Source organism: Candidatus Sulfotelmatobacter sp. (genome assembly GCA_036500765.1).
In the GTDB taxonomy this organism is placed as follows: domain Bacteria; phylum Acidobacteriota; class Terriglobia; order Terriglobales; family Acidobacteriaceae; genus Sulfotelmatobacter.
The window spans coordinates 115344-230686 of the sequence record DASYBM010000001.1; the positions used below are offsets into that span (position 1 = coordinate 115344).

Genomic DNA, 115343 nt, shown 5'->3' on the forward strand with positions numbered 1-115343 from the left:
GCTGGCCGCCCTGCTTGCGCCACAGATAATCTTCGTAGTTGCCGGGGAAGACTTCGACTCTGCCGTCGCCGACTTCGAAAACGCGCGTAGCCAGCTTATCGATGAAGTAGCGGTCGTGCGAGACGAAGACGACCGTGCCGGTATATTTCATCAGCGCGTTGAGCAGGACGTCTTTGGCGCGCAGATCGAGGTGGTTTGTAGGTTCGTCCAGTAGCAAGAAGTTCGCCGGATGCAACAGCAGCCGGAGCAGCGCGTAGCGCCCGCGCTCGCCGCCCGAGAGCACCCCGATCTTCTTGAACACGTCTTCGTCGGAGAACAGGAAACAACCGAGCAAGCTACGCAATTCGGTCTCGCCCGAACCCGGCGACGCATCGCCGAGATCGTCGAGAATCCGGGCGTCGGGATCGAGTTCTTTATATTGATCCTGCGCGAAGTAGTCGGCGTCCACGTTGTGGCCGAGACGATAATCACCCTGTGTGACCTGCTCGGTTCCGGCGAGGAGTTTGATCAGCGTCGATTTGCCCGCGCCGTTCACTCCCACCAGCGCGATCCGATCCCCGCGCTCGATCATGAAGCTGACGTTGCGGAACACTTCTTTATCGATGCCGACTTTTCCCTCACGCGTCATACTAGGATTAGTCCTGCCCGGATAGATCTTGGCCACGTCCTCGAATTCGGCCACGATGCGTCCGCTTGGCTTCGGCTGCGGGAACGAAAAATGGATTGTCTTCTCTTCCGGCGGAATCTCGATGCGCTCGATCTTTTCCAGTTCTTTAATTCTGCTCTGCACCTGCTTCGCCTTAGTCGCCTGGTAGCGAAATCGGTTGATGAACATTTCCAACTGCTCGATGCGGTCGCGCTGGTTCTTGTAGGCAGCCAGCAGTTGCTCGTTGCGCTGCGTCTTCTGGGTCAGAAACTTGTCGTAGTTGCCCGTATAGAACCAGAAACGCTTGTTCCAGATTTCGGCAATCTTGTCGACCGTGACATCCAGAAAATAACGGTCATGCGAGATCAACACAAAAGCATGCGGATAATTCTGCAAATATTCTTCCAGCCAGTTGCGCGCTTCGAGATCGAGATGGTTCGTCGGCTCGTCGAGCAACAGCATTTTTGGCTGCTGCAACAGAAGCTTGGCCAGGGCGAGGCGCATCTGCCAGCCGCCGGAAAATTCGTCGGTCAGGCGCGGCCAGTCTTCTTTGGTGAAGCCGAGGCCCATCAACACTCGGCCGACTTCGGATTCGATGGAATAGCCGTCGCGGGTGCGGAACTCGTGTTCCACTCGGTGATAGCGCTCGGCCACGGCATCATATTCGGCGCTGGTGTGGTCGAGTTCGGCCATGCTGTGGGTCAGACTTTCGAGTTCTTTCTCCATCGCCCGCAAATCGTCAAACACCGACATGCACTCGTCGAAAACGCTGCGCCCGGAGAGCGTGAGGCCATCCTGCGGAAGATATCCGGCGGATGTGCCTTTCGCGACGACGAGGCCGCCGTAGTCGAATGTGTCCATCCCGGCGAGCACTTTCATCAGCGTCGACTTGCCGGTGCCGTTGCCGCCGACCAGGCCGATGCGGTCGCGGGGCGTGATGAGCCAGTCCGCGTTTTCGAAGAGCAGTTTGTGGCCGAAGCGTTTCCCGGCGCCGGAGAGCTGAATCATATTCCTGAATTACGACTGGAATTATCGTAACAGGGGATAGAACAAGATGGCCTTGGATGTAATCGCGATTTTGCGTCAGCCCTTCTGACGTTTCGGAGATAATCTCGTATCGCAGGGGCGTATTCTATCGGCCCGCTATCGGGGAGAATGTCATGAAGATTGTGCCTGTGATCAGGTCTAGCGATTTGCAACGATCATTACATTTCTACACCGAAGTTCTCGACTTCGAGCGCAAATGGCCTGGGCAGGGCGACCGCGAGATGGCCAACGGAGTAATCGATCTAGTTCGTGACGAGGCTGAACTACAGCTTTCCCGTCATTCAGGAGATGGTGCCTTCGGCTCTGTCAATCGTGTGTTTGTGGACGACGTCGACGAGCGTTACTTGACCTTTCGCAGCCGCGGTCTGTGTACGACGCAACGCCCTGAGTCTCCAATTCACACCGCGCCAGTGGATCAGACGTGGGGACTGCGCGAGTTTGCGGTGACCGATCCAGACGGCAACGGTCTCTGTTTTTGCATGCCAAAAAGATAACAGCCAAAAAAGTGACTATTCCTTTGGGGATGAAGAACAAATCGGCGGCAGCGGGCGAGATAGGATGGCCAACGCCCCGGCGCTTCCGCGATAGCCGAGATCGCACGCTGAAATTCACTTTCAATCAATGCCGCTGTGGGACTTCGTTCGCTATACCAGGCAAGTGACGATAGATACTCTCGATCGGCGGCTGGATGGAAGCGAACTGGCCTAGCTGCCATTCAAGAGAACTCTGCCCTTGCATCTAACCTCGTCCCACGGAATGGTCTTAGCCCTTCCACTCTCGACCTCTTCGAGGCGTCGGGCGATCTCTTCCTGCCATGCCAGTTCATAATCAGGATCAACGGTGGGGTCAAGGCTGTCTATTAGGCTGGACGCTAATTCTGCGCGGTCTTTGTCGGAGAGAGTCAGCGCGTGTTTGAGCAGTTCACCAGCTTCCATGCATTGATTATACGCGCGCTGAAAATTAAAGGATCTACGGCCACACTACATTCGCGATCGGATCCTTGGGTTGTGTGGTGGGACGGCCGTTGCGCGCTCCGCGATAGTCTCCCCAGAGTTCGCTGTGGTACTGGATGCGTTCGAGGGCGCGGTCAATCACCGCTTCGAGTTCGTGGGTATATTTCACTTCGCGGCCTTTGGCGAGACGGCGCTTGGCCTCTTGTGCACTGAACCAGGTGGGCTTTCGATTGCCTTCATCCGGCCGCCGCATCTGATGGACCTCCATCAAAAACGCCTTGACCACAAATTCCTGTACGCCGCCGGCTTGCCAGAACACGCCTTTGGAGTGCAGGTAAAGATGAAAGTGCCGCGGTTCGATCGTGCCCAGAGCGCCAGCTTCTTCGGCGGCTTCGCGCTCCGCGGCCTGGCTGTGTGACAGCCGCGCTTCCGTCGACCCTTTAGGGAATGTCCACTTATTGCCGCCGTTGGTATTAACCAGGAGGAACTCGATCGCCGTGCCCCGCTTGCGATAACAGATCGCAGCCACTTGCAGCGGCAAAGACTTCGCGATGCGAGCTAACCCCATTGGCAGCCTCCAGGAACCCCTGAGAACAGGTTACATGGAAGATATTTCACTAATGTTAACGTGCAACAAAAATTGTGCAATCGGGGAGGTTACGAAAGGGATACATGGTTCCGGTTATAGCCCTCGGCCATACACTGGGATGGCCGCCCCGGTTACGTCTTTTCCAGTGTCTCCTGCGAGCCACAGGATCAGGCTGGCGACCGATGCCGGTTGCACCCACTGTGATGTGTCGGCGCCGGGCATGTCTTTGCGATTGGCCGGAGTATTCATCGTGCCAGGAAGGATAACGTTGGCGGTGATGCCGGCGTCTTTATTTTCGAAAGCGACGGTGCGTATTAGCGACACCAGCGCCGCCTTCGACGCGCTGTAAGCGCCAACCCCCGCACCAGGAGCCTCGGCAGCCCGGCTGCCGATGGCGATGATGCGGCCGCCTCCGGCCTTGCGCATATGAGGGATTACCGCCCGCAACATGTGGAATGCGCTGTTCAGATTCATTTCAAACATGCGCTGAAACGTCCCGTCGTCGGTATCGGCAACAGTCTGCCCTCCCGCAAAACCGCCCACCAGGTGCGCCAGCACGTCGATTTTTCCGAAGCGGACGATAACGGCGTCCGCGACCTTTTTTGCCGCTTCGAGACCATCCAGCGAAGCCGCGAGCGCGGTGAAGCGGGGATGGTCGAAGTCGGATTGCCGGATGTTGGGCGATACCCCGGTCACGGCAAAATCGGCGTTCAGGAAGGCCTTGGTGACATGAGTCCCCAAGCCACCATGGGCTCCGGTAATAAGGGCAATTCTTTCAGGCATTGGACGTAGACTTAGCGCCGGAAATCATCATAACGCCCGCATAGAGTTATTGCAGGAAAAGTCCCTAGAACTAACTTGATTGACGCTTGGAGACCACTGGCTTTGCTCCGCTGCGGATTGTGGTCATACCACCAGACCTAAAGCCAAGAAGACCATTGGTCTTTCCCAGTAGTTCGCCTATTTCCTTTGAATATGTGGTATAATGGCTGGACCATCGCCAGCAGCCTGGGTCGGCTGGGCGTTATTTGTGTCTGGGGGGCGGGGCTGTGTATCGGCTGGTTCGTACTTCCCGACTTTACGAGCAAATCGTTCAGCAAATTGAAGAGTCCATTGTCAAAGGCGCTCTCAAAGCCGGAGATCAGCTTCCGGCCGAGCGCGAATTGGCCCAGCGCTTCGGCGTGAGCCGCACCGCCGTCCGCGAGGCAGTCAAGGCGTTGCGCGAAAAAGGACTCGTCGAAGCCTATTCGGGGCGCGGCACGTTCATTACCGACGGCACCAACCAGGCCGTGCGCCAATCACTCGATCTGGTGGCGAAGATCGGCCAGCCCGAAGGCTCAACTCATCTTGCCGAGGTGCGCGTGATCCTTGAGCCGGAAATTGCGATGCTCGCCGCCCTTCGCATCCAGGAACCGGAATTGGCCACGATGCGAGAAGCAGTCGCCATCATGGATCGTGCCGGGCGGGACCCCGAGACCTACATCGAAGCGGACCTGGATTTTCATCTGGCCCTGGCCGAGGGCGCAGCCAACCCACTCATTCTTTCTCTGCTCGATTCCATTGTGGCGCTCCTGCGCGAGCAGCGACTTCGCATTTTTGACGTTCCCGGCGGGGCCGAGCGCGGCCAAGTCCATCACAAGCAGATTCTGGAGGCGGTCGAGCACCGTGACCCCGAAAAGTCGCGAAACGCCATGCGTGCGCATCTACTACAAGTCCTCGACGACACCCGGTCCGCGGCAACCAAACGCGGACCTGGAAAGCGCTGACTGAAGCGATTCCCCCGCATTGAAAGAACGTGTCTTCAGGCCCGCCCCGTGTGGCCTCTCAGCGATCTAAGAACAGAAACAGATTACCCGTTGACGCTTCTACGCTAAAAGCTTCCCAGCTGCGTGTATATTTTTCTACAACGCCTTGCATGCATGGGAATCCAGGATCAGGCGAAATGAGGAAGCCTGCTACCGGTTCCAGTTAGGTCTCGGTCTAATTTATGTGGCTGGTGCGACTGGCGCTGCGGCGCCCCTACACTATCGCCGTTTCTTGCCTGCTGATCCTGATCCTCGGCATTTTGTCGGTGACGCGGATGACCGTCGATATCTTTCCGGTCATCGACATCCCCGTCGTCGCGGTAGTGTGGAACTATCCGGGCCTTTCGGCGCAGGACATGGAGCGCAGGGTCGTGCTCATTAGCGAGCGTGCGTTTTCTACGACAGTCAACGGAATCTCGCGCATTGAATCCCAGTCAATCCCGGGTATCGGATTGCTCCGTGTCTACTTCCAGCCCGGAACCGACATTGGCGCGGCCATCGCCCAGATATCGTCGGTGTCGAGCACCATTCTGCGCATCGCGCCACCGGGGATCACGCCGCCCAACGTCATCCAGTTCAACGCCACGAACGTACCTGTGGCGCAGCTGACCATTTCGAGCCAGACCCTTCCCGAACAGCAGCTCTACGACTACAGTCTCAACTTCATTCGAGTGCGCCTGTTCACGATTCCCGGCCTCTCCACGCCCGCACCCTTTGGCGGCAAAGAACGCCAGGTCATCATCGACATCAACCCGCAGGCACTCGCCGCCAAGGGTCTGTCGGCGGGCGATGTGGTCAGCGCGCTGCAAAATTCGAACGTCATTCTGCCCGCCGGCGATGCCAGAATCGGCAGTACCGACTACAGCGTGCAGCTTAACTCCAGCCCCGATACGGTGGCGCAGTTCAGTCGCATCCCGATCAAAGTCGTAGGATCGGCAACGGTCTTGCTTGGCGACATCGCTCATGTTGCCGATAGCTTCGCCGAACAGCGCTGCATTGTGCATGTCAACGGCAAGCGCGCCACTTATCTCGCCATCCTCAAGCACTCCGACGCCTCGACTCTGGCCGTGGTGGAAGCCGCACGCGATACCATGCCGGTCATCAAGGCTTCGGCGCCGCAGGGCATGGACTTAAAGGTCGACTTCGATCAGTCCGTGTTTGTGCGCGCCGCCATCGCCGGTGTCATCCGCGAAGCCATGCTTTCTTCCATCCTGGTCTCGCTTATGATTCTGGCATTTCTGGGCAGCTGGCGCAGCGTGATTGTCGTCTGTACCTCGATCCCGCTAGCCATCTTCACCGCCATTATCGGCCTGAACCTGAGCGGCGACACCATTAACATTATGACGCTTGGCGGGTTGGCCCTCGCCATCGGTATGCTGGTCGATGACGCTACCGTCGAAATCGAAAACATCAACCGCAATTTCGACATGGGCAAGGCGATCACCGTGGCGATTCTCGATGGCGCCAGCCAGATTGCCGTACCCGCGATCGTGGCCACGTTGGCCATTTGTATCGTGTTCTTTCCGGTTGTCCTGCTTTCCGGCGCGGCCAAGTACCTTTTCACACCGATGGCCTTGGCGGTCGTGCTGGCCATGCTGTCGTCCTACGTCCTCTCTCGAACTCTGGTGCCGACCCTCTCGCGAATTCTGTTCGAAGGCCACCGCGAAGCGGATGAAGCGAAAGAAGAGAATCCGGGATTCATCGGCCGCCTGAACCGCAAGCGCGAGCATGCCTTTGAGCGCCTGCGCACCGGCTATGGTCACATCTTGCACCTGGTCTTGCATCACCGCGTATTTACGCTGTGCGTGTTTGGGCTGATGTTTGCGGTCAGCGCCGTGCTGCCGTTCATCATCGGCACCGATTTCTTTCCCAGCGTGGACGCGGGGTTGATGAAGCTACACGTCCGCGCCCCCGTTGGCACGCGCCTCGAAGACACCGAGCAGATGCTCATGCAGGTCGAGGCCCGCATCCGCGAGATCATCCCGCCCAATGAACTCGATACCATCAACGACATGGAAGGCCTGCCCACGTCTTACAATCTCGCCTTCGTGCCTACCGACAACGTCGGCGATATGGATGCCGAGGTCCTGATCGCCCTCAAGCCCGAGCATCACCCGACCGCGGGCTACATGCAGAGGATCCGCGAGACGTTGCCACACGAATTTCCCGGATCCAGTTTTTATTTTCAGTCCGCCGATATCGTAAGCCAGGTGCTTAACTTCGGTGTGCCGTCGCCGGTTGACATTCAGGTGGAAGGCCCCAACCTCGACCAGTCGTACCAGATTGCGCGCCAGTTGAAAGATGAAATCGCCACAGTCCCGGGAGCCGTGGACGTGCACGTGAAGCAGGCCATCCGCTATCCTGCGTTGCGCGTTAACGTGGATCGCGAGAAGGCTGCACAGCTGGGGCTGACGGAGCAGGCGGTCGCTAACAGCATGCTGATTTCTCTGTCGTCGAGCGCATTGATTGCGCCCTCGTACTTCCTGAATCCCACCAATAACGTGAACTACATCGTAGCCGTGCGCATTCCGCCGGAAAAGTTCGATTCCGTCGACAGCCTGATGAACACTCCTCTCAGCCTGCCCGGAGCGGCGACTCCGCTGCAACCTGCGACCGCGCCATCGACCCAGCCCCTGCCCCAGCCGCAGTATGAAACGCTGGCCAATGTCTCGCACATTATTCCGGATTCCGTTCCGGCCGAAGTCAGCCATTACACGGTGCAGCGCGTCATCGACATCAACGCCAATCTGCAAGGCCGCGACCTGGGCTCGGTGGTCGCTGGCATCCAGAAAAAAATCGACGGCCTGGGCAAGCTTCCCTTAGGCATGCGCATCACCGTTCACGGCCAGTACGAGGTCATGAACTCTTCGTTCCGCAGCTTGCTCATGGGCTTGATTCTCGCCATTGTGCTGGTCTATCTGCTGATTGTCGTGCTCTTCCAGTCCTGGATCGATCCTTTCATCATCATGATCGCGGTTCCGGGTGCACTGGTCGGAATCCTGTGGATGCTCGCGATCACCGGCTCGACCATTAACGTCGAGTCGCTGATGGGATCGATCATGGCGGTGGGCATCGCCACGTCGAACTCCATTCTGCTGGTAAGCTATGCCAACGATGCCCGCGTCGAAAAAGGGACATCGCCTATCGAGGCCGCGCTGGAAGCGGGAATGACGCGACTGCGGCCGGTCCTGATGACGGCACTCGCCATGATTATCGGAATGGTTCCCATGGCGCTGGCACTGGGCGAGGCGGGCGAGCAGAATGCTCCCCTGGGCCGCGCCGTAATTGGAGGGTTGCTGGTGGCAACCGTGGTCACACTTTTCGTCGTGCCCGTCGTCTACACATTGTTGCGGAAACAATTTCCCACGCGCCACACGCTGGATGCGAAGTTTGCGGCCGAATCGCGAGGCGAAGAGTTCAAACCGGAACAGTCGAAACCGGAGGGTTTCTGATGCCTGAATCGCTCGGCCGACGCCGCGGATCCCATTGGCTCTATCTCGCCGGCATCCTGATTATTCTGGTCGCGGGAGCGATGGCTTACCTTCTGTTCACCCGTCAGCGCACCCATGTCGAGGCAGCCACCGAGCAACTCAAGGTCGAGGAACAGAAAGGGCCGACCGTCGAAGTCGCCGTCGCGCGCCGCGTTGCGGGTTCCAACACCCTCCGCCTCATCGGCGAAGTGCATCCTTATCAGACCGCAGTTCTCTATGCGAAAGTCAGCGGTTACATGCGCAGCCTCAGCGTCGACAAGGGCGATTTCGTCCGCGCCGATCAGATCATAGCCGTCATCGAATCGCCCGAAACCGATAAGCAATATCAGGCCACTGTCGCCGATGCGCATAATAAGGAACTCATCGCCAACCGCGCCGCCACGCTCGTAAAGAAACAAATGATCTCCCAGCAGGACGCCGACCAGGCCGAGGCCGACGCCGCCGTTTCCAAGGCGAACCTGGAGCAGATCGGCACCCTGAAGTCGTATGAGCAACTGCGCGCTCCTTTCACCGGAACCATCACCGCGCGCTATTCCGATCCCGGAGCGCTGATCCAGAATGCTGCTACTTCACAAACCAGCGCGCTTCCCGTGGTTGAACTCTCCGAAACTTCGCGGCTTCGTATCTACGTGTACGTCGATCAGTCTCATGCTTCCTTCGTGCGCGATGGCGACGAAGTCACAATTTTCGATCAGGCGAATCCGACTTTGAAACTGGCGGCGCGCGTCACACGCACCAGTGGCGCTATCGATCCCAAGACCCGCACTTTGCTCGTCGAAATTGACATAGACAATCCCCACAACCGAATTCTTGCCGGCAGTTTCGTGCAGGTGGAGTTGAAGGTGAACACGCCAAGTTACATCGAAGTGCCGTCCGACGCGCTGGTCATTCGTGGAAGCCAGACCTTCGTGGCGGTCGTCACGGCCAACGATACCATCAAGTTCGCGCAGGTTGCGGTGGCCGAGCAAACCGGCGAAACCGCCCGCCTGTTCAGCGGTCTCAATGAAGGCGAACGCGTCGCCCGCAGCATCGGCGAGCGCGTCCCCGACGCCGGCAAAGTCCAACCCGTGTCGCGGCCCGGCAGTTAGAGCTTGGTGGATAGTTGGAAAGCCTGGGGCGATAAATGACGGCGATAAATAACGTTGAAAGAGCGCCGATTTATCCGCGCCGCGATCGAAAGGTTTGTATCGGGGCACGGGTGGATCCGCGCCCTTCCCAAAACCGTTTCGGACATAATTTAGAGCGACATAGACATATCAGTAAGAGAATCCCTGAATCTCGCTCACGCTCGCCGATGGGCCATCGACGAAGCCGGTCCGCTTGCTGGGATTCAAGGCGATGTGGGCGCCGATGACATTGCCGGCGTTGGAGAAACTGAATCCGTTCAGCGTTTCCTGCAAGACTCCTTTGGTGTCGTACACATAAATCGTGCTGCCGGAAGGGGCCGAACTGGAGACCGGCTGGGCCACCAGAAATAATTTGTGAATGGCATCGAACTCGACGTCGGCGCCGCTGAAGATTTGCTGTTCGCCCGTGTTGGGCAGGACCACGGTAAATCCCGTTTGCGTCGCCAGATCGTAGATTTCGATGCTGGCATCGTCTTCTGTGGTAGTGCACGCGATGTTGTCGGCCGAATCGACCGCGACGCCATTCACGAAGCCGAATCCGATACCGGTAAATTCCGCGAATGTTCCTTTGGCGAGATTCGCCAGGCCAATCACCGGAAAACACCCGAAACATCCATCCCCTCCGCCGAGAACGGCAATATTGGTCACCGTGTTGTAAGCAATTGGAGGCGGCACGCTGCCAAAGTTGTAGGAGTCCATGATGTGGACGACCGGGCCAAACGTATTCGCGGCGACGTTGGAGCTAAAAACATAAGGAACGAAATTGCTGCTGTTGTCATACGCGAAGAACGCGTTGGTGACGGTTCCCTGGTTGCGGCTGACTCCTTCTATCAAATGCTGCGTCCCGATGGGTGGAGTCCATTTCCCAGTGACCTTATTGGCGCTCAGTGGATCGATCACCTCAAAGGTGCGCTGCAAATGCAGAAAGCTGATTTCATGTTCGTGTTCGAACAATCCCAATGATGTTCCCACAACTCCTTCGGTGATGAAGTCATCCTGAGTTTCCGTTTCGGCGACAACCTTCAGGATCCTTCCAGTAGACTGATCGAAGGTTTCCACGGCGGCGAGGATGTTGCCGTTGGATTGCGATTTCGCCTCGCTGAGCACCCCTTCGGTGCCGTTCTGATCGATATCGAAGCCGAAAATCTGCCCGCCAAACTTGCTGTGCACAATGATGCTGCCTGTTCCGGCGGCAGAGTTCCGTCGCAGTTCATCCGATTGCGCAAGCGTCAGCGTGGATATCGTGCAGAACAGGCCGATCAGGGCGGCGGTGGTCACATATCGATAAGCAGCTTTCATGGCGCGCATGCTGGTGTTCTCCTTAGAAATCATCGGGTTCGATCACGGCTGGGGGTAATAGCTTACGGGCGTGACCACCTTAGCAGCGACTGGGCTCGCAGTTGTCAGAGATTTGTCAAGAGTGCGGCGGATCGTCAACTCAGGACGAGAGCCCGGCCAGTGGAGAATACCTTGTTTGGGGGATTACAGAAAGTTGGCCATACCTCAAAGTTAGGCTGGGAGATTTGCGGAATGCCGATCCCAAGGCATTCAGACCCAGGGCACAGGAGGTGTTTGGCATTTCGCATAGTCTCAACTACAAAATGACCGGCTGGCAGCGTACCTACTGACCGGCCGGCTGGAGGAACGACAATGCGTCGTATCGCGCTGCTTTTCTTGTTGCTGGCATCTCTCAGCTTATGTGCCGGCACAGCTCTGGCTAATTCCGTCGACATGCAACTCACCAGCGTGGGTGGTAACCAAGCCGGCGGAGTTTACACCTACCCGTATTACATCTCGGTTAACGGCGCCGCTCCGGTGGCGATGATTTGCGACACCTACGACAATGAAATTGTCGTGGGCGAAACCTGGAAGGCCAACCCCTCCGAGGATTTGCCGCTGGGCGGAGGCTTGTTCGGCAATTCCCCCACTATAATGAACGACTACAAAGCTACGGCGTTGATATTCAAGGGGATTATGAACGGCACGATCGACCCGAACGAGGGAAATTTCGCCATCTGGGGATTTTTCTCCCTCAACGCCAGGAATAATCCCTACTTCGGGACCAGCGGCGCCGCAGGGCTGGAATCGCAGTACCTGGCCTTGGCTGCGGCGACGCCGCTAAGCAAGTTTTGGGGATTCAAGATCTTCAACCCGGTACCCGGCACTCAGAGCCAGGGCATGCGGGCGCAGGAATTCATCGAGTACACCGGGGTGACCCCTGAGCCGTCCAGCTTCGTGCTGTTCGGTACGGGACTGTTGTCACTCGCCGGAATGGTGCAGCAAAAGCTGAGGAAGGCGGTGGCGGCTAGCTGAACCGTTCCGGGCCGCTGAACGGGGAATCCCGCCTTTGCTTGCCGCAGGGCGGGATTCCAGCGGTTCCCGGAGCCATCCCGCATGAGAGTCGTCACGGCCTCGCTGGAGCGCTGTAGTGCGAAGCGACCACCTGCCACTTGCCGCCGGATTTCATCCAGACATCGGTGAGGCGATCGTGATATTCATAGGGCTTGCCATTGGATTCGCCTTTCTCATGGTAGGCGCCGGTCACAATGGCGGTGTCGCCGTGCACGCGAACCTTCAGGTCTGACAACTCCGCCACTTGCACCTTGGTGCCTGCATCGGCGCTGTGGCTGATGTAGCCCGCCTTGCTGTAAACGCTGCCGTCTTCGATGGTAATGACGAAATCCTCCGCCAGCAGCGACGACAGAATGTCGATGCTGCGCTCCTTATAGGATTCCGTCCATTTCAGTTCGAGGCTGCGAACAGCGGCGGCAGCCGCTTTCTCCTGCGCTCGCAAGGTGCCGGCTGAGGCGACGATCAAATATGCGATCAAACCGACGATAACGGCGCGGAGTGTGCGGATGTGCATCCTTCTATCTATGTCGCACAATTTTGCTCTTGCGACAAGTTCTTTGTTGAACCCCCGAACTTCATCCATTCCGACTCATTCTCCCTTTCTTATTCATTTACGACTCAATCCCATCTGTCATTCCGGCGAGCGAACGCGAGCAGGAACCTGCTGTTCGCCGGCGCCACAAGGAAGCAGGTTTCTCGCTTTGCTCGAAATGACAAGGGAGGATGGGGCGCGAAGTTCTAAAGTAGGAGCAGTCTGAAAACTGTCCTGTCTGCGGCTTCGCCAACTTATATTGCACTAGACTTAATCTGTTGCCTCTACCATGGCCGAATCCTTAGCAGAATTCTTCCTGGAACATTTTCGGGCACATCGCCATGAGCGCGCCTGCCGGCAGCGCCGCGGCTACCGCACCGAATCGTTTACCTACGGCCAGATACTCGACATGGCCGGCCGCTGCGCCAGCAAGCTCGAAGCCGGTGGCATCGCCAAGGGCGACCGCGTCATGGTCTGGGGAGAGAATTGCGCCGAATGGATCGGCGTTTTTTTTGGCTGCGCACTGCGCGGCGTGGTCGTGGTGCCAATGGATGACACATCTGCGGCTGACTTTGCGATCCGGGTGTTTCAGCGCGTTGAGGCCAGGTTGTTGATAGCGTCGCGACGCCACCTGCACGAATGTTCGACTGCGGGATTCTCCGTCGCGACTTTGAGTTTGGAGAATGTTGCAGCGGCAACGAATTCTACACCGGTCACTCCGCCAACGGTCGCTTGTGGCCGCGACGACACTCTACAGATCGTGTTTACTTCCGGTACGACTGCTGAACCCAAGGGCGTGGTCATCACGCACGGCAACGTGCTCGCCAACATTGCGCCGCTGGAGCGAGAGATTCGCAGTTATCTGAAATATGAACGGCTGGTGCATCCCTTGCGATTTTTAAATCTTTTGCCGCTGAGTCACGTGTTCGGGCAGTTCCTCGGAATGTTTCTCCCGCCGCTGCTGGGCGCGACCGTAATTTTTCAGGAGGAGATGAATCCTTCCGAAGTGATCCGCACGATTCGCCGCGAGCGCGTGTCGGTATTGGTGAGCGTGCCACGGATATTGCAGTCTTTGAGGCAGAAGATCGAGCGCGATCTCGAGAGCCGCAGCGAACTGGACGCATTCCGTAAACGGTTGAAGTCGTCGGAAAAACAACATTTCCTTCGGCGCTGGTGGACCTTCCGCGCCATTCATCGGCAATTCGGATGGAAGTTCTGGGCATTCATTTCGGGCGGCGCCGCGCTCGACAGCGAGACCGAAGAATTCTGGGGACGGCTCGGCTACGCGGCCATCCAGGGCTATGGCCTGACCGAAACCACTTCGCTGATCAGCGTCAATCATCCCTTCCGCCTGGGCAAGGGATCGATCGGAAAGGTCCTTCCCGGGCGCGAGGTGAAGCTGGCCGAAGATGCCGAGATTCTGGTGCGCGGCGGCGGCGTGACTTCGGGCTACTGGGGCGGGGATGGAACGAACGCGAATAGCGTCTCGAATGCCGATGGTTGGTATCGCACCGGCGACATTGGCGCACTCGACCCGGCTGGAAATCTTTATTTCAAGGGCCGCAAAAAAGAAGTGATCGTGACGCCCGCCGGAATGAACGTGTATCCCGACGATCTGGAAGCGGCCCTGCGCAGGCAGCCTGACGTGAAGGACTGCGTGGTAGTCGGTATTGAGCGCGCGGGAAACGCAGAGCCGTGCGCGGTGGTGATTTTGCGCGGCGATGCTGAGCCGACAAATCCTGGGCCGAAAAATTCGGGCGTGGAAGAAGTCGTGCAGCGCGCGAATCAATCGCTCGCCGAGTACCAGCGCATGCGAATGTGGATGGAGTGGCCGGAAGAGGACTTTCCCCGCACCAGCACGCAAAAGCCGCGGCGCAACTTAATCCGCGAGATGGCGCAGGCGCATGTCCTGCATCGACCACCGCTCATGGCGAACGCAAGTCCTCTGGCAGAGTTGATCGCGCGCGTGATTGGCCGGCCCGCAAGCGACTTACACGAAGACGCCAGCCTCGATGCCGATCTCGGAATGAGTTCGCTCGATCGCGTGGAATTGCTGAGCGCGCTGGAGGACCGTTACCAGGGCGACTTCAGCGAAACTGGCTTCAGCGCCGTTCGCACTGTGGGAGATTTGGAACGCATGCTGCGCGGCGATGCGGCGCCCGCCGCCGTGTATCACTATCCGAATTGGACGTTGCGCTGGCCAGTCACGTGGTTGCGCATAGCAGTGCATTACTTATTGATGCGTCCGGCGATCGTTTTATTGGGCTGGCCACGAATTATAGGGCGCGAACATTTGCGCGGTATGCAAGGACCGCTGCTGATCGTCTCCAATCATATCGGCGACGTCGATGGCGGGTTCATTCTGACGGCGCTGCCCGCTCGGTTTCGGCATCGGCTGGCCACCGCCACAGGCGGCGAGGCGCTGGAGGCGTTGCGCACGCCTTCGCCCGACCGCGGATTCTTCGCCGGGGTCTACGACCACATGAAATGGCTTCTCGGCGTCTCGCTGCTGAATTTGTTTCCGCTGCCGCGCGAGGCCGGCTTTCGCCGCAGCTTTGCTTACGCGGGCGAAGCCGTGGATCGCGGCTACAGTGTACTGGTCTTTCCCGAAGGGCGGCACACGGCAGATGGTAAGTTGAACCCCTTTCGAGCCGGCATTGGACTCCTGGCGGAAAATCTCGGCGTTCCGGTTCTGCCTATGCGCATCGACGGACTCTTCGAAGTGAAACAGGCAGGAAAAAGGTTTGCGGCTCCGTGCAAGATCGTGGTGAGAATCGGAGCTCCGATGAAATTCCCGCCCGGTTCTGACCCGCGGAAGATTGCCGCGGAATTACAGGATGCAGTCGAGCGGCTCTAGGAAACTAAAAGCCAGGACTGTTCCCTGCCCAGCAGTTGCGTGCACTCGCAGGCGAACCCCGCACCCCATCTTCGTCGCCAAAAAAACCAGGCGCTGGACTCGTCGTTGAACGAATCCAGCGCCCGGAGACCGACTAAGACTTGGTCGAAGCCACTGCGAGGTGGCAGTGAACGGCAGTTATTGAAGCGTTACTGACTTGGGTGCCGACGGAATTCCGTTGGTCACCACTACCAGGGTGGCTGCTCCCGCATGAAGAGAGGGCGGAATGTCGAAAGCCGCAGTCGTAACCGTGGTGCCCTGCGCAACGCCGCCCAGCCAGTTGTGCGTATTGCAATAGGTGACCACGCCCGCGGAATCCGTGATGCGAACGATGGGGAAGTTCGTCGAGCTCTGGTTGTCATCCCCGTAGTACGCGCCCTGGGTCAAACCGTTGAACTGAGTCCCAGCGATTTTGTTGTTCTTGGTACCGCGTTTCAGGGTAGCCGCCACCTGCTTGATCGCAGGAGCGCAGCCGGCGCAGCCGGCGGTGGAAGACGGCGTGTAGATCTCGACATCGGACGAGAAGTCCGTGAAGAGAACCTGGCCGGTAGGAAGAACAACAAAGCCGCCAACGTAGGAAGAGTCGACCCCGGCATTCGGCGGAGCCGACGTCGCGTTCAGCGTGGTGCCGTCCCATTCGAAGAACTTGCTGCCGGTGTTGAAGACGCCGGGGCTGGTGTCGAACAGGGCGTTGCCACTGGGCAATACGGCGGCTGGTCCGTCGGCGATGTCGAGCGTGCCTCCGAACTTAGGAGCCGAAGCCCAGGTTCCGGTCGAGGGAGTGTAGATGGCATTGTTGGTGGTGGCGCCTGCGGCAAACACTAATCCGCTGGGCAGCAGAGGCATCGGTCCCAGCTCAAGCGAGGAAGGATCGACCAGGTTCACAACCGTGTTGTTCGACGGAGTCGTCCACGCGCCGGTGGTGGGGCTGTAAATCTGGTAGCCCAACAGGCAGCACTTGGACTGGCCAACGTAGGCGTCAACCGTGAGGATGTCGCCGCCGGGCAGCATGGTCCAACCTTCTTCGTCGTTCCAGTCGAATTTGCCGGTGCCGGTGGTGGCCCACGAGGCGGTAGTTCCGGTGAGCGTAAGGATTGCTTCCTGGGTGGTGCAGCAGTTGGCCTGCATCAGGTGGCCGTTGGGAAGGATGATGCTCTGCGCATCGCCGACGGTGGTCCAGCCGCTCGGAGCAGTCAGACTGGTCCAGGCCTTGCTGGCAGGGTTGTAGACAGCTCCCTTGGTGGTCCAGTCCGCGCTGCCATTGTTGTACTCACCGCCGATGACCACGACTTGGCCGGTGGGAAGCACAGACGAACCGAAGTAAAGAGGGTTATAGCCGCTGGGCAATGTACCGGCATTCGACCATGTGCCGTTGACGTAGCTCCCCGTTGCGTCCGGTACCAGCCGGTACCAGGGATCGGAATGGTTTTCGAAGAACATGCTATTCACCAGCACGGAGCCGTCGGTGAGCAGCAAAGCATGTGCAACGGCGGAGGCCGGAGCGTTGGTTGTTTTTGTCCATGTTCCTGCCGTGAATGGTTCCTGGGCGCTCGCAACACCGGCAATAGCCAGTGACGCCAGCAGAGCAATTCCGAGGGTGCGGAATACCTTCATAGAGTAGTGACCTCGCATTTTTTGGGTTATTCGAAACGTGGCTTCGGACGCGGACTTCCAGTCGATCCACCCACCACGGAAAGAAGAAAGTCCTCCAGGCGGGTCAACTCCAAGTCCCAAAGTCGCAGGATTATACCCCGGCCTGCCGGAGTTCCGAACAGTTGTCACGAGAAAATTACAAAGTTTTTTTGCGCCGCCGAAGATGTCGCAAAATCTTGCAAACTAAACCTCAATAGTCTGCAAGATTTTGCAAACTTGTAGTTGCGAACATTAATTCCGGTCCTCAGGTATAACCAAATGCTCATGGTCTAAAGGCTCAGCCGACCGATGATGCGCGCGATCGAAGGATTGTCTACCATTCCGCACCGATGTCCTCGTTTGCTATTCCTCGTCGCCTTGCGCTTCGTCGTACCCCAGAGCCGCTTCCACTTCGACCTCAGGAATTTTCGCGTCACGCAGCTGACGATTGAGCGCGGGCAAATCTGAGCTCTTGAATTCATTCCATTTCTTCAGCACATCGGCGCTCTCCTGTTCGGTCGACGAAATTGCCTCTACCTGGGAAGTCGTAGGCTCGGCATCCACCTTCCACACTTCCTGATACAGCGTGCTGGCGTTGCCGTTGACGCGGCTAAGAGTTACCTCTGGCGTCGGCGGAGCGAACAATCCCCCCGCACCGCCGAGAAGACTGTCCAGTTTTTTTCGGTTCGCTTCGACGGCGTCCTTCGTCGAATTTGCCTGCGCCGACAGCTTGTCCAGTTGCGCGCGAATCGATCCGCCCTGCTGCATCGCGTGTGAGGTTTCATTCATGAGGGAAGCCAGGCGGGTTTCGGCATTAAACTTCTTCTCGAGGGCTGCGGTCGAGACTTTGACGCGGGGGTCCATCTTGATAATCAGCGGTTCGCTGAAAGTTTTTCCATCGACGGTGAGTTTCACCGTATACGCTCCAGGTAAAACGGTCGGGCCCAACGGATAGCGCGGCGTGTTATGCGGAATCGCAGCGATCGGATAGTCGTGGTGCACCGCAGCCGGCGGGGTAGCGTGCAATCCCCAGACGAATCGATGCATTCCCGCGGCGGTTGAAAGTTGCCGTGGCGGTCGCACCCAGTACCGCGGTATCAGTTGCTTCTGCAATTCTTCTTCGGAGATATCGGGCTTATCCGTATTGGAAAAGCGCCGCATGAGATGGCCTTGCGCGTCCATTATTTCGAGCGTGACCGATCCTCCAGCGACGGACGCCTCGTCCGTTCCGCCGGGGCAAAGCCCAGCGGCCGCCGGCAAGTAGTAATCGATCACTGCGCCATCCGGCGGATTGGCCGCCGCCGGCTCGTCGGGCGGAAGCGGCGTGTCGGTATTGGTATCGCGCTGCACCCGATAGGCGGCCACCGGAGCAAGCAGGTGCACTCGGTTCGTCATCGCCGCAGTAGCCTGACGCAGCGGTTCGATGTCGTCGAGAATCCAGAACGCGCGGCCGTGCGTGGCCACGATCAGGTCGTTCTCGTGAATCCACAGGTCGCGCATCGAAGTGTGTGGCAGATTCAATTGCAGCGACTGCCAGTGATCGCCGTCGTCGAACGAAACCCACACAGCATTTTCCGTTCCGGCAAACAACAGGCCCTTGCGAACGGGATCCTCGCGCACCGTGTCGCAGGGACCGAAGTCGGGCAGGCCGGTAGTAATCAGCTTCCAGGTCTTACCGCTGTCATGCGTCCGGTAGACATAAGGATGGGCGTCGTCGATGCGGAACCGGCTGACCGACGCATAGGCAGTCTCGTTGTCAAAATGCGACGCCGAGATTTGCGTGACCTTGCTCCAGGCAGTCAGCTCGGGCGGCGTGATGTTGCTCCAGTTCTTGCCGCCGTCACGCGTGATCCAGATCTGGCCATCGTCAGTGCCCGCCCACAAATCGTTCAGGTTCTTAAACGACGGCGCCAGCGCATAGATAACGCCACGTCGCTTCTCCGCACCCGTGGGCGCCATTGCTCCAACACTGGCCGGAATGCCCGGACTTTCGCGAGTCAAATCCGGGCTGATCGTCTGCCAGGAATTTCCGCCGTCCGCCGTCACGAACAGCACGTTGCTGGCGAAATAGAGCACGTGTGGATCCACCGGAGAAAACATCAGCGGCTCGGTGCGGTCGGTGCGGTACTTGGAATTGCGCAGCGGAATCGGCGTCACGTTCTGCACTTCGCCGGTCGACCAGTGAAATTTGGAAACTTCCGTTCGCCCGCCGCCATAGACCACGTCAGCATCGAGCGGGTCCGGAGCGACATATCCATACTCGATCACCCCCACCGGATGCCAGTCGCGGAATGTAATCGCGCCGTCATTGCCGCGGCTGGAAATGCACACCGAGCCGCTCTCCTGCTGCCCCCCGCAGACGCGATAGGGGAACGCGTTGTCGGTGATCGCATGATAGATCTGTGCCGTCGGCTGGTTGTACCACGAACTCCAACTCTCGCCGCCATTCACCGTGACGATCGCGCCCTGATCGCTGACAATCAGAATAATATTGCCGTTGTTGGGATTGATCCAAAGATTCTGGTAATCGTCGCCGCCCGGCGCGCCGCGGAAACCCGACCACGTCTTTCCTCCGTCGGTCGACCGCATGGTCACCGTGCTGACCACGATCACGATGTCGGGATTTTTCGGATCGACCTTGGGAATCGAAAGATCGCCCCCGCCGATGCGGCCCGCCGGCCGCGGATCGTCCGTGATCTGCGCCCACGAGTCGCCCGCGTCGTCGGAGCGGTAAACGCTTAGTTTTCCCGAAGCCTGTGAGAGCGTGGCGTAGAGCCGCCGCGGATTGCTGGGCGCAATTGCCACGTAAATCTGCGACAAATCCTGCGGCAATCCATTGGTCAGCGCATGCCAGGTGCTGCCGCCGTCGGTAGACTTGAAAAGCCCGCCGCCCGTGCCATTAACAAGGTTGCCGTCCTCCCACGGCCCTTCGCGCGCCTGCCACATCGAGGCATACACCACATCGGGATTCGAGGGATCGATCTGAACATCGGACCCGCCGGTATTTTCGTCCTTGGAAATTACTTTCTGCCAGTTTTGACCGCCGTCGGTCGAGCGATAAATCCCGCGCTCCTCGCTCGGTCCATACGGATGGCCAAGTACAGCCGCAAACAGGCGATTCGGATCGCGCGGATCGACGGCGAGCGCCGGAATCTGTTGTCCATCTCTCAGGCCCAGATGCGTCCAGCTCTTGCCCGCGTCGGTGGATTTGTAAATGCCGTTGCCCACAGAAAGGTCGGGCCGATGCAATCCCTCGCCGCTGCCCACATAAATAATGTTGGGATCGGAAGGTGCGACCGCAATCGCGCCGATCGACTGCGAAGATTCGTGATCGAAAATCGGATTCCAGGTGCGCCCGTAGTCGTCCGTTTTCCACACGCCGCCATTCACCTGCCCGACATAAAAAACGTTAGGCTGGCTGGGAACGCCCGCCGCGGCGCGCGTGCGCCCCCCACGAAAGGGCCCGATCATCCGCCAATGCAATTCCTGATAAGTATTCTCGGCAACCTGTGCCCAGGTTATAGCTGTGAAAGTGAAAACTGCGCCCAGCACAAAGAGATGAAAGACAAGCAGACGAAGGACTACCCAGAATCGGATCACGTACGCCCCCCTCAGAAACGGCAAACGAGCAAGGATAAACCAAAACCGCAGTAACCGCTGCTTCTGTGGCGTGGGGACAGCCGCCCCCGGCTGTCCAGTCGAGCGAAGCTCGACTTGCCTTCGCTGGAATCGACCCGTCTGCCAGATTTGTATGGAAGCAGTCCGCCCCCGCATTTATGATGGCGGGGCTTTCCTTCTCATGCTTATCTCGAAAACACGTCGCAGTTTTCAATTTCTTGCCTTCCGCTGTTCCGTTGTCGCGCTCCTCCTCATTGGAGCGATGCCGAGCCGCGCACTAGAATCTTCCGCCCCTGAAAGCAAAGGCCTCCAGCCGATTCTCGCCTACATTTCCACCGCCTGGGACACACTCACCCGATCCATGACCGATTGCGCCACGCTGGTCGATCCCAAAATAAGCGTCGCTCCGGTGCTGTATCTCCCCAAGAACTTTCCCGAGCCGGCGGCCGTGCAGAAGCTGGCGACGGATTGCCACGTCCGCGTCGAACATCTTCCCATTGAAATCCACCGCCTCGGCGACATCGATACTTCTACATTCCAACCGCAAGGCCTGCTCTATCTCGAAAATAAGTACGTAGTTCCCGGTGGCCGTTTCAACGAGATGTACGGTTGGGACAGCTATTTCATCGTTCGCGGGCTTCTGCGAGCCGGCCGCGTGCAACTGGCGCGCGGCATGGTCGATAACTTCTTCTTCGAGATCGAACACTACGGCGCCATGCTCAACGCCAATCGCACCTACTATCTGACGCGCTCGCAGCCTCCCTTTCTCAGCTCAATGTTCGTCGATGTCTACCAGGCGATGCCCAGAGACAAGCCAGATGTCCCGTGGTTACAGCGCGCCTATGCAGACCTCAATAAAGATTACGAGATGTGGACCCGCGATCCCCATCTGGCCGGCCAGACCGGCCTCTCGCGCTACTACGACTTTGGCGAAGGCCCGCCCGCCGAGGCCGTGCAGGACGAATCCGGTTTCTACCGCAAAGCCGCGCAGTATTTCTTTTTGCATCCGGCGGTAGCAGACGATTATGTGGTCGAACTGCGCCCCGGCTCCGGCCCGCTCGCTTCCCGCGAAACCGTCACGAAGCAGGCCGTCGCGGGTGCTATCTATTCCCTGGACGTGTGCGATGTGTCTTCGACCATGGCGTCCCCCGAATGCGAGAGTCCGAAGCAATTCCGCCTCAGCGCGGACTACTACAAGGGCGACCGTTCCATGCGCGAGTCCGGCTTCGATGTCAGCTTTCGCTTCGGCCCCTTCGGCGCAGCCACGCATCACTACGCTCCCGTGTGTTTGAACAGCCTTCTTTATAAGACCGAAAAAGATTTAGAGCAGATCAGCCTCTGGCTCGGCCACGCCGAAGATGCGAAGAAGTGGCACCAGCGCGCCGAAGCGCGCAAGAAACTTATCAACAAACATCTTTGGAACGCCGAGCAAGGCCTCTTCTTCGATTTCAATTTCGAGACCAAGCGTATGTCGACCTATCAATATGCGTCCACGTTTTATCCGCTGTGGGCCGGGCTCGCCACTCCCGAGCAGGCCAAGGCCGTGGCCGGCAACCTGAAAATCTTCGAGCGCCCCGGCGGTATTCCCATGAGCACGTATGACAGCGGCGCGCAGTGGGATTTGCCCTACGGCTGGGGCAACATCGAAATGCTGGCCATCGAAGGCCTGCGGCGCTATGGCTACAACGCCGACGCCGACCGCGTCTCCTACGAATTTCTCTCGACCGTCGCCGAAAATTTCCGCCGCGACGGCAACATCCGCGAGAAATACAACGTGGTCACGCGCTCCTCCGAAGCCCACGTCGAACTCGGCTACGAAATGAATGTCGTCGGATTCGGTTGGACCAACGCCGCCTTCCTTGAACTCCTGCACGCCCTGCCCAAAGAAATGGTCGACCGCCTGGCGAAAGAGCAAGACCAGCCGCTGGCGGCGAAATGAGGTCACGCGCAGCCTTTCGGCCTGGGAATCTCGAATGCGGGTTGCCCCACTCTTCCCGCGTTCTGTGCGGGAGGGTGGGCCGCCACGAACTTCGGAAGCATTCTAGTTACTCTCACCCCTCCCACCCTGTCTCCGCAAAGTGCGCGGAGACAAGGGCGGGGCAACCGTGATTCGCAGTTCCGACGCAGCCAAATAAAGTCAAGTCCACTTTAGTAGGCATTGAATGCCCACGAAAGTAGACGTTTCTTCCACAGCCTAACCAACTCAAAACAAACCACCGCGAAAATGCCTCTCAACAGAATCAATCACTTGAGGCCCGCAATTCCGTCCTTTTCCACAGTGTTCCCGCAGGAACACTTTCATGTTCGTGCCCGCGTTGACGCCTCGGCGCATCCGCCCTAAGATGAGAATTCCGGCGAAAAATTGCACTGTCAATGAGCATGATCAACCTGAAATGATCAACCTGAAATGATCAACCACGCATGATCAATCTCACATGATCAACCAGACCATCTCGCACTATCGCATTACCGGCCGCGTGGGCAGCGGCGGGATGGGCGTGGTGTATGAAGCGGAAGACTTGAACCTGGGACGCAAGGTCGCGCTGAAATTTCTACCGCCGCAACTGTCGCGCGATCAGAATGCGCTCGACCGCTTTCTGCTGGAGGCGCGGACCGCCTCAGCCTTGAACCATCCCAACATCTGCACCATCTACGCGGTCGAAAAGAGTGGCGACGGCGACGACGCGCAGTCGTTCATCGCCATGGAGCTGCTCGAAGGCCAGAATCTCGACTACAAACTCGCGTCCGGCCCCATGCCAATCGGCCCGTTGCTCGATGTAGCGATTCAACTCGCCGATGCACTCGACGCCGCCCACGCCAAGGGCATCCTCCATCGCGACATCAAGCCCGCCAACATTTTTCTGACGCAGCGCGGCGTCAAGGTGCTCGACTTCGGTCTGGCCAAGCTGATGCGTCCAGATTTGCAGATGAGCAGCGGCGCCACACAGGATTCACCCAGCCCGCACCTGACCAGTCCAGGCGCGACCGTTGGCACGATCGCGTATATGTCGCCCGAGCAGGCCCGCGGCGAAGAACTCGACACCCGCACCGATTTGTTTTCGCTGGGCACAGTCCTCTATCAGATGGCGACCGGAAAGTTGCCCTTTACAGGCGCCACGTCCGCAGTGGTCTTCCACGCGATTCTTGAACTTGATCCCACGCCGCCCGTGCAACTGAATGCGGCGCTGCCGCCCAAACTACAGGAGATTATCGAGAAGCTTCTGGACAAAGATCGCGACCTGCGCTACCAGTCCGCCGCCGACCTGCGCGGCGATCTGAAGCGCCTGAAACGCGACGTCGAATCGGCGAGAAAAATGGCGAGCGCGACCACGACTTCGGCCTCGGTGGCTATGCCCGCGAACGTTCTCTCCAGCTCCGGCTCGCCAACTACAAAAGCGAGTGGCGCGACTGATGTGGCGGCGCCCAGGCAATCGAATACTCGTCGCTGGATTCTGCCGGGCGTAGTGGTGTTGCTCGCGCTCGTAGTGATTGGCGACCGGGTCCGCGCCTTCTTAGGACATCGCACTCAGGCATTTCAAAATTTCTCAGTCGTCAAGGTGACGGATTCGGGGACCGCCGCCATGGTAGCGATCTCGCCCGATGGAAAATATCTGCTCACGCTGATGCGGGAGAACGGACTGGCCAGCCTTCAGTTGCGGAATGTGCCGACCAACAGCGTAACCCAGGTGCAGCCGCCGGCAGATGTGCAGTACAACGGGCTGCGTTTTGCGCCGGACGGAAACTATTTTTATTTTGTGCGCAGCGATCCGGGCAATGACGAGTTGAGATTCCTGTATCGAGCCCCGTTGTTGGGAGGAACGCCCGAAAAGCTGGCCGAGGATGTGGACTCGAATGTGACGTTCTCGCCGGACGGGCGCCAAGTCGCGTTCATGCGGTACGACAATCCCAATCCGGGCGAGTATGAGTTGCTTACCAAAGATCTCCAGAGCGGCGCGGAGAAGGCGCTGGTGAAGGGCTCGGAAAAGCAATCGCTAAATTTACCGGCCTGGTCACCGGATGGAAAGACAATCATGTGCTACGTCTTGCAGCCGGAGGGTGGGCTGACAGGATTCGATTTAGTGGATGCACAGAGCGGGCAACGGAAGGTCTTTGCACGCAGCGAAAATGTGATCATGAGTCCGGAGTGGCTGCCCGACGGCAGCGGCGTGCTGGCACTCGACCGGGACGCGAGTTCGAATTACCGGCGAAGCCAGGTGGTGCGTTTTTCCTATCCGGACGGTGCGATGTCCGCAGTGACGCGGGATGCCAGTGATTATTCCTGGATCAGCTTGGCCAGTAGTGCTTCCGTACTGGCGGCGGTGGCAAGCGAGCAGCACTGGGATCTGGAGTTGCTGGTTCCGGGCGGAGAGGCGAAAGCGGTTACCAAGGCACGGGAAGGAATGGCCCTGTCATGGACGCCGGACGGAAAGCTGATGGTAGACCGCGACAATCGGGTGCAGGTAGTGAATCTCGAGACCGGAACGAAAGCGATTTTTGGAATTGATCCAGGAGTGCCGGAGTTCGAACCAAGGGCTTGCCGCGATGGGCAACTGCTGTACGCCGGCTACTCGGCGCTGAACAAACAAGTCGGCATTTGGAAGATGGATGCTACCGGAGAAAATCCAAAGAAGCTGACTGGCGGGCAGATGGACTACGCGCCGGAGTGCTCGCCGGATTTGCGCTGGGCCTATTATCGCGACGTGACCACAAACCTATTGATGCGCGTGCCGCTGCAAGGCGGGACGCCGCAAAAAGTTTCCGAGCTTCCGATGGAGTGGCCATACGACATTTCTCCAGATGGGGCAAGTGCGCTCTTAACAACCGTGAGTCATGCCGAGGGACACAAGGAGCGAGCGGTCGAAGTGGCCTTGGAGAATGGACAGGCGAAGCGGGAGATCGTGCTCCAGAAGCCGCATACCGGCAGAATCCAATATTCGCTGGATGGGAAGGCGATCGAATACGGTGTACGGGAGAACGGCGTAGACAACATCTGGCGGCAACCCCTGGATGGGGCTGGGGGGCGATGGGAAACCGAGTTCAAGGCTGAACACATTGGTTCGTTTCAGTGGTCGCCGGACGGGAAAAGATTAGCGATGGTGCGGGGACATACCGACTCCGACGTGGTGCTGATGCGCGACGCGCAGCCGTGAGCTTCATGGAGTCGTGCGGAAAAAACACTAAGGGCGGCCACTGCTGGCCGCCCCTGGTATCGAATTGTGACGAGCGAAGCGGTTTTACGCGCCCTTAACGTTTTCAGCTTGCCAGCCCTTGGGGCCTTTGACCACGTCAAACTGCACTTGCTGACCTTCTTGCAGGCTGCGGAAGCCGCTGGCCTGAATGGCGGAGAAATGCACAAAGACATCCTCGCCGTTCTGGCGGCTGATAAAACCGTAGCCCTTGGCGTCGTTAAACCACTTCACTGTTCCTGTTTCCATGATGGTGCTTATTCCTTTGTTGTTGATGTAGCGCTGAATCTTTCAGGATTCTCTTGCAGGCAGGTCACACGCTGGGTTGAGCGGAGATGCTTGTACTGCGAAGGAACTCTAAAGTCAAACGCAGTCAAATTGTAAAGAAAGTGCCCTGAAATAGCTACATATTTGCTGCGGGCTATGGGTAAACAATTGAGGGGGAAGATGTTATGTGGGCCTTGCTCGGGACTAGGAAGCTTGCTGTGTCTTCTTATTTGAGGCGTCATCCCGAAGCACGGCGCTCTTCAGCCGTGCGAGGGATCTCGCGTGAATCTCCACGAAAGGTTGGCGATGGGCGCGAGATTCCTCGCTTCGCCTGAAAAACGGCTCCGCTCGGAATGACGCCTACGGGTGATGCGTGCGAACAACGGCACGACTTGCGACCTTTGGGGAAACCATTCATCATCTAAGGATGCGCTTGCGAATTTTGCTGGCTTTGTTTTTGCTCACGGCTTCGGCATGGGCGGAGATTGTGTACGACGTGCGCGTGGCGTTGTCACAGAAGAATTTTTCTGGCGCCGAGGCGGCGCTGAATGCTTATCGCAATCAACAAGGGGTGACGGGCGAATATCTCGAAGCATATTCGTGGATGGGACGGGCTGCGCTCGATCAGCGCCAGTACGACCAGGCGTCCGCGTATGCGAAAGAAACCAAGACGCTGGCGCTGGAGCAATTGAAACTGAAGCAGCGTGCGCTTGACTCCGATCCGCATTTGGCGACGGCGCTGGGGGCGGCGCTGGAAGTGCAGGCACAGACGCTCGCGGCGCGCGGGCAGCGGACACAAGCTGTAGCGCTGCTACAAGCTGCGCTGCGGACGTATGGGACGACTTCGATTCATGATCGCTTGCAGAAGAATCTGAACCTGCTGTCGTTACAGGGGAAGGTTGCGCCGGCGCTGAAGGCGGACGATTTTCTGGGAGCAAAACCGCCGCTGGCGGCGCAGTTGAAAGGCTCGCCGGTGCTGCTGTTTTTCTGGGCACACTGGTGTGTGGACTGCAAGGCGGAAGCTCCCATCATCACGCAGCTGCGCTCGGAGTTTGCCGACAAGGGATTGCAGGTGATCGGGCCGACGCGATTGTATGGTTATACGGCGCAGAGCGAGCATGCGTCGCCAGCCGATGAAAGGCAATATATCGATGCGGTGCGGCATCGCTTTTATTCCGGATTGCTCGACATGCCGGTGCCGATCAGCCAGTACAATTTCGATACTTACGGAGCGTCGACGACACCGACGCTGGTGCTGCTGGATCGGGAGGGGAAAGTGGCGATGTACCATCCGGGCGCGCTGCCGTATGACCAGTTGAGGGCGGAGATCGAGAAGGTGGTGCGCTGATTATTTGGTCCGGGCACCCCTGCCCGCGATTCTTGTGATATGAAGAGGCTCCTGCAATCTCTGTTCAGTCTGGGATGCCTGACATCGGTGATTGCACCCGTCGTAGCCATTATTGTTTATCCCAGCGCGAACTGGCTCTTCTTTTTCCCGCTCCTCGGGATTGCCCTCATTGTGTTCGGCATAGTCACCCGCAAACAGCCCACGCCAGCCGAAGTAGCTGACCGCGCCGAACGTCTGCTGGATGGAAGTTTCGGTGGCTGGGACGTCGATAATTACGAACATCTGAATCCTAAGAATGAGCAGTTGAAGGATCTTTGGCGTAGCACGATGAGCATCGGCGGCTTTCCTGAGGAATGGCCTAGGTTGGAAGAGGACACGAAAGGCAGAATTCGCGAGGTCATCGCGGAGATGAGAAGCTTGCCAGCTCAGAATTCGTGAAAGGTCCCCAAGGGCATTATTTTGCTAAAATCCGGCCCATGCCGACGGTGTTGCGGTCCGGCCCCTACCGCTTCTACTTCTACAGTCACGAACCGAATGAGCCGCCGCACATTCATGTCGATCGCGACGATCGGTCGGCGAAATTCTGGCTCGATCCAATCCAGCTTGCGACGAACTTTGGGTTTAGCGCTCACGAACTTCGCACGCTACAATCATTGGTAAGTCAGAACAGGACGCTGTTCCTGGAGGCTTGGAATGAGTTCTTCGGCAATGACCGCAGATGAACGGGTGCTCGATGTCGCTTTCAGCGACGACTCGCTGAGTGTGTCGCTGCGCGACGGACGAGTGATCAGCGTGCCACTCGTGTGGTATCCGCGCCTGCTTAACGCCACGCCTGTTCAGCGCGGGAATTGGAAAATTGCCGGCGGCGGCTACGGCATCCATTGGCCCGACCTCGACGAAGACCTAAGCACCGAAGGCCTGCTGCGCGGTGCGCCCGCGCCAAAAGCTTAAGCTCCCGCCGACCAAGTACATTCGGCTGGACTCTGATGTTAAGCTAGTCAGCCATGCTGTATCTTCCCATCAGCCGCGGGTGGCTTTTATCGCGAACGGCGCAACACATTTACCTCGGATGTGCTGTTCTCACCTTTGCGCTGGTAGGAACGATTATTGGAACACACTTGGCCTTGTCTGTTATTGGCGGGAATGCACTGACCTCGGAAGCTCGTATCTTAGTGAACTTCCTTCTTTTACCAGAAATTGCGGGAGCAGCATTGCTGTGGGTCGCAATGTGGTATTTCTGGTTCGGCTTCGATCGATCTCACTATGCTAAGAAGGCCTTCTGGTTTGTACTGTTGTTTTTCCTGGCTCCATTTGGGACGCTGCTCTATTATTTCGTGACTTACCGCCGCGATGTCTCGAGTACGGATTCGGTGGCACCTCAGATGATTCGCCAGGCTTGAACCACGTCCTCGACCTTATCTTCATCTTTCGAAATTACCCGGCGGGTTAACTTCTGTTAATTTCCCTGTCTTCACGTCGTAGACAAATCCGCGCACCGGAATATGTTTCGGAATCCACGGGTGCGATTTCACGCGTTGCATCTGAATCCGGACGTTTTCTTCTAGATCGTCGAAGGCGTGGAAATGCTTTGGCTCATCGGCGGTGGTTCCCATCTTTTCGGTCAGGCGCACTTTCAATTCATCTTCGCGCACTTTCAGCAGGCCGCAGTCGGTGTGGTTGATGATGATGAATTCCTGGGTGTCGAGCAGGTGATGGGAGACGATGAGGGAGCGCAGGGCGTCGTCGGTGGCGATGCCGCCGGCGTTGCGGATCATGTGGGCGTCGCCGGGATGCAGGCCGAGGCAATGCTCGAACAGGATGCGGGAATCCATGCAGGCCAGCACGGCGACGCGGCGGCGGGGACGGACGGCGAGATCTCCGAGGGTGAAAGTTCGGGCGAAGGTCTCGTTGGCTTTTAAGAGTTCGTCGGCTACGGACAAGTTTGGGCTCCTGGGGGAAAATCGTCGTCGGTCGTCAGTCTTCGGTCGTCAGTCTTCGGTCGTCAGTCTTCGGTCGTCAGTCGTCGGTCGTCAGTCTTCGGTCGTCAGTCTTCGGTCGTCGGTCGTTTCGCCAACACCGCACCGGGCGGGTCTTGGACGACTAACGACCGATGACCGATGACCGACGACGTTTTCCAGTTTACCCGTTACAATCGGCGCGTGAATCTGCCTTTATGAATCTCGATGACACCATTGTTGCGATCGCTACGCCGCCAGGGCGCGGCGGGATTGGCGTGGTGCGGCTGGCGGGGGCGCGGGCGCTGGAGATTGCGTCGCCGATGTTGCGGTTGAGACATGGGTTGGAGGCGGGGCGGGCGGTGTTTGGGGAATTGATTGAGCCGCAAGATGCAAAAGCGGTCGGAACTCCCACCCAAGCCGCACAAAACGCGGCTTGGATGGGGCACCCTCTGAATTCTGGGTATCTGAATTCTGGGTATCTGAATTCCGCACATCTGAAGTCTGGACCTCCGAATTCTGCACAGGACCGACTCATTGACGAGGTCGTTGTCACCTATTTTGCTCGGCCTCATTCTTATACTACCGACGACATCGTCGAGATTTCGGCACACGGGTCGCCGGTGGTGTTGCGGCATATTGTCGAATTGTGTGTGGCGGCGGGGGCGCGGGTGGCGGAGCCGGGGGAGTTCACCATGCGGGCGTTCCTGAACGGGCGGATCGATCTCACTCAGGCGGAGGCAGTGCGGGATCTGATCGATTCGCAGACGTTATATCAGGCGAGGGTGGCGGCGCAGCAGTTGGAAGGGGCGCTTTCGCGGCGGTTGCAGCCAATCAAACAACAACTGGTGGAACTGATCGCGGCGCTCGAAGCCGGGATTGATTTCGCCGAGGATGACGTGTCGGTAATGGCGGATGCGGCGATTCTAGATCGCATCGCGGCGGTGCGAGCGCCGCTGGAACAACTCAGCGCGACGTTCGCTTACGGGAACATCGTGCATGAGGGTCTGACGCTGGCGATTGTCGGGCGGCCGAATGTCGGGAAGTCGAGTTTGTTCAATCGCCTGGTGGAGCGGGAGCGGGCGATTGTTACGGCGACTCCGGGGACGACGCGCGATCTGGTGAGCGAGACGGTAGCGATTGGCGGGATTCCGGTAAAGCTCGTCGACACCGCCGGGATTCGGCAGTCGTTCGACGAAGCGGAGTCGATGGGGATTAAGAAATCGATGGAAGCGCTGGCCGATGCGGATCTGGTGCTGGTGGTTGTGGACGCGTCAACGCCGCAAGCTTCAGAGGATCACGAGTTATTACTGCAGATGGAAAACCGGGCGGCCATCGTGGTCGGGAATAAGTCTGATCTACTGGCGGCCAAGATCCCCCTGTCGCGCAAAGGAGGCGAGACGTGGGGCACTCGTTTTTTCGTTCATACCTCCGCCTTGACGGGTGATGGCATCGCCGAACTGCGCGGCGAGATTTTGCGGCACATGGGCGGAGAGTCTGGAACCGCGGCTGAGTCGGGATTTCTGACCAATGTGCGGCATCAGGCATTGATTCAGGATTCGCTGGCGGCGCTGGACGCGGCTCGGGATGCCGTGGCCGCGAAAGTCCCGCATGAGATGTTGCTGCTCGATTTGTATAACGCGCTGCGGCCGTTGGATGCGATTACGGGCGCGACGACGACAGACGATATTTTGAATTTGATTTTCAGTACTTTCTGCATTGGGAAGTAAAGGGAATGTGGGGCGGACACTCCTGTCCGCCGACGTTGACGTATTGGTTCTTGGTCCGGAGTCTTGGGGAAATAGTCAAAAGCAACATCAAGAACAAAGGCAACCGCAAGGACAAAGGCAAGTGCGGCGGACAAGAATGTCCGCCCCACACTTTCGTTATCAGGCTGCTTTTTTGAACGTCGGCAAGTCAGCCAGCACATGGCGCGCAGCCATCGACAGAGCCAGCCGAGAGACACCGCTAAAGAGCATGCTGATCCCCACCAGCGTACCGATCACCCATTCCGTGCTTGAGGGCCAGGTCCGCCAGATCATGACGGCGAGGATCAGGCTGATGATTCCATCGAGCAGCAGCCAGGTCGAACCTCGCATGGGACGCAGGCGGAAGGACAAGACTAGTTCCAGTACTCCCTTTGCCAGTAAGTAACCTGCGAGGAAGAGCGTGAGCGAGGCCAGGCCGGCGATGGGATGCATCAAGGCGTAGACACCCACGACGATATAGAGGGCGCTGAGCAAAAGCTCCCAGATGAAGCCACCGGTGGTTCGTGTGTGCCAGGCAAAGACCAGGTGGGTTGCGCCGCTGAAGATGAGCAGCCAGGCAACGACCAGGACGACGGTAATTCCTGCCGCGGGCGGAACGACAATGGCAAGAATTCCCGCAACGATCATCAGAATGCTAAGACCGATGGACCATCCGACCGACGCTCTCGCGATTGTGCCGAGTGAAGTCATGGGTATGAACCTCCTTATGGTTGTTTCTCGCGGACGACAGCTTCGTTGTAAAAGACAATTAAAAACGACCGCTGCGCAGGGCCGTGACGATGAGTCCGGCGACTACGAGCGCCAGATATCCGACGGAGAAGATGTAATAAAGCACTTTTACTTTCGGCCAAATGAAGGCGGGCCACTGGTCGGAGAACTTATCGGAAAATGTATCTCCCATGCGCGGCGGGAGAGCGGCTTCTTCAGAGTCGGGCTTCCAGTTGCCGGCGATCCAGGTGGCGCGAAGATTCGAAAACAGCAGCGCAACAATGATGACCCGGACCACTCCAATTCCAGGTGAATTTAGAAGCAGAAAAACAAACGATGCGAGAAAGTCGACCAGGTAGTACGCCAAGATGACTGCTGCGGCGAAGGAGTTGTGCTCGCGCACCCCAACGCCGCCGAGGTAAAACAGTAAAAAGACCAGCACTCCATTGATGGGTTGGTGAGCCAAGGTCAGGAATGCGAGCGACATTACTCCTACAATGGTGCAAACCCAAAAGCCCTGAACCGCGAGATAGTCGACGTCAGCACCGCTTTGGATCGAGGGCCAGAAGAGACTCTTCAGGCGGCTCTCGCTGCGAACAGCCGAATCGGAGAGGCCCAAGGTTTGCATGGTGGAGCATTTAACCCCATGCCGGATGGCTTGTCTAGAAGAAAATGTCTACAAATCCGGGCTATTTTGAGAGCCGTCCCAGGGATGTCCGGAAAAGAAGGTCGAAGGACGTGGCGTCCCCTTCTTTCGCAGCGGCTGCCAAGGCTTTTTCTGCGGCGGCGCGCTGATATCCCAGATTCAGCAACGCGGAGAGAACGTCTTCTTCGGTGGCGTTCATCGCGGGAACGGCCGGCGCAGTAGCGAGACCCGCGGCCGGTAGCTTGTCGCGCAACTCGAGGACCATGCGCTCGGCGGTTTTCTTGCCGATGCCGGGGATGCGGGTGAGGCGGACGAGGTCGTTGCCGCGAATCGCTCCCACCATTTCGTCAGCGGGCATGCCGCTCAGGATGGTGATGGCCAGCTTGGGGCCGATGCCGCTCACCGTGAGCAACTTTTCGAACAGCAGTTTCTCTGAGGGACGCAGGAATCCGTAGAGGGCGAGCTGGTCTTCGCGCACATGGGTGTGAATGTGCAGCGCGACTTCAGCGCCGAGTGCGGGCAGGTCGGAGAATGTGGGGACACTGATGGTCACGTCGTAGCCGACGCCGGAGGTTTCGATAATGGCCTGGTTGGGATGCTTGGCCAGCAGCTTTCCGCGGAGGTGGGCAATCATGCTGTGGACATTGTAGCGGGAGCGGGTTGGGTCTGCCGCGGTTGGGTGCAGGTCTTCAGCCTTCAGTCTTCAGTCTTCGGTCTTCAGTCTTCGGTCTTCGGTCTTCGGTCTTCAGTCTTCGGTCTTCGGCGCCGGCCCCACGCGAGCAAGAGTTTTCGACCCCTGGGCTCCAGGACCACAGGCCCAAGACCTACGACCCCAAGACCCGGAAAGCATGAGCCTTGACATTAAGCTCGCGATTAGTTCACACTTGACACTGTCATGAATGACCTATTGATGCTTTCGATGATGCTGGACGAGCCGAAATATGGCTACCAACTGAAGCGGGAAGCGGGTTTGATTATGGGGCAAGCGCTACATAATAACTTGGTGTATCCATCGCTGCGCCGTTTCTTGCAGGAAGGATGGGTTCGCAAGAAGGCAGTCCCCGGCGAGCGCGGGCAGACGCGTCAGCAGTATGCGCTCTCGGCGGATGGGCGGCAGCATCTGTTCGAGCGTCTGAATCAATTCGGCGAAGACGACGCGGCTTCTGACGATGCGTTCCATCTGCGCGTGGGGCTATTTGCGGCGCCGCAACTGAAGGCGAGAGCTGACATTCTTACCCGGCGCAAGAACTATCTGCAAAATCGCGCCCAGCACCTGGCGGCGCTCGAAGCCAATATGGAGTTGGGAAAGTTTGGCGCAGAAATCGTGCGCCACATGAGGAAACAGGTTGAGATGGAGCTGGAGTGGGTACGACATCTGCGCCGCATCTCCAAGCTCGGCCGGCGAAAGGAGAAGCAATGAAGACACTAACACTGTGGCAAATTGAGCAGATTCCGTGGTATGTGTTCGCCGCGTATTGGGCGATCACGGCGCTGCGCGTGAAGCGTACCAAGGCGAGGGAGAGGTCGGCGGACCGGCTAGTCACCGTCGTCGTGGTGGTACTGGCATACATGCTTCTTTTTTCTGACAGATTTCGCATCGGTGCGCTGGAGCTTCGGTTCGTCCCGCAGGAAAAGTGGATTGCCTGGGTTGGGATTGCCGTGACATGGCTCGGCGTGGCGATCGCCATTTGGGCACGGTATTGCATCGGCGAGTACTGGAGCGCGCGGGTCACGCTGAAAGAGGGGCATCAGCTGATTCGCTCCGGGCCATACGCGTTTGTGCGGCATCCGATTTACACGGGGATGTTGCTGGGATGTGTGGGCGCTACGTTAGTAGCCGGGGAGTGGCGCGGAATTGTCGCTGTAGTGCTGCTGCTGTTCGCGCACGCCCGTAAGGCCGTACGCGAGGAACGGCTGTTAGCGACGGAGTTCGGCGAGGAGTACGCGACCTACCAGAGAAGCACGGGCTTCCTCTTTCCGCGCTGGAACCTGCTTTCGCGGGAAAGTTCGGGGATGGACACTCATCCGGGACGCTCTTAGAATTCTGAAGGGTTCGCCGGTGGGTATCTTAATGGGTTGGGGCAGACTGCGGTTCCGATCGATATTGACGACGGCGCTCTTGCTTTCTTCCGGCCTCGCTATCGCACAACAAGGGCTCGATTTGGATGGCCACTCGGTAAATCCGCTGGCGGCGAATCCCGGCAAGATTGTGGTGCTTGTGTTTGTGCGGAGGGACTGCCCGGTTTCCAGCCGCTATGCTCCGGTCATTCAGCAGATCAGCAAACAGTTTGCCGAGCGAGCCAACTTCTGGCTGGTGTTTCCTGACAAGACGGAATCGGCGGCTTCGATTCGCCAGTATCTTGCAGACTATAAATATCATGTGCCGGCGCTGCGCGATCCTGAACATGTGCTCGTGAAGATGGGGCGCGTGCAAATTACTCCGGAGGTGGCCGTCTTTGACCCAGATCGTCACCTTGTCTATGACGGGCGCATTGACGACTGGTATTTTGATTTGAGCCGGTCGCGAACTGCCCCGACGACGCACGAACTGGAGGACGCCATTCGCGCGGCGTTGGCGGGGAAAGTTCTCGCGAGGAGCGAAGTCAGGGGAGTGGGATGCTACATCTCGGACCTCGACTAGCCTCCTGGTTGGGTGGGACGCGATTGACGCTGATTGTGCTGGCGGGTGCAATCGTCGGTGGAACTCTGTGGGGTTCCACGGGCTTCATCATTTCGGCTGGCGCGCGACAATCAACTTCTTCACCTTCATCTTCTTCCGCTACCTCTGCACCGCCAATTACTTTCAACCGCGACATCGCTCCGATCATTTTTCATTCCTGCTCGACGTGTCATCGGCCGGGAGAGGCGGCGCCGTTTTCGCTGCTGAGTTATTCCGATGTGAAGCGGCATGCGCGGCAGATTGCGGAGGTGACGCAGTCGCGGGCCATGCCTCCGTGGCTGCCGGCGCCGCAACGATTGAAATTTGCCGACGAGCTTCGCCTCGCCGACCGAGAAATTGAAATGATTCGGCGCTGGGTGGAGCAGGGCGCGATTGAAGGCGATCCGCGGGATTTGCCTGCGCCGCCGAAGTTCGTTGAGGGCTGGCGGCTAGGCAAGCCTGATCTGGTTCTCACGGCCTCGAAGCCGCTCGTTCTTCCGCCGCAAGGCACGGACACGTATTGGAATTTTATTTTCCCGGTGCCGATTTCTGGGACGCGCTGGGTGAAGGCGGTGGAGATTCGTCCCGGCGACAAGCGCTACGTGCATCACGCGAATATTCTTATTGATCGCGAAGGGGCATCGCGCAGACGCGAAGTTGAGCCGGGCGCGGGTTTCGGAGGGATGGAGATTCGCATCGAGTCGCAGGTATTCGATCCTGACAGCCATCTTCTGTTCTGGAAGCCGGGGACCATTCCTTATGTCGAGCCGGAAGGGATGGCGCTGCGGCTCGACAAAGGGGCAGACCTGATTCTCAATACCCACCTGCAACCTTCGGGAAAGACCGAAGTGATTCAGCCGAGCATTGGACTTTATTTCACGCCGCAGCCGGCGACGAAGCTGCCCATGCTGTTGCAACTGGAGAACGATGCCAAGCTCGACATTCCGGCGGGAGAAAAAGATTTTCTGGTCACCGATAGTTTTACGCTGCCTGTTGATGTGGATCTGCTGGCGATTTATCCCCACGCGCATTATCTGGGGAAAGACATTCAGGCATTCGCCACGCTGCCCGACGGCACCAAGCAGACTCTCATTCATATTCCGCATTGGAATTTGAATTGGCAGGCGGTGTATCGCTATGCGGAGCCGGTGCGCTTGCCCGCGGGAACGACGGTGAGCCTGCGCTATATGTATGACAATTCCGAGGAAAATCCGCTGAATCCGAATCATCCGCCGGCGCGGGTGTTGGGTGGAAACCGGTCGAGCGATGAGATGTGTCATTTGTGGCTGCAAGTGCTGCCGGTGAATCATGACGAGGGGCGCGCTCGAGAAAACCAGGGCGATCCGCGCATGGCGCTCCAGGAAGCGCTGGCGCGGCACAATGTAGAGAAGAATCCGGCGGACTTTGAAGCGCACTACAATCTGGCGGCGATGTTGCAGGCTAAGAATAAGATCGATGCTGCGGTTGGCGAGTTCGAGATGGCAGTGAAGTTGCGTCCCGAGGACGCGGCTGCGAACAACGGTCTGGGCGCGGCGTTGGTGGCGGCGGGGCATCCGGAGCAGGCGGTAGGATATTTGCAGGCGGCGCTGAAGGCGCGTCCGGATTATTTTGACGCTCATTACAATCTGGGGTTCGCGCTGGCGGGCGGGAATGATTTTGAGGGCGCGGCTGCGCAGTTTGGGATCGCGCTCGGATTGCAGCCGCACGACGCCAATGTCGAGGCGAATCTGGGAGCGGCACTGGCGGAGTTGGGGAAACTTTCTGAAGCGAAGACGCACTTTGAGCGGGCATTGCAGATTGATCCGCGGCAGCCAATTGCGAAGGAAAATCTGGAGGCGCTACGGAAGGAAATGAGCGGGCATTAGGAGCGGCCGGGGCAAGATCAAAAGCCCCACTTCTCGCCAAGAATGCGAGAAATGGGGCACCCGCGCGTCGTGGCGGTTGTGCTCTAATCCTCATATGGAAGCACGATTCGTTGCTTTGAGGGTTGCTTGCGTCGCCGCTCTTCTTGCGACTCTGACCTCCGTTAGCGTGGGCCAGCAGCCGGTGTCCACGCCTGCGACCGAATCGCCTCAACCTGCCCCTTCCGAATTCGCGAATGCGCGCAGGCTAATGCAGCAAGGGAAGATCGATGAGGCAATCGCCGAGTTAGAGGCTATTGAGGCTCGCGATCCCGGGGCGAAGGGTCTGGATCTGGAGCTGGGAACCGCGTATTACAAGAAAAGCGATTTCCCGAAGGCGATCGATTATTTGAAGCGGGCAACGGCGGCCGATCCGGCGAATGGCGAAGCGGTTCAGTTCCTTGCGCTGTCGTATTACGCGGGCGGGCATCCGGCGGAGGCGATTCCGCTGCTGGAAAAATTGCAGGGCTCATTTTCTTCGCCCAACGTCGATTCTTCCTACATTCTGGGAACTTGCTATATCCAGACCAAGGATTACGAGCGGGCGCGCCAGGCGTTCGCCAAAATGTTTAATGTGCCGGGGGATTCGGCGGCGAGTTATCTGTTTACCTCGCGCATGCTGTTTCGGCAGGAATTTGATCCGGTGGCGGAAGAGTACGCGCAGAAGGCTGCGGCGCTCGATTCGAAGCTGCCGCTGGTGCACGAACTGCTGGGCGAGTTGTATACGTACAAGTCGCGGATTCCGGAATCGATTGCCGAGTTCCAGAAGGAATTAGCAATCAATCCGGCGAATGCGGCGACTTACTATAAGCTGGCCGACGCGTATTCGCGAATTCAGAAGTATGACGATGCGCAGCGGTTGCTGCAACGCTCGATCCGGCTGGATCCCACTTCGACGACGCCGTTTATTCTGATGGGCAAGGTTCTGGAGAAGAAGGGTGAATATGATTTGGCTCTGACGGCGTTGCAGCGAGCGGCGACGATGGACCCGAATAACCCGATGACGCATTATTTGCTGGGACAGGCTTACCGGAATGTGGGGAAGAAAGAGCAGGCAGAGGGCGAGTTGAAGTTGTCGGAGGAGTTGCAGAATAAGCAGAATTCGCACCCGTAGATCCTGAGATGACACAACGTTGAACGTGAATACAGGCAGGTGTATAGTGTTGCCAACTAACATCGGGGGATACTATGTTCGTTTCACCTACGGCCCCGGAATCAGCCTCTCTGTTGTCCTCAATACTTGACGTCGTTGATAAGGTCACCAAAATCCTGGCGGTTGTAATAGGAGGCGGGTGGGCCTACTTGAACTACCTTCGAGGCCGCACTTTCAGGAAAAGGCTAGAGCTGAAGATTTCTGGCAAGCCGATCTGGTGCAGGGGAGTACTCTTTCTTTCCGGATCTGCCCAAATCAAGAATGTTGGACTGTCGAAGTTCTCCATCGAACAGAGGGGAACGGCCATTTCGGTATCCGACCTAATCCCGGTGCCCGCGGTGAAAAATCCCGTGGACGCGAGCGAGGAACTGGTTAAAGTCCGAAGCGTCTATAAGAATCACGGATGGATTGAGCCTGGAGAAACAATAGAGGAGAGCTTCCTTCTGCAATTGCCAGAAGACGAACTTCGGGCGGCTGTCAAATTGGAATTACGTGTGGTCGCTGCCCACATCGAGTGGAATGCAAATAGCATTGTGGAACTTGACAGCGCAAAACCCGTTACAGCAGCGGGAACGGTTGCCACTCGGGTACGACACTCAGACTTTATCCATGCAGCAGAAACGAAGGAAATATTACTCCCCACGCAGCCGCGACCGGCTGAATTCGTTCAACTGACCGAGAGACCAAAAGTGACAGAGGAAATCGAGAAGTTGAAGGCGAAGGGAATCCTGGGGTGACGCCCGCGAGCGAGCGAGGGGCTTGTGCATTGGCCAATACCTTGATTTTCAGCAAAACGAAAAGGGGTGGTGGAATGTCGAAAGCTCAAGACCAAGCAATTGAGGACCGCAAAAGGACAAGAGATATTGAGGAGCGCAAGGACAAGGCTCAACAAGATGAGGATCGTCGGAAAACCGACCTGATCGAGCAACTTAAGCGAAAACAGGGTGGCTCTTGAGGCGCTAATAGCCTCCCTGTGAATCCTTGGCTTCGCAGCTCCAAGCAAGCTCATAACGCGGCGGCCTGATCGCGGCGGCGGGCTTGGATTTCTATAAAGACATTTACTAACGAGACCGCTGCCGGGGTTACGCCGGGAATGCGCGAAGCCTGGCCGATGGTGCGGGGGCGAACGTGGGTGAGTTTTTCCTGCATCTCGCGGGAAAGGCCGCTGACGCTGCGGTAATCGAACCAGTCGGGGATGGAGTGCTGCTCGGATTTCTTCAGGCGATCCATGGCGCGCTGCTGTTGTAGCAGGTAGCCTTCGTACTTGATTTCGGTCTCGACGGACTTCAGTTCGTTTCTGATCTCAGAACCAAGATCAACCACAGAGGTCATTGGGGACACCGAGGATCTTCTTGCGAAAAATTCCGGTGTCAGTTCGCGCAGGACTGGGACCAGGCGTTCTGCTGTGATTTCGGGCCGCTTCAGGAACTGGGCGAGTGACTGGCCTGTTGCCGATCCCCACTCAACCGCGGGCTCCGGTGCGCTGGCGGCGACAGCAGGTTCCTCGGCGCTTCGCTTCTCGGACTGACAAGACTTTAGGCGCTCTGACATTTCCACTGTCAGTCTTGTACTTTCCATCAACTTCTTCAGATTCTGCAAGCGCCCTTGCTTCGATTCGAAATCTGACCATGCTTGATCGGAGATCAGGCCGATGCGGCGGCCGTGCGGCGTGAGTCGGCGGTCGGCGTTGTCGATCCGCAGGTGCAGGCGGAATTCGGCGCGGCTGGTGAACATTCGGTAGGGTTCATTCGTGCCTTTTGAGATCAGGTCATCGATCAGGATCGCGGTGTAGGCTTCGGTGCGGTCGAGGATCAGCGGCGGCTGTTGCTGCACTTGCAGTGCCGCGTTGATGCCGGCCATCAGGCCTTGGCAGGCTGCTTCTTCGTAGCCGCTCGTGCCGTTGATCTGGCCGCCGAGGAAAAGGCCGGCAATCTTACGGGTTTCGAGCGTGCGCTCGAGTTCGGTGGGGTCGATGGAGTCGTACTCGATGGCATAGCCGGGGCGCAGCATGTCGGCGCTTTCAAGGCCGGGAATCGACTTCAGGATTTCGATCTGCACTTCCACCGGCAAGCTCGTGCTCATGCCGTTGACATAGATTTCATGCGTGTTCAGGCCCTCCGGTTCGAGAAAGAGCTGGTGCATCTCCTTGTCGGGAAACTTCACGATCTTGTCTTCGATCGAGGGGCAGTAGCGCGGACCGATGGACTGGATCTGTCCGCTGTACATGGGCGAGCGGTGAACGTTCTCGCGGATGATGCGATGTGTCTCGGGCGTGGTGTAGGCGATGTAGCACGGCACTTGCGAGTCGTGGTGCGCGACGCGGCGAGTGCGAAAGCTGAATGGAGTGGGATCGACGTCGCCGGGCTGCTCAGCGAAGCGTGACCAGTCGATGGTGCGTCCGTCGAGGCGTGGAGGAGTGCCGGTCTTGAGGCGGCATCCGCGCAGGCCGAGTTTTTTCAGAGCCTCGCCGAGCAAGATGGCGTTGGGCTCACCGGATCGTCCGGCAGGATATTGTTGCTCGCCGCAGTGGATGAGGCCGTTAAGGAATGTGCCGGTGGTGATGATGACGGCGGCGGCGCCGACGGTACGGCCGTCTCGGAGGCGGATGCCTATGACTCGCCTGCGCTCGTCGTCATCGGTCGTCGGTCGTTGGTCGTCGGCTGAAACAGCAGGTCCCTCGACTGCGCGCTCGCTTTCGCTCGCGCTCCGCTCAGGATGACAGACTGATGGGAGGTTGGCCGACGACTGACGACCGACGACCGACGACGATTCCACAATCAGATCCGCGACTTCTGCCTGCTTAATCTTCAGATTCGGCTGCGATTCGAGGACTTCGCGCATCTTCAGGCGGTAGGCCTGCTTGTCGCATTGCGCGCGGGGCGACCAGACAGCAGGGCCACGGGACGTATTCAGCAGGCGGAACTGGATGCCGACTGCGTCGGTGATTTCGCCCATGATGCCGCCAAGAGCGTCGACTTCGCGGACGAGATGTCCTTTAGCAATGCCGCCGACGGCGGGGTTACACGACATCTGCGCGATCAGGTCGACGTTGAGCGTGTAGAGGGCGGTCTTCAGGCCCATGCGTGCGGCGGCCATGGCGGCCTCGCATCCGGCATGTCCCGCGCCGACTACGACTACGTCGAATTGTTCTGTGAATTGCATGGAGCGTGAGGATCGAACCTTAGAAAACTCCCGACCTACTTCTCATTCTAGCAACTTGTATGGAGTCGCGGACGCCTCGTCCGGTTGCGCGCGAAAGCGCGTAATCGAGAGCTCAACGGCGGCGATTCTTGCGTAAGCTGCCTCATGCGTCGCTTCGCTCCGCGGGGCGGACGAATGCGTCCCCCCTACGCGAGCAATTACAATCGCTCACAGTGTCCATTACTTTTCGCATCGATAAAACCTACGGTAGAGCGCGCGCAGGGCGGTTGCTGACACCGCATGCGGGGATTGAGACTCCGGTGTTCATGCCTGTGGGGACGCAGGCTACGGTGAAGGGAGTGCCGCAGGAGACGCTGGAAGATCTGACGGCGCAAATTATTCTCGGAAACACCTATCACTTATACCTGCGGCCCGGAGTTGCCACTGTAAGGAAGATGGGGGGATTGCACGGGTTTATGGCGTGGCGACGTGCCATTCTTACCGACTCCGGAGGATTTCAGGTTTTCAGTTTGAGTGAGCTGCGCAAGGTTACTGAGGACGGAGTGACGTTTCGGTCGCATCTGAACGGGTCTTCGCATTTTTTCAGCCCGGAGAGCGCGATGGAGGCGCAGATCGGGCTGGGAGCGGACATCATCATGGCGTTCGATGAGTGCACGGAGTATCCGGCAGACACGGCGCGGGCGCGGGCTTCGATGGAGATGACGGCGCGGTGGGCGGCGCGGAGCAAGGCTTACTTTGAGGAGCATAAGCATGAGGTGCCTTGGAGTGGGGCTTCCGGCTCTCGGCTTCCGGCTTCCGGCAGCATGGACGAGGTTTCGGATGGCGACGGCAAACAGCAGGTTCCTCGCGTTGCTCGGAATGACAAGAAAGAAGGGCGTCGGGACCACAACGAGAGTGGTGAAGCGACACAATCTTTGTTCGGCATTGTGCAAGGGGGAATGGATCGGGCGCTGCGGAAGGAGTCGGCGGAGCGGACTGTCGAGATCGGGTTTCCCGGCTATGCCATTGGCGGCCTGAGCGTGGGGGAGCCGCGGGAGTTGACTCAAGAGATTGTGGAGTCGACGCTGGAATATCTTCCCAAAGACCAGCCGCGCTATCTGATGGGGGTAGGGACGCCGGAAGAGATTGTCGAGTATGCAAATCTTGGCGTGGACATGATGGATTGCGTACTGCCGACGCGGGCGGCGCGGCATGGGCTGCTGTTTACCTCGGAGGGGAAAGTTTCGATCAAGCAGGCGCGCTATGCTCAGGATGCGGGTCCGCTGGACTCGAATTGCGTCTGCCGGGTGTGCCGGCGCTACTCGCGGGCTTATTTGCGACATCTTTATGCATCCAATGAAGTGCTGGCGCAGGTCTTGAATACGATCCACAACCTGAGTTTCTACCTTGACACTATGCGGCGGGTGCGGCATTCTATTTCACTTGGGGAAGATTCCCGTTTTCTTTCTACTGTCTGGTCGCAACCGAAGCCCTGATGTCAGGGAAACGACCTCTAGAAAGATCTCCCCGGATTCAAGCCTGAAAGCTGAAGGAACCCGGCCGAAGTCGATCTAAACCCCGTGGTGAAATCACAGCTCCCGCGGCGCTAAAAAGGCGCGGGCGGTTTTTTGCGGATACGCGCGTTTAGACCTCTATGCAATTTTTGCTGGCAATGCAGCTCGGCGGTGGTGGCGGTATGGGATGGCTGGGGATGGCGCCGCTCATCTTCATTTTTGCCATCTTCTATTTTCTTTTGATTTTGCCGCAGCAGCGCCGCCAGAAAAAATGGCAGGCCATGCTCGATCAGCTCAAAACCGGGGATAAAGTCACGACCACCGGTGGGCTGCGGGGCACGATCATGGCGCTCAAGGACGATGCGATCCATTTGCGCGTTCCGCCGAACAATATCGTCGTGGAAGTCACCAAGGCGTCGGTGCAGGTAGTGACGACGCCTGAGGAAGACGTCAAAACCAGCAAATAGAAGACCAGCGTATACATATAGAAGACCGTAATAGAAGCGGATAAATTTTGGGTTGTTCTCATCATGAATAAGAATCTTCTCTACAAGCTCGCATTCATCGTCGGCACGATGCTCTTTTTCCTGTTCGGAATTTTCGGGATTCCGAAAAGTCTCTCGGGCCAGGGGCTGCTCACGGCGCTGACCGACCACATTCATCTCGGCCTCGATCTGAAGGGTGGGACGCACCTGATTTTGCAGGTTCAGGTCAATGAAGCGGTGAATGTGGTAGCGCAGAATGCCATCGAGACTCTCAAAGATCAGATGCGCAAGCAGAAGATCGACTACACCGACATTACTCAGCCCGACCCGCAGAACAATCCCGACCACATTGTGATCAAAGGGGTGCAGCCGCAATCGCGCACGGACCTGATGAACATTGTGCGCGATCGGCTGCCGGAGTATGACATTACGGGCGGTGCGGACAACATCTGGAACCTGGCGATGCGGCCTTCCAATCTTGTCGACCTGAAAAATAAGGCGGTCTCGCAGGCGATTGACACCATCCGCAACCGCATTGACGCCCTCGGCGTGAGCGAGCCGACAATTCAAGAACACGGTCTGGGCGACTACCAGATTCTGGTCCAACTGCCGGGCGTAGACGATCCCGGGCGCGTGAAGGACATCATGCAGTCGACCGCCATGCTTGAGATCAAGCAGATGATTGATGGGCCTTATCCCAGTCAAGAGGCGGCTCTACAGGCGAAGGGCGGAATCGTACCGGCAGATTCGATGTTAATGAGCGGACAGTGCGCCAGCGGCAGCACGGAGCCGACGTGGTGTTTCGTCTCGCGGATTTCGGCAGTCAGCGGCAAGGATCTGCGCAGCGCGGACCAATCGACCGACCAGAATGGGCAGCCCAGCGTGAGTTTCTCACTGACCGGTGAAGGCGGACAGCGATTCTACAGTTTCACCTCTGCCCACGTCGGCGACAATCTGGCGGTGGTGCTCGACAATAAAGTGATGGAAGTCGCCAGCATTAAAGAGCCGATCCGCGATCAGGGCTCGATCAGCGGCGGCCGCATGACGGAGCAGCAGGCCAAGGATCTCTCCATGGTCCTGCGTTCGGGCGCGCTGCCGGCGAGCATCAAGTACCTGGAAGAGCGCACAGTCGGGCCATCGCTCGGCGCGGACTCGATTCGTTCGGGCGTGCGGGCGGCGGTTGTCGGCATGGTGGCGGTATTGATCTTCATGCTGATCTACTACCGCGGGGCCGGCATTAATGCCGACCTGGCGCTGATCTTTAACCTCATCATTTTATTGGGGTTTCTGGGATGGTCGACGATGGCGGGAGTCAATGTTGCTCTGACTTTGCCGGGAATCGCGGGAGTGATTCTGACGGTCGGCATGGGCGTGGACTCCAATGTACTGATTTTTGAGCGCATTCGAGAAGAGTTGCGCAATGGCAAAACGCCGCCCTCGGCGGTGGATCAAGGGTTCAGTCACGCCTGGATCACCATCGTGGATACGCACGTCACGACCATCGTTTCGGCCGCAATTTTATTCATCTTTGGTACGGGCCCGGTAAAAGGCTTTGCCACTACGCTCACCTTCGGCTTGCTGGCGAACCTGTTTACGGCGGTGTTTGTGTCGCGCACCATCTTCGACTGGGTCTTGAGCCGGAAGCAGCGCGGGGAAGCGTTGAGCATTTAGAAGAATCGGGTAATTGGGAAATTGAGTAATTTGACAATTGAAAATCAAGGCATCCACACAAAGGTTTTAATTGCACAATTACTCAATTCCCCAATTGCTCAATTCAATTTTACGTCATAGATAGATAAGGGGTTAGATAAACCTGTGGAGTTCTTTCGCAATACCAACATCGATTTCCTGGGCAAGAAGTGGTATTTTCTCGCATTCTCCCTGATCTTTAGCGTCGCGGGCTTGTTTTCCATGCTGTTCTGGCATCACATTCCGTGGGGCGTAGACTTCCGTGGAGGAACGCTGGTGTATGTGAAGTTTTCGCATACGCCTGACTTGAACGCGATCCGCGCAGCTTTGGATCGGGCTGGCCTGCATGACCCGAAGATTCAGCCTTACGACCGGCCTCAGAATAACGAGGTCTTGATCGATCTCGCCGTACGCGAAACCAACGAGCAGGCGCTCGATCAGGGCAAGGCGAAGATCATCCAGGCGCTAGAGACTAAAGCTCCGGCGGGCAAGGTCGATTTCAACAACGCCAGTTTCCTGACCATCAAGAACTATCTGCTGGATAAAGACCCGCTGCATCTTGGCTCCGACGCGGATCAGAAATACTCCGCCCAGGCCCAGGCTGCGGTCGATTATCGCGACAAAGTGCAGGGTGGAGTTTTGAATTCGCTCGACCAATTGCAGAGTGCCGCCGGCGTTGACCCAAAGGTGGCGGCTGCGCTGGCGGATGGCTTCTATGTGTCCGATTTTGGGGTTCGCAACGTGGAAATCGTCGGTCCCCAGGTTGGCGGGCAGTTGCGCAAACAGGCCGGATTGGCCACTCTTTATTCTCTTCTCGGGATGCTGGTTTACCTCGGCTTCCGGTTTGAGTGGATTTACGGGGTTGCGGCCGTGGTGACCGTATTTCACGACACTCTCATTACGGTAGGGTTCTTTTCCCTGACGAATACCGACATTTCCCTGACCGTGATCGCGGCCATTCTCACCCTGATTGGTTACTCTAATAACGACACGATCGTGGTATTTGACCGCATCCGGGAAAACATTAAACTCATGCGGCGGGAGAAACTGTCGGAGATCGTAAATCGGAGCATTAATCAAACTCTGAGCAGAACGATCTTGACAGCGGGCCTTACCTTCCTTACTGTTCTTGCTCTCTTTTTGTTCGGGGGCGAGGTGCTCCGTGGGTTCAGTCTCGCTCTGGTGATTGGCATTCTGATCGGAACGTATTCTTCGATTGCGATTGCCGCCCCGATTCTGGTCGCCTACCAGGATTGGCGGATTGAGAAAGGCAAACGTCCGGCCACGGCCTTGGCGGGCAAGGCTAGGTAAGTTACCTGATGGCATGGTCGCAACAATTGCGTTAGGCCTTGTTATGTATGGACTTAAACGGAGTTGTTCGAGGCGTCTCAGGGCGCTGAGATCGACCGCCGGACGGGCAAAGAAACTGGGAGCAAAGGGGAGATGGCCGGTGTCTAAATGTCCGTAGGGGTATGAAGTAAGGGGGAAATACCATGTTTGAAGACAGCCTTATCGAATCGGGCGGTAAGCTTAAAACGAAGCGGGGATGGACATCGTTGGTTTCGTTCATCCTTCAGTTGATGATCATCGGCGTGATGGTTCTGATCCCGCTGATTTTCACGGAAGCCTTACCCAAAGGCACATCGATGTTCATGCTGGTGGCCCCCCCACCGCCGCCACCACCGCCGCCACCGCCAGCCGCTGCGGTCGTCCATGTGAGGCAGGTTCAGACCGATATCGTGAACGGCGAACTGCGCACGCCTACCAAGATTCCACAAAAAATAAAGATGATCCAGGAAGACGAAGCTCCGCCGCAAATGGCAACGACTGGCGTCGTGGGCGGCGTTCCGGGCGGCGTCCCGGGTGGATCGATGGGCGGCGTGATCGGCAGCGTGCTTAGCTCGGTACCAGTCGCAGCCCCGAAGATGGCCGCTCCAACACGTGTGCGCGTTTCGTCCGGCGTTTCGACGGGCTTACTGGTCCGCAAGGTCCCGCCGACGTACCCTCCGCTCGCCCGCCAGGCCCGCATTCAGGGTGTTGTGGTGCTTCAGGCGCAGATCAGCAAAGAGGGCAACATCGAAAACCTGCAGTTGATCAGCGGGCATCCAATGCTGGCTCCGGCCGCGATCGAGGCGGTGAAGCAGTGGAAGTACAAACCATATCTGCTGAATGGTGAGCCGGTCGAAGTCGACACGCAGGTGCAGGTAAACTTTACCCTCGCCGGGGGCTAGACTCCGAGCGCGACACGGTTCGCTATGTGGTCGTAGCAGCGTGCAAGTATGCATGACCCTCCCCTTCCCACCTTAATTCCCGGTGGCCGGGAGGGGCTTTTCAAAGCCTGAGCATGGCTGCCATACCCGTAAGATCCTTGCGCGGGTATTGCTGGCCGGTCTTGCTTGTGCGGCAAAGCTTGTGCGGCTGAACGTGCGTAGCGTAAGATGTGCGGCGCGAGCCGCGTACTCCGTCGCCAAACTCAATTCCTTAGGCGGCGATAGTTACCGCAGAGCGCATCATAAGTAATTCGAATTGGCGGTGGAGTCCGGTGTCTAAGTAACAGTACAGAGTTCCGAGGAGGGAAAAGCAACTCATGTTCGCAACTCACGTAGCAGGAGCAATTCTCAGCAACGTTCACGTCGCAGCCACCTGGGTCGTCCAGGAAGGCGGCGGCGCCATGGCGACCGATCCCTTGGGCCTGTGGAAGGCAATGGGATGGGTGGCGAGAACCGTAGTGATCATACTTTTCATCATGTCGGGGTGGTCGATCGGCGTGATGATCGACCGCTGGATGGCCTATAGCGCGGCCCGCAAACAGTCGCGCGCTTTCGCTCCGGCTGTGGCAGGCGCTCTGCGTGACGGCCGCATCGACGAAGCCATCAAGGTTGCCGAGCGCAACAAGAAGAGCCATCTGGCCAAGGTTGTCACCGCCGGCCTGATGGAATTCAAGGCTCACCAGGATTCGCCGGGGGCAATCCCGGGCGAAACCATCGAAGCCTCGAAGCGCGCTCTGGAACGCACCGAAGCCATCGTCCACGCCGAACTGAAGCGCGGATTGGGCGGCCTCGCCACCATCGGTTCGACTGCTCCCTTCGTGGGACTGTTCGGAACGGTGATGGGCATTCTGAATGCCTTCATCGGCATCAACAACTCGAAAGCCACCGGCTTGGCCGCTGTCGCCGGCGGTATTGCCGAGGCATTGGTTACGACGGCCATCGGGCTCCTCGTCGCCATCCCTGCCGTCATGATGTTCAACTATCTAACTGGTCGCGTGGAAGCATTCGATGTGGAGATGGACAATTCCTCCTCCGAACTGATCGACTACTTCCTGAAGAAGCGCGGCGACGTACGACGGTAAATCCCCACTTCTCGCGCCAAGGACACGCGAGAAATGGGGCACCCGCAATTGAGTTGCTTGTCCGGCGCTGGACTGGTTCCGGCGCCGGGCCTTCCCAACTTGAGGCGGAATGCTTTTCAGCCGCGGTGGCTGGAAGTCACGGCGGCGGAGTCCAGGAGAGTTATGGCACTTGCAAAACGGAACGAGGGAGCCAAGGTAAGCTCCGACATCAACGTCACGCCGATGGTGGACGTGATGCTGGTTCTACTGATCATCTTTATGGTGGTCACGCCCATGTTGCAGAAGGGCGTGAGCGTGGATATGGCTAAAGTGGACAATCCGATTCCGATGGAAGATGCGGATAAGGAAGACGCGCTTTTGGTTTCCATTACGCGTGACGGCAAGGTGTATTTCGGCACGGAGCAGATTACGACCGACAACTTGACCACCAAAGTAAAGGACCGCCTCGCAAGCAAGCAAAATAAAACGGTGTACGTGAAAGCTGACATGCGGACGCGCTACGGCGGCGTGGTGCAGGTCGTAGACAGCGTGCGTGCGGCCGGAGTCGATGATCTCGGCTTGCTGACCGAACAGAGAAAAACCGGGACCACACCCCCGCCACCTCCGGCTACGCCCGGGCAATAGGTACCCGGGCAATAGGTAAAAGAGGAGAACGACTATGGGAATGGCAGTTGGCCCGAGCGGAGGCCAAAGCGCAAACATTAACGTCACGCCGCTCATTGACGTACTGCTGGTTCTGCTGATCATCTTTATGGTGATCTCGCCGGTAACCCCCAAGGGTCTGGACGCGCTGGTTCCGCAGCCGCCTCCGCCCAACGCGCCGAAGAATGTCAACCCCGACCGAACCATCGTCGTGCAGTTGATCGACCGTGGCGCCGGCCAGGAGCCGGGCGTAAAGATCAACAACGAAGATGCGACCTGGGACAACCTTCAAGGACGGCTGACCGACATTTACAAACAACGCGCGGAAAAGGTGATGTTCGTGAAGGGGGATGACGCCATCGCTTTTTCAAACGTCGCCAATGTGATCGATATTGCGCACGCCGCAGGTGTGGACAAGGTCGGTCTAATCACCGCGAAGATCGAAGCGGGCAGCTGAGTCTCCGTCCGGCAGGCGTGGAGCAGCATTTTGTAGTCGGCCCACCGCACAGAAGCGTCGCTGCTTGCGTGCGGTTGTGGGCCGTGGCTCGTCGCGCCCGTGCCGTCTCTCGGTCAAACTGAGTCGGTCAACCATGTCCGTCAACCGCGCCGATTTAAACTGCGCTTGTCAAATCGATGTCTCTGGGCCTAGGATGCTCTGTCGAGGGAGACTTACACGGCGATGAATAAGAACGTAAAGCTGATTACGCTGGCGGCTGTAGCGCTGGCGCTCTTCTCCTCTGTAGGATGCAACAAGCTGCGGGCCCGCGACCAATTGAACAAGGGCGTGGAATCTTTCAAGAACAACCATTTCGAGCAGGCCATCGACCACTTCCAGCAGGCCGTGCAATATGATCCGACCCTGATTAACGCTCGAATGTATCTGGCCACGGCTTTTGTTTCGCAATACATCCCGCAGGTCGACTCGCCGGACAATCTGCGCACGGCCCAGCAAGCTATCGACGAGTTCCAAAAAGTGTTGGACATGAACGCGAGCCGAGATCAAAGAGTTAACGCCGCCAAGGGCATCGCGTCGCTTTACTACAACATGAAAAAGTTCGACGAGGCCAAGAAATACAACCGCATGGTCTCTGAGTTGGACCCGAACGATCCCGATCCTTATTACTCAATTGGAGTCATCGACTGGGCGATGTGCTACCAGCCGCGCATGGAAGCGCGCGCGAACCTGGGCATGAAGCCGGAAGAGAGCCTGAATCCGAAGAACAAAGATCAGAAGAAGGTCTGCGAGGAGTTGAAGGCAAAGAACGGGCCTGCCATTTCGGAGGGAATCGACAATCTCAACAAGGCAATCCAGCTTCGTCCCGACTACGATGACGCTATGGCTTACCTGAACCTGATGTATCGCGAAAAGGCCGACGTGGAATGCGACGATCTGGCCGCGCGCGCCGAAGACCTGAAAACGGCGGACCATTGGGTGGACGAAACTCTGAAGAAAAAGAAAGAAAAAGCCGACAAGGCAGCGCAACAGGCTGGCGGTGGAATTACGGTGGATCAGCCGAAATAAATCTACTTTATTGCGTCACAAGGCCTCTGGCGATCGGTGCGCTGGAGGCTTTTTCATTGGTTGGCAGAGAGCTATGGCTTCGAGTAAAGCATCACTTCGACTCGCTTGAACTGCCAGTGCACCATTTTGGGGTACGATTCGGGCAGGGTGCTCGTCAGCATCACAGTGGTCGCATCGGGCTTGCCAGTGGCGCCGTTGTGCATCAGCACAATCCAAGTCCGAGGATGGACAGGCGATGCCGTGCGCACCAGGGCGGCGGTCGGCTTACCGGTGAAGTCGCGGTAATCGAGACCTGCGCCGTGGGACGGAAACAAAATCTCGGGGCCTAGTTGGCGCCTGAAGCTCGGGCTTGCCGTATCCTCACCCGCTCGCAGCGAGCGGTAAAACTCGTAGGGAATACGAGATGCGGCGATGTGGAAGATAATAGCGTCTCCGGTTTGCGTGTGGTCGAGAATGAAATCAGTCGCGGCCCCGGCAGCGTCACGCTCATCGTCGAAGTCATGGCCATAGACGTAAAAGATCCCTTGCCCGCAGAGGAGCAGTATTGCGGCCAGCACAATCGTGAGCAGCCACAATCGTCTGAGGCGCGCCAAGCCCGCCGCGACTAGGATCAGAAGGGAAGGTAGACAAAAGATCATGTAGCGGTCCAGAAATACCGGGCGAGCGAGCGAGAGCAGCGCGGTGAGCGCTACTGGAAAGAACAGCCAGAGCATAAGAAAGCGGCTGCGCCATACCTGGGCAGACAAGGGCTCGGCAGATGGCTCGGGAGATCGCCGTGGCCGAGGGTCGCGGGACCACAGATTCTTTCCGAGTGGCGACACCGCGGCGAGGCAAGCTAGCGCGAAGATTGCGGCGAGCGGCCAGCGCGTGCTCCCCGACAAGCGCTCGTAAAACCGAAGCAGATCACCCGGGCCAGGCCGTTGAATCCAACGTATGGGGCCGGCCCCGGTTTTGACCACAAAGATCAGAAGTGGGAGCACGGCCACGCCAATCGTGATCCACGCGCGCCGCAATTGTGCCGGCAACTGAGCCCTAGATTGATCGGTGCCTGTGGGATCTGCGCCCAGCCAGCGCAAAGCCAGCCAATGCGTGATCAACAACAGCAGAGCATAAAAGTGAGCGTAGACGGCCAGGATGCTGACGATGACGTAGACCATCCGGTTGCGGCCCGATGGATTGCGGAGAAAAGCAACTAGGAAACCGGAGGATAGCGTCGCCAGCAGCAGGAACAAAGCGTAGCTGCGTGCTTCCTGAGAGTAGCGAACGCTATAGGCATTGAAGGCGAAGAGCGTGGCGGCGATTAGAGCAATCCGCCGGGCTTTTGGGCGGCAGGCATAGAGTTGACGCGCCAGCCAATAGATTGCCGGCAGCGTGGCCGCAGATGTCACCACCGAAAGGCTGCGAATGAAGAACTCGCTTTGTCCCGATGGCGCGCGCACAGTGAGCCAGATCCGCAGCAAAAGGTAATACAGCGACATGTTGGCTTCGCGCCACCACAGCAGGTGCAGGAAGTTGCCCCAACTCAGTCGAGCGACTTCGACACTAAAACATTCATCAAACCAGAAGGGCTTTTGCGCGAGAAACAGAAACCGTGCGACGGCCCCCACGGCCATTAGCAAAAGAAGGAGGAGCCAATGAGATGGTTCAGCAGAGTCGGAAGTGGGGGGTGAAGCGTTGGCGTTTCGATTCAGCGCGGCCTTAGGTGAGTGCATGCGGAAACTGGAGCAGGCTCGATCCAGATGATACTATGCTAGAAAATCCCAGATTTTGCGCGTATTTTCGACTGAGGACGACCCTGTGACTGTCTTGGCAACTGCTTCTTGGCAAAATCGATCGGCGGCCGACGATCTGACGAACGATTCGCACAAGAATCTGAAGCCCGATCGCTGGAGGCGATGCGTCTCGGTAATTGTGCCGGTTTATAACGAGGCGGCGCATATTGACGAACTGTTGCTTGCCATCCAGTCTTCGCCGGTGAGGAAGGAAATTATTGTCGTCGATGATGGCTCGACCGATGGGACGCGCGCGAAACTGCAAGCCCTGCCTCTAGGGGAGGATTTAACCGTCGTTTTCCATGAAAAGAATTGCGGCAAGGGGGCAGCGATTCGCACCGCGCTCGCCTACGCGCGCGGGGAGTACGTGCTCATCCAGGACTCCGATTTAGAGTACGATCCGCAGGATTATCCGGCATTGCTGCGTCCGCTCGAAGAAGGCCGAGCCAATGTTGTCTACGGCGTGCGTCCGGACCGGCCGGAGCGGGGCTTGCGTTTTTTTCTTGGCGCCAAACTTCTGACGCAACTTGCCAATCTTCTTTACGGCGCAGGTATTCATGACGAGGCGACATGCTATAAAGCCTTTCGCCGTTCACTGCTGGCGCGTTTGCAATTGGAATGTCGCCGCTTTGAGTTCTGCCCCGAAGTGACCGCCAAGCTGTGCCGGATGGGCGAGAAGATCGACGAAGTTCCCATCCAATACCATCCGCGTTCGGCGGTCGAAGGCAAGAAAATTCGCCACTCCGATGGATGGCTGGCGATCTGGACGCTCATCCGCTACCGCTTCATCCCCCGGGGGCGCTGGCTGCGCTCTGGTCAGGAGAAGACATCGGCGCCATTTGCGGTGAGTTTTTCACGGCTGCCGCCGGAGTAGGCACTGCTGCGGCCGACCCCTCAAAATTGTCATCCCGACCGGAGCATTCCATTCCGATCGGGAATGGAGCGTGGAGTGGAGGGACCTGCTTTTCGTTGGCGGCTGCGTCCGACTTTCCCCACAACCCGTCAAGAAGGACGTCAACTCCTGTAAAATCTTGAGTTCTCCGAAACGTGCTGCAAGTCAAGAAAATGTTCAAGAAGATTCTCATCGCCAACCGCGGAGAGATTGCGGTACGCGTGATCCGCGCCTGCCACGAGATGGGAATCGCCGCAGTTGCCGTCTACTCGGACGTGGACCGAGGCGCCCTGCACGTTCGCAAAGCCGATGAAGCGTATCCGATCGGTCCTGCGGCGGCAGCCGAGTCGTATCTCAACATCCAGAAAATCCTCGACGTCGCCGCACGATCCGAAGCAGACGCCATCCATCCCGGCTACGGCTTTCTTTCCGAGAATGCGAAATTCGCCAGAGCCTGCGTGGAGGCGGGCGTGAAGTTCGTTGGCCCGACTGCCGCTGCCATGGATGCGATGGGGTCGAAGACCCGCGCCCGGCAGGCTATGGAGCGCGTGGGCGTTCCCACCGTACCCGGCGCTTCTCACGGCCTGGAATCGTTGGAACAGGCTGAAGAAGTGGCGGCGCGCATCGGCTATCCGGTGATGCTGAAAGCCGCGGCGGGCGGCGGCGGCAAAGGAATGCGCCTGGTGCTTGCGCCGCAGGATCTGAAGTCCGCGCTCGAGAGCGCGCGCAGCGAAGCGGAGCGTTCGTTTGGCGACAGCGAAGTTTACATCGAGAAGGCGATCGTCGATCCGCGGCATATTGAAATGCAAATCCTGGCCGACGAGCACGGCAACACGGTGTATCTCGGCGAGCGCGAGTGTTCGTTGCAGCGGCGGCATCAGAAAGTGCTCGAGGAAGCGCCCTCGCCTATCGTCGACCCCGAGATGCGAAAACAGATGGGTGAGGTCGCGGTTCGCGTGGCCCAGGCTGCGGGATACACGAATGCCGGAACAGTGGAGTTCCTGGTCGACCACCAGAAAAAGTTTTATTTTCTGGAGATGAACACTCGACTCCAGGTGGAACATCCTGTGACAGAGTTAGTCACCGGGTTCGACCTGGTGCATTTGCAAATTCGCATCGCTGCTGGAGAGACCCTGCCATTCACACAGAATGATGTGGCGATTCGCGGCCACGCCATCGAATGCCGCATTTATGCGGAGGATCCGGACAACAACTATTTCCCCAGTCCGGGCAAAATCACGCTGCTGTTGTCGCCGTCGGGGCCCGGCATTCGACGCGACAGCGGCATGTATGAAGGCTGGACTGTGCCGATGGATTACGATCCCCTGCTGGCCAAGTTGATCGGCTATGGCACGGATCGCGAGCAAGCCATTGCGCGACTGACGCGCGCTCTCAACGAATACTTCGTCGGCGGGATCAAAACGAATATCTCCCTGTTCCGGCGCATTCTGAGCGATGCGGACTTTCGCGCCGCCAAAATCGATACCGGATTTCTTGACCGTCTTCCGAGCCAGAAGCAACATGAAGCCCATACGGATGGGGATGCCAAGGCGACCGAAGTGCCGGCAATTGCTGCGGGAATATTTTCCGTTCTGGACCCGAGTGGCGCTGGAGTGACTGAACGAACCGCGGGCTTCTCCTCCTCCAACACCAAGCCGACGGATGACTCCAGATGGAAGCGCGCAGCTCGCCGCGAAGCGCTGCGATGAAATTCGTATCGCATATTTGCAGCCGACCGAAAGCAACGGCCAACAGGTTTTCATGATTTACGACATCACGATCGACGGCAAGCGGCACCGGCTCGATCTCAGCCGGAGCGACGGCGGCTGGGCTTGCCGTGTCGATGGGCGCGAGGTGGAAGTCGACGCCATTCTGGTGAGGCCGGACGTGCTTTCCCTTCGGGTCGGCAACCGAGCCTACGAAGTGAAGTGCGAACGCGTCGCAGGCGAAATGCAGCTTTGGGTGGGCAGCGCACGCTTTGCGGTGGAAGTGCGCGATCCGCGGTCGTTGCGCGGACGAATTCGTGCCCTTGACGATCACGGGCCGCGGAAACTCACGGCGCCCATGCCGGGCAAGATTGTTCGCCTGCTCGTGAGTCCAGGGACGACAGTTGAGGCGGGCGCCGGCGTGCTGGTAGTTGAGGCGATGAAGATGCAGAATGAAATCAAATCGCCGAAGAAGGGGACGATTCAGAAGATTCTCGTCAGTGAAGGCGCCGCCGTGAATGCCGGCGATGTGCTGGCGATCGTTGAATAATAGGACGAATCGAGCGGCGCAACCGACGGCTTAATTCTTATCTCTCCATCCCGTTGCTGTCGAGCACCTTCTTGGCGTAAAAATTCTCGACCTTGGCAGTATCGCGCAAGACCTCATAATATGCGGCTTTGAGCAATTGCTCGCGGCGATCGTGAAGTTGCGAGCGAATCGCTTGCTGCACTCGCGGATCGGACAATTCGCGTTGTCCGGCGGGTTCCTTAGCCACCAGCTTGATGATGCGAAAGCCAAAGAGCTGCCGGCTCGCGGGATTGACCACGGTCACCACCGGGCTGTACTGACCGGGCTTGAGTTTCATGACTGCGTCGCGCGTGGCTGGATCCGTGCCCTTCAGGCCAGATTCTTGCGTCGTGCCTAAATCGCCGCCGTTGCCGGATGTTTCCGGGTCTTCGGAATACTTCATTGCCAGAGTGGCGAAGTCGTCGCCGCTGTCGAGACGGTTGACGATCATCTGAATTTTCTTGCGGGCCTCAGTCTCGTTTTGCGCCTTGTCATTCTGATTGTGGGCCTGCGGATTGGGAGCGGTCGTCACCATAATCTGCGCTAAATGATAGGTCGGCTCGATCAGGTTGAACTCGCCTTTATGCGCCGTGTAGTAGTCGGTGATGTCCTGATCGGTTACGTTGATCTTCGAGGACACTTCTTTATTCATCACTTTTTCCAGAGTGATGGAGCGGCGGATGTCGCGCTTGAAATCGGGAAGACTGATCTTTTTTTCCTGCAACCGCTTTGCGAATTCCTCTTCCGAAGCCGGAGACTTAATCTCATTGTATTTACGATCGACTTCTTCATCGGTGGCGAGCAGGCCGAGTTTCTCCGCACGGCGCATGACGATTTCATCTTCGATGAGCTGATGCAGAATATTCAAACGCAACGCGGTCGCTTGCTCGCCCGTGGGCGGTTGCTGGGCGGCGGCGACCTGGTTGTCATAGTAACTGTCGACGTCGGACTTCATGATTTTTCGGCCATCCACGGTGGCCATCACATCGCCGCCGGTCTTTGTGTTGCACCCAGTAGCGCATCCGAGCACAGCGGCCAGCAGTGCGACGGCGAAGACCGCTGAAGCGGGCTGCCGAAAAAACGCGTTTCTTTTCAAGAGTGTTTCTCCCGTCCAGACTGCGAACACGAAAACTCAGATCGAGAAGGCGGCTGTACGCCACTCATCGCCAAAAAGTTCGTCCACTACCGGGATGCCGGAGCCGATGGAAGATGTTGCGGCGCGGGCTCGCCGGCGTCTTTCAGAGCCGCATCTAATGCGGCGCGGACCTCGGCGATGGGAACGGCGCCATCAAGCTTTTGGCCATTGATGAATAAGGCTGGGGTTCCATTTACGCCCAGACTGTCGGCCTCTTTCATCGACGCCCGCACCGCATCTTCATTTTGCGCCTTGACGCAGGACTGCAGCCTGGTCTCATCCAGCGTGTGCTTCTGCCCCTGAAGCAAGGTAATTTTATCGATCGCTTCGAACCGCGCCCCGGAAGTCTTCTCCGTGTCCACTTCACGTTTATTGGCGTGGATGTAGTCGGCGAAGTCCCAATAGGCGTCGCCGTTTTGCGCTGCCAGGCAATTCGCGTCAACGGCTGCGTGCAATGCCCAGGGATGAATCTCGGTCAGCGGATCGTCTTTATAGATGAATGTAACGCGGTCGCCATACTCCTTGAACACCTCAGGAAACAGCGTCTGGTGCATGCGTGAGCAGAAGGGACACTCGAAGTCGTCAAAATTAACGACCACAACCTTGGCCCCCTTGGCCCCCCGAGTGGGCCGCCCGCTGACGTCGATCTTGCCCATCAGTTCGGCGAACGCATCCTTGGTCAGGTCGAACTTGGTCAGGCGCAACAGAGTATTGCGATCCTTTGACAGCAGAAACTTGTAATCCTTCTGCTTGCCCTCACCGCCGTCAATGTTTACAGACACCGCATCGTATCCGGGAACGTCCGGGCTGGGACTCATGGTCCCGACCGTTACTTTGACCTCCGGCGGCAGGGTGTAGTAAGCGCGCACCTGGTGCTCGATTTTGCGAGCCACGTCGGGAGGCGCGGACTGGGCCACGCAGCCCAGGCAAATGAGAAGAAGAACGATCAGGGAACGCCGGATTAAAGTCACTAGAAACCGCCTCAGCATCACGATTATCTTTTGGATGGACTCGATTATCTCACAGCGGATGCAGGTTGGCCGCCCAGCGCGCTTCTACCCGGTGCGGCGAAGATGCTCGAGAGGAAGCAGACTGTTCATGGACCCGGAGCGAAAGCCCTCCAGATCGAGGGTGACGAACTTGAATCCGAGAGCTTTGAAGATGGCGGCGAACTGCGCTGCCATGGCTGGATTCAGAGCGCGCTCAAGTTCCTCTCGGGAAATCTCGATGCGGACAATGTCGCCATGATGGCGCACGCGGAACTGCCGAAAGCCCAGCGCACGAATCGCCTCTTCGCCGCGCTCGACCACGTCGAGGGTCTCGCGCGTCACCGGGCGCCCATATTCGATCCGCGAGGACAGGCAGGCCGATGCCGGCTTGTCCCAAATTCGCAGACCCGCCTGGCGCGCAAGTTCGCGAATCTCCTGCTTGGTGAGCTTGGCCTGCAATAGTGGTGCGGCAATGTGGTGCTCCCGGGCAGCCTGCTGCCCGGGCCGGAAGTCGCCCTGATCGTCCAGGTTCACGCCGTACGCGATCGCGTCGAAACCACGGGCCGCGCGGAGATTTTCCATCACGGCGAAGAGTTCGTCTTTGCAATGAAAGCAGCGCTGGCCATCGTTGCGGGCATATTGGGGACGGTCAAGCTCGAATGTCGAAATGACTTCGATCGGAATTCCCTGTTCGTGGGCAAAGGCAATGGCGTCGGCAAACTGGGTGCGCGCCAGGCTGGGCGAATCGGCAATGACGGCGAGCATCTCCGTCCCCAGAACATGGTGCGCGACCCACGCGAGATAGGCGGAATCGACACCGCCGGAATAGGCGACGAGCACCCGGCCCAGTTGGCGGAGCTTCGCCTGAAGCTGCGCGTGCTTCGCGCCAATGCTGGCTTCCGAGGAATCCATGGGAATAATGGTACCAGCGATGGCGGGCGATTGCAGGCGAGGGCTCGCGGTGAGCTTCTAGTACAGCCGCTCTTGCTTCCTGAGATTTCCGAACGATCCGATGTTGGCCAGGCTGAAGGTAAAGCGGAACAGATTCTCGTTGCGCACGTTCGCGATGGCGTAGCGGCGATATTCCACTGTCACGCCGCAGCAATTCCAGTTGTAGGTGGTTTGCGCGGTGGCAAATTGCAACTGCCCGGTGTCGGCATCAATGCCGAAGCTGGTGGCGGCGCTGAATCCGCGCCGGACCAGACTCCCATATCCCAACGCCACTCGGAACTGTTGGAAGGTGCAGGTGGGTTGTACCGTGTTCGCGGAGCTGCAATTTCCTTCGTTCTGCGTTGGCTGAGTATTGGATTGTGGAATCTGGAGGAACGCATCGCCCCCGCCTACCGTGAAAGGACCGAGGTTGTAGTTCACGAGCAGAGTGCTGGCATTGATCCGGCCCAGTTGAAAGTCATAGTCGAGGTCCCACTCAGTGTCGGTGTGGCTGCTGGTGGCGGCCCGCAGGCGCGATACCACGGGAGAAAGATGCCGTGGTTCGGTCGCGAATGCGATGCCGGTCAACTCTTCTGTCGCGGTAAAGACGTTGCGCTGCCCTGCGACCAGCGCTCCGCCAAAGTTAGGATCGAGAAAGTACTTTTGGGCTAGTTCCCAGGTGGCGATCTCCTTGACCTCCGGGCCGGGAGCGCAAGGCTGAGAGTCTAGATTGCTGATGCGCTGCCAGGGAACGATCTGTTCCGGCGCCGCGGAACCGACGGCGATACCCGTCATCGGCCTCGCGCAATCCGGAGCATGCGGCCCGGTTCGCTTCGCGTAAAGGCGCGTCACGAATCCATACTCGACTTCATTTGTATTGCTGAGGATGTCGCGTTCGTCGAAGTGCAGCACATTCGCGAAATCGTTTACTCCCGCCACTCGGCGGTACACGGCGCGCGGTTCGATGACATGCTTCCATTTCCGTCCCAGAAATTCGCGGTCGAATATTTTTTCCACGGCGGGCGGGCGAACTTCCACTGACGCGTCCACTGCCTGCCGGTTCGTGGGATTGTTGACCGCAACGCCACTGACAAAGCGCTCGGAATAATAGGATTCGTGCAGCGCCAACGCCGGCCGCAGGGACCATCCTTGGAACTGCAAGGGTAGAGAAATTTCGGGACTGAAGTCGAACCGACCCAGCAGACTGCTGGTATGAAAGCCGGGCTCGCTGCGCGAAAGCCCGGCTAAGGAGGCGTCGAACGACCAGAGGAAGGGCGAATGCCCCAGCGGTCGGTCGACGCTGGATGCATCTGCGCTGGGGGTGTGCAGGATGCGAACGTCATCAAAGACGGGCGGATTCGAAAGAGTGCCGTCAGGGTTCGTGGTCTGAAAAAAATTCTGATAGCGCTCGACCATGCCGCCGAAGGAAAAACCGTTGATTGTCTTTGACAGAAAAAGCTGCGACTTAACTTCTGAGTTTATGGCCTGAGTAAAAATTTCGTTAAAGGCCAGGCGAAACAAAAAAGAACTCAGATAGTCGATATTAGAAACCGCGCGGAAGCCGTAGAAATTGCCTTCCGCGGTAAGGCGGGCCTCCTGTCCGCCTTCGCGCAAGGGGGGCAGCCCCGCGCCTTCGCTGATGCCGCGATCGATGACTCCGAAGAAGTTGAGATCCACATAGGAGGTGTCGCTGGGGCGCACGCGAAACTCGCCGCGTTGCGACCATCCTCGCTTGGAGAAATATTCCGCGCCCACAGTGGCGTCCATGCTGCGATTAATGTCCCAATAGAACGAGTCGCCGATCTCGTTGCCGTTGGTCGAGGAACGTCCGCCGGTGGGCACCAGAAATCCTGTCTGCCGCGTTTCCCGATCTACGGGGTGCGTCGCATAGGGGAAATAGAGAATTGGAAATCCGTGCAGCCAGAACGTACTGTGATAAATCTGCGCGTTGCCGCCGACATCGACGACGATGCGATGGGCATTGAACTGCCAGTTGGGATGCGGAAGTTCGCAGGTCGTTATGGTGCCATCGTAGACGAGGTAGTGATCGGGGCTGGTTTTTTCCACGACTTTGCCGCTGAAAGCGAAAGGAGCGGTCGACGTCAGCACCGCGTGGCCGCCACTGAAGCGCAGGCCGGTGGTTGCGTTTACGTTATAAAATCGACCCGTCTCGGCGGTCAAATTGTAATTTCCATGGCTGGCTTTGATATGGTCGTCGTTCGGACCACCGTCGAGCGTGAAGTGGCCGGTAGCCGTGGCCTCGCCTGTGTCGGAATTGTAAGTGACCTCGTCGGCGCGCAGGATGTAAGTGCGATAGTGAATTTCGGCGCTGCCCCGCAATTGGTAAATGTCGCCTTCCTTTTCTTGCTCGTCGGCGCAGATGGTAGCCGAGTCGGAATCCTGGGTTGCGGCCTGGCGGGCGCAGGGCGAAAGGCTGGAATTTCCTGACGGCAACTGGCTGGTTACTAGCGCAGGGGCGGGAAGCTGATGACAAAAAAACAGCGCCGTGATAAGGAATCTAATGCGAAGCGTCATCGCAGGAAAAGCAACCGGAGAAGATCGTCCATTGGACCGTACATTCTGACGGCTATCGGACTGACGGCTATCAGATGAAGACTACCAGCTCTTGCGGCTATTTTGCCCGGGCATCGTGACCTTAGCACGCTGCCAGCCGCAGGCAAAGTGGCGAAAGAGGCTAGGATTCCTGTTGGTTGCGTTCCGGTTGTACGGCCAGGCTTTTGAGTTACGATTTCACGAATCGCAATTGACCAACACGATTGAATGGGAGCGATCTGCCGAGTGACATTCGCGGGCGCCATAATGGAAGACTGGATTTCATGAATTGTTCGCTGTGTGGAGAAGTTTGCCGCTGCCCTTTGGAGTCACTTCCCTTGGCATCGTTGCCGAGCGGTCCCGAGTCCGAGTCTGGCCTCGGGTTGCAGGCGGGGGCCGACCTCTACCCCACGAATCCGGCAACTGAGGAAACGAATGCTACCGCGGATCGGTTCCCCGAATCTGCTTCGCCCGAGGCCACTGAGAAAGAAGATGTGGACGCCTGGCGTGACGAACTGTCCGCCCGCCTCAACCGCTACCGCGCGCGCCGTAAAGTGCGTCCGCCGCGTTACCCTTCGCTGCGGTTGCCGTTTGAGGGGCCGGCCTTGCCGACCGCGGCCAGCGCGCTCAGCGCTTCGTCGCAACGCCGGGAGTTCGAGCCTGTCTCCGACCATGCCCTCGCACTCGATGGGATGAGGTCCGTGCCATCGGTCACCGCGAAGCCAAAAGCGGCGGCGGATGTCGAAACCCAATTCTTGACTGCTCAGGCGCATGGCGAGCAGGCTTCCCTTCCCCGCTCCTCTGCGGCGCCGGGCGCAGCGGTTCATGGAGGCGCGAAGATTATCGAGTTTCCCGGACTTGCCTGGGGACGACATTCGTGGGGACCGCCTGCGCTTCCCTCGGATCAATTGGCCGAACCGGTCAGCGAGCGTCCGCGAATCCTTGATGTCCCCGAGATCGCTCCTCCGCCTCCTGCTCTGGGCGGGATTACCATCGACGCCGTCGAGCCCCCTGAGGCCGAAAGGCGGCCCGGCATCGACATTCCGTTACAGAGTGCGGCGCTCAGCTTACGCTTCCTGGCCGCTTTGGTTGACGGAACGATCATCGCGATGGCCGCCGCACTCTTCGGCTTCATCTTCTGGAAGGTCACGGCGGTTCGACCGCCATTGTTTCAGATTCTCGGGCTCGCTGGCGGAGTGGTCTGCGTATTCTGGGCGGCCTACCAGTATCTGCTGATTGTTTATGCGGGCAATACTCCCGGGTTGCGCGTCGCTGGCCTTGAACTCACTCGCTTCGATGGCACCGCCACCGGCCGCTCGCTGCGCCGCTGGCGGATGCTGGCATCGTATCTTTCGGCGGCTTCACTGGGTATGGGCTATGCCTGGCTTTTTCTCGACGAAGATTCCCTGTGCTGGCACGACCGCATCACCCATACTTACCTGGCGCCGAAGAAGGGTTCGACAGCAGCGTCAGGGCCGTCCTTCGATTGAGATTCGCGGGCCGAACTCCGCTCGGCCCGAGGGCGGCTGTTCCCACATTCGCTCCGGTTCGCTCCTCTGGTACGCTAGGTGTCCTATGCCCGCATACCTCGCAGTCCTGCTCCTCATTGCCTCCGCTGCATCTGGCTTTGCCCAGGGACACAAGCCGGTCGCCGATCGCATTGCCGCCCAGAACGCACTCTTCGACGAGCAGTACGAGTCGGACATGCGCAATTTTCCCGAGCGCGCCACCGCCTTTGGCGATTACCGGTATAACGATCTATTGGCGGACTACTCTCTGTCGGCCATCGCGCGTCGTCATGATCTCGACGAAGATTTCCTGAAGCGGCTGGAGGCGATTTCCACTGCGGACTTCTCCGACCAGGATCAACTCTCACATGATCTGCTGATCCGCGTGCTTAGCCAGCGCATCGCCGACTACCAACTCAAAGAGTACGAAATGCCCATCACTACGCAATCGGGCCTGCATACCAGTCTCGCCGATCTGCCCTTGTCGATGCCGCTCGACTCGGTGAAGCATTATGAGGATTACATTGCACGCCTGCACCAGATTCCGCGGGCGTTGAGTCAGCACATGGAAGTGCTCCGTGCGGGCATGCAAGACAAGCTCATGCCCGTGCGCTTCATTGCGGAGATGGTTCCGGGACAATGCGAGGGCATCATCGCTTCTGATCCATTTCTGCAACCGACGACGAAATTTCCGGCCAGCATTTCCGAAGACGATCAGAAGCGCCTCACCGATGCCATCTCCACCGCCATAAACAATGAAGTCTTACCGGCGTACAAAAAGTATGCAGAATTCGTTCGAACCGAATACGCGCCCCAGGGCCGCACCGCACTCTCGATCACCTCTTTGCCCGACGGCCAGAAACGCTACGAGAACGACATCTACGCGCGCACTACGACACACATGACGCCCGATGAAATTCACCAGCTGGGTCTGCGCGAGATCGACCGCATCGAGGCTGAGATGACGGCGATCGCCAAGAAGGAGGGTTTCGCCGACCTCGCAGCTTTCCGCGCCTCACTCAAAACGAATCCCAAATATATTCCGACTTCCGCCGAACAGATTCTCGACGATTTCCGGCATTACATCGCGCAGATGGAGCCGAAGCTGCCGGAGCTCTTCACGTTGCTTCCCAAGTCGCCGGTCACGGTGGAAGCGATTCCTGCGTTCAATGCGGCCGCGATGACCCACTACATGACTGGAACGCCCGACGGCAAGCGGCCGGGACGGGTCGTAGTCGCGACCTCGAAGTTTTCCGAGCGTTCCTTAATCGACGATGAAGCGATCGCTTATCACGAAGGCGTTCCCGGCCATCACATGCAGCTTTCCGTGCAGCAGCAACTTGAAGGCTTGCCGAAGTTCCGGCTGCACGGTCTGAGCTTTAATGCCTATATCGAAGGTTGGGCTCTTTACGCCGAGCAATTGGGCAAAGAGGTTGGCTTCTATCAGGATCCTGCCTCGGATTATGGGCGGCTCTCATCCGAGCTATTTCGGGCTGTTCGTCTGGTCGTTGATACCGGCATTCACGCCAAGGGCTGGAGCCGCGATCAAGTGGTGGACTTTTTCCGCAAGTCTGGCGCGGTCGATGAGCCTACGCTACAAGCCGAAACCGACCGCTACATCTCCTGGCCCGCGCAGGCGCTCAGTTATAAGCTTGGACAACTAAAATTCCGCGAACTGCGCGGACGCGCCCAAAAAGAGTTGGGGCCGAAGTTCGATCTGCGGAAGTTTCACGACGAAATGCTCGACGGAGGCACGCTGCCCCTGGACATGCTCGAAGCGCGTACCGACAAATGGATCGCTCAGCAAAAGGCGAAGTAATCCTAATGAACTGAACCAGATCGAAAACATTGCTAGTTTGAAACGGAATTCGGATTCATCGCTCGGCTGCTCGAAATCGCAACCCGCCGCTCCCTGTGCTATCTTCATTGAGTTCGTTTGTAAACGTTTCCGCCACTCATTGAAGCATGGCCACGTCCCCCGGGGGTACAAAACCGGTAGTCAAGGTCTTCGTCGCCACTTCGGTGATGCTGACCTTCATCTCGTTCTGGCGCGCCTCCGCCATCGTTTTGTCGGATCTCGCTTCGTCGGCGTATTACGCCGGAGGCGACGCCGAGAAAGTCATCGGCAAGAGCGCTCCCTGGTTCATCCTGGCGGTCATGCTGTTCAGCTATGCCGTTCGGGCGCTCTACATCGAATCCAGCAGCATGTTCGTACGGGGCGGCGTTTACCGCGTGGTCAAAGAGGCGATGGGGGGAACGCTCGCCAAGTTCTCGGTCTCGGCCCTGCTCTTCGACTACGTTCTTACCGGTCCTATCAGCGCTGTCGTGGCAGGCCAGTATCTCGCCGGATTCATCGAAGATCTCGCCCGTTCCATGGGCCATCCTATCGCTCACTTTCCGGAAAACACTTTCGCCGCCTGCTTCGGGGCGGTGGTGGCAATCTATTTTTGGCGGAAAAATACGCAGGGCATTCACGAGTCGAGCCAGAAGGCCGTGCAGATAATGATCATCACAACAGTCATGGTTGTGATCTTGATCATCTGGTGTACCATCACCGTGCTGAAGGTTCCGGTACAGCTCCCGCCAAGCCCCTTCACTCCGGGAGTTGTTCCGCTGAACAAGGAGTCACTGGGCTGGCTCGATAATACCTGGATCACCCATCTGAGATCGGGATCGGCGCTGCTCACATTCCTGATTGTTTTTGTCGGGTTTGGCCATTCTGTGCTGGCCATGAGCGGTGAGGAGACTCTGGCGCAAGTCAACCGCGAGATCGCCCATCCCAAGCTGAAGAATTTGGAGAAGACTGGCCTGGTAATTTTTGTCTATAGCCTGCTCTTCACCTCACTAGTATCCTTCTTCGCCGTGATGATCATCCCCGACAATATTCGTCACGAATATTTCGGAAACTTGATTGGAGGGATTTCGGTATTCCTGGTTGGCCCGGAGTGGGCCAAGCTCATTTTCCATGGTTTTGTGGTACTCGTCGGCGTCCTGATTTTGGCGGGGGCGCAGAACACATCCATCGTGGGGGCAAACGGAGTTCTGAACCGCGTGTCGGAAGACGGCGTCCTCACCTCCGCCTTTCAGAAACCGCATCCCCGGTTTGGCACGAGCTACCGCATCATCAACATGATTGTCGGCCTGCAATTGTTGACCATCATCTTGACGCGCGGAAACGTCTTCACTCTGGCCGGTCTTTACGCCTTCGGCGTGATTTGGAGCTTTGCCATGATGTCGCTGGCGGTCCTCGTGCTCCGTCATAAGGAACCCGGAGGCCGGCTGTGGAAGGTACCGGGAAACTTTCACATCGGCCAGCGCGAAATACCGGTGGGAGTCATCCTCGTTTCCGCCGTGTTGTTCACCACCGCGATCGTGAACCTGTTGACCAAGCGTGAGGCGACGATTGGAGGCGTGGCATTTAGCGCTCTGTTCTTTGTTCTTTTCACCTATTCCGAGCGGCGCGTAGCCCGCGAACGCCAGGGAAAGCCGGAGAGTGTCGACCAGTTCCGTGTCTACGGCAATCAGGAACTGGGAAGCGGAGCGATGGGAGTGCGGCCGGGCAACGTCCTGGTCGCGGTGCGCGACCCGCGCAATCTGTACTATTTGCGTCACGTACTCAGCCATACCAATACAGCCAAGCAGGACGTCGTCGTTATGAGTGCACGCCTGTATCATCGCGAGCACACGTTTGGCAGCAGCACGGTGATGGAGGCGAGCCAGGTGTTCGACCACTACGAGCAGGAGTTGTTTACTGCGGCTGTCGCCGTTGCCGAGAAAGAAGGCAAACCCATTTCGCTGTTGGTGGTGCCCGCCACCGATGTGTTCGAGGCCATCATGGTGACGGCGCAGCGACTCGATTCCAGCCGTGTGATTTGCGGGCTTTCCAACAAGCTCACCGCCGATGAGCAAGCCAAACTCACCGGCGATGCCTGGGAGCGCCTGCCGGAGCCGCGGCCGCGGCTTACGTTGGAAGTGTGCGCGCCCGACGGAAGCGTTCGCGAATATTCGTTGGGACCGCACACTCCGCGCATGCGTCCGCAGGATGTCGACCTGATGCACCAGCTCTGGCTCAACATCACCGCCGACCCGAAATTTGCCGGCGCGCATCACTATCACATCGTGGCTTTGGCGCTGGAAGAATTGCAGCGGGAGTTAAGCACCGAGCAGCGGGCACAACTTCTGCAAAAGCTGCACGACGAAATGAACCGTTCAAGCCAGAATTAGACTGCCTCCGAAAGGAGATCTTATGGCGCGTATTCCCGGCGCTCCGCGCAATCAGGGCGGCCTGCTTCGGCGGCTGTTTGTGAGCATCGTCTACTGGTCGACTAAACGCAGACTGGGCCGCGTCATCATGCCCATCCGGGTGACCGCGCATCATGCCAAAATCTTCTGGGGATATATCCAGATGGAGCAGTCGCAGATGGGCAGCAGGCTGGTCGACCATAAGCTGAAGGGACTGGCCGAGCTGCGTGTCGCAACGCTGGTCGGATGCCCGTTTTGAATCGACATCGGTTCTGCCGTGAGCAGAGCGAGCGGCATCTCGACTGAACAAATTGCGAATCTGAACAACTATCGGACAGATTTCAATTTCTCGGACCTGGAGAAATTAGTTCTGGAGTATGCCGATGGTATGACTCAAGTTCCAGTGGAAGTTTCCGAGGCCCTGTTTGCCCGATTGCGCGAGCAATTCGGCGATGCGCAGTTGGTGGAACTCACATCGGCGATCGCGTGGGAGAACTATCGCGCGCGCTTTTCGCACGCTCTTGGAATTGAGGGAGAGAATTTTGCCGAGGGCGCGGTCTGCGCGCTGCCCGTACGAACAGCAAACGCAGCGTCACCGTAGCGCCGGAGTCCCGCCGGCTGTCGCGAGAGCATCTTGCTCTCGCAGCCGGGAGCGCACGGAGTTGAGGTCTTGCCTCGAATCGCTGGGAATCAACAGACATTCTGAAACGGGTATGGGTGTGCGGGCGGGACGCCTGCACGACAGCCGCCGGGACGGCGGCGCTACAGTAAAAGTTAGCGTCGGAGGATGTTTTCGAGTGAAGCCCGCAGGTCGCTGAAGCGGAACGGATATCCGCCGCCTACCAGTTGCGCCGGTTCAACACGCTGGCTGCCTAAGAGAACGGTCTCGCCCATTTCTCCGAAGGCCAACTTCACCACCAACGCGGGGACGGGAAAGATCGCGGGGCGCGAGAGCACGCTGGCCAGAGTCTTCGTGAATTCTGCGTTCGTCACCGGCCTGGGCGCAACCATGTTGACCGGGCCTTGCAGCAGATCGCTTTTCAGGATGTGATGAATCGCGCCGATCATATCCTGAATGTCGATCCAACTCATCCACTGGCGCCCGCTTCCGATCGTGCCGCCTACGCCGATCTTGAAGGGCGTCAGCATCTTCCCCAGCGCGCCGCCTTTGGGGCTGAGTACGACGCCGGTACGCATCTGAACCGTCCGAATGCCGGCCTGGACAGCAGCTTTTGTCGCCGCTTCCCACTCACCGCAAACGTCCGCAAGGAAACCGCTGCCGGGGTCGCTCTGCTCGTTCAGTACCTCGTTCCCCCGATCGCCATAGTACCCGATCGCCGAACTGCAAACGAATACCTCTGGCTTGTCTTTGGCGTGCGCGAGTGCCTGAGCCAAAGCGGTCGTACCCACGACGCGGCTGTCGCGGATCTTCCTTTTCTTTTTCTCGGTCCATCGTCCGACGATACTTTCGCCGGCGAGGTGAATGACGGCATCGAAGCCAGAGACCGATTCCGGAGCAATCGGCTTCGCCGGATCCCACGAGATCTGATCGTCGCCAATCGCGGCCCCGCGCACGAGCCGGGTGATTTCGTATCCGCGTGTTTTGAGAGTGGGAAGAAGTGCGTCACCGATTAGTCCAGAAACACCGCTGACAAGAATTCGAGAGATCATAATTGAACGCGTTTTCACTCTAGCAGTTTGCGCACTCATGCTCCAAACCTGTGACGAATTCGAAGAGTTCGAAAAGCCAGAAATGCAAATTCGGCTTTGGCAAGGATGAAAGGCAGCGGACAGGAGTATCCGCTCCACACTTGCCAGCTCTCCTCTCGCGCTCTCGTCCATCCCTGGGCGCGTTTGCGCTCTCGCGGGCTATAATCCTACATGGCGACCTTGCGCCAACAGATCGCGACCACGACTCTCACGCTCACCAAGTTCCGCGACTTGATGAAGCACATGCAGGAGAGTCGCCCGCAAGACGATCTCACCATCGTCAAGAAAGCCTACGATTATTCCCTGAAACATCACGAAGGCCAGACCCGCGCCTCGGGGGAGCCTTATCTCGTTCATCCTCTGGAAGTCGCGCTGGTGCTCGCTGAAATGAAGATGGACCCGGTGGCGGTTGCCGCCGGTCTGTTGCACGACTCGGTCGAAGACACGTCGGTCACCATTGGCGATATCCGCACCGAATTCGGGGAGCAGGTCGCTCACATCGTCGAGGGCGTCACCAAGATCAGCAAGATCGATTTCGCTACGCGCGAGGAACAGCAAGCCGAAAACCTGCGCAAGATGATGCTCGCGATGGTCGATGACATCCGCGTGGTGCTCATTAAGTTGGCCGACCGGCTGCACAACATGCGGACGCTCGAACATCTTCAGCCCGAGCGCCAGCACAAGATCGCCGAAGAGACGTTGGAAATCTATGCTCCCATTGCGCATCGCCTGGGCATGGGAAAAATTCGCGGCGAACTGGAAGACCTGGGATTCCGCTTTCTCGATCCGCTGGGTTACGAGCAGGTGGAAAAATCGGTCAACGCGCGGCGCAAACAGGGTGAAGTTTTTCTTGCGAAGATGCAGCAGGTTATTTCCGACAAGCTGAAAGAAGCCGGCATCCAGGCCCGCGTGGAAAGCCGCATCAAGCGCCTCTACAGCATTCACAAGAAACTGCAAAAGCAGCACATCGGCGTCGACCAGGTCTACGACTTGTTCGCCATGCGGGTCATTACACGCTCGTTGCAGGATTGTTACGCGGTGCTCGGCATCATTCACAACCTCTGGCGGCCAGTGCCGGGGCGCATCAAGGATTTCATCGCCATGCCGCGGCCGAATTTCTATCAATCGCTGCACACCTCGGTGATCACCGAAGACGGCACGCCGTTTGAAATTCAGATTCGCACCGAAGAAATGCACAAGATGGCGGAGGAAGGCATCGCCGCCCACTGGAAATATAAAGACGGCCCGGTTTCGGCGCAGGATGAACAGCGACTCGCGTGGCTGCGGCAGGTGGTCGAGTGGCAGCGCGACGTCAGCGATCCCAACGAATTTTTGTCGACGCTCAAGGTCGATCTTTATCCGGAAGAGGTTTATACCTTCACGCCGAAGGGCAAAGTCGTGGTGCTGCCGCGCGATGCCACGCCGGTCGATTTTGCCTACAGCGTTCACACCGAGGTCGGACACACGTGCATCGGCGCCAAGGTGAATGGACGCATGGTGCCGCTGCGCCACAAGTTGCATTCCGGAGATATCGTCGAAATTCTGACGCAGGCTGGGCACAAGCCCAGCCGCGACTGGCTGGGACTGGTCAAGTCATCGCGCTCGCGGAACAAGATCAAGCACTGGCTGAACGTTCATCAGCGCGAGCGCGCGATCGAAATCGGACGCAAGCTGATCGAGAAAGAAGCGCGCAAGTACCGCATCGCGTTCAAAGAAATTAAAGACGAAGACCTGTTGAAAGTTGCGGGAGCATATGGCTTGGGCAAGGTCGACGATCTGATGTCGGGAATCGGCTACGGAAAATTTTCCGCGCGGCAGGTGCTGGCACGTTTACTTCCCGCCGGCGCGACCCACTCCATCGCCGGCGATATTGAGTCTGAAGGCTTGACCTCGCAGCCCGGCGCGATCGCCAGCGTTGTGCGCCGCGTCTTCGGCGATCACAATGCGATCACTGTGCGCGGCCAGGGCGACATGATGGTCTATCGCGCACGCTGTTGCAATCCCATTCGTGGAGAAAGCATTGTCGGCTACATCACGCGCGGCAAGGGCGTAGCCGTGCATTCGATTCAGTGTCCGAACGTGACCAACCTGATGTACGAACCGGAGCGCAAGATCGATGTCGAATGGGCGCGCGATGACAGCGCCCCGACGGCTTATCCCGTGAAGTTGACTGTGTTCTGCGACGACCGCTTCGGTATGCTAAAGAGCATCACTGGAGTGATTGGCGACGCCAAGAGCAATATCAAAAACATCACTGCACACACATCGAACAGCCAGGCCAGTGTGGAAGTCGTTCTCGACATCGCCGACCTGAAACATTTAGAGGCGATCATCGCGGGGCTGCGCAAAATTGCAGGCGTGCATGAAGTGCAGAGACTGCAGAAGATTTAGTTTCGGGACAGGATCCTCACGCCGGGACCGCGCGGCCGAGAGCAGGCCTTAATGTTCCCGCAGGAACACAATGTCATGGCAGTAAGGGGCATACGATTGCGTCATGACAGCTAAGGCCCAGAAAACAAGGGGGAAACTGGGATAGGAAGGCGGGCGGGTTGGCCCAAGCCTTTCATTTGGATGAGCCCGGTGTGCGGTGAGGATCAACGAGGGCTGAGTTTTCGTTCCGAGGGCGGGTGGCGTAGCACCATTGGCGGAGGCAGCATCGTACCCGCCCTTCGCAAAGTGCGCGAAGGACGGGGTACCCACTGTAATGATGGTATCGGCGAGATCGAAGGCTGGGCCACCGCCCATTGGTGCTGTGGGAGATCCCTCGGCCCGCTGGTTAAAACGCGGGTCCTTCGGGATGACGCGGTGTGGTGTGTGGACATCCCCCACTCAAGCCAACCCCGGGATTGAGTGGGCCACCGGCCGTTGAGCCGTCCTTACTGATCGGCTTATCCTTCCTTCCCTCCGGCGACCTGGGCGTGGCCTAAGGCTGCGACCAGAGAGAATCCTCCGATGACGTTGCCCAACAAGACTGGCAGGAAGAAATGGGTGAAGTACGTCGAGAGCGACATAGCATTTGTCGCGACCAGAAAAAACAACGTCGTCGAGCCCGCGATGATGTGGTTGAAGCCGCTGAGTCCGACGAGATAAGTGATGATGATGATAATGCTCACCCGGGCGGATTCGGCGCCCGGCAGCAGCCACACCATCAGCGCAATTAGCCAGCCGGCGAAAATAGCGCGCAGCAGGGTCGTACCGAAGCCAGCGTTGAGATGAGCCGTCCCAATCTCCGTCAAACACTGCTGCGTGTGAGCATCGAACATGGAGAATTTTCCGAGGCACAGTGCGAACAGGAAAGTGCCCACCAGGTTGGCCGTGAGCACAACCGCCCATAAGCGAAGCATGCGCAGGAAAGTATCCCAATCCTTGCGCGTCAGTAGAGGCAGCACTACCGTCAGCGTGTTTTCAGTAAACAACTGCTGCCGCCCGAGGATGACAATGAGAAAACCTATCGAATATCCCAGGCGCGTGATCAGAGGCCGCCAGGGCTGATCGGGCAGGCGAGCGGCGAGCATCCCTTCCGCGATAAAAGAAAAACCCATCGACAGTCCCGCCGCGAAAGCCGACCACGCCAACGCCGAGGTGGTGCGATGCAGCTCTTCTTCACCCTCACGTCGAATGGTTTCGTAAACTACGTTCGCGCCAATGGCCAGGCGCTCCTCGACCTGTTTCTTCTCGGCTCGAGTCGAGATAGTCCACTGCTCAGGAGCCGGATCCGCTTTCGCCTGCTTTTTCATGGCTGTGTTCAGTTGCCGGATCGGGATGTTCCGTTGCCGAGAAAAGGCTGAGCGATTCAGGCCGCCGTGGTAGATTAAGCTTTGGAATCGCGACGGAGACTTATGCGCGAAGTTATCTCCACCAAAGACGCTCCCCAAGCCATCGGCCCTTATTCGCAGGCGATCAAAGCGAACGGATTCGTTTTCGTCTCTGGCCAGGTCGCGATTGATCCGGCGTCGCAGCAAGTCATCGAGGGTGACGTGACGGCGCAGACGGACCGGGTGTTGCGCAATCTATCGGAGATTTTAGAGGCCGCCGGCAGCGGCCTGGGAAAAGTCGTGCGCTCGACTGTCTTCTTGAAAAATATGAGCGAGTTCGCCGCCATGAATGCGGTCTACGGGAAGTATTTCAGTTCGGCGCCGCCCGCCCGTTCTACCGTCGAAGTGGCGCGCCTGCCCAAGGATGTATTGGTGGAGATCGACGTAATCGCGCTGGAATAATGCCGGATCAGTTTTTATTTTGCTAAAGGAGCACGGATGACGAAGAGCATTATCGTAACTTTAATTGCGATCGTGGCTGTCGCCGGCCTCATCGCCCAGACCGCCACCAAGAAGGCGGCACCAGCGCGCCCCAACACGAATGCTCCCACCAAGGTCACTGGAGATGGGGTCAAAACCGCAGACGGACTGCAATATTGGGACATTAAAGTTGGTACCGGCGCTGTCGCTAAGACCGGCGACCATGTGAAAGTTCACTACACCGGATGGCTCACTACGGGCAAGAAGTTCGACAGCTCCGTCGACGCCAATCAACCCTTCGACTTTACTCTTGGCCAGGGCGAAGTCATCAAAGGCTGGGACGAGGGCGTCGCGGGAATGAAAGTGGGTGGAAAGCGGCAACTGCGCATCCCTCCGGAGTTGGCATACGGCGAGGCCGGCCAGGCACCGGTAATCCCGCAGAAGGCCACGCTGATCTTCGACGTGCAGTTGTTGGGCGTGAAATGAAATTCTTAACCACGAGGACACAGGGGCACACAGAGGATCGAAAGACCTCTGTGAACTCTGTGTTTTCTGTGGTTAAGACGTTAAGCCTTGACGACTTTGCCGCTGCGCAGGCAGGACGTACAGACGCGCATGCGCTTGCCCTGGCCCGCGACTTTGGCGTGCACCGGACGCAGGTTGACGTTCCAGCGCCGCTTGGTGACGTTGTGGGCGTGACTGATGCGGTTCCCCGCTTGCGGCTTCTTGCCGCAGATATCGCATTGTTGTGCCATGACGACTCCCAAATGATTCAGATCTTGTAGGGCAAACATAAATTTTACAGGAAGTTAGGCGGGTTCGGCAATGCCTCCCCAAGAAACCTGGTTCAACGGCTCGGGCCACGAAACTCTGAATTTTGACCGCAGCCTGCGATGGTTTTTGACCATCTGGTAGCAATGCCTGTGGTCTTGAGAGCTCCTAGCCTGTGCGATACTTGTTGCATGCAGTCCCCGCTTCAAGCCGCCACTGCGGCCACCGATCCCAGGTCGGTAAAGGTGAATCTGACTTCCGGGACGGGCGTTGACATCGAGTGGAACGATGGGCACGTCTCGCACTACAGCTTCGTTTACCTGCGCGATGCCTGCCCGTGCGCCATGTGCGAGGACGAGCGCGGCAAGACTGGGCGCCGGCCGGGCGAGCCTGCTGCCGCTTCCCCGGGCGCGCTGCCCATGTTCAAGCCTCATGCCAAGCCGCTGTCGGCTGAGGGTGTGGGCAAGTACGCCATCAAGTTCTCCTGGAACGATAATCACGACCTCGGCCTGTACTCATGGAAATTCCTGCGCGAAGTCTGCCCGTGCGCCGATTGTCGAGCGGCGCGAACGATAGGCTCTGGCTAACGACGGCAGGCCGCGACATTTGTTCGACAATTCGTGTTAACCAGATTTGCCCGACAAAATGAGTTCGATGAAACCGATCTCCGCCGTGCAATCCGTAGTAAGCGAGCTGGTGTCGGATCTGCATGCTAGGAGCGGTTGCGAGAAAGTCGGACTGAGCCGCGAAGTTTTCGCCGCGATCCTGTGCGAGATCGGCGCGAAACATGCCACGCCTGCGACCACCGAAGTGGAAATTCGCACCTTTTTGCTGAGCCTGCGCGTTGAAGAACTCGCCCTTGCCCGGGCCTGCGCCGCCGGAAATAATTCCGCCTGGGAGATTTTTCTTACGCGCTTTCGCGAAAAGCTCTATCTCTCGGCTCTGCGCGTCGCGCGCGAAGATTCCGCCGCCCGCGAACTCGCCGACACCCTCTACGCCGACCTTTACGGCACCAGCACGCGCGACGGCCAGCGGGTTTGCAAGCTCGCTTCTTATACCGGCCGGGGATCGCTCGAGGGCTGGCTGCGCACCGTCGTTGCCCAGGAATACGTCAATCGCTACCGTCGTACCAAGCGCCTGGTGAGCCTCGACGAGGAATCCGAAGAAGGCGTCCAATATCGCGCTCCCGTGCCTGAACCGGCTCCATCGGGCGACCCGCGGCTGGCGCAAGCTACCGATGAGGCTCTCGCTTCCCTGTCCGGCGAAGACCGCACGGTTATGAGTGCGTATTATCTGGATGGCCGCACTTTGGCCGAGATTGCTCGCATGCTGGGCGTGCACGAGTCGACCATCAGCCGCAAACTCGACAAGGTGGCTAAGTCGCTGCGTAAGCAGATTGTCGCCGCTCTGCTGCGAAGCGGCATGTCCCGCCGCCAGGCCGAAGAAGCGCTGGAGGTGGATGTCCGCGATCTCCAGGTGGATATTCGCCGCAGCCTCGCGCAAGAAAGGCCTTCTCCCGCGTTCTCCGATAAGAGAGTAGAAGCCAGAGTTCGCGAGGGCCCAGGGTAGTCGCGCCGTGATTGAAGGGTTGGATCGGGGCATGTTTTCACGCATGCCCAGGTTCGCTGAACCAGGTTCGCCGAACCAAGTTCGCCGAATAGAATGTGCCTTCCGGCGCTGGATTCGAGCTGGAAGCCAGGAGCTAGTAGCTGGAAGCTGTATGCAAAACGTCCCAAAAATCGTACGCGAGCGGCTGCGGTCGACAACGCCTGCCGTCAATCATCCTGACGCGGATGCGCTGACGGCATTCGCGGAGCAGGCGCTTCCCGACTCGGAGCGGGATATCGTTCTCGATCACCTCGCCCGCTGCGGGGATTGTCGCGACATCGTAGCGCTGGCCCTGCCCACTGCGGAGCCAGTCCAAGCCACTGTTCGCCCGTCGCCGTCGCGCAGCGGATGGCTGACTTGGCCAGGTCTTCGCTGGGGATTTGTGGCGGCAGGAATCGTTGGCATTGCGTCCTTTGGCGTTCTGCAATATCAGGGCCGCTTCCGGGCAGCGCCCATGGCCTCAAAACAACCAGGAGCGTTTAAAGTAGCTTCCAACGAACCGCAGAAGCAGCCACTGGCTCCATTCGTCGCCTCGGCCCCAGCGGAAAAAACTCCGCCGAAAACACCTTCCCCGGAAGAAGCAGAAAAACTCCACGATCCTGTAGCGCCTGCTTTCATTGATTCGGTCAATAAGAATAGCAACCTCGACGACAGCGGTAGAGTGTCTCGCGCGCAGATGCCGCTTCCCCACGGACCAGCACCGGCAAATAATCAGGTGTCCGGTAATCAATGGCAGCAGAACAGCATCCAGAATCAAGCCACGCCTCCGCCGCCTCTTCCCTACACGAAGCAGCAGTATGATGCCTCCGCCCGGTCCTCAAATCAGAAAGTTGCCGCATCGTCGCAGGCGGTGCAGGTATCGGGCGAGGCGCCCTTGATTGCCACGGAAACTGCGAGTTTGGGCGCACTGCAGTCGTCAGGTGCGGATGAATCGAGCGTTGCGAGGGCAAAGCCGCCCATGGCCACTGAGGCCGCAAATGGCGCTCCGACGGCCGCAGCGCCGGAAGCAACGGCGCAGCCGAATCCAGCTTCTGCGGACCAGAACTCCGCCATGAACGCGCGGAATTTCACACAGCTGATCGCCGTGTCGCCGGGTGCCTCGCCTAGTCTGATGCCGCTGTGGACTATTAATTCCGCTGGAGCTCTGCAGCGTTCCTTCGACCAGGGCAAGACCTGGCAGATAGTCGATGTCAACGCAAATCTCGCTTCTTTGGCTTATACGAATGCGACAAGCCTCACCGTTGTCGCCGCCGAGCCTTCCCGCGCGAAAGTGGAGCGCAAGAACGACGATAGCAAGAAAGACAAAGACGCGGACAAGTCTTTGAAGCGGCAAGTTGCGATTCCCGTATTTCGCGCCGTCGCGGCTGTTGGATCGGAAGTCTGGGCGGGTGGTTCGTCGGGGCTGCTTTATCATTCGGTCGATGGAGGCAACCACTGGGCCCGCATCGTTCCTGTTTTTGCCGGAACCAGCCTCAGTGGGGATATACTCGGCTTGGAATTCCCCGATCCACAGCACGGAAAGCTCTCAACATCCACGGCTGAGGTATGGATTACTAGCGATGACGGCCAAACCTGGCGTAAACAATAGTCCGCGAAAATGCTTCCCATCATTCCTTCAGGTCATTTCTTCGCGTCGATGATCGTCACAAGTCGGACCAGCTACGGTCCTCAGATCGCAAATTAGCTCTCCGCTAAGCTGGTTACCAAGGTGACGTTTACAGAAAATTGAGGGAATTCTAATATCCATTTCGTGGTTTGGCAGTTCTGGGGGAGGGCTGCCCTGCCGAGCGTCTTGGACTGAAAAGTCTAGGACGCTTTTTCTTTTCCTCCAGATTCCAGCCCGGCTTCTACACTGACCCGCAGTCAGGCTGTTCCAGAAGCCTTCATCAAGCCTTTATTCCAGCCGCGAGAGCGCCCTCTGCGGGCCAACCCGTCCGCCCAGCGATTGAGAGGAAGGGTCTTGCGACTTTCGCATCCCACCCGACATCCAATAGCGGTGTTACGATAGATTGTTCGGCTCCCTTACGGGAAGCACTTATATCGATCGCCCGGCAGCGCAGCCCGATGGAGCGTCCGCCGACAGCGCGACGCTACAACGAGGAGAAAGAAAATGGCAGGTAACGGAATCGTCGAAGTGACCGATGCAAACTTCGACCAGGATGTTTTGAAATCGGACAAGCCCGTTCTGGTAGACTTCTGGGCAACCTGGTGCGGCCCTTGCCGCGCTATTGCCCCCATCGTCGAGGAACTGGCCACCGAGTATCAGGGCAAAGTCAAGATCGGCAAGATGGACGTCGACTCCAACAGCTCCACCCCCATGCGCTACAAGGTCACTGGCATCCCGACCTTGCTGGTGTTTAAGGGCGGCCAAGTGGTCGAGCAGATCGTCGGCTACAAGCCGAAGGACGCCATCGCGCAGGCCTTGAATAAGCACATCGGCTAAAGCAGCTGTCAGCTATCAGCTATCAGTGAAACGCCCGGGATTTGGTCCCGGGCGTTTTTTATGTAGCAACAACGGCGGCCAGTGTCCGTAAATGGATAAAATCAACTAATATCAGGTGGAAATGACGACGCTGACATGCGCCACGCGCTGTTATCGGTAATACTCTTAGGAACATTTATTCTGGTCGCCGCGGCTCAGGACTCAGTCACGGTCACCAGCGACCCGCGGGACTTCTCACGCCCAATTTCGACAGTCATCAACCAAATTCGGCAACGCGAAAAGGTTTCGATTACTTACGAGGATCCCCGCTACGCAAACGCTGCGGAGATTGAGGATGTAACGGCACAAGTTGCGAAAGGTTCCGAACTCGAGAAGCGGTACGGACCTCGGATTCTTGTACCCAAGGGACATCCGCTTACGTTCGTGTATAGCCCAGCGGACATGCACAACCCCGACGGTGCAAAGGCCACAGTCGAAAGATTGCTACAGGAATACGCCTCCCTTGGCGGGCCTGCTTTCGCGGTGATCGGGGACAATGCGCGCCTGCATGTGGTGCCCGATGAGATTTTGAATTCTTCGGGCACCCGTGTGCAGCAAGGCAGCGTCCTAGATTCCCTGATCACCATTCCGGCCGCCCGCCGCGATGGTGGAGAACTCCTTCAGGCAATTTGCGATGAAATCAAGAAACAGAGCGGCTACGACGTTGGAATCGGCCCCAGCGCCCCTGATAATTACTTGGCTCAGTACACTACAAGCGAAGGCATCACGAACAAGACCGCGCGGGAAGCTCTCCAAGATCTCCTGGATCGGGCGACCCCGCCATCCACTTTTGTCTGGGATCTTTACTTTGATCCCGCTGACAGTGGATACGGCCTGAATTTTGCTTACGTAGGCCCAGCAGCGGGACCGGTACCGATGGCAAAGTAGGACATTCAATACTTCCGCAGCACTCCAATCACGCGCCCCTGCACATCGACCGATGCGGCCGGAACAATGATCGGCTTCATGTTTACGTTCGACGGCTGCAGGCGGATGGTCTCTCCCTCCCGGTAAAACCGTTTCAGCGTGGCATCGCTCTGATCCACCAGAGCGACGACGATGTCTCCGTTGTGCGCGGTGCGTGCTTTTTCGACCAGCACGTAGTCGCCATCGAGAATGGCTTCGTCCTGCATGGAATCGCCGCGAACCTCGAGAACAAAAACTTCTTTCGAACGCACGAAGTCGGCCAGCGAAATCGTTTCATTATTCTGCACTGCTTCGATCGGTTGACCGGCGGCGATGCGCCCCACGAGCGGCAACACGACGGCCGTGTTCACGCTCATCGCCTGCTTCAGCCTTCCCTTCGGAGGCAACAGGTCGATCGAGCGACTGCGGTTGTAGTCGCGCGTCAGCAGTCCTTTTTTTTCCAGGTTCGTGACATGCTTATGCACGGTCGCCAGCGAAGTCAGCTCCAACCCTTTGCCGATTTCTTCGAAGGACGGAGAGTATTGATGCTCCGCTACAAAGCGCGAAATAAAGTCATACACTTCCCGCTGCCTGCGTGTAATGGCCATGCCGCCCATTATTGGCGAACAGAAGGCGAAAAGCAACAGGAAAATTAAGAATAAGCTCGGGCGGGTCGGCAATACCCTGAGTAAACGGCCATGCCCATGTGGAAAAGGCCGCCTTCGGCCATCCGGCGGCGGTGACGCATTGGGCCGCCAGCGCCACCTCCGCTGTGAAACTTTTCCGCCGCCCGCAAGTCCAATCTGGCAGCCCCGATTTCTTGTTAAACACGAATTTCGTACTACAAGGTGAGGAAATAAAATGCCATCGATATCTCGCTTCGCCCTGATTCTCTTCGCAGCGCTTCTCAGCGCCACCGCTTGCAACGCCAAGGCCAACCCGGCAGCGGCTTTCCCAACGCCTTTGCAGGACGCGCCCCGCGCCGCCGTCGCGGGCCAACAGACAGCCGTCGTTTCCGGCGGATGTTTCTGGGGCATCCAGGCGGTCTTCCAGCACGTCAAGGGCGTGATCAGCGCGACCTCCGGCTACTCCGGAGGATCGGCCAAAACTGCCGAATACGAAATCGTGAGCACCGGCGAAACCGGCCACGCCGAGTCGGTGCAGATCGTTTACGATCCATCGCAGATCACTTATGGCGAGCTTCTGCGCGTCTTCTTCTCAGTTGCGCACGACCCAACCGAACTCAATCGCCAGGGTCCTGACGAAGGCACGCAATATCGCTCGTCGATTTTTTATGCCAACGACGAGCAGAAGCGCATCGCCGAGGCTTACATCACTCAACTCGATAGCGCAAAAGTTTTCCCGCGCCCCATCGTGACCAAGGTTGCGCCGCTCGATGCCTTCTACCCAGCCGAGGCCTATCATCAGAATTACGCGGCGTTGCATCCCAATCAGCCCTACATCATGTTCAACGATGCGCCTAAGGTCGCTCATCTGCGCGAGCAGTTCCCAAGTCTCTACACTGGGAAGTAGACGAGAGGTGATGACCGTGTTCAATTCGGATCAAAATCGCGAGAAAAACGCGGGAGCAGAAACGACTGAGGTGGGATCTGCCTCTCCATCGGAGCAAAGCTCGGCAGTGTCGTCTCCCAATATTCAGCGTCGCGTATTTCTCGCAACGTCCGTGGCAACGCTCGCTGGCTTGGCCCTGTGGCAATGGAGAAAGCCAGGCCTCCTGGAGGCAGCGCCCGTAGACGGCGGCGAATCGAAGGAAGTAACAGTTGTTCTTTTCTCTGATGACGGCGAGCGCCTGAAGCAGGTCCACATTCCGAAAGTGGTGAAGACTGAAGCCGAATGGCGCAAGCAACTTTCGGATAATGCGTTCGATATCACGCGTCATGGCGATACCGAAATCGCATTCTCCGGCAAGTACTGGAATTTCCACGACAAAGGCCTGTACCGCTGCATTTGCTGCGATAACGCGCTATACAGTTCCGCCACGAAATTCGAATCGGGCACAGGATGGCCCAGTTTCTGGGCGCCGATCGCGGCTGAAAATGTCACGGAAATCCGCGACACAACTTATGGCATGACCCGCACCGCGATCGCCTGCACCGAATGCGACGCTCACCTCGGCCACGTCTTCGACGACGGCCCCGAACCCACTCACCTCCGCTACTGCATGAATTCCGCATCGCTTCGTTTCGTGTAGCAGACGTAGCGCCTGCCGCATGCTGCAGTTTCGTGAGAGCACATTCTGAACCGCAGTGCGGGGGCATTCATTAGCCCAGGACGTAAGTCCCGGCTACGCGCGGTGGCGAAAAACAAGCCCCCTCCGGAAGGACGACACAATTACGCCAACTATAAGTTCATGGGAAGGTTTTGCCCTATCTCTTGGGCGATTTGCGCTGAGGTTTTGCGGTCCGCGATGGCAGCTCAAAGCCGATGCGGCGATGGCCGGCTGGCAGCGGAGCGATGAGTTCGTGAATGGCGTCCACCAGATCCTGAATTTCAGCATCGTGGATGTCCAGGCGCACTTCCAGTTCCGAGAGCTTCGACATCACATGCTGATTCACGACCAAAGCTTGACGCATTTGTACAAATGCGCGCACTACGAAAATGCTGGTTTCGATAGCACGTTTCGAGTTTAAAACCGTCGCGGCCATCACGGCTCCGTGTTCGGTAAAGGCATTCGGCAGGTAGCGCCGACCGCCCCGACCAGGGTTTGAGGTCACAATTTGTGACCTCAAACTTTCATGCTCCGCTCGGGTCAAGATAAAGAGAAAATCCGCAGGAAAGCGGTCGCGATTGCGCTTCACCTGCTGATTGAGATGTTTGACCGGAACGCCGTAGAGTTCGGCCAGATCCGTATCGAGTATGACTTTCTGATTGCGCAGAACCAGGATCTTCGATCCGGCTCGTTTGGCGAGAATGATTGCAGTTTTGTTCATCACAGGAACACCGATTTTGAGGTCACAAATTGTGACCTCAAAAGATGGCGCACCACGGATCATAGCAAAGGGCCAGCCAATGGGCAGCCTAAGAATGTCAAGTTCTAATACCGTTATGCCGAAATAGGAATCCGAAAAGTGCAGCGAATACTATCTAAGGTTTTCGGTATTTTCCCATTCGGATGACAATGGGAAGGTGTTAGTTACTCGCTAGAAGCTGGAATCTGGAACACGAAGGATGCCCCGATGGGAGACTCGACTTACGTCCCGAAGTTAAAAGGTCAGGCCCCGGTCACGAAGAAGTTTTCGTCGGGCTTGGCCCTAAGTTTGACCGGGGCCACGCTGGCGGTAACGTCTTGGACGAATTCGCGACGGCGCTCGGGCCCCTTGCGCTCGATTACGCGCACGCGTCGGGCGGGCATGTTGCTGGGTTCGAGACTGACAATACGGCCGTCACGGACTACGATCTGCGAACGGAACCAGTCGGTGCGAAACATGCGGCCGGCGGCGTAGAACGTCATCGAGGCGGCGATGGGACCTTCAAATTCCAGACCTGTGCAAGCTAATATCCGCCGGCCCATTTCGTGTTGCCAGGTGAGACCACCAACCAGAGGATCGTTGAGGCGAACGCGCTCGAAGGGCGTGGCGTGCGAGAGCTTTCGCAACTGCAAAAGCTGAAGCAGGACCGAAGTTTTCGCCAGATTGGTGACGAGGAGGCGTGTTTCCGTAGAAGACACACGCTCCATCTTGATGTGCAAGTCGGGAGACCACTCGCGCTCGAATTCTTCGCGGGCCAGAGCCAGGCCTTTGTCGGTAGCCTCAACGTAGCGCAGGGTGGCCCGCGCCAGATTACGCTGAATAGCGTGGTCACGATCGTAGCGATGATCGGGATGTAGCTGATCAACGTAGTGAATGGGATGCGATACGAGTTCATCAACTGCATGTGCATGGATGCGTGTGGCTCCTGCCGACGCGGTCTCGAGAACGAGTAACGATGCTGCTGAGTCTAACGGCGACGGAGCGGGCGTTCCAGAATACGGTTGGACAGGGTGTGGTAACCGGAAGGGGCCAGGGGCTTTGGTAACCGCGACCGCTGGTATTTGGAGCGGCCAAGCCAATAAGGGCGGTTAATCGCGAATTCGCAACGAATGGCGTAAACAGACAATGCCATGGCTAATGCGGCCGTGAGGAGCAACTCGGCTATCCGGGGCCCCGCTTGGTTCTCCCGACAGGCTGGAACAGCAATGCAGTCGAACGAGGAATCTCTACTCCAACACATTGTCATCGAGCTTCTTCTTGCCCCAGTCGGCGGCGGCTTGTACGAAGGCCAGAACGATTGGGTGAGGCTTTTGTTCCGTGGATGACAACTGGGGTTGGAATAGCGTAGCCAGATAGAAACGGTGCGTAGGAGATTCGATGGCGCGGATCTCGCCTTGCGCGCCACGCGCGACGACGGGAAAGCCCGCCTCCATGGCCGCCCATTCGAAGTCGGGATTGATTTCGAAGTTGCAGAAGAATTCTTCCTTCGCAGATTCTTTGTCTTTGCCGTAGAAAGATTGCAGATACGAGCCGGGACGCAACCGAATCTCGGGAACCGCGCCGGAAAGCGTGGGAGCATCGCCTTTCCGACCCGGCACAGCGCAGGCCACCGGATAAATGATGATATTCTTCGAGCCGGAGTTGTTTTCCGCGCTGTCGGCGTCTGGGATGTTGAGGATGTTGCGGGCGAATTCGATGAAGGCGTACTGGAATCCCCCGCAGGTTCCGAGGAATGGCCAATCACGGCGGCGGGCGAACTCGATGCCGTTCAGCATCCCGTCGAAGCTCTTGTAAGGGCTGCCAGGCGAGGCCCAAAGGCCGTCGAACCCTTCCAGCGCCTTCTCGGTAGTCGCGCCAGTCAATGACGGAGTAGGAATCCACTCGGATTCGACCTGCATGTTTAGTTTTCGGGCGGCGTGCTGCAAGGCGTCATTAGTGGCATGGTGCGAGCGAAAATCGGCGTTAAAGTCCCCCAAAATCCCGATGCGGACGGCGTCGCTCACTCGTTGATTGTACTAGAGGGAAGCAGCAGGCTCGGGACATGCGGGTTAGAAGCGTGGTGCTGTAGCGTGCCGTGCAAACTAAAACACGCTCTTAATTCTCAAGAAAAAGTAGAGGCCGAGCAACGCGAGGGCGGGGCCTCCCCAGATCATCAGCAGGCATTTCCAGCCCAATGAGCGGGCGACCTCTTTCTGGCTGCGCCACGAGATGAGAAAGGTTTCGCTGTTCGTCCCTTTCATCAACACCACAGGCGGTCTCAGGTCGAAACCATTTGCTTGCCCTGCCACGCCACCGTTTGAGCCGTTGCCGTTGCCTTCCGGCGCGGCTGGCGCAGGATTGTTCACAACCTGTACACCAGCACTGGAGCGCACTCCCACAGCGGCCCACCCCGCCGAATTAGAGATTCCTGCTCTGAGCAACGCGGCAGCGATCTTTTGTTGCTGAGACATGTCTGAAGCTTTTGCCGGCGTCTGTTCCGAAGAAAGCCGAACTACTTCAAGAGGCGACTCGGATTGCAACGCGATCGGTTCGGAGGCGGAGCCGATATGGCGATCGGAGTCGCTGCTTCCCATGAAAAACGAAATTGACTTCTGCGGCAGCGCGAATCCATGACTGGAAATATGGACGGTCTCCATGTCGGGGATCGGTTGCGCGCCAACCTCGAGGCCCGGGTTTTCGGCCAGTGTGCCCAGGATGAAGAACGAGTTCTTGGGCTTGATGCAATACTCTTCCACTTTGATTTTGTTGTTTGTCGAAATGCCGTGGCGTGCCAGGAAACTGCGCACGTTGCCGGGCGCCGCATCTTTGGTAGTGAAGAATGAATCGCAGAATTCCTGTTCAAAATCGCGGTGCAGGTCGAGATCGGCGCCGCGCGGGTCGATCAGAACGCGGCCGGTATTGTCGTCGACGAAAAATGGCAGATGCATACAATCGGCGGCAATCTTAACCCAGGCTTTGTTCTTGCCCTGCTGCTTCCACTCCCAGACGACAGTGCGAAAGTAGTAGCATTGGCGCTCGGTGATGGGCGCAATCATGGTGTACGGACCCACCGCCTGTCCGCTAATTTCGACCAGGCCCATCGCGGCGCCGCGAATGTTCGAGAAAGGAGTGTCGAGAATCAGGCGACGGCGCTCGAGCAGGCGGAACCCTTGAAAGAAAAGCGCGATGCCGGCGATGAAGCCGATCACGCAGAAGATCAGCAACGTCGCCGGGTCAGACGAGCGATGAGTCGACAGACGATGAATCAGGATTGCAACAATCACTGGCCGGTCCGGGGGCCATCTACAACACACTTCCCCGTGAATGAGGCTAGCGAAAGGAGAATCGGCTCGACAGCAGAAAACGGCTCAGGCTGCTTACGTTGGTAATGCGGAGGTATCGGGTGAACTCAATATATCTCAGTAAAAATGCGTCGCCGGAGAAACAAGACCCTTCAGCGGGCTCGGGAAGGCTTATCGGGAAGCAGGCGGACGCCGGCGCTACTACCAGACGTCGCAGCGCTTGGCCTCGGGCCGCACCATGGGCGCGTCCGCTTTGCAGCTCCATGCTTTCTGGAATTCCGGAAGATTCGAAAGCGGACCGATCACGCGATACTTCGCGATCGGGTGCGGATCGCCCTGCACCATTAGTCGCTGCGCTTCGGGGCGGATTTCGTCGCCGCGGAACTGGCCCCAAGCAATGAAGAATTGCTGTTCGGGAGTGAAGCCGTCGATGTCGGCGGGACGCGGTTTACCCCGGAGCGATTTCTGGTACGCGAGGTAGGCGATCTTCGCTCCACCGAGGTCTCCAATGCTTTCGCCGAGAACGAGCTTCCCATTGTGATGGATGTCTTTCTCGATGTAGTAATTGTCGAACTGATTGACCACGCAAGCGGCGCGGGTTTGAAAGTCTTTCAGATCGGCATCGGTCCACCAGTTGCGCAACCGACCGAGGTAATCGAACTGCGCCCCCTGATCGTCGAAACCGTGGGAAATTTCGTGGCCGATGACCACGCCGATAGCACCATAGTTCACTGCGTCTACAGCCTTCATATCAAAAGCGGGCGGCTGAAGAATTCCCGCGGGGAAAACAATTTCATTCAGCAACGGATTGTAGTAAGCATCTGAAGTGGGCGGAGTGAGGCCCCAGCGCTCGCGGTCCACGGTTTTGCCGATTTGCGCTCGGTCGTCTTCTTCCACAAATTTTCTGCCGGCGATCATGTCTTCGAAATACGCATCGCGCCGGATGACGACATGGCTATAATCCTTCCACTTGTCGGGATATCCGATCTTGGGATTAAAGGTGGCGATCTTCGCCATCGCTTTTTCTTTTGTGTCGTCGCTCATCCACGGGCGGCTGAGAATATCGTCACGCATGGCCGCGAGGAGATTGCGCACCATCTCCTGCATGCGGGTTTTGGCCTCGGGCGGAAAATATTTCTCGACATACTTCTTGCCCAATGCTTCGCCGAATAGTTGATCGGTCGATTCCGCGCAACGCTTCCATCGCGGCTTCATTTCGGTTGTGCCGGCAAGATATCTTCCGTGGAAGGCGAAGTCTTCTTCGACGAAGGGCTCAGAGAGATGGCTGGCGACCGAATCCAGCAGTTGCCACTTTAAATACACTTTCCAGTCAGCCAGCGGAGTTTGCTGCATCTGGCGATCCACTTCCTGCATAAACTTCGGCTGGTCGACATTCATGTCTACGTCGGTGGGAATCTGCTTGTGTTTGAAATATGCGGTCCAGTCGACGTGCGGAGCCAGGGCTTGCAGCTGGACGAACGTGGTGTTGTGATCGGTCGCTGAGGGATCGCGCAGCGCGACGTTGTCGAGTGACGCTTCGGCGAACTTTGTCTCCATCGCCATAACGACCTGTGCGGCAGCCGCTGCGGACTTCTGGTCCCACCCCGCCAGCTTGAACATCGCCGCGACGTGCTCGACATATTTTCCGCGAGCCTCTTTGAAGCGCGGCTCGCTTTTCAGATAGTAATCGCGATCGGGCAGTCCGAGGCCGCCGGCGCCAAGATCGGCCAACACCAATGAAGGTTTATGGGGATCCTGCGAACTGCCGAAGCCGAACGGAACGTTCACAACAATGTCGTGCAATTCGACCATTGCCTGTTGAATGGCCGCTGAATCCGTGGCGGCGTCGATTTTCGCAAACCGCGATTTGATTGGTTCCATCCCGCGCGCATTTACCCGCGATGCGTCCATGCACGCGCCATAGTAGTCGCCAATGATCTGGTCGGCGCTACCCTGCGACGCATTCTTTTCGGCGGAGGCAGCTTCGAGAATTTCTCGCAGCTTGTCTTTCGAGGATTCTCCCGCCTGCCAGCGTTTGCTCCAGCGCGTCATGGAAGCAGGGATCGGATTGTTCGCGCGCCACGTGCCGTTGGCGAATGCGAAGAAATCGTCGCACGGTTCGACCTTGCGGTCGAGATCGGTGGGGTCGATGCCATGGAGCGAACTGCTCTGCGAAAACAGGATGGACATGGACGAAGACATGAAAATCAACAGGAATAATGAAGAATACATCCGAAGCTCTCTCAAACCCATGGGCTCCTCTTCCTGGCAGACTAAGAAACCTGGCACGACCCCGAACACCAGAAAACGACGGCAGCCATTTTAGCCGAACCGATGCGGAAAAGGTGGCGGCGGCAGGTTCGCCCTCCGGGCCCGCTCAATTCAGAATACGAAGAATTTGAAACAAACAATCGCCCGCATCACCGAACGCATTGACATCCCACAGTTATTCGCGTGGAATGGGGAAAATTAGCCGCTTATTCTCGTGGTCCTGATGAGGCTAGAAAATGTCCATCCAATTTCTGCTGTTCGTAATCGCGGTTCTTCTGGTCTCGATCTTCTGGGTATTGAGCAAAATGAACAGCCTTCTCAAGAAGACGCTCCTTGGCAACAAAGAACACAATGAGGTCGTAAAGGAGCGGGCGGGACCGTAGAAGGTCGGTTGCGCGAAAGCGCCTGTAAGAACGATTCGCTTTTCAAAAAGAGCCTCGCCAAATCTCCTCTTTCCGAGGAGTTAGCCGCCGGCCTTTAATTCCGTCAGCACCTGCTTGGCGATTTCTTTCAGGGTTTCGAAGACTCCCACGCCCTGGAAGGCAACCGCTTCAACGATAGTCTCATTTTTCTTGCGGAGTTCGGTGGCCAGCAAATCGACGGGAAGAATGTTTGGCAGGTCGCGCTTATTGAGTTGCAGCACGTAGGGAATCTTGTTGAAGTCGTAGCCATGCTCTTTCAGATTCGACATCAGGTTGTCGAGGGCTTCGACGTTGGCATCCTGGCGCTGCTCCTGGGAGTCGGCGACGAACACGATGCCATCCACGCCACGCAGAATCAGCTTGCGGCTGGCATCGTAAAACACCTGGCCGGGGACCGTGTAGAGATGAATGCGGGTCTTGAAACCGCGCACCGATCCGAGGTCAAGCGGAAGAAAATCGAAAAACAAAGTACGCTCGGTTTCGGTGGCCAGCGAGATCATCTTGCCCTTCTGCTGGTCCGCCGTTTTCTGATAGATCACCTGAAGGTTCGTGGTCTTGCCACCTAATCCGGCGCCATAGTACACGATCTTGCAATTGATCTCGCGGGCTGCGAAGTTGATGAAACTCAAGGCTTTCCTCAAATACGGGCACGCCCTTCGGGCAGCCGCGCACAACAATGTCCTAATGGAGGCTCGGGGTCTTTATATCACACGGCAGGGCCGCACGCAGGTTACTCAGGTGACCCCCCGCACTCAGGGACGAGCGAGATCGCCCCAATAGCGAAGAGAAATTGACCGATCAATGGGCCACCGGAATGGCGTAGTATCCATCCATCGCGCCCACTTTCAACCCCTTTTTGTCGACCAGTACTTCGATACTTCGGTATGCCGAGGCGGTGGTTACAGGCTTGGGGGTATAGCCCAAAGTGTATTGATTTCTCGCGTCGTTGGTCATCTGCGCGTAAGCGTCTTCGATACCATTTCGCGAGAGCCGGTCCAGATCGGTCTCGCCGCAAGTTGCGGCTACATATTTGGGAAGAATGTTGCTGTAGCCCTGCCCCGGCAGATGAAACTTGTTCAACTGGCGGTATCCCGGCAACGAACCGCTGTCGACGACGACCGCCCTGACCTGGATGTCTCGGGTCTCGAGCAGGCGTAGCACATCGCGATAGCTGGCTTTGCTGCCCAGCTCCCGGCCATCGCTGATGACGAAGATAACTTTTCTGCGCGTCCGCTCGCGCTTGCCCAAGTCCAGCGCTGCGCGCAGAATGGCGTCGTTCAGAACGTGCGCTTCCCGGGGCGGAGTATAAACCGGTTCGACGCCTCCGCTGCCCACCGGCGCTCCGTTGACAGTCGGTCCTTGAGGGCCGAGTGGGCCGCCCAGTATCGGCGGACCGTTATTGTGCCCGCGCACCGTTTTCATTTCATTCAGCGCAGTGCTGAGCTTTTCCGGCCTCTTGGAGAAATCGCTGACCTGACTAACCGTGCTGCTGTAGGTATAGAGGGCGACTTCGTCGTAAGGACTGAAGGCTCCCGCCAGCGCAGAGTACGTCTGGTCGATTTTTTGCAGGGCAACGTCTGCCATGCCGGTATCGATGACCAGTGCCACCGAAAGCTCGAAGGGATCGCTGGTGAAATAGGTTAGCGTCTGTGGCTTTCCGTTCTCCCGCACTGTGAAATCCTTGGGCAGCAGGCCATCCACGCGGCGTCCGTTCGAGTCCTTCACCATCACTGGAATCTGAACGAAGTTGACGTTCACCCTCAATTTGTATAAATCGTCTTTCGGGTTGATCTGGTTTCTGGGCAGGTTTCCGGGGTTCGGGGACGTATTCAACGGAGCAGGCGAAGTCGAAGGCGGCTCGGTTTTCTCCTCCATGGTTTGACCTGGGGTTTGACTTGGATTGTTGGGTTGCTGCGGAGCGTCGCCGGGGAACGGGATCGGTTCGTTCGTCCGTCCCGGCGCAGGTGGCACCGACGCCGGAAGAGTCTCCTTCGGCGGCGGCTGGACCGTCGATGGCGCGTCAGGAATGTCTTGACCTTGTTGGCCCGGACTTTGTTGCCCCGGATTCTGTTGGCCTTGAGGCGGCGAGTTGGCCGGCGGCTGAGACTGTGTCTGGGCTGCCGCAGACTCCGCGTGGAGCAACGCCTGTGACCCGGCAAGTAGCATGGCCAGAGCCATCAGCCCGCCACCTAGGGCGATTCGCCATGTTCTACTACCGTTTACCAGAGCCATCGCTCGCCTTGCCCCTCCAAAAAACACGCTCGCCAACGCCCATTCCGCGAAAAATCCATGTTTCTGCCTTTAAGATGCCCAGCCCATGCCATTTGGTGCATCTAAGGATTAGACTATCACTATCCCAGGGACGCGAGAGATTGGATGCCTAAGTTCTACATTTTCCTCCCCCGAGTCATGGTTGTGCTGGCCTTTTTCGCGGCAGCCTCGTTGGTGTTGGCGCAGCAGTCGGCTCCTCAGGCAGCTTCGCCGCAATCCTCCACGCCGCAGCCTTCGCCGACGCCGTCTTCTGGGCAATCAACCGGGCAGGGTCAACAACCGGCCTCCGGCTCTTCGCAGGGCAAGCCCGACCAAAAATCCGATGAATCGCAGGAGCCCACCGAAACCCTTAAAGTCAACGTTAATATCGTGCAGCTTTTCTTTAACGTCAAAGACAAGCACGGTGCACTCATGCCGAATTTGACCAAAGACGACTTTACGATTGCGGAAGACGGCACGCCGCAGACCGTGAAATATTTCACTGCCGAGACCAACCTGCCGCTCACGCTCGGTATCCTGATCGATTCCAGCGGCAGTCAGATTCGGGTTCTCGACATGGAGAAGGAAGTAGGCGGCGCTTTCCTGAAACAAATTCTCACCGACAAAGACGAGGCCTTCGTCATCGACTTCAACGTCGACTCCAGCCTGGTGCAGGACTTCACCCGCGATGTTCGGCGCCTTCAAAGCGCGATGAACAGCGTACGAATCAATTCCGGGGTAACCATGCCTACGCTTCCCGGCGCCGGCGGCGGTCCCGTACCTACGGCTTATTCCCCAGGCACCGTTCTTTATGACGCTGTGTATCTCTCTGCGCATGACATGCTGGCCAAGGAAACCGGGCGCAAGGCGATGATCCTGCTCACCGACGGCGAGGACGAGGGCAGCAAATTGAAGATTCGCGATGCCATCGAGGCGTCGCAGAAGGCGGACGCAATCGTTTACGTGCTGCTGTGCGCGGATCGAGGATTCTACGGCTCGCAGGGCGGTTTCTATTCCGGTGAAGGCGAAATGCGCAAACTTACCGAGGCGACCGGCGGTCGCGTAATCAACGTAGGCAACAAGTTCGACAAGCTGCGCGACGCTTTCGACCAGATTGCCGCCGAACTGCGCAGCCAGTACAACATCGGCTACACCCCAACCAACACCAAACTCGACGGCTCCTACCGCAAGTTAGAAATCAAGAATAAGCAGGGCTACAAGATCCAGGCCCGAGCCGGCTACTACGCCGGCCACAGCCAAGAATAGCGGTTTTCTGGTTTGTGTGGAGGTGGGCGCTCCTGCCCGCTGCTTTTCAAGTTGGTTTGGTGTTTCAATTTCCGAGTCGCGTAGAAGTATCCGCCCTACACCTGGTCCTACGTGCAAATTTCTTCACCTTGACACTATCCCCCTAACCCGCCAGACTCTAACGGCCCTCCCCCGGTCGCCCCTCCGGAGGTCTGTCTTGCCACAGAAGTCTTTGCGCCTCGTCTGCGCCGTGCTTTCCACTGTTCTTGTTTTCGCCGTCACTTCCGCATCCGCCCAGCAGATTCGCCACGGCCTCTATCGCGGCATGCCCGTGACCTACACGGTGAAGAATGGCAAGGCGATATTCCAAAGTGACATCGTGCTGGAAAAGGTCGATCCCATTGATCCGCAGCGTGCGCTTCCTTCTTTTGGAATCGACTATGCGCAGTATCTCTGGCCAAAAGTGGGGAGCCAGTATCAGATTCCCTACATCATTGACTCCGCGAGCGGCGACTTGACCAATCTGAACGCTGCCATCGCGCAATTCAACGGGACGTTTTCCAATATCCAGTTTGTCGCCCGCACCAGCCAGGCCGACTTCGTAGACTTTAATTTCGACCCCAACAATTTCAGTGGGGAGTGTGAAACCGTGGTCGGCCGCGCGGGCGGTGAGCAGCAAGTGGGCGGGTCCGGGGTCTGTACCTTGGCCACGATCCTGCACGAGATGGGACACACACTCGGCCTATGGCACGAGCAGTCGCGCCCCGACCGCAACGCTTATGTCTCGGTCAACTACGGAAACCTGATCAAGGGATCGATCGGAAACTTCAACCAGATCTACGACAACGCCCAGACCTTCGGCACATATTTCGACTACGCGTCGATCATGGAGTATCCGGCGTTCTCCTTCTCGCGGAACGGAGGTCCGGCGGTCGAATCGATTCCTGGCGGCATTCCACTCTCGAACCAAGCCGGCTATACGGCTGCCGATATCGATGGCATTGAGCGTCTTTACGGGAATGCACCAACTTCGGTGACCGTTACCAGCAATCCTGCCGGACTACAGGTGATCGTCGACGGCGTGACCGTAACCACGCCGCAGGTTTACAGTTGGCCGGCGAATTCGACGCATACGCTCGATATTCCGTCGGGCGTGCAAAGTCAGGCCGGAGAGATCGTCAACAGTACAACGCCCACGACGTTCTACTACACCTACGGGCGATGGAACGATGCGACTGCTTCAAGCCACAGCATCACCGTACTTCCCGGTAATGGGGAAGAAGCCACGCCAGCAACCTCCCCGGCAGTGACGACGTATACGGCAAACTTCATTCAACTCGTCCCGTATGCGGCGACCATCTACCCGATGGGCACGGGAACCGTGACGTCCTCGCCCGCACCGCTGAGTTATTCGGGATCGTCGCTGCTCTTCTATACCGCGCGGCAGCAGGTCATGCTGACTGCATCTCCGAACTCGGGGCACAATTTCTACGAATTCAACAACTCTCCTTTCTGGCTTCCCGGAGGTCTCGGAGCGAATCCGAAAACGTTCTACGTTCCCGACACAGGGCTAACGGTTAATACGACTGTCGAGTTTTCGCCCAACCCCGTCTACAGCGTAAATGTAAGCCCCAATCCCTTCAGCTCGAATCTCTATGTCTACGGAGACAGTGCCTTCTCCTACGCGCCGAAAAACTTTTCGGCTTTTTACGATTCTGGATGGACTGCGGGCAGCGTACACACGCTCAGCGTCGATGCGCTCGAATACCCTTACAGTTCGAACGGCCGGTATCGTTTTTCGAGTTGGAGTGACGGTACCACTACGACCGCGGACAGCGTGACCTTGCCGGCAACCAGCACGACCTATACGGCGACCCTCACGCCGGAGTTCTACGTAACGGACTACGCGAACGAGACCTGCGGCGGCGCGATCAACGTAAGTCCGATTTCGCCGACCGGAGACGGCTTCTATCCTTCCGGCGATGCGCTGACCTTTACTGAAACTCCGAACTCGGGCTGGCTGTTTACTGGCTGGCAATACGATCTGACCGGAACTTCCTCCGCGGAACCATTGACTGTGACCGACGAAGTGCTGGTCACCGCCGACTACAACACGACCGCCGCACCGCTTACGCTATCCAGTCTGAGCCCGGCGGCCACGGTTCCAGGCGGACCCAGTTTCACTCTCACGCTCAATGGAACCGGATTCAGTGCCGCCACTCTAGTCTCGGTCGCGGGGACTTATCCGGCCGTGAAGTTCATCAGCCCGACGCAGCTCAGTGTGACAGTAACGGCGGCGCAGATTGCAACGCCCGGCGCGTTCCAGGTTTACGTCGAAGACTTTCCCACGGGCGCGAGTTGCGCCGCTTTTGGATTCCTGCCGTTCACCGTCGCGAACGCTCCCATCGTCACGCCGTCTCCCGCCAGCCTTTCGTTCACTGCACAATCTGTCGGCACCACCAGCGCATCGAAGCTTGTTACGTTGAAGAATACAAGCCCTTCTTCGGTGACCGTAAACTCGATTGCGGCTACCGGCAACTTCGCGATCGCGAGCAAGACCTGTGGTTCGAGCCTGGCGGCGGGTGCGACCTGCAAAGTGAACGTCACCTTCACGCCTTCCGTCAGCGGAGCGATCACCGGATCGTTGGCGATCAGCGACAGTGCGCCGGATTCCCCGCAGACGGTTGCGCTCAGCGGCACAGGCAACCTGCCATTTACCATCAGCCCGGCCACGCTTGCGTTTGGTACCGTGGCAGTCGGCACAACTTCTGCCGCGAAAATCGTATCTCTGACCAACAATCAGACTTCGACTCTGAGCTTTTCCTTTGCGGCGAGCGGCGGCTACGCGATCAGCTCAAGCGGGACTACCTGCGGCTCGTCGCTGGCGTCGAAGGGGAAGTGCAACATCGCAGTTACCTTTGCGCCGAAGGCAGCCGGTTCGATCGACGGAGCAGTCACGATTACCGACGGCACGTCTTTCAGTCCGCAACTGGTAACCCTTACAGGAACGGGCTCGGGAGGCGGCACCGCACCCCTCACGTTCACCCCGGCCAACCTGACTTTCACCACGCAGGCTGTGGGTACGACGAGCGCGGGCAAAACTGTGACCGTGAAGAACGTGAGCGCCAGCGCGCTGACGCTCACCTCGATCGCATCCAGCGGCGAGTTCTCTGCCACCGGCACTGGGACGGTTCCGTGCGCTGCCACCCTCATCCTGAATGCGAACAAGAGTTGCACCATGAGCGTTACTTTCTCTCCAGCCTTCGGAGCGAACGGTAGCCTGAGTGGCGCGGTGGTCATGAGCGATACCGCTCCGATTGGTCAGCAGATTTTCGACGTGAAAGGCACTGCCGCTTTGCCATTATCGTTCGCGCCTGCGTCGCTCACGTTCGCAGCGCAAACCGTAGGCACAACCAGCGCGGCGCAGACTGTGACAATCACCAACAATCTGTCCACATCGTTGAGCCCAACGATTACCGGCAGTGGCGATTACGCCGCCGTTCCCGGCGGCTCGACGCCCTGCACCGCGACTTTGGTGGCGAAGGCCAAGTGCACATTCACGGTGACGTTCACGCCCAGCGCAGTCGGAACTCGCGCCAGCGCGGTCACGCTTACAGATTCCACGAACCCGAACGTACAAACCATCAGCGTGAGCGGAAGCGGCCAATAGCAGATGTCGGTTCGCGAAAATCGGACTTCGCAGCATGGCCCAGGGGCCTGATACACTCCCTCTCTGGAGGGTTCCCATGCCCCGCTTCTCACGGCGTTCGTTCCTGCACTTATCGGCGGCTGCGTCTGCGGCGGCTGCGTTTCGAGGGATGACCGAGCCCATGCTGGCCGCGGCGTCTCGGCGCCGGCCGCACACGGCGGATGCCGTGCTGATCGATTCGAATGAGAATCCGCTCGGCCCCTGCCAGGCAGCGCGCGACGCCATTGCCGCCATCGTCCCGTTGGGCGGGCGCTATTCCGACAACCTCACCGACGATCTGGTCAGTATTTTCGCCCAGATCGAGGGACTCAAGCCTGAGTTTATTTACGCCACAGCGGGCTCGACGCCTCCGTTGTGCCTGAGCGTGCTGGCCTATACGTCCGCCCAGAAAAGTTACGTCACAGCAGACCCTTGTTTTGAGACCGGCATGATGATGTCGTCGATCTCTGGAGCACGCGTAGTCAAAATTCCGCTAACGAAAACTTACGCGCACGACGTCAAGGCCATGCTGGCCGCCGGTCCCGATGCCGGAGTTTTCTATATTTGTAATCCCAACAATCCCACCGGCACGCTGACCCCGCACTCCGACATTGAATATCTCGTAGCCAACAAGCCGAAGGACTCGATCGTTCTCATCGACGAAGCCTACATCCATCTAACCGAAGCGCCGTCCTCGCTCGATCTGGTCAAGGCCGGCAAAGATGTGATTGTGTTGCGCACTTTCTCGAAAGCTTACGGAATGGCGGGTCTGCGCTGCGGATTCGTGGTTGCGCGTCCCGACCTGCTTGAGAAAGTAATCGCTCGCGGAGGACAGAACTTCATGCCTGTGACGGCGATCGTTGGCGCAACTGCCAGCCTGAAGGACTCAACGCTGGTTGCGAATCGCCGCCGCATCAATGCCACCATTCGGCAGCAAACGCTTCAGTGGCTCGATCGTAACGGCTATTCATATATTCCTTCTGAATCGAATTGTTTTCTGCTCGATACCAAGCGCCCCGGCAAAGAAGTGCGCGACGCAATGGCGAAAGAAAACGTGCTGATCGGCCGCACTTGGCCAATCATGCCAACATGTGTGCGTATCACGGTCGGCACGCAATCGGAAATGGAACGCTTCCAGGCGGCATTCCAAAAAGTAATGAAGAGCTAGGTTTTTTATGTGGAGCGGACACTCCTGTCCGCTGCTTTTGATGTTGATGTCTGAATGAGGCAACTGAAGTGAACGACTTACTCGCCCCTGATCACTGACCAGATAACCTCGCTACTCCGGCGCTTCCGTCCACAGAACCCTGCGCCCTTCGCGGCTGCTCTTGTGCGCCAGCAAAAGCGCGCGCATCGTGCGCAGAGCCTGGTCGGGCGTTACATCCGGCGCAGTCTTCTTCTCGATCGCGTCTCGCACATCGGCATAGAAGCCGCGATAGTCGCCGCGTTCCGTCTTCACTTTGCGGGTTTCCCCGTTCGCCAGGCTGAGCGTGCCCCAACGGTCTTCAGTTTCCACACCCCAGTTTTCTCCCCAATCCTTTCCATCGGGGCAATTCGGGCTGCGCAGAATTTCTTCTTGCGGGTCCATTCCGGACTTGATGAACGATCCTTTTGTGCCATGAATCAGCAAATGCGGCCCGGGAGCGAACGCAATAATGCGAGCGCGCAACGTCGCTCGCAGATGCGGATATTCCATGTGCACATCAAAGGCGTCATCCACCTGCGAAGTCTGCCGCTGGCAGAATGCCGAAGCCCAAATCGTCTCCGGCGTGCCAAACAATACCAGCGCCTGATCGATCAGATGCGGCCCCAGATCCCAGAGCACGCCGGCCGCGGGGTGGTCCGGTTTCTCACGCCACGCGCCCGGTTTGGATTCGAGACGAAACCGGTCGAAGCGCGCCTCGTATTCTGCCACCGCGCCTAGGGCGCCCGATTTCACAATCTGTTTCACCGTATGAAACTCGCCATCCCACCGGCGATCCTGATAGACCGTTACGATCCGCCCGCGTTCCGCGGCAAGGCGCACTAGGGCTTCGGCTTCTGCCATGGTCGGCGTAAAAGGTTTGTCGACGACAACGTCGCGTCCGGCTTCGAGGCAGGCCTTGGTATACGAGAAATGCGAATCGTTCGGGGTGGCCACTACGATCAGGCCGATAGTTTTATCGGAAAGCATCTCGTCGAGCGTCCGCGCGACTCGCACTTCCGGATACTTCGCCTTCGCGTTGTTCCCATGCCGCTCGAGAATGCAGGCCAATTCCATGCCCTTCACGCCGCGAATGACGGGCGCGTGAAACGCTTGTCCTGCCAGACCGAATCCGATCAAGCCCACTCGTACCATGTTTATTTTTTCTCCCGGCGAGCAGATTGTTTGCGATCCTTCAAACGCCGCACAAATTTCAATCCCGACCAGATCTCGGTCACAGCGCAGACTTTCACGTCGACCAATCCTGTCGCCAAGCCAATCTCGCGCACCATATTCTCGTCCAGATCGGTGGCCACGCCCGAACTTTTCTTGGGCCAGCCGACCCACAGCATTCCGGCGGGCGCCAGTTGCTGCGCGATTCGCTTAAATTCCTTGGTCAGCGGCGCTCTCGATTTCGTGAAGATCATTGCAAAGTCGAGAGGGGTCTTGTTGTCGCCCACAGTTTCGCAGCCGCCAAGTTCAGCGCTCAACTCTTCGCAAACTTCGACCGGTGCATCGAAAAGGCACACGCGGAATCCAGCCTTGATCCCCAGCTTTTTCGGAAGTGGCGCCCCTGAATATCCAGGCATGAGCTTGCGGTTCTCAAAAAGGCGCGCCCCGGAAGCCGGAAGCCGAGAACGGGAAGCCTATTGTGTCGGCGAGTACCATCCCCGCCGGGAGCGCACATGGAAATTCTTTCGATCGTTGGGAACGATTTCGATAGTGCGATAGTGCCCGTCGGCTCTGAGGTCCGCCGGTTTATAGGAAACGGCGTACTGGCTGCGGAGTTCCTCTTGAATTTCGGCGAACGCGTTGGCCACATCGCGAATCTGGAACGGGAAGAATGGCCGCCCGCCGGTAGCGTCGGCAATGCGCTCCAACACCTTGTCGCCCGCCCCTTTGGTCCCGCTCACGTTCGTGCTGATGGTATAGACGACGGCCTCGGCTCGCTGCGCCATTTCGATGGCCTCCTCGCGAGTAACGTGGCTCTGGTTGTCATCGCCGTCACTAAGCAAAATGATGGCGCGCCGCACCGTCTCCGACTTCGGCGCTTTCAGCAATTTGTCACGGCAGGCAAAATAGAGCGCATCGTAGAGCGCCGTGCCCCCGCCGGGGCGCAGTTCGTGCACTCCATGCGCGAGCAATTCAGTGTTGTCGGTGAAGTCCTGCGTAACCTCCGGCGTAACGTCAAAACCGACCACAAAGGCGTGATCCTTGTAGGAGTGAATCGTCTGGTTCAGAAATTCGATGGCGGATTCCTGTTCGAACTTGAAGCGGTCGCGCACGGAGTTGCTGGCATCGATCAACAGGCCGACCTGAAGCGGCAGGTTCGTCTCAGCGTGAAAGCTGCGAATTTCCTGCGGCGGCTTGTTGTCGTCCATCACGCGGAAGTCGTTCTCCTTCATGTCGGTGATGCGCTTCCCGTGCTTGTCGGTCACCGTGAATACCACGTTGACTTCGTTTGTCGTCGTGCGGATCGTCGGGAGGGAATCGTCCGCCGGAGTTTGCGGGTTCCCGGCTGTCGTGCTTGCCGCCGGAGGGCTCGAAGACTGTGCCTGCTGCGCCGGCGCAGAAGCCGCGGTTGAAGCAGGCGAAACCGCGCTCGCCGACTGCGTTGTCGCGCTGCCCGCCAGAAATAGCAGAGCCAGTCCCGAACCAGCAACTAATTTCATCCCCAAAGTTTTCACCTGATTTGAGTATTATATCTGGCCGCCCGATATCTTAACCCGCAAAACTCCCACCCATCGCTCATCGCCTGTTCGGCGAAACGCTGGGAGTAGTGTGTTTTTCAAGGGTCCCCAGGACGGCCTGCAACTCCGGCGGCAGTTGGCTCTGGAGTTCGATCGTTTCGCCTGTCCGCGGATGCGCCAATTCCAGCTGCGCTGCATGCAGGAAATTTCGCGTCAGCGAAATCGAAACCGCTTCTCCCTTACCGCGCCCGCCGCCTGCGCGCATCTCGCGCGGCGCCCCATAGAGCGCATCGCCCATGACCGCGTGCCCTAGCGATGCCATGTGAACGCGAATCTGATGGGTGCGGCCCGTGTCGATCTTCACTTCGACCAGCGCGAACTTGCCGAATATCGTGTCCAGCCGGCGGACTACGTTGTAGTGAGAGACCGCATCGCGACCGCCCGTGCCGCGGGTGGTCATGCGTGTGCGTCGCACGCGGTCACGGCTGATGCTGGCCGAAATGGTTCCGCGATCTTTTTTGGGCCAGCCATGTACGAGCGCAAGATAAGTCTTCTTCACTTCGCGGCGGGCAAACTGCGCTGCCAACTTGCGATGCGCCTCATCGTTCTTCGCCACCACGATAAGTCCACTGGTCTCTTTGTCCAGACGGTGCACAATGCCCGGCCGCATCTCGCCGCCCACGGTTGACAGGCTCGCGAAATGATGCAGCAGCGCGTTCACCAGCGTGCCCCGATTTCGCTGGTCGTCCGTAGCACCCGCGCCGGCATGAACCATCATTCCGGCGGGCTTGTTGATGATCGCGAGGTCGGCATCTTCATATACGATGTCGAGTGGTATCTCCTCGGCGATCGCGCGCAACGGAGGCCGCTCGGCTTGGCCGAGTACACTTACGCGTTCGCCGCCACGCAGCTTCAAGGAAGGCTTCGCCGCAGTGTCGTTCACCAGCACTTTTCCGTTTGCAATCAATTCCTGCACCCGGGCGCGGCTCACCGACTCGCCAAGTCGCGTGGTAAGGAACTGGTCCAGGCGCTGCCCCGCGTCTTCCAGAGCGACCGATATGTGAATGGGAAATGCTTTGGGCATCCGCTGCGAAAGATACTACACACAATTTCTGTAAAATGGTGCGGCCTGAGGTTTAGCTGATTGTCTTCCAGTTCCCACGTTCGCGAAAACAATGAACGCCAAAGCACGGATCGCGAAACCAACGTTCGCGAAGCCAACGTTCCCGTAAACGGTGAAACCGCATCTGTTTCCGCACCAAGCAATCCAGCGACTGATCTCACCCGTCCTTTCACGCGGGACCTGCGCGACCATCCGTCCTATCGCCCCGATATCGACGGCCTTCGCGCCCTGGCCATTATTCCCGTCGTGATGTTTCACGCCTTCCCAGCCATACTCCCCGGCGGATTTGTCGGCGTGGATATTTTTTTCGTCATCTCCGGCTTTCTGATCTCCAGCATCATTTTCAAAGGCTTCCAGCGCGGCAGTTTCAGCTTTGCGGCGTTTTATTCCAACCGCATCAAGCGCATCTTTCCCGCTCTCCTGGTCGTTCTGGGCGCGAGTGCTGTCTTCGGCTGGTTTTTTCTCTTCCCAGGCGAGTACGCGCAGTTGGGCAAACATATTTTTGGCGGAGCCGGCTACATCGAAAACTTTATCCTTCGGCGGGAAGCTGGATATTTCGATACCAAGTCTTTCCTGAAACCGCTGATGCACCTCTGGTCTTTGGGGATTGAAGAGCAGTTTTATTTGACCTACCCGTTCTTGCTGTGGGCCGCGTGGCGCTTGCGATTGAACGTGCTCGCCGTGCTGACGCCTCTCGTCTTGATTTCTTTTTCCCTGAATGTCTGGGAAGTCCACCGCGACGCCGCGTCCAGTTTCTTCCTGCCGCAGACGCGCTTTTGGGAGTTGTGGATCGGTGGTGTGCTGGCCTACTTCGACATGTTCCGGCCGCAGCTTCGGCGTCGTTTGGCTGCCAGTCGGTTACTGCCGAATATTCTGTCCGCGACTGGCACCGCACTGATCGCACTGGCTCTGCTGCTGGTGCATGCCTATGAGTTTCCAGGATGGTGGGCGCTGCTTCCCGTGGGCGGCGCGTCACTGCTGATCGTGGCGGGGCCTTCCGCCTCGATCAATCGCATCTTTCTGTCCAACCGGGTCGCGGTCTTCGTCGGACTCATCAGCTATCCCTTGTACTTGTGGCATTGGCCAATTCTGTCATTTGCCCGCATGATTCGTGGAGAGGAATTGTCTTGGGCCTCCAGGATCGCGGCCGTGGTTCTCAGCATGGGATTGGCGTGGGCGACGTGGCGCTTCGTAGAATCTCCCATTCGCTTCGGCCGCAAAACCTGGATGAAGAGCGCAGCGCTGGTTCTGGCCTCAGGGATGATATTGTGCGCGGGGTACACCATCCACAGTGAGGACGGCTTTGGCGGCAGGTTCAAGAATCTTCCCGTTGATTTTGGTTGGGCACAACCCGATACAGCTACTACGCCCGGCTGTTTACGTACGGTCGGGATCGCCAAGCTGGGCTATTGCCGCATCTCGGCCGCGACGCCTCCGGAGATTCTTCTCATCGGCGATTCGCATGCGGGCGCTCTTTATCGCGGCGTCGCCGCCGCCTATGCGCAGCGTTCGCAAGTCGTGATGAATCTCGGTGAGCCGGGATGCGTGCCGTTTTACGACACCGAGAGCTATGCGCTCGGGGCGCGTGCCGAACGGGATTGCAGGCCGATCGTAAATCGGATGCTTGACTTTGCCATTTCCACCCCCAAGGTTCGCACCGTAATCATTTCAGCGCACTGGCCGATATACATTACGGGCCGACTGTTTGGCGACGATCCCGGCCTGCCTGAATCGCTTTCATGGGATGGCGCTGCCAAGGATTCCAGCCAGACCGAGGTGTTTGCAGCCGCCTTGCAAAACACCATCTCACGCCTCTCTGCGTCCGGAAAACAAATAGTGCTATTTCTCGATTGGCCCGAGTTGGGCTTCGACCCGAGATCATGCCTCCCGCGCCCAGTCTCCCTGTTTTCGCGCGTTCGCCCGCTCTGCGGTGTACAGCGCGCTCGGGTCGATGCACGCGCTCGTGCCTACCGAGCGGTGATTTTTGATATACAGAAAGAATTCAGCCGATTGCGAGTGTTCGATCCGCTCCCCTCCTTGTGCGATGGCACGGCTTGTTATGCGATGCGCGACGGGCATCTTCTTTACCGGGACGATAATCATCTCTCGGCCGCAGGGTCTGAATATCTCGCCGAAAAGTTCGTGGTTGACAGCCTGGGAGGTCTTGCGGACGGCCCGCGTCCTGCGGATTCAAATACGCGCTAACGAGTGGCGCTCGCTACCTGGGCAGGCACCTGCTTCGAACCAGGCCGCAACCACCAAATCAATCCTCCCGCAAGCACCAAGCCAATTGCGATTAACTGGGTACCCGTCATGGCTCCGCCAAAAACCGAGCCGCGGCCGGGGTCGTCGCGCAGATACTCGAGAAAGAATCTGGCCACGCCGTAGATAAACATGAATGCCCCAAAGACTTGACCGTCGAAGCTTCTGCGTTTCAGCAGCCACATCAGAAACAGGAAGTTAGCGAACTGCACTGCGGACTCGAACAACTGGGTAGGTTCAAGAGGCACACCCAGAGGCGTCCCGGTGATCGAGTTCGCCAACGGATTATGAAAAGTCACGCCCCACCAGTGGTGGGTTTCTTTTCCGTAGCAGCATCCCGCGGCAAAGCAGCCAATGCGGCCGATCGCATGGCCCAGCGCGAGACCCGGGGCGAAACAATCGCAGGTGCCAAGCGCCGGCATGTTATGCTTGCGCACATACCAAGCCGCGGCCGCGAATGCAGCCAGCAGCCCTCCGGAAAAAACTCCCCCCGCCTGCAGGGTATTGATGCTGAAAATTTCGCTTACGTGCGCGGAGTAGTAGCTCCACTCGTTGATGACGTAGAGTACTTTCGCTCCCACAATCCCGCAGAGCACGACAAGAATCCCCAGGTTCCAGGCTTTGTCGCCGTCGATCCCCATGCGCTCGGAGTTGCGCACGCTGATCCATAGACCAATCAGGACGCCCAGCGATACCAGGAATCCGTACGTCGGGAGGAAAAATTTCCCCAGGTGAAATAGTTGTGGGAACACAGTTTGTTAGATGCGTGAAGCCTAGGATTAGCTACGCCATCAAGTTTAGCAGGTTGGGAAACTGAAGGGCGAGGCGTAAGAACAAACTTCAAGATCAAAACCTGGAGGGACGAGTGCGTCCGTCCCCACACACGCTCAACCAGAAAAAATCAAGCCGACCCACTAAGCCGTGTGACGGGCCGAGAATGAACCCGTCGGTAGACGTTGGGAACCCGCCGAGACCCTTTAGGCATCTCCGCATGGCGGAGCGCTGCGCACCGGATCCTAGTTCGAGTCGAGCCCCCGTTCATTCAGCATTGGTTCAAAAATCGGTTACCGCCATCACCAACCCGGCAGGCCAGCTTTCAATCTGGATGCTAGGCAAAAGCTGGGCACTTGGCAAGTGGAAGATCGCAAAAAGTTGGCAGATCGCTTGCAACGAAAGTAATGTCTTATTCACAAATTCACAAACGGGCTTGCTCCGATCCTGGGAGAAGTAGGCGGTTTTCGGGGAACTCTAGCAATACCAAGGTTAGGCAAAATGGCGGGAAAATGCTGGCGATTTGCTGCCCCCGGATCACGGAAGGACTTGATTCTGATGGCCAAGTGTGAGTTCATACTCCAGAACAAAATAATGGGCCCCCAGAGCGTAGCCGCAGGTTGGTCGCCGGCACGCCGGAGAAGTTGTAGCGATGTCGAAATTGCGCGCGTCCGCATTTGCGGCGGCGGCTTTTCTCATGCTCACGCATGTGGCCGTGCTGTTGTTGCGCTACGGCACCTCCACGGCGTCAGTCTGGGGAGACTGGATCGACACCGCCGCGCCGCTGACCGCGGCCGTGGTGTGCTGGCTGGCTTCGCGGGAGTCCGGACCCTTTGGCAAACGCGTCTGGCGCCTGGTCGCTCTTTCTTTGCTGCTTGACACGATCGGGGCAGCTCTCTACACCGATTATTACGATTATGTTCATGCTCCGCTAGGCACGCTGTGGCCGAGCGCCGTTCTTGTGTTTTTCTGGATTGTCCCGGCCACGATGACCCTTTTCCTGAGTCCACGAGACCCGGGCAGGGGATTCGGGTGGTTGAGATTCTGCGATTTTATTCAGGTTTGCACACTCGTCCTGGCGGTTGAACTGTCGCAGATCTATGTCCCCTCGCGCTGGCAGGCCGCTGGGCAGGCCATGGAGGTCCGGAAGTTGCATGCGGGGATTCTTTTCTTTGGCCTGATCACGCTGAGTTTCCTGGTTCGAGGACTGCTGAGTCTCCGTCGCACCGAGAAAGCGTTTTTCCTGCGCATGGGTCTGTTACTGGGCGTTCACGCCATCGTACTTAATGCAACGCTCGCCTGGCTCGCCTCCGGCCACTACCGGCAGGGGGAATGGCCCGATCTCACATGGACGTTCAGCTACTGCCTGATGATCGTGATTGCAGGAAGTTGGAGCGGCCGCGAGCAGCCGTTAGGGCCAGAGTCGCATTCTCATCGATTGCAACTGCTCGCCCAATTCTCTCCTCTGTTGATTCCGGCGATCGTGTTCCCACTCGTCATTAGCATCGCTCAGGAGCAATTCTACTGGTCCCTCGTGCTCGCGCTGGTTTCGTTTGCCGCCGCGGGCGGTAGATTGTTTGTCGTTCAGAAACAGTTGCTGATCAGTTCGTCCGAACTGGAAAGAAATCTCACCCTGCTGCAAGGAATTACCGAGGGCACGACAGATGCGATCTTTGTCAAAGATCTGCAAGGCCGTTATCTCATGATGAATTCGGCAGGCTTGGGTTTTTTGGGCCGGAGCATCGCGGATGTTTTAGGAAAGGACGACGCTGAGTTGTTTGTTCCGGAAATTGGCCGCGCGATTATGGAGCGCGATCGTCTCGTCGTGCAGTCCGGCGTGACCCAGACGTACGAGGAGTCGGGGACTGCGGCAGGCGTGACCCGTACCTTCCTCTCGACTAAAGGCCCCTATCGCGACGCTAACGGCAAGGTCATCGGACTGCTCGGCATTTGCCGCGACATCAGTGATCGCAAGCGCGCCGAAGAGGACATCCGCCAATCGCAGCAGAAACTCTCGATTCACTTCGAGCACACTCCGCTGGCGGTGGTGGAATGGGATCTTCAATTTCGTGTGACTGCCTGGAATCCCTCCGCCGAGCGCATCTTCGGATATTCCCGCGAGGAGGCCCTGGGGCAGCACGCCAGTTTTATTGTTCCTCCCAATTTCCGGCGGCATGTAGACGAAGTCTGGCAGGGAGTGTTGAATCAGAATGGAGGAACTCGAAGCGCCAACGACAATGTGACCAAAGATGGCCGCACGATTTCCTGCGAATGGTACAACACTCCGCTGGTGGACGAGTCCGGTCGAGTGCTGGGCGCGGCTTCACTGGCGCAGGATGTTACCGAGCGGGTAGCGCTCGAAGAAAGACTGCGCCAGTCGCAGAAAATGGAGGCCGTTGGGCGTCTGGCGGGCGGCGTGGCTCATGACTTCAATAATCTGCTCACCGTAATTCTCGGCTACTCGCAAATCGTGGCCGAAGGGGTTCCCTCCGGCAGCCGCCTGGCCGACAGCACAGCGCAGATCAAGTCGGCGGCCGAGCGAGCCAGCGGCATCACCCGCCAATTGCTGGCTTTCAGCCGCAAACAAGTGCTTTCCCCGCGCGTCATCAACCTGAACGACATCATGCTGAACCTTGACTCGCTGCTGCGCCGCCTGATCGGAGAAGACATCGAGGTCCTGACCGTGCCCTCGAATGGTCTGGGTTCGGTGAAGGCCGATCCCGGTCAGATCGAGCAGGTCATCATGAATCTGGCCTTGAATTCCCGCGATGCCATGCCGCGCGGCGGCAAGCTCACCCTGGAAACCGCCAATGTGCAACTCGATGAATCTTACACAGATCGCCATCAACCCGCGGAGCCCGGGCGCTACGTGATGCTGGCCGTGAGCGATACCGGCCATGGCATGACTCCGGAAACACAGGCGCGCATTTTCGAACCTTTCTATACCACGAAAGAAGTCGGCAAAGGCACCGGCCTCGGACTTTCGATGGTGTACGGAATTGTGAAGCAGAGCGGAGGCTACATCTGGGTTTATAGCGAGCCCGAACGCGGCACGACTTTCAAGATTTATCTGCCTCGCGTCGACCAGCCCGCCGAGTCGTCCGGCGCCGATAACCGCCCCAAAAGCGTGCAACGCGGCACGGAAACCGTTCTGCTAGTCGAAGACGATCCCCAGCTTCGCCAGCTCAGTTCTTCCGTGTTAGCGCATTGCGGCTACAAGATGCTCGTCGCGGGAAGCCCCGAGGAGGGGCTTGCCATCTGCAAAGAGAATCATCGCGACATCCGCTTGCTAATTACAGATGTGGTCATGCCGCGCATCAACGGCCGCCAGTTGGCCGAGCAGATCGCTCACGTTGCGCCCAACGTCAGGGTGCTGTACATCTCGGGCTATACCAGCAATGCGATTGTTCATTACGGCGTGCTCGACCCCGGGCTGTGGTTCCTGCCCAAACCGTTCACTTTGTCGGCGCTGGTGGCGAAAGTGCGCGAGGTTCTGGATGCCAGCGCCGACACGCGTCAAGAACAGCGCGTCGAGTAGAGTGGCGGCGCTGATTACTGCGCTGACTCCTGAGCCCAGTACGAGCCTCGCGCCAGCACTGTGCCATCCCCTCCATTTCGTAGCCGCACTCGAAGCTGATGCAGTCCGGGACGCGGGCTCTTGGGCGCGAAGCTCAATAGATACCGGCTGTGCAGATGATTGGTAAAGTCGTTCATCCGCACATCGAATTTCTTTTTGGTGGCGAAGAGTTCATATTCGCCGCCCGTCATCATGGCCACGGTGCTCGGGACGTTTTTTCTCATGGCTTGCACCATCCGGTAGCCGAGATCGATGAAGTCGATGCCATTGTGCATCTCATTCATATCGGTGCCAGGTTTGTTGTTGCCGCGGCCGGTGTCGAGGATATTCGAGAGAGCGGGCGAAAAAGCCAGCGCATACATCACGCAATTGCTGTGCCCAATGGCCGCCACCGTATCCTCGATTTTCACATGGCTGCCGTGGTCACGGGTCTCGCTGATCAGCAGCAGCACGCGCAGCCGGCCCTCCGGCTCCTTCTTGAGCAGATTTACCGAGTAATCGACCGCATCGAGAATCGCCGCTCCGCCGTCGCCGGGCTGAAGATTTCTGAGATCGTCCTCCACCAGGCTTGCATCTCTCGTGAAGTTTCGCGTGAGGTCCACCTTGCTGTCGAACTCCAGCACGGCCACTCGCGCCGTTCCCAGCGCAAATAGCGGGTCGAGCATTGATTCCAGTCCTTGCATGCGGGGGAACTCGGCATAGGCCCGCCGTCCGCGCTGAATGGCTACGACCAGCGAGATCGGCTGGCCCTCCGGGGCTTCGTCAAGACGTACCTGCTGCTCGACGCCATTATCTTCCATAAGGAAATCTTTGGCCTGCAAGCCGTAGACAATGCCACCTTCCTGGTCTTTGACCAGCGCCGGAATCAGCACCAGATTCGATTGCGAGCGGATCGTTGTGTCTTGAGAAGGAGCGCCGCTGGGCAGTGCGCACAGGGCGAGAATTGCGCTGAATAGGAGGCCGCGCCGCAGATTCTCTTGTCGCAGGCGAGGCAGTCGCAGACTAGCCTGCCTTGCGGTCTTCAGCCAGCACTTCATCCAGCGCATCTGCTAATAGATGCGCCCGCTTCTGATAATCGGTTGTCCCGGCGTCCTGCTTTTTCTTCAACAAATGGTATTCATCAGCGATATTCAGCGCCGCCAGCACTGCCAGCCGCACGGTATCGATGGTATTGGTCGCCTCGGCCACCGCGCGCATCTTGGCGTCCACATAGGCCGCCAGCTTCAGAATGTAGTCCGGATCGGTCCCGCGCAGGTTGTAGGCCTGGTCGAAAATCTCCACGCGCACGCTGGCATTCTGCGCATCTTTCACCATCTGATCTTTGGTTGCGGTAGCCATCTCATTCCTCATGTGCGACAGCCGCCTTCGACAAGCTCAGGGCAGGCTCTCGACCCTCCGGCGGAAGCGAAGCTTAACCCTGTTTCGCTAGCTGGCCTCAGCGATCGACTCGATTTGCTCCAGCATTTTCTCGACCCGCCCGCGAATTTCCTCGCGCTCCTTCTTTAACTGCACGGTTTCGCGCCGCAGTCGGACGAGCTCCTCTTCCCGGTCTTCCATCTGTTGCCGCATCCGCTGCGCATCGCGCTCGGCTAGAGTTTGTGCCTGCCGCGCCGCTTTGTACATTTCTATGGTGCGATAAATCTTCTCTTCGAGCGCCTGAAAATCGTCCGCCGGAACCTGCTCCGCCACCTGTTCAACCGAACTCAAAGCCATGATTGCACTTCCCTGCCAAGATTCTGAAACTTCTTCGCAGTATACTCCACATCTTTGTGGACGAGGAACCTCTCTCGGCGTGCGGGTGTTTGCATTTCTAGCTTCTGGCTTGTGATGGCATCCTGAGAGTGGTCGAAGGATTCGGCCGAGCGCAGCGGCAGCCCCCCATAAACCGGAAGACCCGCAATCTCACCGACTGCGTCCCTGCGAAGGGTCCCTGGAAGTAGCCGAGTTGGCATCGATGTGCAATCCTTGCCCAGCGGTAATTCCAGGCGGATAACAGTTCCCATCCCGGTTGTAATTCGTGCACCGCCCGGCCACATCCTTGCGCCGCGGGGACTGCGCAAACTGCCACACTTCCGCGAAATCCACTCCGCTCTGCGCCGGGCTCGGCGGACTCGACGGAAAGGCACATCCCGGCGCCGGCGGACACGCATCATTAATCGCCCAATACGCGATCTCGCGCTTTCCTGCGCTCTGCCGAATATCTTCCGCGGTCACGACATTCCCATCATCTCCAGCGGGAATGCCCGAACAATAAACCCCAGCCCGAAACCCCGCCGCCGCAACGCCATCGACCCAGGCAAAAATGTAAGCCTTCTGCTCCGGCAGCATGCGCCCGCCCTGCTCCTGGTCGAGAAAAATAATGGTCGCCGCCGGAAAGCCTTCGCGCCGCGCCGCCACCACCGCAGCCCGAGCATCTGATCGCCCGAGTCGAGTGGCGTTGGCCACAGTTTTCAACTGCGCGTAAAGCCGCCCGTTGAACAGCACCAGAAATCCAAATTCCGCCGACTCCAGGGCCGCCCGGTGCCCCTCCCACGAATTCGATGAAGCTCCCGGAGGATTGTTCAGCCAATATCCGCTATAGGAAAAAGTCTGCCGCAGAGTCTTGAGGTTGGCGTCGCCCGGATAGTCGTTGCGATCGAAACCGAGATAGGTCTGAGTTTGAGCCTGCGCCGGCACCCCCAGTATTGTCAAAATTAATGCCGCAGGAAAGAAGAGAAGGAGGCTCGGCACTAACGCGCCCCCTTATAAAAGTATTCGCCCAAGCCGATGGTGAACATCCAGCATCCATAGAGCGCGTGCTCGAATGACGAAGTGAACAGTGATCCCGTCTGCGCATACCGCCACGCAAACAAGAGTCCGCCAACAAAAGTGAGGCCCACCGCAATGGGATTGCGAAAAATAATATGCACGAATGAGAACGCGATCGCACTCAGCATAATCAGAATCGCCGGATCGGCAAACAGCCCGCGATAGCGCTCAAAGAAAAATGCCCGGTAGACAATTCCCTGCGGGTAGACCGAGAGCACGGGATATAGAACCATCACCAGCGCCCAGAACACGGGCGCGCGCCGCACGAAATTGAACAGTAATCCCGGGGCCAGAAAATATACCGCTGCGCCGACCAGCAACGCAGCTCCGGCAAATATGGCGAAGATTTGCGCGGCCGACGCCGGCAGCACTCCTGGGTTCCACAGCATCCGGCGATCGAATCCCTTATCGCCCCACAACCGGTACAGGCAGTACGCCGCCAGCACCCACAGCGCGGGAATCGGCGGAATCGGAATCAGCCGAAAACGAAAAATCAGCGGCAGGCCCACAAACAGCGCGATCATTTCCGCGATCAGCCAGAAATGCGGTAAAGCGTGCGCCGCTCCGGGCATTCCGTTCGCCGTCCTATCCCCCAATGTGCACCATCGTCCGCGAGGCCGGCACAAAACCCGGCTCGCCAATATGGTGCCGCTCTTCTTTTTGCGCCACCACTCCGCAGATAAATTCCTCCAACTCTTCGTCCGATGCCCCGCGGCGCATCTGCGCGTGGAGATCGTGGTCCCATACCGAAAACAGGCAGGTGCGAATCTTGCCATCGCTGGTGATGCGGATGCGGCTGCAATGTCCGCAGAACGGATGTGACACCGGGGCGATGATTCCAATCTCGCCGATACCGTCTTCAAAGCGATAGCGCCGCGCCGTCTCCGAATGCGCATGCGGAATCTCCACTAGCGGCCGATACTCGGCCATGCGCGCCAGAATTTCGTCGAGCGTTACCACTGTCGAAGGCGACCATGTGCGACCCTCTTCCAGCGGCATGAACTCGATGAACCGGACCGTGACGCCCTCTTCGCGCGCGAACATCCCGAATGGGATGATCTGGTCTTCATTGAATCCGCGCATCAGCACGCAATTCACCTTAAGGGGCCACAGCCCCGCCCGGCGCGCCGCCCGAATCCCCGCCAGGACGTGATCGTATCCATTCGCCACCCGCGTGATGCGCGCAAAACGATCGGGATCGACCGCATCCATCGACACCGTGACTCGCGTCAGCCCCGCATCCTTCAACGGCTGCGCCATCTCCGCCAGCATGTGCCCATTGGTGGTCAGCGCAATATCGAGCGACTCAGCATCGAGAGGGAGGTTGGGTGCAACTGGTGCTTTCGGCGTATGCACGGACGGGAAGGGCACGGCTTGAGCCGTGCCGTTAGAGCCGTTATCGGAATCGGGCTTTAGCCCCTGGAACCCCAACCGCGCCAACTCGCGCACAAACTCGACCACGCCCCTGCGCAACAACGGCTCTCCGCCGGTCAACCTAACCTTGCGGATCCCCATCCCCACCAGCACCCGCGCCATCCGCAAATAATCCTCAAACGGCAGGTCGCCATACAGCGCGCCTTCATTCCCCGTGCGGCAGTACACACACTTGTAGTTACACCGATCGGTAATGGAAATCCGAAGGTCGGTAATCGCGCGCCCGAATTTGTCGCGAAGAAGCAAGATAGTCGTTGGTCGTTGGTCGTTGGCCGTCGGTTGCGGTCGTTGGCCGATCGACACGCGACGACATTCCTACTTCGATTATAGTTGGATTGAGGAATGACGGAGAGCAATGGCGGATAAAGTATCCGGCCCGCGGTGGGCGTTTTGGCCGCACGACCGACGACCGACGACGTTTTGGCTAACGGCTAACGACCAACGACCAACGACTGCCTTATTTCAGTTCCCTCTCAATCGCCGCCTCAGCCAGCGGCGCCATAATCTTGAACCCCGCCGCGTTGGGATGCAGTCCGTCATCGGCGAGATCCTTCTTCATCAATCCTTTGTCGTCAACCATGGCGCTGAAATAGTCCAGGTAAACGCAGCCATTTGCGGGAATCACGCAGTAAGCCCGCAGCCAGTTATTCAGCAGAAGAATTTTCTCCACCGAGCGTTGCGCAAAAAAATCCTTCGACTCCTCCGTATAGTTGTGCACCGGCAGCACCGACGAATAAATCACTTTGATATTGTTCACCCGCGCCAGTTCCGCGAGCGAAGCGTAGTCCGCTTCAATGTCTTCGATCCGCATCGGGCCGGTGTTCCCGGCAATGTCGTTGGTCCCAGCCAGAATAACTACAACCTTCGGGTCCAGATGAATCACATCCTGCCGAAAGCGCACCAGCATCTGCGGTGTGGTCTGCCCGCCAATGCCGCGATTGACGTACGGCTTGCCGGGAAAATATTCGCCGAGATGCCATATATCGGTGATCGAATCGCCAAAAAACACGACGCGATCCTCGCCACGCTTCGGCGCCGTGAGCGCGGCGTTAGCAGCTCGGTAGCGTTCCAGTTGGCCGAAGTCGTCGGTGAAAACAGCGATCCGCCTCAAACGGTACTGGTCGAGCCCGCCAAAGCCGGTGCTTGGAATCGAAAGCGGAGCTGGGGAAGTCGCCGGCGCGGCGGGCGCCGGTGCGCCAGACTGCTGCGCAAAAGAAACAACAACAAAAGTTATGACAGCCAAAAATTGCGTGAAGATGCAGACTGGTCTTAGGTGCATGTTTGCCTCGGACACAGCATAGCCCAGCCTACGCCTTCGACAAAGCGACCGGACTTTGGCCCCAATTCAGCGTCTGCCCGCGAGCGCCTTCGCGATCGCCTTCTCCGCCAGCGGCGCCATGATCTTGTACCCCGCGTCATTGGGATGCAGCCCGTCATCGGCCAACTCGTGCTTGAGCATTCCCTTACTATCCACCAACGCGGAGAAATAGTCGAGGTGCACCAGATCATTTCTGGCGCAGTAATTTTTGAGCCACGCGTTCAGCGCCAAAATTCTTTCGCGCGGACGCAGCGCAAACGATTCCTTTGCGTCCGCTGTGTAGTTGTGTACCGGGAGCACGGACGCGAACACCATCCGAATGCCGTGCGCCTGCGCCAACTCAGCCATTGACGCATAGTTAGCCTCGATGTCCTCGTTGCGCGCGGGCCCGGTGACTCCCGCGAGGTCATTGGTCCCAGCCAGCACGACCAACACTTTAGGATGCAGATCGATCACATCCTGGCGGAAGCGCACCAGCATCTCGGGCGTAGTCTGCCCGTCGATCCCTCGGTTGATGTACGGTTTGCCCGGAAAATATTCCGCCAGCTTCCAGTAATCGGTGATGGAGTCGCCAATAAAGATGACCCGATTCTCGCCATGCACAGGCGGCGCCAGCTTAGCGTTGTCTTCGCGATAGCGCCCCAGTTGCCCGAAGTCGTCGGTATAGATAGCAATGCGGGACGCTCGGTACTCATCCAGTCCAGGGTACCCGGTTGAGGGAATCGAGGGAGCAGGCTGCTGCGCGAATGCGGACACAGTAAACAACAAGATTGCTGTGAATTGCGAGACTGCGCAGGACTCCTTCGAGCGCACTTTGGCCCCCCCCAGAAAAACTTGCGCTTCAAATAATATCAGCGAGGTGAGCTTCGACACGACCCCGATCTGTCTCACAGGCGTTCGAAACTCAAGCCGAACTCTACAAGATATGCTCAATTTCCACGCCGCCCCACTTGTCCTTCAGATACTCGGCGACTAGCCTGCGATGGCAGTGCTCCGGCGTGGGTTCGCTGCACAGCAGGCAGCCTCCGTCGATCAACTCGCGCGCTACATTCTCTTCCACTTTGCGCTCGGCCATCAATGCCAGAAAATCTCGCTCATACTCCCGCCAATCGCCGCGCTTCTTCTTATACGCGTCCAGCATTTCGTGAGTCGGCGCGAGTTCCGGCAAATGCAAATATCGGATGGAGAGGATCGACTCGCAAAAAAATTTCAGATCCTCGCGCTTGGAAAACCCGGCCAGCTGCGAAACGTTGTTCAACCGCACGTCGATCAGCCGCACCAGTCCCGGACGCCGCATTTTGCCGAAGAACTCCCGCGCCGGCTTCTTGGTAAATCCAATCGTAAAAAGCTTCACAGACGCAGCCTCCGCCTAAGCCACGGGATGATGCGCTGGACAATTCTGCGGTGATTCGCTCCCGCAATGATATCCTCATCCGGAGAGGTCGTATGAGTACCGCCAAACAAGATGTCGAACTGCTCCTGAACAAACTTCCGGACAACAGCTCCATCGAGGATATTCAATACCACCTCTACGTCCTCGACAAAGTGCGCCGCGGCCTTGAAGACACAAAAGTCAATGGCACACTTTCTCAGGAAGAAGTCGAGCTTCGCCTCAGCAAATGGCTCACCGAGTAGATTGGTCTCGGCGCGCTCTTCAAGATATCGAAGCAATCGCCGAATACATAGGCGCTGATTCTCCCACCTACGCTGGCATCGTCGTCAAGAAAATCGTGAGTGCGACCAGAACGTTAAAACAGTTTCCACGTGCGGGACACAAGGTCCCGGAATTCGACGACGAGAGCATCCGTGAGCTAGTCGTGTACAGCTACCGCGTCATCTACCGACTGCAAGACAAGGAAGTCGTGATTGCCGCGGTGATCCACGGGAAGCGCATCGTGCAGCTGTAAAAAACGAGATTTTTGCGGCGAATGACCGACTATTTAGATGTATCCGCACAAATCGTGACCAAGCTCTCGCCTTCACATGCCGTCGTAATTCGGGCCGCCGCCGCCTTCCGGAGGAACCCAGGTGATGATCTGGTACGGGTCGGCAATGTCGCAGGTTTTGCAGTGGACGCAGTTTGACGGGTTCAGGCTGATGCGCTTACCGTTGGGCTGGCTCGCGTCTTCCACCATCTCGTAGACATTCGCGGGACAAAAATTCTGGCACGGGCTGCCAAATTCTTTCACGCAGCGCGTATTGCAGATATTCGTGTCGTCGATCACCAGGTGCGATGGTTGATCCTCTTCATGTTTCGTGCCTGAGTGGTAAAGGTCCGTCAGCTTGTTGAATGTGAGTTTGCCATCGCCCTTGGCTGGGCCGAGCAGGTGCGCTTCCGCTCCGCCGTCGGCAGGCAAGTCGGCCAGCTTGCGCATGTGCTCGTACCCGGCCTTCGCAGGATACCGGTTGCGCAAGCCGCGTCCGCCGGTAATCATCTGCAAGCCAGTATGGAAGAAACCAGCGACCATGCCGCGCTCGAATCCCTGATGCAGGTTGCGTACCTTCCAGAGTTCTTCTTTGATCCAGCTGGATTCGACTTTTTTCTGGAACCCACTCAGCGTCGCGGCCGACGAATCATCTTTGACCAGCGCATCAAACGCAGTCTCGGCCCCCAGCATCCCGCTCTTGATCGCGAGATGAATTCCCTTCAGCCGCGCCGAATTCAAAAAGCCCGCAGAATCCCCGAGAATCATCCAGCCATCGCCCGCCACCGGCGGAATCGCCCACCAGCCGCCGTACGGCATCGACTTCGCTCCGTAGCGAATCATCTTGCCGCCCTCGAGAAGCTTAGCCACGAACGGATGCTTCTTGAACTCCTGCAGGACGCGCTGCGGATCAAGCCGCGGATCGGCATAGTCGAGCCCGGTGACAAATCCGAGCGACACGACGTTGTCGTTCGATCCGGTGCCCGGCGAGCCGTAAATCCACGCCCCGCCGTATTCTTTCGTGGTAAGCGGCCAACCCATCGTGTAAATCACTTCGCCCGCCGCAATGCGTCCTGCCGGAACTTCCCAAAGTTCTTTCACTCCCACGCCGTAAGTTTGCGGGTTGGCGTTCTTCGCGAGATCGAATTTGTTGATGAGCTGTTTCGTTAAAGACCCGCGCGGCCCCTCCGCCAGAATCACAACCTTCGCCTGCAAATCGTATCCCGGCTCAAAGTTCGATTTCTGATGACCTTCTTTGTCGACGCCCTTGTCGTCCGTGCGTACGCCGGTGACGCGTTCGCCATCAAAAAGCAGTTCAGACCCGGCAAAGCCGGTGAAGACCGTGATCCCGGCCGCTTCCACCTTGCTGCCCAACCACTTCACAAACTTGTTGAGCGAGATCACATAGTTCCCGTGATCGCGCAGAAACGGCGGCGTGATGGGAAACCTAAACTTACCCTTCTCGGTGAAAAA

The 115343-nt window shown here is 58.0% G+C and carries 101 protein-coding genes (2 of these 101 cut by a window edge); 56 read left to right on the plus strand and 45 right to left on the minus strand.

Annotation, left to right across the window (positions count from 1 at the left end; genetic code table 11):
• Window positions 1–1654, minus strand: partial view of an ABC-F family ATP-binding cassette domain-containing protein gene (locus VGM18_00505; GenBank protein HEY3971448.1) — the 5' portion only. The gene continues 413 nt to the left of window position 1, outside the view; 1654 of the gene's 2067 nt are visible here — the first part of the coding sequence; it begins with the start codon at window positions 1652–1654; the stop codon falls past the left edge of the window.
• A 152-nt stretch (window positions 1655–1806) separates the two neighbouring features.
• Here VGM18_00505 and VGM18_00510 point away from each other — a divergent pair, with 152 nt between their 5' ends.
• Complete coding sequence (locus VGM18_00510; GenBank protein ID HEY3971449.1) at window positions 1807–2187, plus strand: VOC family protein; 381 nt, start codon at window positions 1807–1809, stop codon at window positions 2185–2187.
• Window positions 2188–2397: 210 nt separating this feature from the next.
• On the opposite strand, the gene VGM18_00515 is transcribed toward VGM18_00510, so the two are convergent.
• The 3 genes from VGM18_00515 to VGM18_00525 all read right to left on the minus strand — a co-directional run bounded on the left by VGM18_00515 (window position 2398) and on the right by VGM18_00525 (window position 4018).
• Window positions 2398–2628 carry an addiction module protein gene (locus tag VGM18_00515; protein ID HEY3971450.1) on the minus strand — a complete coding sequence of 77 codons (231 nt, stop codon included), beginning with the start codon at window positions 2626–2628 and terminating at the stop codon, window positions 2398–2400.
• A gap of 34 nt (window positions 2629–2662) precedes the next feature.
• Window positions 2663–3214 (minus strand): NUDIX domain-containing protein, encoded by a 552-nt coding sequence (locus tag VGM18_00520; GenBank protein HEY3971451.1) that lies wholly within the window; start codon window positions 3212–3214, stop codon window positions 2663–2665.
• A 114-nt stretch (window positions 3215–3328) separates the two neighbouring features.
• A complete protein-coding gene (locus tag VGM18_00525) occupies window positions 3329–4018 on the minus strand; it encodes an SDR family NAD(P)-dependent oxidoreductase (protein ID HEY3971452.1) in 690 nt (229 codons plus the stop codon).
• Between the two features lie 266 nt (window positions 4019–4284).
• On the opposite strand from VGM18_00525, the gene VGM18_00530 reads away from it, so the two are divergent.
• The 3 genes from VGM18_00530 (at window position 4285) to VGM18_00540 (ending at window position 9619) form a co-directional block, all read left to right on the plus strand.
• A complete protein-coding gene (locus VGM18_00530) occupies window positions 4285–5001 on the plus strand; it encodes a FadR/GntR family transcriptional regulator (protein ID HEY3971453.1) in 717 nt (238 codons plus the stop codon).
• A gap of 221 nt (window positions 5002–5222) precedes the next feature.
• On the plus strand, window positions 5223–8492 hold the full coding sequence (locus VGM18_00535) for an efflux RND transporter permease subunit (GenBank protein ID HEY3971454.1): 3270 nt from the start codon (window positions 5223–5225) through the stop codon (window positions 8490–8492).
• Window positions 8492–9619, plus strand: coding sequence for an efflux RND transporter periplasmic adaptor subunit (locus tag VGM18_00540; GenBank protein HEY3971455.1), 1128 nt, complete (start codon window positions 8492–8494; stop codon window positions 9617–9619). Before VGM18_00535 ends, VGM18_00540 begins: the two co-directional genes overlap by 1 nt.
• Window positions 9620–9787: 168 nt before the next feature.
• On the opposite strand, the gene VGM18_00545 is transcribed toward VGM18_00540, so the two are convergent.
• Window positions 9788–10966, minus strand: coding sequence for a hypothetical protein (locus VGM18_00545; GenBank protein HEY3971456.1), 1179 nt, complete (start codon window positions 10964–10966; stop codon window positions 9788–9790).
• 342 nt (window positions 10967–11308) lie between these two features.
• Here VGM18_00545 and VGM18_00550 point away from each other — a divergent pair, with 342 nt between their 5' ends.
• Window positions 11309–11971, plus strand: a complete 663-nt coding sequence (locus VGM18_00550; GenBank protein HEY3971457.1) for a hypothetical protein — start codon at window positions 11309–11311, stop codon at window positions 11969–11971.
• A 91-nt stretch (window positions 11972–12062) separates the two neighbouring features.
• Here the strand turns inward: VGM18_00550 and VGM18_00555 are convergent, their stop codons facing one another.
• Window positions 12063–12524, minus strand: a complete 462-nt coding sequence (locus VGM18_00555) for a nuclear transport factor 2 family protein (protein HEY3971458.1) — start codon at window positions 12522–12524, stop codon at window positions 12063–12065.
• A 307-nt stretch (window positions 12525–12831) separates the two neighbouring features.
• Here VGM18_00555 and VGM18_00560 point away from each other — a divergent pair, with 307 nt between their 5' ends.
• On the plus strand, window positions 12832–15399 hold the full coding sequence (locus VGM18_00560; protein HEY3971459.1) for an AMP-binding protein: 2568 nt from the start codon (window positions 12832–12834) through the stop codon (window positions 15397–15399).
• A 177-nt stretch (window positions 15400–15576) separates the two neighbouring features.
• Here VGM18_00560 and VGM18_00565 read toward each other — a convergent pair whose 3' ends face one another.
• Both VGM18_00565 and VGM18_00570 read right to left on the minus strand, forming a co-directional pair.
• Window positions 15577–17052, minus strand: a complete 1476-nt coding sequence (locus VGM18_00565) for a hypothetical protein (GenBank protein ID HEY3971460.1) — start codon at window positions 17050–17052, stop codon at window positions 15577–15579.
• Between the two features lie 381 nt (window positions 17053–17433).
• Window positions 17434–20670: a glycoside hydrolase gene (locus tag VGM18_00570; protein HEY3971461.1), complete on the minus strand. Its 3237-nt coding sequence runs from the start codon at window positions 20668–20670 to the stop codon at window positions 17434–17436.
• 280 nt (window positions 20671–20950) lie between these two features.
• Between VGM18_00570 and VGM18_00575 the strand changes: the two genes are divergently transcribed.
• Entirely contained in the window at window positions 20951–22627 is a 1677-nt protein-coding gene (locus tag VGM18_00575; GenBank protein HEY3971462.1) for a trehalase family glycosidase, read from the plus strand.
• 496 nt (window positions 22628–23123) lie between these two features.
• Window positions 23124–25838, plus strand: coding sequence for a protein kinase (locus VGM18_00580; protein HEY3971463.1), 2715 nt, complete (start codon window positions 23124–23126; stop codon window positions 25836–25838).
• A gap of 84 nt (window positions 25839–25922) precedes the next feature.
• Here VGM18_00580 and VGM18_00585 read toward each other — a convergent pair whose 3' ends face one another.
• Window positions 25923–26123 (minus strand): cold-shock protein, encoded by a 201-nt coding sequence (locus VGM18_00585; protein HEY3971464.1) that lies wholly within the window; start codon window positions 26121–26123, stop codon window positions 25923–25925.
• A gap of 451 nt (window positions 26124–26574) precedes the next feature.
• Between VGM18_00585 and VGM18_00590 the strand changes: the two genes are divergently transcribed.
• Genes VGM18_00590 through VGM18_00610 form a run of 5 tightly spaced genes read left to right on the plus strand, consistent with a single transcriptional unit; the run spans window position 26575 to window position 28889 of the window.
• Complete coding sequence (locus VGM18_00590; protein HEY3971465.1) at window positions 26575–27489, plus strand: TlpA disulfide reductase family protein; 915 nt, start codon at window positions 26575–26577, stop codon at window positions 27487–27489.
• Window positions 27490–27528: 39 nt separating this feature from the next.
• Window positions 27529–27927: a hypothetical protein gene (locus VGM18_00595; GenBank protein ID HEY3971466.1), complete on the plus strand. Its 399-nt coding sequence runs from the start codon at window positions 27529–27531 to the stop codon at window positions 27925–27927.
• A gap of 38 nt (window positions 27928–27965) precedes the next feature.
• Window positions 27966–28211 (plus strand): DUF4160 domain-containing protein, encoded by a 246-nt coding sequence (locus VGM18_00600; protein HEY3971467.1) that lies wholly within the window; start codon window positions 27966–27968, stop codon window positions 28209–28211.
• A complete protein-coding gene (locus VGM18_00605) occupies window positions 28183–28440 on the plus strand; it encodes a DUF2442 domain-containing protein (GenBank protein ID HEY3971468.1) in 258 nt (85 codons plus the stop codon). The genes VGM18_00600 and VGM18_00605 overlap by 29 nt, the downstream gene beginning before the upstream one ends.
• A gap of 53 nt (window positions 28441–28493) precedes the next feature.
• Window positions 28494–28889 (plus strand): hypothetical protein, encoded by a 396-nt coding sequence (locus VGM18_00610; protein HEY3971469.1) that lies wholly within the window; start codon window positions 28494–28496, stop codon window positions 28887–28889.
• A gap of 21 nt (window positions 28890–28910) precedes the next feature.
• On the opposite strand, the gene VGM18_00615 is transcribed toward VGM18_00610, so the two are convergent.
• Entirely contained in the window at window positions 28911–29429 is a 519-nt protein-coding gene (locus tag VGM18_00615; GenBank protein ID HEY3971470.1) for a carbonic anhydrase, read from the minus strand.
• A 233-nt stretch (window positions 29430–29662) separates the two neighbouring features.
• Here VGM18_00615 and mnmE point away from each other — a divergent pair, with 233 nt between their 5' ends.
• Complete coding sequence (mnmE, locus tag VGM18_00620; protein HEY3971471.1) at window positions 29663–31174, plus strand: tRNA uridine-5-carboxymethylaminomethyl(34) synthesis GTPase MnmE; 1512 nt, start codon at window positions 29663–29665, stop codon at window positions 31172–31174.
• 159 nt (window positions 31175–31333) lie between these two features.
• Here the strand turns inward: mnmE and VGM18_00625 are convergent, their stop codons facing one another.
• The 3 genes from VGM18_00625 to ruvA all read right to left on the minus strand — a co-directional run bounded on the left by VGM18_00625 (window position 31334) and on the right by ruvA (window position 33201).
• Window positions 31334–31903, minus strand: a complete 570-nt coding sequence (locus VGM18_00625; GenBank protein HEY3971472.1) for an HdeD family acid-resistance protein — start codon at window positions 31901–31903, stop codon at window positions 31334–31336.
• Between the two features lie 58 nt (window positions 31904–31961).
• A complete protein-coding gene (locus VGM18_00630; protein HEY3971473.1) occupies window positions 31962–32549 on the minus strand; it encodes a hypothetical protein in 588 nt (195 codons plus the stop codon).
• Between the two features lie 61 nt (window positions 32550–32610).
• A complete protein-coding gene (gene ruvA, locus VGM18_00635) occupies window positions 32611–33201 on the minus strand; it encodes a Holliday junction branch migration protein RuvA (protein HEY3971474.1) in 591 nt (196 codons plus the stop codon).
• 261 nt (window positions 33202–33462) lie between these two features.
• On the opposite strand from ruvA, the gene VGM18_00640 reads away from it, so the two are divergent.
• From VGM18_00640 to VGM18_00670, 7 genes are all read left to right on the plus strand, one after another.
• On the plus strand, window positions 33463–33987 hold the full coding sequence (locus tag VGM18_00640) for a PadR family transcriptional regulator (protein ID HEY3971475.1): 525 nt from the start codon (window positions 33463–33465) through the stop codon (window positions 33985–33987).
• Entirely contained in the window at window positions 33984–34607 is a 624-nt protein-coding gene (locus VGM18_00645; GenBank protein HEY3971476.1) for an isoprenylcysteine carboxylmethyltransferase family protein, read from the plus strand. Before VGM18_00640 ends, VGM18_00645 begins: the two co-directional genes overlap by 4 nt.
• Before the next feature lie 19 nt (window positions 34608–34626).
• A complete protein-coding gene (locus tag VGM18_00650) occupies window positions 34627–35208 on the plus strand; it encodes a thioredoxin-like domain-containing protein (protein ID HEY3971477.1) in 582 nt (193 codons plus the stop codon).
• Window positions 35184–37091, plus strand: a complete 1908-nt coding sequence (locus tag VGM18_00655; protein ID HEY3971478.1) for a tetratricopeptide repeat protein — start codon at window positions 35184–35186, stop codon at window positions 37089–37091. Before VGM18_00650 ends, VGM18_00655 begins: the two co-directional genes overlap by 25 nt.
• Before the next feature lie 94 nt (window positions 37092–37185).
• Window positions 37186–38241 (plus strand): tetratricopeptide repeat protein, encoded by a 1056-nt coding sequence (locus VGM18_00660; GenBank protein ID HEY3971479.1) that lies wholly within the window; start codon window positions 37186–37188, stop codon window positions 38239–38241.
• 74 nt (window positions 38242–38315) lie between these two features.
• Window positions 38316–39017 carry a hypothetical protein gene (locus VGM18_00665; GenBank protein HEY3971480.1) on the plus strand — a complete coding sequence of 234 codons (702 nt, stop codon included), beginning with the start codon at window positions 38316–38318 and terminating at the stop codon, window positions 39015–39017.
• Between the two features lie 29 nt (window positions 39018–39046).
• Complete coding sequence (locus VGM18_00670; GenBank protein ID HEY3971481.1) at window positions 39047–39235, plus strand: hypothetical protein; 189 nt, start codon at window positions 39047–39049, stop codon at window positions 39233–39235.
• A 50-nt stretch (window positions 39236–39285) separates the two neighbouring features.
• On the opposite strand, the gene mnmG is transcribed toward VGM18_00670, so the two are convergent.
• Window positions 39286–41442, minus strand: a complete 2157-nt coding sequence (gene mnmG, locus VGM18_00675) for a tRNA uridine-5-carboxymethylaminomethyl(34) synthesis enzyme MnmG (protein HEY3971482.1) — start codon at window positions 41440–41442, stop codon at window positions 39286–39288.
• A 218-nt stretch (window positions 41443–41660) separates the two neighbouring features.
• Here mnmG and VGM18_00680 point away from each other — a divergent pair, with 218 nt between their 5' ends.
• From VGM18_00680 to VGM18_00720, 9 genes are all read left to right on the plus strand, one after another.
• Window positions 41661–42917 (plus strand): tRNA guanosine(34) transglycosylase Tgt, encoded by a 1257-nt coding sequence (locus VGM18_00680; protein ID HEY3971483.1) that lies wholly within the window; start codon window positions 41661–41663, stop codon window positions 42915–42917.
• Window positions 42918–43075: 158 nt separating this feature from the next.
• Complete coding sequence (yajC, locus tag VGM18_00685; protein HEY3971484.1) at window positions 43076–43402, plus strand: preprotein translocase subunit YajC; 327 nt, start codon at window positions 43076–43078, stop codon at window positions 43400–43402.
• Window positions 43403–43465: 63 nt separating this feature from the next.
• Complete coding sequence (gene secD, locus VGM18_00690; protein HEY3971485.1) at window positions 43466–45091, plus strand: protein translocase subunit SecD; 1626 nt, start codon at window positions 43466–43468, stop codon at window positions 45089–45091.
• Between the two features lie 144 nt (window positions 45092–45235).
• The gene (gene secF / locus VGM18_00695) at window positions 45236–46420 is read left to right on the plus strand and encodes a protein translocase subunit SecF (GenBank protein ID HEY3971486.1); all 1185 of its coding nucleotides are present in this window, start codon (window positions 45236–45238) and stop codon (window positions 46418–46420) included.
• A 182-nt stretch (window positions 46421–46602) separates the two neighbouring features.
• Window positions 46603–47340: a TonB family protein gene (locus tag VGM18_00700; protein HEY3971487.1), complete on the plus strand. Its 738-nt coding sequence runs from the start codon at window positions 46603–46605 to the stop codon at window positions 47338–47340.
• 356 nt (window positions 47341–47696) lie between these two features.
• Window positions 47697–48461, plus strand: a complete 765-nt coding sequence (locus tag VGM18_00705; protein HEY3971488.1) for a MotA/TolQ/ExbB proton channel family protein — start codon at window positions 47697–47699, stop codon at window positions 48459–48461.
• 162 nt (window positions 48462–48623) lie between these two features.
• Window positions 48624–49085, plus strand: coding sequence for a biopolymer transporter ExbD (locus VGM18_00710; protein ID HEY3971489.1), 462 nt, complete (start codon window positions 48624–48626; stop codon window positions 49083–49085).
• A 34-nt stretch (window positions 49086–49119) separates the two neighbouring features.
• On the plus strand, window positions 49120–49560 hold the full coding sequence (locus VGM18_00715) for a biopolymer transporter ExbD (protein ID HEY3971490.1): 441 nt from the start codon (window positions 49120–49122) through the stop codon (window positions 49558–49560).
• A 222-nt stretch (window positions 49561–49782) separates the two neighbouring features.
• The gene (locus VGM18_00720) at window positions 49783–50625 is read left to right on the plus strand and encodes a hypothetical protein (protein ID HEY3971491.1); all 843 of its coding nucleotides are present in this window, start codon (window positions 49783–49785) and stop codon (window positions 50623–50625) included.
• A gap of 71 nt (window positions 50626–50696) precedes the next feature.
• Here the strand turns inward: VGM18_00720 and VGM18_00725 are convergent, their stop codons facing one another.
• Complete coding sequence (locus VGM18_00725) at window positions 50697–52238, minus strand: hypothetical protein (protein HEY3971492.1); 1542 nt, start codon at window positions 52236–52238, stop codon at window positions 50697–50699.
• A 184-nt stretch (window positions 52239–52422) separates the two neighbouring features.
• Between VGM18_00725 and VGM18_00730 the strand changes: the two genes are divergently transcribed.
• From VGM18_00730 to VGM18_00740, 3 genes are all read left to right on the plus strand, one after another.
• Window positions 52423–53271, plus strand: coding sequence for a glycosyltransferase family 2 protein (locus tag VGM18_00730; protein ID HEY3971493.1), 849 nt, complete (start codon window positions 52423–52425; stop codon window positions 53269–53271).
• Window positions 53272–53444: 173 nt separating this feature from the next.
• Window positions 53445–54998: an acetyl-CoA carboxylase biotin carboxylase subunit gene (gene accC / locus VGM18_00735; GenBank protein HEY3971494.1), complete on the plus strand. Its 1554-nt coding sequence runs from the start codon at window positions 53445–53447 to the stop codon at window positions 54996–54998.
• Window positions 54952–55545, plus strand: coding sequence for an acetyl-CoA carboxylase biotin carboxyl carrier protein subunit (locus VGM18_00740; GenBank protein ID HEY3971495.1), 594 nt, complete (start codon window positions 54952–54954; stop codon window positions 55543–55545). Before accC ends, VGM18_00740 begins: the two co-directional genes overlap by 47 nt.
• A gap of 37 nt (window positions 55546–55582) precedes the next feature.
• Here the strand turns inward: VGM18_00740 and VGM18_00745 are convergent, their stop codons facing one another.
• The 4 genes from VGM18_00745 to lptD form a co-directional block, all read right to left on the minus strand.
• The gene (locus VGM18_00745) at window positions 55583–56659 is read right to left on the minus strand and encodes a SurA N-terminal domain-containing protein (GenBank protein HEY3971496.1); all 1077 of its coding nucleotides are present in this window, start codon (window positions 56657–56659) and stop codon (window positions 55583–55585) included.
• Window positions 56660–56745: 86 nt separating this feature from the next.
• Window positions 56746–57687, minus strand: a complete 942-nt coding sequence (locus tag VGM18_00750; GenBank protein HEY3971497.1) for a thioredoxin domain-containing protein — start codon at window positions 57685–57687, stop codon at window positions 56746–56748.
• A 66-nt stretch (window positions 57688–57753) separates the two neighbouring features.
• The gene (gene larE, locus VGM18_00755; protein ID HEY3971498.1) at window positions 57754–58599 is read right to left on the minus strand and encodes an ATP-dependent sacrificial sulfur transferase LarE; all 846 of its coding nucleotides are present in this window, start codon (window positions 58597–58599) and stop codon (window positions 57754–57756) included.
• 57 nt (window positions 58600–58656) lie between these two features.
• Window positions 58657–61152, minus strand: coding sequence for an LPS assembly protein LptD (gene lptD / locus VGM18_00760; GenBank protein ID HEY3971499.1), 2496 nt, complete (start codon window positions 61150–61152; stop codon window positions 58657–58659).
• 356 nt (window positions 61153–61508) lie between these two features.
• Here lptD and VGM18_00765 point away from each other — a divergent pair, with 356 nt between their 5' ends.
• The 5 genes from VGM18_00765 to VGM18_00785 all read left to right on the plus strand — a co-directional run bounded on the left by VGM18_00765 (window position 61509) and on the right by VGM18_00785 (window position 67521).
• Window positions 61509–62660 carry an RDD family protein gene (locus VGM18_00765; GenBank protein ID HEY3971500.1) on the plus strand — a complete coding sequence of 384 codons (1152 nt, stop codon included), beginning with the start codon at window positions 61509–61511 and terminating at the stop codon, window positions 62658–62660.
• Window positions 62661–62745: 85 nt separating this feature from the next.
• Window positions 62746–64497, plus strand: a complete 1752-nt coding sequence (locus tag VGM18_00770; GenBank protein HEY3971501.1) for a DUF885 domain-containing protein — start codon at window positions 62746–62748, stop codon at window positions 64495–64497.
• A gap of 146 nt (window positions 64498–64643) precedes the next feature.
• The gene (locus VGM18_00775) at window positions 64644–66902 is read left to right on the plus strand and encodes an APC family permease (protein HEY3971502.1); all 2259 of its coding nucleotides are present in this window, start codon (window positions 64644–64646) and stop codon (window positions 66900–66902) included.
• Window positions 66903–66924: 22 nt separating this feature from the next.
• Window positions 66925–67179 carry a hypothetical protein gene (locus tag VGM18_00780; protein HEY3971503.1) on the plus strand — a complete coding sequence of 85 codons (255 nt, stop codon included), beginning with the start codon at window positions 66925–66927 and terminating at the stop codon, window positions 67177–67179.
• Between the two features lie 18 nt (window positions 67180–67197).
• Window positions 67198–67521: a hypothetical protein gene (locus VGM18_00785; protein ID HEY3971504.1), complete on the plus strand. Its 324-nt coding sequence runs from the start codon at window positions 67198–67200 to the stop codon at window positions 67519–67521.
• Between the two features lie 173 nt (window positions 67522–67694).
• Here the strand turns inward: VGM18_00785 and VGM18_00790 are convergent, their stop codons facing one another.
• Window positions 67695–68591 carry a TIGR01777 family oxidoreductase gene (locus VGM18_00790; protein ID HEY3971505.1) on the minus strand — a complete coding sequence of 299 codons (897 nt, stop codon included), beginning with the start codon at window positions 68589–68591 and terminating at the stop codon, window positions 67695–67697.
• A gap of 210 nt (window positions 68592–68801) precedes the next feature.
• On the opposite strand from VGM18_00790, the gene VGM18_00795 reads away from it, so the two are divergent.
• Window positions 68802–71021, plus strand: coding sequence for a bifunctional (p)ppGpp synthetase/guanosine-3',5'-bis(diphosphate) 3'-pyrophosphohydrolase (locus VGM18_00795; protein HEY3971506.1), 2220 nt, complete (start codon window positions 68802–68804; stop codon window positions 71019–71021).
• 497 nt (window positions 71022–71518) lie between these two features.
• Here VGM18_00795 and VGM18_00800 read toward each other — a convergent pair whose 3' ends face one another.
• Window positions 71519–72367 carry a formate/nitrite transporter family protein gene (locus VGM18_00800; protein HEY3971507.1) on the minus strand — a complete coding sequence of 283 codons (849 nt, stop codon included), beginning with the start codon at window positions 72365–72367 and terminating at the stop codon, window positions 71519–71521.
• Between the two features lie 102 nt (window positions 72368–72469).
• Here VGM18_00800 and VGM18_00805 point away from each other — a divergent pair, with 102 nt between their 5' ends.
• Together VGM18_00805 and VGM18_00810 are read left to right on the plus strand one after the other, a co-directional pair.
• Complete coding sequence (locus VGM18_00805; GenBank protein ID HEY3971508.1) at window positions 72470–72847, plus strand: RidA family protein; 378 nt, start codon at window positions 72470–72472, stop codon at window positions 72845–72847.
• Between the two features lie 36 nt (window positions 72848–72883).
• A complete protein-coding gene (locus VGM18_00810) occupies window positions 72884–73351 on the plus strand; it encodes an FKBP-type peptidyl-prolyl cis-trans isomerase (GenBank protein HEY3971509.1) in 468 nt (155 codons plus the stop codon).
• Between the two features lie 80 nt (window positions 73352–73431).
• Here VGM18_00810 and rpmB read toward each other — a convergent pair whose 3' ends face one another.
• On the minus strand, window positions 73432–73620 hold the full coding sequence (rpmB, locus tag VGM18_00815; GenBank protein HEY3971510.1) for a 50S ribosomal protein L28: 189 nt from the start codon (window positions 73618–73620) through the stop codon (window positions 73432–73434).
• A gap of 162 nt (window positions 73621–73782) precedes the next feature.
• Between rpmB and VGM18_00820 the strand changes: the two genes are divergently transcribed.
• From VGM18_00820 to VGM18_00840, 5 genes are all read left to right on the plus strand, one after another.
• Window positions 73783–74223 (plus strand): gamma-butyrobetaine hydroxylase-like domain-containing protein, encoded by a 441-nt coding sequence (locus tag VGM18_00820; protein HEY3971511.1) that lies wholly within the window; start codon window positions 73783–73785, stop codon window positions 74221–74223.
• Window positions 74224–74290: 67 nt separating this feature from the next.
• The gene (locus VGM18_00825; protein ID HEY3971512.1) at window positions 74291–75205 is read left to right on the plus strand and encodes a sigma-70 family RNA polymerase sigma factor; all 915 of its coding nucleotides are present in this window, start codon (window positions 74291–74293) and stop codon (window positions 75203–75205) included.
• Window positions 75206–75356: 151 nt separating this feature from the next.
• Window positions 75357–76832 carry a YCF48-related protein gene (locus VGM18_00830; GenBank protein HEY3971513.1) on the plus strand — a complete coding sequence of 492 codons (1476 nt, stop codon included), beginning with the start codon at window positions 75357–75359 and terminating at the stop codon, window positions 76830–76832.
• Between the two features lie 522 nt (window positions 76833–77354).
• Window positions 77355–77687, plus strand: coding sequence for a thioredoxin (gene trxA / locus VGM18_00835; GenBank protein ID HEY3971514.1), 333 nt, complete (start codon window positions 77355–77357; stop codon window positions 77685–77687).
• A gap of 135 nt (window positions 77688–77822) precedes the next feature.
• Window positions 77823–78614 (plus strand): hypothetical protein, encoded by a 792-nt coding sequence (locus VGM18_00840; GenBank protein HEY3971515.1) that lies wholly within the window; start codon window positions 77823–77825, stop codon window positions 78612–78614.
• Window positions 78615–78619: 5 nt separating this feature from the next.
• Here VGM18_00840 and lexA read toward each other — a convergent pair whose 3' ends face one another.
• A complete protein-coding gene (lexA, locus tag VGM18_00845; protein HEY3971516.1) occupies window positions 78620–79240 on the minus strand; it encodes a transcriptional repressor LexA in 621 nt (206 codons plus the stop codon).
• Window positions 79241–79493: 253 nt separating this feature from the next.
• On the opposite strand from lexA, the gene msrA reads away from it, so the two are divergent.
• Window positions 79494–80165: a peptide-methionine (S)-S-oxide reductase MsrA gene (msrA, locus tag VGM18_00850; protein HEY3971517.1), complete on the plus strand. Its 672-nt coding sequence runs from the start codon at window positions 79494–79496 to the stop codon at window positions 80163–80165.
• 151 nt (window positions 80166–80316) lie between these two features.
• Entirely contained in the window at window positions 80317–80844 is a 528-nt protein-coding gene (gene msrB, locus VGM18_00855) for a peptide-methionine (R)-S-oxide reductase MsrB (GenBank protein ID HEY3971518.1), read from the plus strand.
• Between the two features lie 175 nt (window positions 80845–81019).
• Here the strand turns inward: msrB and VGM18_00860 are convergent, their stop codons facing one another.
• The 5 genes from VGM18_00860 to VGM18_00880 form a co-directional block, all read right to left on the minus strand.
• Window positions 81020–81583, minus strand: a complete 564-nt coding sequence (locus VGM18_00860) for an ORF6N domain-containing protein (GenBank protein HEY3971519.1) — start codon at window positions 81581–81583, stop codon at window positions 81020–81022.
• A 281-nt stretch (window positions 81584–81864) separates the two neighbouring features.
• Entirely contained in the window at window positions 81865–82701 is an 837-nt protein-coding gene (locus VGM18_00865) for a hypothetical protein (protein ID HEY3971520.1), read from the minus strand.
• Window positions 82702–82848: 147 nt separating this feature from the next.
• Window positions 82849–83625 (minus strand): hypothetical protein, encoded by a 777-nt coding sequence (locus VGM18_00870; GenBank protein HEY3971521.1) that lies wholly within the window; start codon window positions 83623–83625, stop codon window positions 82849–82851.
• 78 nt (window positions 83626–83703) lie between these two features.
• Complete coding sequence (locus VGM18_00875) at window positions 83704–84885, minus strand: hypothetical protein (protein HEY3971522.1); 1182 nt, start codon at window positions 84883–84885, stop codon at window positions 83704–83706.
• A gap of 219 nt (window positions 84886–85104) precedes the next feature.
• Window positions 85105–87135, minus strand: a complete 2031-nt coding sequence (locus tag VGM18_00880) for a M13 family metallopeptidase (protein ID HEY3971523.1) — start codon at window positions 87133–87135, stop codon at window positions 85105–85107.
• 275 nt (window positions 87136–87410) lie between these two features.
• Here VGM18_00880 and VGM18_00885 point away from each other — a divergent pair, with 275 nt between their 5' ends.
• Window positions 87411–87557 carry a hypothetical protein gene (locus VGM18_00885; GenBank protein HEY3971524.1) on the plus strand — a complete coding sequence of 49 codons (147 nt, stop codon included), beginning with the start codon at window positions 87411–87413 and terminating at the stop codon, window positions 87555–87557.
• Between the two features lie 80 nt (window positions 87558–87637).
• On the opposite strand, the gene VGM18_00890 is transcribed toward VGM18_00885, so the two are convergent.
• Both VGM18_00890 and VGM18_00895 read right to left on the minus strand, forming a co-directional pair.
• The gene (locus VGM18_00890; protein HEY3971525.1) at window positions 87638–88225 is read right to left on the minus strand and encodes an ADP-ribosylation factor-like protein; all 588 of its coding nucleotides are present in this window, start codon (window positions 88223–88225) and stop codon (window positions 87638–87640) included.
• Between the two features lie 169 nt (window positions 88226–88394).
• Window positions 88395–89774 (minus strand): VWA domain-containing protein, encoded by a 1380-nt coding sequence (locus tag VGM18_00895; GenBank protein HEY3971526.1) that lies wholly within the window; start codon window positions 89772–89774, stop codon window positions 88395–88397.
• Between the two features lie 198 nt (window positions 89775–89972).
• Here VGM18_00895 and VGM18_00900 point away from each other — a divergent pair, with 198 nt between their 5' ends.
• From VGM18_00900 to VGM18_00910, 3 genes are all read left to right on the plus strand, one after another.
• Complete coding sequence (locus tag VGM18_00900; GenBank protein HEY3971527.1) at window positions 89973–91112, plus strand: VWA domain-containing protein; 1140 nt, start codon at window positions 89973–89975, stop codon at window positions 91110–91112.
• A 196-nt stretch (window positions 91113–91308) separates the two neighbouring features.
• Window positions 91309–94761 (plus strand): choice-of-anchor D domain-containing protein, encoded by a 3453-nt coding sequence (locus tag VGM18_00905; protein HEY3971528.1) that lies wholly within the window; start codon window positions 91309–91311, stop codon window positions 94759–94761.
• 76 nt (window positions 94762–94837) lie between these two features.
• Window positions 94838–95947, plus strand: coding sequence for a pyridoxal phosphate-dependent aminotransferase (locus VGM18_00910; GenBank protein HEY3971529.1), 1110 nt, complete (start codon window positions 94838–94840; stop codon window positions 95945–95947).
• 111 nt (window positions 95948–96058) lie between these two features.
• Here the strand turns inward: VGM18_00910 and VGM18_00915 are convergent, their stop codons facing one another.
• The 4 genes from VGM18_00915 to VGM18_00930 all read right to left on the minus strand — a co-directional run bounded on the left by VGM18_00915 (window position 96059) and on the right by VGM18_00930 (window position 99736).
• Window positions 96059–97117, minus strand: coding sequence for a Gfo/Idh/MocA family oxidoreductase (locus VGM18_00915; GenBank protein HEY3971530.1), 1059 nt, complete (start codon window positions 97115–97117; stop codon window positions 96059–96061).
• Window positions 97118–97119: 2 nt separating this feature from the next.
• Entirely contained in the window at window positions 97120–97551 is a 432-nt protein-coding gene (locus tag VGM18_00920; protein ID HEY3971531.1) for a DUF3052 domain-containing protein, read from the minus strand.
• A 57-nt stretch (window positions 97552–97608) separates the two neighbouring features.
• Window positions 97609–98634 carry a VWA domain-containing protein gene (locus tag VGM18_00925; protein HEY3971532.1) on the minus strand — a complete coding sequence of 342 codons (1026 nt, stop codon included), beginning with the start codon at window positions 98632–98634 and terminating at the stop codon, window positions 97609–97611.
• Between the two features lie 76 nt (window positions 98635–98710).
• Window positions 98711–99736, minus strand: a complete 1026-nt coding sequence (locus VGM18_00930) for an RluA family pseudouridine synthase (protein ID HEY3971533.1) — start codon at window positions 99734–99736, stop codon at window positions 98711–98713.
• Between the two features lie 60 nt (window positions 99737–99796).
• On the opposite strand from VGM18_00930, the gene VGM18_00935 reads away from it, so the two are divergent.
• Window positions 99797–101980 carry an acyltransferase family protein gene (locus VGM18_00935; protein HEY3971534.1) on the plus strand — a complete coding sequence of 728 codons (2184 nt, stop codon included), beginning with the start codon at window positions 99797–99799 and terminating at the stop codon, window positions 101978–101980.
• On the opposite strand, the gene lgt is transcribed toward VGM18_00935, so the two are convergent.
• Window positions 101977–102789, minus strand: coding sequence for a prolipoprotein diacylglyceryl transferase (gene lgt / locus VGM18_00940; protein HEY3971535.1), 813 nt, complete (start codon window positions 102787–102789; stop codon window positions 101977–101979). The genes VGM18_00935 and lgt overlap by 4 nt on opposite strands.
• A gap of 671 nt (window positions 102790–103460) precedes the next feature.
• Between lgt and VGM18_00945 the strand changes: the two genes are divergently transcribed.
• Window positions 103461–106346, plus strand: a complete 2886-nt coding sequence (locus VGM18_00945) for a PAS domain S-box protein (protein ID HEY3971536.1) — start codon at window positions 103461–103463, stop codon at window positions 106344–106346.
• A gap of 14 nt (window positions 106347–106360) precedes the next feature.
• Here VGM18_00945 and VGM18_00950 read toward each other — a convergent pair whose 3' ends face one another.
• The 9 genes from VGM18_00950 to VGM18_00990 form a co-directional block, all read right to left on the minus strand.
• Complete coding sequence (locus tag VGM18_00950) at window positions 106361–107422, minus strand: VWA domain-containing protein (protein HEY3971537.1); 1062 nt, start codon at window positions 107420–107422, stop codon at window positions 106361–106363.
• Complete coding sequence (locus tag VGM18_00955; GenBank protein ID HEY3971538.1) at window positions 107388–107723, minus strand: cell division protein ZapA; 336 nt, start codon at window positions 107721–107723, stop codon at window positions 107388–107390. Before VGM18_00955 ends, VGM18_00950 begins: the two co-directional genes overlap by 35 nt.
• 87 nt (window positions 107724–107810) lie before the next feature.
• A complete protein-coding gene (locus VGM18_00960; GenBank protein HEY3971539.1) occupies window positions 107811–108098 on the minus strand; it encodes a hypothetical protein in 288 nt (95 codons plus the stop codon).
• A gap of 189 nt (window positions 108099–108287) precedes the next feature.
• The gene (locus tag VGM18_00965; GenBank protein ID HEY3971540.1) at window positions 108288–109076 is read right to left on the minus strand and encodes a glycoside hydrolase domain-containing protein; all 789 of its coding nucleotides are present in this window, start codon (window positions 109074–109076) and stop codon (window positions 108288–108290) included.
• 38 nt (window positions 109077–109114) lie between these two features.
• Window positions 109115–109765 carry a CPBP family intramembrane glutamic endopeptidase gene (locus tag VGM18_00970; protein HEY3971541.1) on the minus strand — a complete coding sequence of 217 codons (651 nt, stop codon included), beginning with the start codon at window positions 109763–109765 and terminating at the stop codon, window positions 109115–109117.
• A 13-nt stretch (window positions 109766–109778) separates the two neighbouring features.
• Window positions 109779–110873: a GTP 3',8-cyclase MoaA gene (gene moaA / locus VGM18_00975; GenBank protein HEY3971542.1), complete on the minus strand. Its 1095-nt coding sequence runs from the start codon at window positions 110871–110873 to the stop codon at window positions 109779–109781.
• A gap of 211 nt (window positions 110874–111084) precedes the next feature.
• On the minus strand, window positions 111085–111906 hold the full coding sequence (locus tag VGM18_00980) for an SGNH/GDSL hydrolase family protein (GenBank protein ID HEY3971543.1): 822 nt from the start codon (window positions 111904–111906) through the stop codon (window positions 111085–111087).
• Between the two features lie 66 nt (window positions 111907–111972).
• Window positions 111973–112836 carry an SGNH/GDSL hydrolase family protein gene (locus tag VGM18_00985; protein HEY3971544.1) on the minus strand — a complete coding sequence of 288 codons (864 nt, stop codon included), beginning with the start codon at window positions 112834–112836 and terminating at the stop codon, window positions 111973–111975.
• A 25-nt stretch (window positions 112837–112861) separates the two neighbouring features.
• Window positions 112862–113299, minus strand: coding sequence for a DUF488 domain-containing protein (locus VGM18_00990; protein HEY3971545.1), 438 nt, complete (start codon window positions 113297–113299; stop codon window positions 112862–112864).
• A gap of 92 nt (window positions 113300–113391) precedes the next feature.
• On the opposite strand from VGM18_00990, the gene VGM18_00995 reads away from it, so the two are divergent.
• Together VGM18_00995 and VGM18_01000 are read left to right on the plus strand one after the other, a co-directional pair.
• Window positions 113392–113580: a hypothetical protein gene (locus VGM18_00995; GenBank protein ID HEY3971546.1), complete on the plus strand. Its 189-nt coding sequence runs from the start codon at window positions 113392–113394 to the stop codon at window positions 113578–113580.
• Window positions 113565–113852, plus strand: a complete 288-nt coding sequence (locus VGM18_01000; GenBank protein ID HEY3971547.1) for a type II toxin-antitoxin system RelE/ParE family toxin — start codon at window positions 113565–113567, stop codon at window positions 113850–113852. Before VGM18_00995 ends, VGM18_01000 begins: the two co-directional genes overlap by 16 nt.
• Before the next feature lie 72 nt (window positions 113853–113924).
• Here the strand turns inward: VGM18_01000 and VGM18_01005 are convergent, their stop codons facing one another.
• On the minus strand, window positions 113925–115343 hold the 3' portion of the coding sequence (locus tag VGM18_01005) for an electron transfer flavoprotein-ubiquinone oxidoreductase (protein ID HEY3971548.1). The gene runs 312 nt beyond the window's last position; only the last 1419 of its 1731 coding nucleotides appear in the window; its start codon lies off the right edge, out of view; it ends in the stop codon at window positions 113925–113927.

Excerpts from the sequence above, each read along its gene's own strand:
- VGM18_00955 (HEY3971538.1), bottom strand. The coding sequence starts at position 107,723 with ATGGCTACCGCAACCAAAGATCAGATGGTGAAAGATGCGCAGAATGCC.
- VGM18_00525 (HEY3971452.1), bottom strand. The coding sequence starts at position 4,018 with ATGCCTGAAAGAATTGCCCTTATTACCGGAGCCCATGGTGGCTTGGGG.
- VGM18_00600 (HEY3971467.1), top strand. The coding sequence starts at position 27,966 with ATGCCGACGGTGTTGCGGTCCGGCCCCTACCGCTTCTACTTCTACAGT.
- VGM18_00810 (HEY3971509.1), top strand. The coding sequence starts at position 72,884 with ATGACGAAGAGCATTATCGTAACTTTAATTGCGATCGTGGCTGTCGCC.
- VGM18_00660 (HEY3971479.1), top strand. The coding sequence starts at position 37,186 with ATGGAAGCACGATTCGTTGCTTTGAGGGTTGCTTGCGTCGCCGCTCTT.
- VGM18_00950 (HEY3971537.1), bottom strand. The coding sequence starts at position 107,422 with ATGAAGTGCTGGCTGAAGACCGCAAGGCAGGCTAGTCTGCGACTGCCT.
- mnmG (HEY3971482.1), bottom strand. The coding sequence starts at position 41,442 with ATGCAATTCACAGAACAATTCGACGTAGTCGTAGTCGGCGCGGGACAT.
- VGM18_00995 (HEY3971546.1), top strand. The coding sequence starts at position 113,392 with ATGAGTACCGCCAAACAAGATGTCGAACTGCTCCTGAACAAACTTCCG.
- VGM18_00700 (HEY3971487.1), top strand. The coding sequence starts at position 46,603 with ATGTTTGAAGACAGCCTTATCGAATCGGGCGGTAAGCTTAAAACGAAG.
- VGM18_00880 (HEY3971523.1), bottom strand. The coding sequence starts at position 87,135 with ATGTATTCTTCATTATTCCTGTTGATTTTCATGTCTTCGTCCATGTCC.
- VGM18_00720 (HEY3971491.1), top strand. The coding sequence starts at position 49,783 with ATGAATAAGAACGTAAAGCTGATTACGCTGGCGGCTGTAGCGCTGGCG.
- VGM18_00915 (HEY3971530.1), bottom strand. The coding sequence starts at position 97,117 with ATGGTACGAGTGGGCTTGATCGGATTCGGTCTGGCAGGACAAGCGTTT.
- VGM18_00825 (HEY3971512.1), top strand. The coding sequence starts at position 74,291 with ATGAAACCGATCTCCGCCGTGCAATCCGTAGTAAGCGAGCTGGTGTCG.
- VGM18_00725 (HEY3971492.1), bottom strand. The coding sequence starts at position 52,238 with ATGGCCGTGGGGGCCGTCGCACGGTTTCTGTTTCTCGCGCAAAAGCCC.
- VGM18_00605 (HEY3971468.1), top strand. The coding sequence starts at position 28,183 with ATGAGTTCTTCGGCAATGACCGCAGATGAACGGGTGCTCGATGTCGCT.
- VGM18_00585 (HEY3971464.1), bottom strand. The coding sequence starts at position 26,123 with ATGGAAACAGGAACAGTGAAGTGGTTTAACGACGCCAAGGGCTACGGT.
- VGM18_00750 (HEY3971497.1), bottom strand. The coding sequence starts at position 57,687 with ATGCTGAGGCGGTTTCTAGTGACTTTAATCCGGCGTTCCCTGATCGTT.
- VGM18_00560 (HEY3971459.1), top strand. The coding sequence starts at position 12,832 with ATGGCCGAATCCTTAGCAGAATTCTTCCTGGAACATTTTCGGGCACAT.
- VGM18_00510 (HEY3971449.1), top strand. The coding sequence starts at position 1,807 with ATGAAGATTGTGCCTGTGATCAGGTCTAGCGATTTGCAACGATCATTA.
- VGM18_00550 (HEY3971457.1), top strand. The coding sequence starts at position 11,309 with ATGCGTCGTATCGCGCTGCTTTTCTTGTTGCTGGCATCTCTCAGCTTA.
- ruvA (HEY3971474.1), bottom strand. The coding sequence starts at position 33,201 with ATGATTGCCCACCTCCGCGGAAAGCTGCTGGCCAAGCATCCCAACCAG.
- VGM18_00710 (HEY3971489.1), top strand. The coding sequence starts at position 48,624 with ATGGCACTTGCAAAACGGAACGAGGGAGCCAAGGTAAGCTCCGACATC.
- VGM18_00645 (HEY3971476.1), top strand. The coding sequence starts at position 33,984 with ATGAAGACACTAACACTGTGGCAAATTGAGCAGATTCCGTGGTATGTG.
- VGM18_00565 (HEY3971460.1), bottom strand. The coding sequence starts at position 17,052 with ATGAAGGTATTCCGCACCCTCGGAATTGCTCTGCTGGCGTCACTGGCT.
- VGM18_00980 (HEY3971543.1), bottom strand. The coding sequence starts at position 111,906 with ATGCACCTAAGACCAGTCTGCATCTTCACGCAATTTTTGGCTGTCATA.
- VGM18_00970 (HEY3971541.1), bottom strand. The coding sequence starts at position 109,765 with ATGCCCGGAGCGGCGCACGCTTTACCGCATTTCTGGCTGATCGCGGAA.
- VGM18_00790 (HEY3971505.1), bottom strand. The coding sequence starts at position 68,591 with ATGATCTCTCGAATTCTTGTCAGCGGTGTTTCTGGACTAATCGGTGAC.
- VGM18_00885 (HEY3971524.1), top strand. The coding sequence starts at position 87,411 with ATGTCCATCCAATTTCTGCTGTTCGTAATCGCGGTTCTTCTGGTCTCG.
- VGM18_00595 (HEY3971466.1), top strand. The coding sequence starts at position 27,529 with ATGAAGAGGCTCCTGCAATCTCTGTTCAGTCTGGGATGCCTGACATCG.
- VGM18_00770 (HEY3971501.1), top strand. The coding sequence starts at position 62,746 with ATGCCCGCATACCTCGCAGTCCTGCTCCTCATTGCCTCCGCTGCATCT.
- VGM18_00860 (HEY3971519.1), bottom strand. The coding sequence starts at position 81,583 with ATGAACAAAACTGCAATCATTCTCGCCAAACGAGCCGGATCGAAGATC.
- VGM18_00910 (HEY3971529.1), top strand. The coding sequence starts at position 94,838 with ATGCCCCGCTTCTCACGGCGTTCGTTCCTGCACTTATCGGCGGCTGCG.
- VGM18_00665 (HEY3971480.1), top strand. The coding sequence starts at position 38,316 with ATGTTCGTTTCACCTACGGCCCCGGAATCAGCCTCTCTGTTGTCCTCA.
- VGM18_00630 (HEY3971473.1), bottom strand. The coding sequence starts at position 32,549 with ATGCAAACCTTGGGCCTCTCCGATTCGGCTGTTCGCAGCGAGAGCCGC.
- larE (HEY3971498.1), bottom strand. The coding sequence starts at position 58,599 with ATGGATTCCTCGGAAGCCAGCATTGGCGCGAAGCACGCGCAGCTTCAG.
- VGM18_00925 (HEY3971532.1), bottom strand. The coding sequence starts at position 98,634 with ATGAAATTAGTTGCTGGTTCGGGACTGGCTCTGCTATTTCTGGCGGGC.
- VGM18_00655 (HEY3971478.1), top strand. The coding sequence starts at position 35,184 with ATGCTACATCTCGGACCTCGACTAGCCTCCTGGTTGGGTGGGACGCGA.
- VGM18_00540 (HEY3971455.1), top strand. The coding sequence starts at position 8,492 with ATGCCTGAATCGCTCGGCCGACGCCGCGGATCCCATTGGCTCTATCTC.
- VGM18_00780 (HEY3971503.1), top strand. The coding sequence starts at position 66,925 with ATGGCGCGTATTCCCGGCGCTCCGCGCAATCAGGGCGGCCTGCTTCGG.
- mnmE (HEY3971471.1), top strand. The coding sequence starts at position 29,663 with ATGAATCTCGATGACACCATTGTTGCGATCGCTACGCCGCCAGGGCGC.
- VGM18_00840 (HEY3971515.1), top strand. The coding sequence starts at position 77,823 with ATGCGCCACGCGCTGTTATCGGTAATACTCTTAGGAACATTTATTCTG.
- trxA (HEY3971514.1), top strand. The coding sequence starts at position 77,355 with ATGGCAGGTAACGGAATCGTCGAAGTGACCGATGCAAACTTCGACCAG.
- VGM18_01000 (HEY3971547.1), top strand. The coding sequence starts at position 113,565 with ATGGCTCACCGAGTAGATTGGTCTCGGCGCGCTCTTCAAGATATCGAA.
- VGM18_00900 (HEY3971527.1), top strand. The coding sequence starts at position 89,973 with ATGCCTAAGTTCTACATTTTCCTCCCCCGAGTCATGGTTGTGCTGGCC.
- VGM18_00520 (HEY3971451.1), bottom strand. The coding sequence starts at position 3,214 with ATGGGGTTAGCTCGCATCGCGAAGTCTTTGCCGCTGCAAGTGGCTGCG.
- VGM18_00930 (HEY3971533.1), bottom strand. The coding sequence starts at position 99,736 with ATGCCCAAAGCATTTCCCATTCACATATCGGTCGCTCTGGAAGACGCG.
- VGM18_00960 (HEY3971539.1), bottom strand. The coding sequence starts at position 108,098 with ATGGCTTTGAGTTCGGTTGAACAGGTGGCGGAGCAGGTTCCGGCGGAC.
- VGM18_00625 (HEY3971472.1), bottom strand. The coding sequence starts at position 31,903 with ATGACTTCACTCGGCACAATCGCGAGAGCGTCGGTCGGATGGTCCATC.
- VGM18_00820 (HEY3971511.1), top strand. The coding sequence starts at position 73,783 with ATGCCTGTGGTCTTGAGAGCTCCTAGCCTGTGCGATACTTGTTGCATG.
- VGM18_00775 (HEY3971502.1), top strand. The coding sequence starts at position 64,644 with ATGGCCACGTCCCCCGGGGGTACAAAACCGGTAGTCAAGGTCTTCGTC.
- VGM18_00580 (HEY3971463.1), top strand. The coding sequence starts at position 23,124 with ATGATCAACCAGACCATCTCGCACTATCGCATTACCGGCCGCGTGGGC.
- VGM18_00610 (HEY3971469.1), top strand. The coding sequence starts at position 28,494 with ATGCTGTATCTTCCCATCAGCCGCGGGTGGCTTTTATCGCGAACGGCG.
- VGM18_00805 (HEY3971508.1), top strand. The coding sequence starts at position 72,470 with ATGCGCGAAGTTATCTCCACCAAAGACGCTCCCCAAGCCATCGGCCCT.
- VGM18_00640 (HEY3971475.1), top strand. The coding sequence starts at position 33,463 with ATGAATGACCTATTGATGCTTTCGATGATGCTGGACGAGCCGAAATAT.
- msrA (HEY3971517.1), top strand. The coding sequence starts at position 79,494 with ATGCCATCGATATCTCGCTTCGCCCTGATTCTCTTCGCAGCGCTTCTC.
- VGM18_00740 (HEY3971495.1), top strand. The coding sequence starts at position 54,952 with ATGACTCCAGATGGAAGCGCGCAGCTCGCCGCGAAGCGCTGCGATGAA.
- VGM18_00795 (HEY3971506.1), top strand. The coding sequence starts at position 68,802 with ATGGCGACCTTGCGCCAACAGATCGCGACCACGACTCTCACGCTCACC.
- VGM18_00830 (HEY3971513.1), top strand. The coding sequence starts at position 75,357 with ATGCAAAACGTCCCAAAAATCGTACGCGAGCGGCTGCGGTCGACAACG.
- VGM18_00715 (HEY3971490.1), top strand. The coding sequence starts at position 49,120 with ATGGGAATGGCAGTTGGCCCGAGCGGAGGCCAAAGCGCAAACATTAAC.
- VGM18_00945 (HEY3971536.1), top strand. The coding sequence starts at position 103,461 with ATGTCGAAATTGCGCGCGTCCGCATTTGCGGCGGCGGCTTTTCTCATG.
- VGM18_00555 (HEY3971458.1), bottom strand. The coding sequence starts at position 12,524 with ATGCACATCCGCACACTCCGCGCCGTTATCGTCGGTTTGATCGCATAT.
- VGM18_00895 (HEY3971526.1), bottom strand. The coding sequence starts at position 89,774 with ATGGCTCTGGCCATGCTACTTGCCGGGTCACAGGCGTTGCTCCACGCG.
- VGM18_00575 (HEY3971462.1), top strand. The coding sequence starts at position 20,951 with ATGCCGAGCCGCGCACTAGAATCTTCCGCCCCTGAAAGCAAAGGCCTC.
- yajC (HEY3971484.1), top strand. The coding sequence starts at position 43,076 with ATGCAATTTTTGCTGGCAATGCAGCTCGGCGGTGGTGGCGGTATGGGA.
- rpmB (HEY3971510.1), bottom strand. The coding sequence starts at position 73,620 with ATGGCACAACAATGCGATATCTGCGGCAAGAAGCCGCAAGCGGGGAAC.
- VGM18_00515 (HEY3971450.1), bottom strand. The coding sequence starts at position 2,628 with ATGGAAGCTGGTGAACTGCTCAAACACGCGCTGACTCTCTCCGACAAA.
- lptD (HEY3971499.1), bottom strand. The coding sequence starts at position 61,152 with ATGACGCTTCGCATTAGATTCCTTATCACGGCGCTGTTTTTTTGTCAT.
- VGM18_00800 (HEY3971507.1), bottom strand. The coding sequence starts at position 72,367 with ATGAAAAAGCAGGCGAAAGCGGATCCGGCTCCTGAGCAGTGGACTATC.
- VGM18_00535 (HEY3971454.1), top strand. The coding sequence starts at position 5,223 with ATGTGGCTGGTGCGACTGGCGCTGCGGCGCCCCTACACTATCGCCGTT.
- VGM18_00545 (HEY3971456.1), bottom strand. The coding sequence starts at position 10,966 with ATGCGCGCCATGAAAGCTGCTTATCGATATGTGACCACCGCCGCCCTG.
- VGM18_00705 (HEY3971488.1), top strand. The coding sequence starts at position 47,697 with ATGTTCGCAACTCACGTAGCAGGAGCAATTCTCAGCAACGTTCACGTC.
- secD (HEY3971485.1), top strand. The coding sequence starts at position 43,466 with ATGAATAAGAATCTTCTCTACAAGCTCGCATTCATCGTCGGCACGATG.
- lexA (HEY3971516.1), bottom strand. The coding sequence starts at position 79,240 with ATGGCCATTACACGCAGGCAGCGGGAAGTGTATGACTTTATTTCGCGC.
- VGM18_00920 (HEY3971531.1), bottom strand. The coding sequence starts at position 97,551 with ATGCCTGGATATTCAGGGGCGCCACTTCCGAAAAAGCTGGGGATCAAG.